The sequence below is a fragment of the Lichenibacterium minor genome, assembly GCF_004137685.1.
Classification (GTDB): Bacteria; Pseudomonadota; Alphaproteobacteria; order Rhizobiales; family Beijerinckiaceae; genus Lichenihabitans; species Lichenihabitans minor.
In genome coordinates, this window is the sequence record NZ_QYBB01000013.1 from 1 (window position 1) to 114,456 (window position 114,456).

The following is a 114,456-nucleotide window of genomic DNA, read 5'->3' on the forward strand; positions in this document are numbered from 1 at the left end:
CCGTCCACGTTTCTCTTTCTTCCGATGAAATTGTCAAACAGCGGCGGGCACGCCCGAAGGCCACCCCAAACGTCAAGCCCAGCGCATGAACGCCGGACGAGGGAGACGACGACACGCCCGGCAAACCCTGCCGGGACATGAACTCCTGAGACAAACTCGGAAGCGTCGAAACCCGCGGGCCGCTCATCAGCAGCGCCGCCGTCGATGAACGCTGTATAAGACACCCCACGGAGACCCGTCAACGCCGAAATTCACAAAACTGCAAAAATCCGAAGCACCCCAGCCGATGCCCGCCCAGGGCCTCCGCAGCCCCCGACAGGCAGCAGGGAATCGGCCCACCTCCCCTGCCCCGCCCCGATCGCCCTGCCCCGCGACCCGCCGGGGCGACGGCCGGCGGCCCGGAACGAGAAAAGGCGCCGCTCGTCGAGCGACGCCTTCATGGTCGTCCGGCCGGTCGCGACCCCGGCGGAGCCGCCCGCTCCCGAAGGCGCGAACGGCGACGAGCCGGGTGCTGTGGATTAGCCGGACACGCGGCCGAAGTCGGCGACGGCCTGCATGGTGCGCCGGAGAGCCGCGAGGAGGCGGAGGCGGTTCAGGCGCAGGGCCGGATCGTCGGCGTTGACCATGACGCGCTCGAAGAAGCTGTCGACCGGCGTCCGCAACGACGCCAGGGAGCGCATGGCTCCCTCGAAATCCTCGGCACCGGCGCGTTCCGCGACCTCGCCCTCGACGCGCGACAGGACGTGCGCGAGGTCGCACTCCTCGGCGTCGACGAGCAGGGACGCGTCGTGGAAGGCGTCGAAGGCCCCTGCCCCGTCGCGCTTCTCCTCGGCCTTGAGGATGTTGGCGGCGCGGCGATAGCCGGCGAGCAGGTTCCGGCCATCCTCCGTGTCGAGGAAGCGGCCGAGCGCCTCCACCCGGCGGACGATCAGCACGAGGTCGTCCTGGCCCGGCAGGGCGAAGACGGCGTCGATGAGGTCGTGCCGGGCTCCCTTGTCGCGCAGGTAGACCTTCAAGCGATCGGCGAAGAAGGCCATCAGCTCCACCGCCCGTCGATGCGCGATCTCGGCGGCCTCGATCCAGCGCGCGTCGAGCGTGGGCGACAGGTCCGTCGCGATGGCGATCGTGGCATTCAGCGCAGCGTCGCGGATGTAGCGCGACAGCAGTTCCCGCGCTTCCACGACGCGCCGGTCCTCGTCGGCGAAGGCCAGCGTCGTGAACACCAGCCCGTGCAACGTCAGCTCGTGGCGGAGCCGCAACCGCAGCCCGTTCTCGATCACGATGCGGATGGTGCCCAGGGCCGCGCGCCGCAGCGCGAAGGGGTCCTTGGAGCCGGTCGGCTTCTCGTCGATGGCCCAGAAGCCGATCAGCGTGTCGAGCTTGTCGGCCAGCGCCACCGCGATGGAAACCGGCTCGGTGGGCACGCGGTCCGAAGGCCCCTGCGGCCGGTAATGGTCCTCGAGCGCCGCCGCGACGGCCGGTGCCTCGCCCTGGGCCGCCGCGTAGTAGCGGCCCATCAGGCCCTGCAGTTCGGGGAACTCGCCGACCATCTCCGACACGAGGTCGGCCTTGGCCAGCAGGGCGGCGCGCTCGGCATCGGCGACGGGCGCGCCGACCTGCGGGGCGAGGTCGCGCGCCAGCGCGGCGATGCGGCGGACGCGGTCGCCCTGCGTGCCGAGCTTCTCGTGGAACACGATGTTGTCGAGCCTGGGCACGCGATCGGCGAGCTTCACGCCGAGGTCGGCGTCCCAGAAGAAGCGGGCGTCGGACAGGCGCGCCCGCACCACGCGCTCGTTCCCCGCCACGATGGCGGCGCCCCCGTCGGAGGCGAGGATGTTGGACACCAGCACGAAGCTGTCCGCCAGCGCGCCGCCGGGCCGCCGGGTGACGAAGCACTTCTGGTTGGCGCGGATCGTCGCCCGGATCACCTCGGGGGGGATGCGGAGGAAGGCGGGGTCGAAGCGGCCCATCATGACGACCGGCCACTCGACGAGGCCCGACACCTCGGCCAGCAGCGCATCGTCCTCCACCACTTCCAGCCCCGCCGCGAAGGCGAGGTCGCGGGCGTCGTGGCGGATGATGTCGGCGCGGCGGCCCGCGTCGAGCACCACCTTGGCGGCTTCCAGCGCCGGGACGTAGTCGTCGAAGCGCCGGACCCTGATCGGCGCCGGCGCCATGAAGCGGTGCCCGCGCGTCTCGTCGCCCGACGCGATGCCGCCGACCGCGAAGCGCACGATCTCCGGATCCTCGGTCTCGGCGCCGAAGACGCACAGGATGGACACGAGCGGCCGCACCCAGCGCAGCGTGTCGGGCTCGGACGAGGTCCGCCCCCAGCGCATGCTCTTGGGCCAGGGAAAGCCGCGGATCAGGCCGGGCATGAGGCCGGCGATCACCTCCGGGGTCGACAGCCCCGGCCGGTGGATGTGGGCCACGTAGGACGCGCCCTTCTTGTCCTCGACGACCTTGGCTTCGGCGATCGACGACAGGCCGGCGCTCTTCAGGAAGCCCGCGATCGCCGCCTCCGGAGCGCCGACGCGCGGGCCGCGCCGCTCCTCGTGGGTGTCGGGCTGGCGGGGCGGAAGGCCGGCCACCTGCAGGGCCAGACGCCGCGGCGTGACGAAGGCTTCGGCGCCCTCGTAGAGCAGGCCCGCCGCCACCAGCGCGTCGGTGACGAGGCGCTTCAGGTCGGAGCAGGCCGCCGCCTGCATGCGGGCGGGGATCTCTTCGGAGAACAGTTCGAGCAGCAGGTCGGGCATGGTTTCGCTTCGATGGGATCGGGGGACGGGCGGGCTTGGCGGGGCGTCAGGCCGCGCCGCCGCCTTCTGTCATCAGCCACGCCGCCCCGCAGGCCTTGGCGAGCTCGCGCACCCGCAGGATGTAGCTCTGCCGCTCGGTGACGGAGATGACGCCGCGCGCGTCGAGCAGGTTGAACAGGTGCGAGGCCTTGATGGTCTGGTCGTAGGCGGGCAGCGCCATGCGGTGGCGGCCGCCTTCCGCCTCGGCCGCGCCCTTCTCCAGGATGGCCCGGGCCTCCCCCTCGGCGTCCTTGAAGTGCCGGAACAGCAGCGCCGTGTCGGCATGTTCGAAGTTGAAGCGCGAATATTCCTGCTCGGCCTGCAGGAACACGTCGCCGTAGGAGATGCGCGCGTCGCCGTCGAGGCCGTTGAAGTTCAGGTCATAGACGTTCTCGACGCCCTGCACGTACATGGCGAGTCGCTCGAGCCCGTAGGTCAGCTCGCCCGACACGGGCGAGCATTCGACGCCGGCGACCTGCTGGAAGTAGGTGAACTGCGACACCTCCATCCCGTCGCACCAGCATTCCCAGCCGAGCCCCCAGGCGCCGAGCGTGGGGCTTTCCCAATCGTCCTCGACGAAACGGATGTCGTGGAGCGCGAGGTCGATGCCGATGGCGGCGAGGGACCGGAGGTACAGGTCCTGGAGGTCGGGCGGGGACGGCTTCAGGATGGCCTGGAACTGGTAGTAGTGCTGCAGCCGGTTCGGGTTCTCGCCGTAGCGGCCGTCCTTCGGGCGGCGCGACGGCTGCACGTAGGCGGCGCGCCAGGGCTTGGGACCCAGCGAGCGCAGCGTCGTCGCCGGGTGGAACGTGCCCGCCCCCACCTCCATGTCGTAGGGCTGGAGCACCACGCAGCCCTGGGCGGCCCAGAAGCGCTGCAGCGCCAGCAGGAGGCCCTGGAAGCTGCGGCGGGGGTCGAGCGCAGGATCCGTGACGGTGTCGGCGGCGAAGTCGGTCTGTGTCACCAGCGGGGCGTTCCGGTCGAAGAGGATGGCAGCGACGGCTGCCGGGCCGCAGTAGCACGCGCCGCCGCGGCACCGCCAGCGGAGCGCGACGCCCCGCCGGCCGCCGCGAAGCCCGTCGCTGGGCCGCGGGGGCGCTCCGCGTCGCCGCGCCGGCGATCGGCGAGGCTCCGGGGCGCGAAGCATCGGTTTTGCCTTGCCCGCCGTCCGGGTTCGGGCGAAGCCTCCGGGGTCGCGGCCGCCCAGGGGACCCTGTCGCCGGCCGGGGCCGCCGAGGCGACGGCCGCGGCGCGATCCCATCGAGGCCGACCCCGGCTCGGAACCGTCGAAGCCGAAAGCGCCGCATGATCCTCAAGCTGCTCGTCACCCGCCGTTTCGCGCCGCTGTTCTGGAGCCAGTTCTTTTCCGCCTTCAACGAGAACCTGGTCCGCAACATGCTGGCCATGATCATCCTGTTCAAGGTCGGGGCCGAGCGGGCGGGCCCCCTGGTCACCCTGGCGCTGGCGGCCTTCATCGCGCCGTCGCTCGTCCTGTCGGGGCTCGGCGGGCAGCTCGCCGACGGGCACGACAAGGCGCGGGTGGCGCGATGGCTGAAGCTCGCCGAGGTGGGCGTCCAGGTCGTCGCGGCGCTGGGCTACTGGTTCGACTCGATCGTCGCGCTCTACGCCGCGCTGCTGCTGCTCGGCCTCATCGCGACCCTGTACACGCCCATCAAATACGGGATCCTGCCCGATCACCTGCGGCGCGACGAGCTGACCGCCGGCAACGCGCTGGTCGAGGGCGCGGGGTTCGTCGCCATCCTGCTCGGCCTGGCGGCCGGCGGCCTCACCGGGCTCGAAGGCATCCCGAAGGAGCTCGTGGTCGCGGAGCTCGTCGTCGTCGCCCTGCTCTGCCTCGTGTCCACCTGGTACATCCCGGGGGCACCCTCCAAGGTGCCGGACCTCAGGATCGACCGCAACCTCTTCGGCTCCACCTTCTCGCTCATCGGCGACCTGCGCCGCGATCCCCGCATGTGGGTCGGCGCGCTCGGCTCGGGCTGGTTCTGGCTCAGCGGCTCGGTGGCGCTGGTCCTGGTCCCCGTCATCGTCAAGCAGCAGATCGGCGCCGGCGTCGAGGTCGAGACCGCCATCAGCCTGTTCTTCGCCGTCGGGGTCGGGGTCGGCGCGCTGCTGGCGGGCTGGCTGTGCCAGGGGCGCATCGTCCTGAAACACGCCCCCTGGTCGGTGGCCGCCATGGGGCTGTTCCTGCTCGACGCCGGGTGGACCACCGCGACGGCGGCCGACGCGACGGAGCGCGTGTCGCTGTCCGCCTTCCTGCACAGCGGCACGGGGCTCCGCCTCGTGATCGACCTGGTGGGGCTCGCCTGCGCGGGGGGCCTCTTCTCCGTGCCGGTGTTCTCCGCCGTGCAATCCTGGGCGGCGCCGGAACGGCGCGCCCGCGTGGTGGCCGGCGTGGGGGTGCTCAACGCCGTGATGATGATCGTCGGCGCGAGCGTCACGGCCCTGTTCCAGACGCCCTGGCTCGCGGTGCCGAATCCGGTCCTGCTCCTGGCCCTGGGCGTGGTGAACGTCGGCGCGGCGGTCTATTTCGGCCGCAACCTGCCCGATGCGGCGGCCGCCGCGGCGGCCTACATTCCCGTCGAAGCCGCGGCGCGCCCGGGCGAATAGGCCGGATCGCGATCGGGCGAGGCCGCCGATCGCGCGACCAGGCGGGCGACAGCCGTTCCGACCGATCACGACCACACAGGACGAGTGCCGATGCGCAGCGACCAGGGCCAGCCGGTCCGCCTTTCCGATTACCGCGTCCCCGACTACCTCGTCGATGCCGTGGCGCTCGACATCTCGCTCGACCGCACGGCCACCCGGGTCCGCTCGACGCTGCGGCTCCGGCCCAACCCGGAGGGGGTCGCGGGCGCGCCGCTCGACCTCGACGGCGACGAGCTCGTCGCGACCGCGCTCCGCCTCGACGGCGCGGCGCTCGACCTCGCTCTGGCGACGCCGGACCGGCTGACGATCGCGGCGCCGCCGGCCGGCCCCTTCGTGCTGGAGGTCGAGACCGTGATCGACCCCACGGCCAACACCAAGCTGATGGGGCTCTACCGGTCGGGCTCGGCCTATTGCACGCAATGCGAGGCGGAAGGCTTCCGCCGCATCACCTACTACCTCGACCGCCCGGACGTGCTGTCGGTCTTCACGACCCGCATCGAGGCCGAGCGGGACGACGCCCCCGTGCTGCTCGGCAACGGCAACCCGGTCGAGGCCGGCGCGGTCGAGGGCACGGGCCGGCATTACGCCGTGTGGCACGATCCCCACCCCAAGCCCTCCTACCTGTTCGCCGTGGTGAGCGGCCGCCTCGACGCCCTCCGGGGCGAGTTCACGACGAGCGAAGGCCGGCGCGTCGCCCTCGCCATCTGGGTCGAGCCCGGAAAGGTCGGCCAGGCCGGCTACGCCCTCGACGCGCTGAAGCGGTCGATGCGCTGGGACGAGGACGCGTTCGGCCGGGCGTACGACCTCGACGTCTTCAACGTCGTCGCCGTGTCGGACTTCAACATGGGCGCGATGGAGAACAAGGGGCTCAACGTCTTCAACGACAAATACGTGCTGGCTTCGCCCGAGCTCGCCACGGATGCGGACTACGCCGGCATCGAGACCGTCATCGCGCACGAATATTTCCATAACTGGACCGGCAACCGCATCACCTGCCGCGACTGGTTCCAGCTCAGCCTCAAGGAAGGCCTGACGGTCTTCCGCGACCAGGAGTTCTCGGCGGACCAGCGGTCCCGCCCGGTGAAGCGCATCGCCGACGTGCGGGTGCTCAGGGCGCGCCAGTTCGCCGAGGACGGCGGCCCGATGGCCCACAGCGTGCGGCCGGACAGCTATTCCGAGATCAACAACTTCTACACGGCGACGATCTACGAGAAAGGCGCCGAGATCATCCGCATGGTCCGCACCCTGGTGGGGCCCGATGCCTTCGCCCGTGGCCTGCAGCATTATTTCGACCGTTTCGACGGCACGGCTGCGACCGTCGAGGATTTCCTCGGCTGCTTCGCCGAAGCCTCGGGGCGCGACCTTGCCCCCTTCTTCCGCTGGTACGTCCAGGCCGGCACGCCGCGCGTGACGGCGCGGACGCATCACGACGCCGCGACCCGGACGCTGACGCTCGACCTCGCGCAGGACACCGCGCCGACGCCGGGTCAGGGCGAGAAGCTGCCCTTCGTGGTGCCGCTGCGGTTCGGCCTCGTGCTGCCGGACGGCGCCGAACAGCCGGTGCGCACCGGCGAGGACGACGGCCTGTCGGACGCCGAACTGGCGAACGACACGATCGAGCTCGCCACGGCCACCCGCCGCATCCGCTTCGAGGACGTCGAACCCGGCACGATCCCGTCGCTGCTGAGGGACTTCTCGGCGCCGGTGCGGCTCGTGACCGACGCCACGGACGCCGACCTCCTGACGCTGATGACGCACGACACCGACGCCTTCAACCGCTGGGACGCGGCGCAGACGGTGCTGTCGCGGCTGATCATCGCCCGCGTGCGCGACGGCGGCGGCGACCCCGAAGCGCTGCGGACGGTCTTCGCGGCCGTCGTCCGGACGGGCCGCCACGACCCCGCCTTCGCCGCCCAGGTGCTGGCGCTGCCGTCCGAAGGCGAGCTCGCCCGCGAGATCGGGCGCGACGTCGACCCCGACGCCGTGCACGCCGCCCGCGAAGCCGTGCGCGGGGCGGTGGGCCGGATGCTGGCGGCTGAGTTTCGCGCCGTGATCGCCGAGGGCGCCGCGGCGGGACCCTATGCGCCCGACGCGGCCGGCGCGGGCCGGCGCGCCTTCCGCAACGCGGCCCTGTCGCTGCTGGCGGCCGGCGACCCCGCGCTCGGCGCCGCGCAGGCCCGCGCCCAGTTCGACGGCGCGGACAACATGACCGACCGCGTCGCCGCCCTCGCGGTGCTGAGCCTCATCCCGGGCGAAGCGCGCGAGGCCGCCTTCGCGGCCTTCTACGAGCGCCACGCCGCCGAGCCGCTCGTCATCGATAAATGGTTCGCCCTGCAGGCCTCGATCCCGGAACGCTCGACCGTGGATCGCGTGAGGCGCCTCCTGGGCCATCCCGCTTTCACGCTCGGCGTGCCGAACCGGGTCTACGCGCTCCTGGGGGCCTTCGGCGCCAATCCCACGGAGTTCAACCGCCCGGACGGCGCGGGATACGACCTCGTCGCCGACGCCGTGGTCACGCTCGACGGCCGGAACCCGCAGGTGGCCGCGCGCCTGCTGGGCGCGTTCCGGTCATGGCGCCTGCTGGAACCGGGCCGCCGGGCCCTCGCCGAAGCGGCGCTGAAACGGATCGCCGCGGGCCCCGACCTGTCGGCCGACGTGAGGGAGATCACAAGCCGTTCTCTGGGCTGACGTTCTCGCGTCGGGCGCCGTTTCCGGGCGCCCGCAGCCCGTCGTCGCGAGCGGAAATCAAGCGGGATTTTCGATTCGTTCACAAATGTGTTTCTGGACAAATCAGGCCCCCTCGAACCACAGTGAGGCGGGTTCGGAGATGCGGCACATCCCCCGATCCAACGGTGTTTCGAGGGGGCGATCGATGGCGCGTGCGAACGCGGCTGGCGGATCCGCGCATGCGGGGACGTTGCAGGGGCTTGCCCGGGCGCTGACCCAACCGGGTCACCTCAGGATGGCGGAATACGAGCCCTGGCTGCGGCGCCTGGTGCCGCTGCTGGTTGCGGTCTTCATGACCGTGCTGGCCGTCGGCGCCGTGGTCCAATGCCGCGACGCGCGCGACCGCGCCGTCACCGACGCCGTGGGCGACCTCGAGATGGTGGCGGCCCTGGCGGCCGACCAGCTCGATGCCGCCCTGGCCCGCCAGCCCGGCGTGAAGCCCACGGAAGCGCTCGAGCGGCTGCTGCCCGGCCGCGCCCTGACGGGCGGCCGGCAGATCCTCATCTCCGACCTGTCCGGCCGCATCGTGGCGGCGGTGCCGTCGCTCGGTGCCCGCGGACGCCTGCTGTCCGACCTCCTCGGACCGGCGCAGCCCGTCACGGGATCGCCCGACAAGGCCGGCGTGATGCGCATCGACCTCGCCGACGGCGAGGACGTGCTGGCCGCCGTGCGCAAGCTGGGCGCGCCCTACGGCCAGATCGCCATCATCCACCCGGTCTCGGACCTGCTGTCCGACTGGCGCTCCGCCTCGTTCCGCTCGGGGTTCCTGCTCTTCTCGACCGCTTTCGTGCTGATCGTCATCGCGGTGGCCTACTTCTGGCAGACCAACCGCGCCGTCGAGGTCGAGGCCATCCACGCCCGCGTCCACAGCCGCATCGACACCGCGCTGAACCGGGGCCGCTGCGGGCTGTGGGATTGGGACCTCGCGCGGGGGCGCATCTACTGGTCCGCCTCCATGTACGCCATGCTCGACATGGAGGTGCGCTCCGAGTTCATGTCCTTCGGCGAGGTGAACGCGCTGGTGCACCCGCGCGACGGGGACCTGTCGCGCCTGGCCGAGATGGTGGCGTCGTCGCGTTCGAGCACGATCGACCACATGTTCCGCCTGCGCAACGGCCGCGGCGCCTATGTGTGGCTCCGCGCTCGGGCCGAGCTCGTGCGCGAGGGCGCGGATTCCGAGCTGCACCTCGTCGGGATCGCGGTCGACATTTCGGACGAGAAGCGGATGGCGGAACGCAGCGCCACCGCCGACGTGCGCCTGCGGGACGCCATCGAGGCGATTTCCGAAGCCTTCGTGCTGTGGGACGCGGACAACCGCCTCGTCACCTGCAATTCCAAGTTCCTGGCGCTGCACGAGCTCAAGCCCGACACAGTGCGGGTCGGCATGCCCTACGCGGCCCTCGTCGCCCACGCCACGCCGCCGCTCATCCAGACGCAGATCTCGCTCGGCGAAAGCCCGCGGGGCGGCGCCCGGACCTACGAGGCGCAGCTCGGCGACGGGCGCTGGCTCCAGATCAACGAGCGCCGCACCAAGGACGGCGGCTACGTGTCGGTCGGCACCGACATCACGGCGCTGAAGCGCCACGAGGAGCAGCTCATGGATTCCGAGCGGCGCCTGATGGCGACGATCGCGGACCTGCGGCGTTCCCGCCAGGCGCTGGAAACCCAGGCCCAGCAGCTGGCCGAACTGGCCGAACGCCACGCCGAGAAGCAGGCCGAGGCCGAATCCGCCAACCGCGCCAAGTCCGAGTTCCTGGCCAACATGAGCCACGAGCTGCGCACGCCGCTGAACGCCGTGATCGGCTTCTCGGAGCTGATGGAAGCCGAAACCTTCGGGCCGCTCGGCAACCGCAAATACGTCGACTACGCCGGCGACATCGCCACCAGCGGCCGCTACCTGCTGGCCGTCATCTCGGACGTGCTGGAGATGGCCCGGCTCGACTCGGGTCGCGTCCACATCGATCCGAAGCCCGTCGACGCGGCCGTCGCGCTGCGGACGGCCTTCGCCGACCTCGGGGGGGCCTCCTCGGCGAAGGCGGTCGCGCTCACGGCCGACGTGGCGCCCCGGACCGCGCTCCACGCCGACCCGCGAGCGCTGGACAAGATCCTGGCGGCGCTGATCGGCAATGCCGTCAAGTTCAGCCGCAACGGCGGACAAGTGGGCGTCCGCGTCCGGCCCGCCGCGGCCGGCACCAACCTGTTCATCGAGGACGAGGGCGTCGGCATCGCGCCCGAAACCCTCGCCCTGGTCGGGCGGCCCTTCACCCAGGCCGGCGCGACGATGCGGGACGGCATGAAGGGCTCGGGGCTCGGCCTCGCCATCGCGCGCTCCCTCGTCGAGATGCACGGCGGCTCGCTGCGCATCCGCTCGCTGGTCGGCCGGGGCACCATCGTGATGTTGCACCTGCCCGGCCCCGCGGCGGCCGGGCCGGCGCTCGTCCCCACCCTCCGGGACGCGCCGCGTGCCGCGGCCGCCCGGCACGCCGGCCGGCGTGCCGCGGAGCCTACGCGGGCGTCGGTGGCGTGACCGGCGAACCGCGGTCCGCCGCCCGCGGCGGCCTCATCGGCGCGTCGGCGGCTCCGCCATGAGAGCGTCGACGCGGGCCTGCTCGTCGGGATCGAGCGGGGCCGCACCGGTTCCGGGACGGCGACGGCGCCACAGGGCCATTCCGCCGAAGACCACGACCAGGGCCGGCGTGGCCCAGAGCAGCAGCGTGGCGCGCTCGAACGGCGGCTTCAGCAGCACGAAATCGCCGTAGCGCTGGACCAGGTAGGCCCGGATCTCGGCGTCGGTGTCGCCGGCCTTGAGGTGTTCGCGGACGATCAGCCTGAGGTCGCGCGCCAGGGGCGCGGCGGAATCGTCGATCGACTGGTTCTGGCACACGAGGCAGCGCAGACCCGACGACACGTCGCGGGCGCGGGCTTCGAGCCCGGCATCGGGAAGCACCTCGTCGGGCTCGACCGCGCGGGACGGCCCGGCGGCGAGGAGCGCCGCCATCAGCGCCACCGCGCCCAGGGTGCGGCGGCGCGTCATTCGGCGGGCACCGGCGGTCGCGGCCCGGCCGCGGCCGGGCGGGGGCGGCGGAAGGCGACGCCGATGCGCAGGCGGCGGTCCGACAGGGACAGCAGGCCGCCGAAGGCCATCACGAGCGCGCCGCCCCAGATAAGGGACACCAGCGGCTTCCAGAACATGCGCGTGTCGATCGTGCCGTCCGGATGCTGGTCGCCGAGGCTGACGTAGACCTGCCCCAGCCCGAGCGTGACGATGCCGGCCTCCGCCACCGTCTGCTGGCGCGTGGCGAAGAAGCGCTTGGCGGGCGTGATCTCGGCGACGACGCGACCCCCCTCCATCACCACCGCCTGGGCCAGGGTTTCGCTGTAGTTCGGGCCGGGGCGCGGCACCAGCGCCGTGATGGTGACGCTGTAGGGGCCGAGGTCGACCGGCTGGCCGGGATGGACGGCGGCGATGCGCTCGACGCCCCAGCCCGTGGCGGCAAGGCCGAGCAGCGTCACGCCCATGCCGGCGTGGGCGATGGCCGTGCCCCAGGCCGAGCGCGGCAGGCCGGCGGCCCGCTCGACCACGGTGCGCAACGGCATGGGACGGGGCCGGACGCGCAGCGCGACGTCGGACAGGGCGCCGACGATGATGTAGGCGGCGAGGCCGACGCCCAACGGCGCCAGCACCGGGCCGCCGCGCGTGACGGCGACCAGGACGACGGCGATCACCAGCCCGACCGTGAGGGCGACCATGAGCCGTTGCACGGCGCCGAGCAGGTCGCCCCGCTTCCACGCCAGCGCCGGCCCGAAGGGCATGACGAAGAGCAGCGGCACCATCAGTGGGCCGAAGGTGAGGTTGAAGAAGGGCGCTCCGACCGAGATCTTCTGGCCCGTGGTGGCTTCCAGCGCCAGCGGGTAGAGCGTGCCGACCAGCACGGTAGCGCAGCAGGCCGACAGGAACAGGTTGTTGAACACGAGCGAGCCTTCGCGCGACACCGGCGCGAAGATGCCCCCTACCCGCAGCATCGGCGCCCGCCAGGCATAGAGGGCGAAGGAGCCGCCGATGAACAGGGCCAGGATGAGCAGGATGAAGGTGCCGCGCGTCGGGTCGCTGGCGAAGGAGTGGACGGAGGTCAGCACGCCCGAGCGCACCAGGAAGGTGCCGAGCAACGACAGCGAGAAGGTCGTGATGGCGAGGAAGATGGTCCACACCTTCAGGGCTTCGCGCTTCTCCATGACGCTGGTGCAGTGGAGCAGCGCCGTGCCGGCGAGCCAGGGCATCAGCGACGCGTTCTCGACCGGGTCCCAGAACCAGAAGCCGCCCCAGCCCAGCGTGTAATAGGCCCAGTAGGAGCCCATCGCGATGCCGAGCGTCAGGAAGGTCCAGGCGAGCAACGCCCACGGCCGCACGAAGCGCGCCCAGCCGGCGTCGACCCGGCCGGTGATGAGCGCCGCGGCCGCGAAGGAGAACACGATCGAGAAGCCGACGTAGCCGAGGTAGAGCAGCGGAGGATGGATGGCGAGGCCGAGGTCCTGCAGGATCGGGTTGAGGTCGCGTCCCTCGATCGGCGGACGGGCCACGCGGGCGAAGGGGTCGCTGGTGAGGAGGATGAAGAGCAGGAACGCGGACGCGATCCAGCCCTGGACCGCCAGCGTGGCGGAGCGCAGCACCATCGGGATGCCGCGGCCGAAGCCCGCCACGGAGGCGCCGAACAGTGCCAGGATCAGCACCCACAGGAGCATCGACCCCTCGTGGTTGCCCCACACGCTGGCGATCTTGTAGACGAGCGGCTGCGTCGAATGGGTGTTCTCGACCACGTTGACCAGCGAGAAGTCGCTGACGACATGCGCCTCCGCCAGGCAGGCGAAGCTGTAGGCGACCAGGGCGAACTGGCCGATCGCGACCGGCACGGCCGTGCCCATCAGGGTCAGGTCGCGGCGGACCGAGCCCCACAGCGGCAGCGTGGATTGCACCAGCGCCAGTGCCAGCGCCAGCACGAGGGCGAAGTGGCCCGTTTCGATGAACATGCGGTGGGCCTCAGCGGATCGCCGGCACGGCCGAGGCCGACGCCGAGGCGGGAATGGCGGTCTCGGGTGCGGACAGGATCGGCGCCGCCGAAGCGGTGGCCCCGTCGGGCTGCCATTGGCCGCTCTTCTTCAACGCGTCGGCGACCTCGCGCGGCATGTAGCTCTCGTCGTGCTTGGCCAGAACGGAATCGGCGGTGAACTGGTTCGGCCCCGTCACGACGCCCTCGGCCACCACGCCCTGCCCTTCGCGGAACAGGTCCGGCAGGATGCCGGTGTAGCTGACGCGCACGTCGCGGGCCCTGTCGGTGACGGCGAAATGGACCGTCGCGTCGCCGACCCTGGCCAGCGACCCGGCCTCGACGAGGCCGCCGATGCGCAGCCGGGTGCCGAGCGCGGGGGCCTTCTGGGCGAACTCGGTGGGCCCATAGAAGAAGACCACGCTGTCGCGCAGGGCGAACAGCGTGAGGCCGGCGGCGACCGCCGCCACGCCGAGCGCCCCGGATACCAGGACGAGACGTTTCGTCTTGCGGCGCATGGCCTAGCTCTCCAAGCCGAGTTCATGGGCCAGCCGGTCGAGCTCGCCCGTCGCCTGCGGGTCGCCCGCCAGGGCCCGCCGCGCGTCCGCCAGGGCCTTCACGGCCTTGTCCTGCTCGCCCAGCACGCGATAGGCGCGCACGAGGCGGAGCCAGCCGGCGCCGTCCTGCCCGTTCTCGGCGAGGCGCGCCGCGAGCCCGTCGACCATGCCGCGGATCGCCGCCTGCTGCTGGCCGGCCGGCAGCGACGCGATGGCGGCGGCGCCCGCCGGCATGCCCGGCAGGGGTCCCCTCGCCGCGGCACCTGCCGGGTCCGGCGCGGGTCCGGTCGCCCGTGCGACGGCGGCGCCGCCCCGGGCCGGGGCGCCGTCGAGCTCGGCCACGCGCTCGCGGACGATCTTGGTGTAGGGGGCCTCGGGCGGAGCTTCGCGGATCAACGCTTCCCAGGTCGCGCGGGCCTTGGCCTTGTCGCCGTCCTGGAGGGACGCGAGGCCCTCGAAGAACCGCGCCTGCGGCAGCACCGGGTCGTCCTTCAAGGCGGCGTCGAACACCTGCCGGGCGTCGCCGGTGACGACGCCGTCGGCCTGCATCACCAGCGCCTGGCCGAGTTCGGCTTCGCGGGACGGGGAGCGGCCGCGCACGCGGATGATGTCCCGGTAGGTGCGCACCGCGTCGTCGAACCGGCCCATCTTCATGTAGACCGGCGCCATGATCTCGAGCCCGCGGCCGTCGTTCGGGTCGGACGCGAGGTGGGCCTCGATCTTGGCGATGGCGGTGGCGAAATCGGTCTGGCCCGTTTCGCGGGCGGCCAGGGGCGCGTCGGGCTGGCCCGGGTGTCCCACCTCGGCGTAGAGCCCGGCCGCCACCGCCACCACCAGGGCGCCGGCCGCTGCGGCCGTGGCGACCCGGCGACGGGGCGCCCCGGGCGCGCGGCCCGTGGTCTCGGAGGCCTGGATCAGGCGCCGCCCGAGTTCGGCACGGGTGGCCGCGACGTCGGCGGGACGCAGGATCCCGCGGTCGACGTCGGACGCCAGCTCACGAAGCTGGTCCCGGTAGAAAGCCGTGTCGGTCGCGCCCTCGGCAGCCGCTTCGCGCGGGCGGAGCAGCGGCCAGGACACGCAGAGGACCGCGGCGGCGGCCATGAAGGCGAAGGCTAACCAGACCATGCCTTTCTTTTAGCGCTTCCTCAGCGAGGCGGAAACGCAAAAACGGGCGGGGTGCTCAAGAGGTCACATGCCAGTTGCCGTCGAGGTCGCGGCAGCCCGTGCCCTTGCCGACCTGCGGACGCCCCCCGAAGAAGATCGTCGCCGTGAAGCTGCGGCATTCGGCCGGGGCGCCGTCGGCGGGGATGGCGGTCGAGGCGGCCGAGGTCGGGCCGGGCACCACGAACCCGTAGACGCCGTGGTCGCCCTTCCAGCTGCGGCGTTCGCCCGACGCGACCGCGCCGTCCTCGGCGGCGAGGGCCGCCTTGCGGTCCGCCTCGGGCAGCTTGGCGCCGGCCGCACCGCCGAGGAAGCCGCCGTAGTTCACCGGCACGGGAAGCGGTGCCGCTTCGACGGCCGCGACCGGCGCGACGCCCGGGGCGGGCATCGACAGCGAAGCGAGGCTCGCCCCGCCCGTGCCCGTCGTCGAACAGCCGGCGAGCGACGATGCGCTCGCCAGCGCCGCGGCGGCGAGCGCCGCCCCCTTCACGATCCCCGCCATGCTGGCCATGCCGTCCCGGTCCCCTCGATCCGCCGCAAAACGCCCGTTCCACGCGTCTTCTCGCGGGGACGATACCATCGAAATGCTTATCCGAACCTCGCGTCACACGGGATTCGGGCGGAAATCGGTGCGGCTGCCCGGCAAGCGCAGCACGGCGCGCAGGCCGCCCAACGGGCTCTCGTCCAGGGTGAAGGTGCCGCCGTAGGTGCCGGCGAGGTCGGTGACGATGCTGAGGCCGAGGCCCGAGCCGGGCTTCGATTCGTCGAGGCGGCGGCCCCGCCGCGCCACTTGGCCCCGCGCTTCGGCGTCGAGCCCGTCGCCGTCGTCGTCGACGTAGATGAGCAGCGCCGAGGGCCCGAGCTCGCCGGGGTCGTTGGTGGTTTCCACCGTGACCCGGACACGGCCCGAAGCCCACTTGCCGGCGTTGTCGACGAGGTTGCCGACGAGGTCCTCGAGGTCCTGCTTCTCGCCGCGGAAGCGCAGGCCGTCCGGGAGCTCGGCCTCGAAGACAACGTCGCGGTCGCGGTAGATCTTGCCGAACGTGCGCACGAGCCCGTCGATGACGGGGCGCACGTCCGTCACCGTGCCGATCACGGTGGAGCGGGCCGCCGCGCGGGCGCGGTCGAGGTAGTAGGTGACCTGGTCGCGCATGATGCCCACCTGGTCGCGCACCTTGGCGGCAAGGCCGTCGGGCTCGCCGGCGCCGGGCGACGACACCTCGTTGACGATGACGCTGAGCGGCGTCTTCAACGCGTGCGCCAGGTTGCCCACGTGGGTGCGAGCGCGGTCGACGATCTCGCGGTTCGCGACGATCAGCAGGTTGAGCTCGTTGGCGAGGGGCGCGATCTCGCGCGGGTATTCGCCCTCGATCCGCTCGGCGTCGCCCTGGCGGATGGCCGCCACGCCGGCGCCGAGCTGGCGCAGGGGCCGCAGGCCGAACCGCACCTGCAGAACGGTCGACAGGATCAGAGCCAGGGCCAGCACGGCCAGCGTGACCTCCAGCGCCACGTTGAAGGACTGGATATCGAGTTCGACCTCCTCCGGGGACGCCGCGACCTGGACGAGGTAGCGGTGCTTGTCGTCGGTCTCGATGTCGCGCTCCACGAGGCGCAGCCGGCGGTCGTCCGGCCCCACCGCATAGCCGCGCCGGATGCCGCCGACCTCCGATTCGACGCCTTCGCCCGTCAGTCTCGGCAATCGCTCGGCGAAGAGCGAGCGCGACGCGCGGATGTCGTTCGGGTCGCCGTCGAGCGGCGTGATCTGCCAGTACCAGCCGGACAGCGGCAGCTCGAACATGGTTTCGCCGAGCTGGCCGAGGTTGGAATGCGTCTCGTCCCCGGGGTCGCCGAGGTTGGCCGCCAGCGCCCGGACGTAGACGGACAGGCGCTGGTCGAAGTCGGCCTCGGCCGAGCGGCGGTTGATCGCCGACAGGGTCACGCCGGCGAGCAGCAGGATCAGCACGCTCCAGAAAGCGGCCGACAGGAACAGCCGCGTCGCGATGGAGCGCGTGCCGAACCGGTCGAACGCGCGGGCGCGTGCCGACACGCTCACGCGTCCTTCTTGGGCGCGGCCTTGCGCTCGCCTTCGGGCGGCGCCACCAGGTAGCCGAGCCCCCGCATGGTCTGGATGATCTCGACGCCGAGCTTGCGGCGGAGCCGGCCGACGAAGACCTCGATGGTGTTGGAATCCCGGTCGAAGTCCTGGTCGTAGAGGTGTTCCACGATCTCGCCCCGCGACACGATGCGGCCGGTGTGGTGCATGAGGTAGGACAGCAGGCGGTATTCGTGGGAGGTCAGCTTCACGGCGTTGCCGTCGACCGCGACGCGGCCCGCCCGGGTGTCGAGCGTGACGGGCCCGCAGGTGAGCTCGGCGCTGGCGTGGCCGGCGGCCCGGCGCAGCAGCGCGCGGACGCGGGCCAGCACCTCCTCCATGTGGAACGGCTTCGCCACGTAGTCGTCGGCGCCGGCGTCGAACCCCTTCACCTTGTCGCTCCAGCGGTCGCGCGCCGTGAGGATCAGCACCGGCATGGCACGGCCGGCCGCACGCCAGGCTTCCAGCACGGCGAGGCCGTCCCGCTTCGGCAGGCCGATGTCGAGCACCACGGCGTCGTAGGGTTCGGTGTCGCCCAGAAAGTGGCCTTCCTCGCCGTCGTAGGCGCGGTCCACCGCGTAGCCGGCCCCCTCCAGCCCCGCCACGATCTGGCGGTTCAGGTCACGGTCGTCCTCGACCACCAGCAGCCTCATGGCGCAGTCCTCGCGATATGCCCGCCGGGGCGGATCAGGGGTTCGGGTGCTCGCCCAGCGGAGCGCCCGTCGCGGCCGCGACGAGCCGGTGGGTGACGGGGCCGTCCCGGCCGAGCAGCGTGACGTCGTAGACGAGTTCGCCGCGGAACCAGCAGAGCTGGATGTCGATGGCTTCCGCGTTGCCGAGGTTCGAGGCTTCCCGCAGGGCGCGGATGGGCGGCACGAGCCCCTTCTCGAAGAACAGCTCGCGCGCCCGGGCCGGCCGGACGCAGGCCAGAGGCTGCGCGTCGTCGGGAGGGCCTTGGGCCACGGCGGCCCCGCAGCTCGAGGCCAGCACGGCCAGGATCAGGGCGGCGCGGGTCATGCCGACACGCTAGGCCGAGCCGCTGAATAGGCGGTGAATGCGCCGCCGGGTTTGACCCCGACGCGGGTCCCTGCATTGACACCCTTCGCGAGCGCGGCCATGGGGCGGGGGGCGTTGGACATGGACTGCACCTGTTCGGCCCCGCGCCAGGCGGCGCGTCGCCCGAGCCGGGCCGATCGCGCGGCGCCGGCGCCCGACGCGCCGACCGTGTCGCAATATGCCGTGCCGGGCAACCTCGCCGAACGGGGCTGCGAAGCCGCGCGCCCTGTGGCAGGACGGGCCCAGAACCGTCGTGCCACGCGGGGCCACGGCCGCGCGGAGCGCGGGCGCTGCCGGCCTCTGTGGCGCCCCGCGCGGGGGCGCTTCGACGACGATCTCGGGCGCGAACTGGCGCGGGCGCGTTTCGCCGGCGCCGGCGGCGCGGCCCGCCACACGGGAGCGGCGCGCGCCGCGGGAAGGGATCGACCATGCTGGCCCGACGCTTGAACGCCGTCCTGGCGCGCCGCGGCATCCATTACGCCTGGGTGGTGGCGGCGCTGACGTTTCTGGCCATGCTGACCACGGCCGGCGCCATGGGGCTGCCCGGGGCGCTGATCCTGCCGCTGAACGCCGAATACGGCTGGTCGACCGCGACGATCTCGTCGGCGCTGGCGCTGCGCATCCTGCTGTTCGGCCTCATGGCGCCCTTCTCCGCCGCCTTCATCCTGCGCTTCGGCCTGCGCGCCGTGATCGTCTGCGCGGTGGCACTCATCTCGGGCGGGCTGCTGCTCGCCACCGTCATGACGTCGTTCTGGCACCTCCTGGTGCTCTGGGGCGTGGTGGTCGGGCTCGGCACGGGGCTGACCGCGATGGTCCTCGGCGCCACGGTGGCGAACCGCTGGTTCGCCAAGAGCCGCGGCCTCGTTCTCGGCCTCCTCACCGCCAGCGCGGCGACGGGCCAACTCGCGTTCCTGCCGCTGGCGACCCTGCTGGTCGAACGCGTCGGGTGGCGCGCCGCCGTGTTCCCCACGGTGGCGGCCTGCGTGGCGGTCGCCGCCCTGGTGGCGCTGTTCATGGCCGACCGCCCCGAGGACCTCGGGCTCGGCGCCTACGGCGAGGACGCGCCCCGCGCCGGTGCGGCGGCGGCCCCCGCGGCTTCGGGGCCCGGCCCGGTGCGCCGGGCGCTGCTGACCCTGCGCGAAGCCGCGGGCGTGCCGGCCTTCTGGGCGCTGTTCGCCACCTTCTTCATCTGCGGCCTCTCGACCAACGGCCTGATCCAATCCCACTTCATCCCGTTCTGCTTCGACCATGGGCTCGGGGAAACGGACGCCGCCTCGGTGCTGGCCATGATGGGCATCTTCGACTTCGTCGGCACCGTGGCGTCGGGCTGGCTGTCCGACCGCGTCGACAACCGGTGGCTGCTGTTCTGGTATTACGGGCTGCGGGGCCTGTCGCTGCTGTGGCTGCCGCATTCCACCTTCACGCTCTACGGCCTGTCGGTCTTCGCGATGTTCTACGGGCTCGACTGGATCGCCACCGTGCCGCCCACCGTGCGCCTCGCCGCCAAGAGCTTCGGACGCGAGAAAGGCCCGCTGGTGTTCGGCTGGGTGTTCACGGGGCACCAGCTCGGCGCCGCCGTCGCCACCTCCGGCGCGGGCGCCGTGAGGACCGGCCTCGGCGATTACCTGCCGGCCTTCTACGCCGCGGGCGCGATGTGCCTCGTCGGAGCCCTCGTGGCCCTCGCGGCGGGCGGCCGCCGGCACCGCGACGGCGTTGCCATCGCGGCCTCCCCGGCCGCATAGAAGCGGCGCGGCGCCCGGCCGCGCGCCCGAGGCCCCCCGTGTCGACCCAGAAACCTCGCCCCCCCGGCCGCCGGCCCAACAGCCGGCCTTTCCCTTCCGGCGCACAGGGGCGCACGCCGCCGCGGGACGGCGACCGCGGACATCGCCCACCCCCGCCGCCGCCCGACACCGTCTACCTGTGGGGCACCCACGCCGTCGTCGAGGCGCTGGGCTCGCTGCGCCGCAAGGCGCTGCGGATCTCCGCCACCGAGGCCGCCGTGGAGCGGATCGCCGAACTCGCCGCCGACCGCGGCGTGCCGGTGTCGATCGTGCCCGGCGACGCCATATCGGCGCGGCTGCCGCGCGACGCCGTCCACCAGGGCCTGCTCCTGGAAGCGCGGCGCCTCGAGCCGATCGCGCTCGATGCCCTGCCCGACGATGGCGTCGTGCTGGTGCTCGACCAGATCACCGATCCGCACAACGTCGGCGCCATCCTGCGCACGGCCGCGGCCTTCGGCGTGTCGGCGCTGGTCCTGCAGGACCGGCACGCGCCGGACCTGTCGGGCACCCTGGCCAAAGCCGCCTCGGGCGGGCTGGAACACGTGCCGGTGGCCCTCGTGGTCAACCTCGCCCGCACGCTCGACAAGCTCGGCGAGCGCGGCTTCTTCCGCGTGGGCCTCGACTCGGCCGGCGACGGCTCGCTCGAAGCCATGGACCTGCCGCGCCCGCTGGCTTTGGTGCTGGGCTCGGAAGGGGACGGGCTGCGCCGATTGACCCGCGAACGGTGCGACGCCGTCGCGCGGCTCGACATGCCGGGCCCGATCAAGAGCCTCAACGTGTCCATCGCCTGCGCGGTGGCGTTGACGGTGGCGCGCCTGAAGGCGCCCGCTCAGTAGGCGGTGCCGACCCCGTAGCGGTACACCACGGGCTCGCGCCGCCCCCCGCAAGCGCAACCGGCGCGCCCGTCGCGATCCGACGCGCGCGGGCCCCATCCGACATCCGCCGAGGCCGCGTAGGCGTAACGGTCGTTCGGGCTGTAGGGCGCGTAGGGGCTCGGCCCCAACGGCGGCTCCGCGAAGCGGACGGCCAGCGGCGTTTCGGAGCGGTAAGCGGTGCCGCCCCCCGTCCCGTACACGCTCTGCGTGGCGTAGCTGCCCGTGCCCCCGTAGGTGCCCGGCTGGCCGTAGGTGCCCTGCCCCCCGTAGGTCCCCTGCCCGCCGTAGACGCCCGCGTCGCCGTAGAAGCCGGGTGCGCCGTCGCCGAAACCGAAGTCTCCGCCGACCCCGCCGAAGCCGCCGACGACGACGCCATACCCCCGCCGTGCAGCCAGGCGACGTCGCGCCTCTCCGGCATTCGCGAAGCCGCGCCCGGCGTCGTAGCGCATAGCGGTGGCGACGTGGCCGAAGCCCGCTCGCCCGTTGCTGAAGCCACTTCCGGAGGGCAGCGCCGTCGCGGTGTGGCCGTAGAGGGGCACGCCGCCGCGCGCGAAGCCGCCGAAGCGCGCGGCCGTGCCCGTGTGCCCGTACACGGACAGGTAGGGCCGCATGCCGGACCTCTCGTGGATCACGCCGGCGACGGGCGGCACCCCGCGTCCGCCGCCGCCGAGCGCGCCATGGGACCCGCCGCCGCGGTGAAAGGCGGCACCGCCGCCATGCCCTCCGCCGCCGGCGGAGGCGGGGACCGCGAACAGGATCGAGACCGCGGCCGCCAGGGCGACGCGATCGAAGTGGCTGGCGTGCATGCCGTGCTCCGGAACGGGACGATCCCGCGACAGCGCAATTTAGAAGATCTTCACCTCCGACCTATCCGTCGACCGAAACGTGGTTAATGCATGACTGGCTTGCGATTTGAACACGGGTCTCTTAACCTGAGCGGGTTCGAGAGTGTGGCGGTTCCGCCCCGAATCGATCTACACAGCACAGACGGGGATGGAAACGCGGGGACCTACCCCACGGCGTTCCGCTGAAGCGACCGGCGCGGCCCCAGGCCCGGATCCCGGTCCTCGCGGCGCGCCGTGGCCATGACGCCGACCCACGGCGCGGTCCCGAGCCGACCATCCCGACCGAGATCACAACGGGAGGACCGGCATGCTCGACAAACAGAGCGCAGCGACGATCGACGATACGGACCGCATCATGCGGGATCCGGCATTCCAGGCCCTGGTCAAGGAGCGCACGAGCTTCGGCTGGACGATGTCGATTGCCATGCTGGTGGTGTATCTCGCGTTCATCTTCCTGGCCGCCTTCGGCAAGGGTTTCATGGCCTCGACGATCGCGGGCTCCTTCATCTCCTGGGGGATCGTATTCGGCGTGTTCACGATCGTCTTCGCCTTCGCGTTGACCGGCATCTACGTGTCGCGCGCCAACGGGCGTTTCGACGACCTCACCGCGCAGCTGAACCGGGACGCGATGTGATGCGCCTGGCTTCCCTGTCCCTCGCCGCCGCGGCGGCCTTCACCGCCACCGCCGCCCGCGCGGCCGGCCCGGACCTCGGTCCGACGACCCAGAGCGCCACCAACTGGCCGGCGATCGTCATCTTCCTGCTGTTCGTGCTGCTGACGCTCGGCATCACCTACCGGGCGGCCCGGCAGACCAAGTCGGCCGCCGACTTCTACGCCGCCGGCGGCGCCATCTCGCCCGGCCAGAACGCCCTGGCCATCGCGGGCGACTTCATGTCGGCGGCCTCCTTCCTCGGCATCTCGGCCCTGGTCTTCACCTCAGGCTTCGACGGCCTGATCTACTCCGTCGGCTTTCTCGTGGGCTGGCCCATCGTGCTGTTCCTCATCGCGGAGCGGCTGCGCAACCTCGGCAAGTTCACCTTCGCCGACGTGGCCTCGTTCCGCCTGGACCAGACTGCCATCCGCACCCTGGCGGCGGTCGGCACGCTCACCGTGGTGGCCTTCTACCTGATCGCCCAGATGGTCGGGGCCGGCTCGCTCATCAAGCTTCTGTTCGGCCTGCCCTACGGCTACGCGGTGGCGATCGTCGGCGTGCTGATGATCGTCTACGTGGCCTTCGGCGGCATGAAGGCGACGACCTCGGTGCAGGTCATCAAGGCGTGCCTGCTGCTGTTCGGCGCCACCGTCATGGCTGTCTCGGTGCTGTGGCACTACGGTTTCAACTTCAACGCCATCCTGGCCGACGCCGTGAAGATCCAGCCCAAGGGGCTCGCCATCCTGGGGCCGGGCGGCTTCGTCGCCGACCCCGTGTCGACGGTGTCGCTCGGCCTCGCGCTGATGTTCGGCACCGCCGGCCTGCCGCACATCCTCATGCGCTTCTTCACCGTGAAGGACGCCAAGGCGGCGCGCAAATCGGTGTTCTACGCCACGGGCCTGATCGGCTACTTCTACATTCTCACCTTCATCATCGGCTTCGGGGCGATCGTCTACCTGATGCCGGACTCGTCCTTCTACAACGTCGCGGCGGACGGCACCTACAACAAGCTGACCGGGCTCGTCGGTGGCGGCAACATGCCGGCGCTGGCGCTGTCGAAGGCCGTGGGGGGATCTCTGTTCTACGGCTTCATCGCCGCCGTGGCCTTCGCCACCATCCTGGCCGTCGTGTCCGGCCTGACCCTGGCGGCCGCCAGCGCGGTCAGCCACGACCTCTACGCCAACGTGATCGCCCGCGGGCGCTCGACGGAGCGCAAGGAGGTCCTGGTGTCCAAGGTGACGGCCGTGGTGATCGGCTTTGTCGCCATCGGGCTCGGCTACAAGTTCGAGACGGTGAACGTGGCCTTCATGGTCGGCCTCGCCTTCGCGGTGGCGGCGAGCTGCAACTTCCCGGTGCTGCTCATGTCCCTGATGTGGCGCGGCACCACCACCAACGGTGCGCTGGTGGGCGGCGTGCTCGGCCTCGTCACCGCCGTCGGCATGGTGGTGCTGAGCAAGGGCGTGTGGGTCGCGGTCTTCGGTTACCATGACGCCATCTTCCCCTACGACAACCCGGCGCTGTTCTCGATGCCGCTGGCCTTCGCCGGCATCTACGTCGTGTCGAAGCTGGACAACAGCCGCCGTGCCCAGCGCGAACGCGCGATGTTCGAGCAGCAGTTCGTCCGCTCCGAGACCGGCATCGGCGCCGCCGGAGCCCACGCGCACTGAGGTTCGAGTCGGCATCGGGGGACGGCGCCTTTCGGGCGCCGTCCTTCCCGCGCCGGGCCCGGCCGCGAAAGCCGCTGGGCGAGCGACACGGAACGAGAAAGGGCGCGCATCTCACGATGCGCGCCCTTTCACTTACTCGGCCCCTCAGAAAAGCAGTGCCGGCGATCGACCGTCCCCATCGCCGGCCAGCGCGGCGGCATGCACCGATGCCGTCGAGATGACATCGGCGACCGACGGGACAGGTCGCGGCCGCAGGCCGTGAACCGGCAGCGCCGCGACCGCAAGCCGGACGTGAAGCCGCGCGCCGAGGCGCGCGGCTTCAAACTCAATGGGCGATCACGCCCGAAGCATCGTCCTCGACCGCCGCGGGCTTGCGGACGGCCTTCAGGTCCTCCTCCCACTGGATCGGGACCGGCTGGCGCACGAGGGCGTGGACCAGCACCTCGTCGAGGCGCGACACCGGCACGATCTCCAAGGCGTTCTTCACGCTGTTGGGGATGTCGGCGAGGTCCTTCGCGTTCTCCTCGGGGATCATGACCTTCTTGATGCCGCCGCGCAGGGCGGCGAGCAGTTTCTCCTTCAGGCCGCCGATCGGCAGCACCCGGCCGCGCAGCGTGATCTCGCCCGTCATGGCGATGTCGCGGCGGATCGGGATGCCGGTGATCACCGACACGATCGAGGTCGCCATGGCGACGCCCGCCGACGGCCCGTCCTTCGGGGTCGCCCCTTCCGGCACGTGGACGTGGAAGTCGCGCCGATCGAAGAAGGGCGGCTCGACGCCGAAGTCGGTGGCACGGGAGCGGACGTAGGATGCCGCCGCCGAGATCGACTCCTTCATTACGTCGCGCAGGTTGCCCGTGACGGTCATCTTGCCCTTGCCCGGCATGGCGACCGACTCGATCGTCAGCAGCTCGCCGCCGACCTCGGTCCAGGCGAGGCCGGTGACGACGCCGACCTGATCCTCCGTCTCGGCCTCGCCGTAGCGGAACTTCGCCACGCCGAGGTAGTCGGCGAGGTTCTCGTCCGTCACCTTCACGGAGGTCGACTCCGACATCATGATCTCCTTCACGGCCTTGCGGGCCAGGTTGGAGATCTCGCGCTCGAGGTTGCGGACGCCGGCTTCCCGCGTGTAGCGGCGCACGACGGTCAGCAGGGCCTCGTCGGTGATCGACCACTCTTCCTTGGACAGGCCGTGCTTGGACACCGCCACCGGGATGAGATGCGTGCGGGCGATCTCGGCCTTCTCTTCCTCCGTGTAGCCGGCGATCCTGATGATCTCCATGCGGTCCATCAGGGGACCGGGGATGTTCAGGGTGTTGGCGGTGGTCACGAACATCACGTTCGACAGGTCGTAATCGACCTCGAGGTAATGGTCGTTGAAGGTCGCGTTCTGCTCGGGGTCGAGGACCTCCAGCAGGGCCGAGGACGGGTCGCCGCGGAAGTCCTGGCCCATCTTGTCGATCTCGTCGAGCAGGAAGAGCGGGTTGGACGTCTTGGCCTTGCGCATCGACTGGATGATCTTGCCGGGCATCGAGCCGATGTAGGTGCGCCGATGGCCGCGGATCTCCGCCTCGTCGCGCACGCCGCCGAGCGAGATGCGGACGAACTCGCGCCCCGTCGCCTTGGCGATCGAGCGGCCGAGCGACGTCTTGCCGACGCCGGGCGGGCCGACGAGGCACAGGATCGGCCCCGTGAGCTTGTTGGCGCGGCTCTGCACCGCGAGATACTCGATGATGCGCTCCTTGACCTTGTCGAGCCCGTAATGGTCCGAATTCAGGGTCGACTCGGCGAGCGGCAGGTCGCGCTTGATCTTGGAGCGCTTGTTCCACGGGATCGAGAGCAGCCAATCCAGGTAGTTGCGCACCACCGTGGCCTCGGCCGACATGGGCGACATCTGCTTCAGCTTCTTCAGCTCGGCCTGCGCCTTGTCGCGGGCCTCCTTGGACAGCTTGGTTTCCTTGATGCGCCCCTCGAGCTCGCTGAGGTCGTCCTTGCCGTCCTCGTCGCCCAGCTCCTTCTGGATCGCCTTCATCTGCTCGTTGAGGTAGTACTCGCGCTGCGTCTTCTCCATCTGCCGCTTGACGCGGGTGCGGATGCGCTTCTCGACCTGCAGCACGGAGATCTCGCTCTCCATGAGGCCCAGGCACTTCTCCAGCCGCTGGCTGACCGACGTGGTTTCCAGGATGCCCTGCTTGTCGGAGATCTTCACGGCGAGGTGGGACGCCACCGTGTCGGCGAGCTTGGGGTAGTCGGAGATCTGGCCGACCGCCGCGACGACCTCGGGCGAGATCTTCTTGTTCAGCTTGACGTAGTTCTCGAACTCGCTGACCACCGAGCGGGCCAGGGCCTCGACCTCGACCTTGTCGAGCGGATCGTCCGCCAGCGCCTCGGCGTCGGCCTCGTAGAACTCGTCCGTGCGGACGTATTTGCCGACCTTGGCGCGGCGCGAGCCCTCGACCAGCACCTTCACGGTGCCGTCGGGCAACTTCAGCAGCTGCAGCACCGAGGCGAGCGTGCCCGTGGTGAAGATGGCGTCGGTGGCGGGATCGTCGTCGGTCGCATTCACCTGCGTGGCCAGCAGGATGAACTTGTCCGCCTTCATCACCTCCTCGAGGGCGCGGATGGACTTCTCGCGCCCGACGAAGAGGGGAACGATCATGTGCGGGAACACGACGATGTCGCGCAGCGGCAGGACCGGATAGGTGTCGATGGAGCCGGGCGTGGCGGGGACGCGTTTCGGACTGGTCATGCTGCATCCTGTCGGGAGTGAGACGCACGCCGGCGCTTCTCCTGAAGCCGCCGTCGGTCGATCGGCCCCCTTCGCGACCTCCGCCCGCCGCCCAAGCCCGGGGTCGGGCGGAGGCGGCAGTCGACGATCAGGAAGGGACCCTTCGCCGCCGAAACGCCTGGCAAGTTCCACACCGCCACACGGACCTGCGACACGCCACGGGGCCAAAGGTCTGCACCCCGGGGCACGAGGCGACCGGATCGGGCGGTGGAAGCCGCCCCGTCGCCGATGCCCTGATGGGAAGATGGCGGTCACCCAACCGTCATTCAAGCTTTATCGCGGGCCGGCCGAAGCCCTGTCCCGCTTCGGGCAAGCCCCGAACGGCGAAGGGCGGGACCGTCGCCGGTCCCGCCCTTCCGTCCGATCCGTCAGGCGCTGGCGGCCCCGCCCGTCCCCGTCTTCTCCGCCCCGCGTTCGGAGTAGATGTAGAGGGGCCGGGCATTGCCCTCGACCACCTCGGGGCCGATGACCACCTGTTCGACCCCGTCGAGACCCGGAAGGTCGAACATGGTGTCGAGCAGGATGCCCTCCATGATGGACCGCAGGCCGCGGGCGCCGGTCCGGCGCTCGATCGCCTTCTTGGCCACGACGTTCAGGGCCTCGTCCTGGAACATCAGCTCCGTCGATTCCATCTCGAACAGGCGCTGGTACTGCTTCACCAGAGCGTTCTTCGGCTCGGTGAGGATCTTCTTCAGCGCTTCCTCGTCGAGGTCCTCCAGCGTGGCGATCACCGGCAGGCGGCCGACGAACTCCGGGATGAGGCCGAACTTCAGCAGGTCCTCGGGCTCCACCTTGCGGAACACCTCGCCGGTGCGCCGGTCGTCCGGCGCCTGGACCTTGGCGGCGAAGCCGATCGACGTGCCCTTGCCACGGCCCGAGATGATCTTCTCCAGGCCCGCGAAGGCGCCGCCGCAGATGAACAGGATGTTGGTCGTGTCCACCTGCAGGAACTCCTGCTGCGGGTGCTTGCGGCCGCCCTGCGGCGGCACGGACGCGACCGTGCCCTCCATGATCTTCAGCAGGGCCTGCTGCACGCCCTCGCCGGACACGTCCCGGGTGATGGACGGGTTGTCGGACTTGCGGGAAATCTTGTCGATCTCGTCGATGTAGACGATGCCGCGCTGCGCCCGCTCGACGTTGTAGTCGGAAGCCTGGAGCAGCTTGAGGATGATGTTCTCGACGTCCTCGCCGACGTAGCCGGCCTCGGTCAGCGTCGTCGCGTCCGCCATGGTGAAGGGCACATCGAGGATGCGGGCGAGCGTCTGGGCGAGCAGCGTCTTGCCGGAGCCGGTGGGCCCGATCAGCAGGATGTTGGACTTCGCCAGCTCGACGTCGTTGTGCTTCTGCGCGTGGTTCAGGCGCTTGTAGTGGTTGTGCACCGCCACCGACAGCACGCGCTTGGCCTGCGGCTGGCCGATCACGTAGTCGTCGAGGACCTTGCAGATCTCACGAGGGGTCGGAATGCCGTCGCGACGGTTCACCAGCGAGGACTTGTTCTCCTCCCGGATGATGTCCATGCACAGCTCGACGCATTCATCGCAGATGAAGACCGTCGGGCCCGCGATCAGCTTGCGGACTTCATGCTGGCTCTTGCCGCAGAAGGAGCAATACAGCGTATTTTTCGAGTCGCTGCCGCCGGCTTTAACCATTGTCGTCTCCACTCCGACCCGCTTCGCGCCGGGCGCGACTCGAATCATTCCTAGAAATTAGCCGCGGCCGGCTAACGAAAGGTGCACCACGTGGAAGGTCGCGATGTCGCATCGCGCGCCCTTCCCCGGGCCGACCCTCGGAAGCCACCACAGCTTTTCGGCGAGATCAAGCCGGGGCCGGCGGCGTGGCCCCGGCGCCGGCCTCACTTCGCGTCGGTCGATTCCACGCGCACCGTTTCGACCTTGTCGATGATGCCGAAGGCCTGGGCTTCGTCGGCGGTCATGAAATGGTCGCGGTCGAGGGTGCGCTCGATCGTCTCGTAGTCCTTGCCGGTGTGCTTGACGTAGATCTCGTTCAGCCGGCGCTTGATCTTGGTGATGTCCTCGGCGTGGCGCAGGATGTCGGACGCCTGCCCCTGGAAGCCGCCGGACGGCTGATGCACCATGACGCGGGCGTTGGGCAGCGCGTAGCGCATCCCGGCCTCGCCGGCGCAGAGCAGGAGCGAGCCCATGGAGGCCGCCTGGCCGACGCAGAGCGTCGACACCTTCGGGCGGATGAACTGCATCGTGTCGTAGATGGCCAAGCCCGCCGTCACCACGCCGCCCGGCGAGTTGATGTAGAGCGAGATTTCCTTTTTCGGGTTCTCGGCTTCGAGGAACAACAGCTGGGCGATCACCACGGACGCCATGTTGTCCTCCACCGGCCCGGTGAGGAAGATGATGCGCTCGCGCAGCAGGCGCGAATAGATGTCGAAGCCCCGCTCGCCGCGGCTGGTGTTCTCGATCACCTGGGGGATGAGGTAGTTGTTGTACATCGCGATCGGATCCTGCATCGGACCGGTCCTCTTCCCTGTCAGCGGCCCCGGAGCGCCCGTCGATCGGGCGGGATTGCCAAATCGGACGGTGACGCGCTCCCGCTCAAAACCCTGAACCCCACCCGCCCGGATCCGTGCGGTCCTGGCGGGTGGGGTTCCGGTGGCCATGCGTCGAATATATGTCCGCTCCGGCGGAGCGCAACATGCGTCCCGCCGGCGGAAAGCGTCAGCCTTCGGAGCCGGTCGGCTCGGAGGCGGCGTCCTCGCTGCCGATCTGCGGCGCGGGAGCCGATTTCGGCGCGCCGTCCTCGTCGTCCTGCGGCTTGAACAGCTCCTCGCGCGACACGGTGCGCTCCGTCACCTTGGCCTGGCCGACGATGTGGTCGACGACCTTCTCCTCGAACAGCGGCGCCTTGATCTCGCCCAGGGCCTGCGGGTTCTTGGTGTAGTGCTCCCAGACGGCCTTCTCCTGGCCAGGATACTGCCGCGTCAGCTCGACCAGCGCCTTGCCGACCTCGGAATCCTCGACCTTGATGCCGGCCTTCTCGCCGACTTCGGCGAGCACGAGGCCCAGGCGCACGCGGCGCTCGGCGATGCGGCGATATTCCGCACGCGCCGCCTCTTCGGTCGTGTCCTCGTCGGCGAAGCTCTTGCCCGAGCGGCCCTGCTCGCTCTGCACCTGCCGCCAGATGTTGTCGAACTCCTGGGCGACGAGGCCTTCGGGCAGCTCGAAGCTGTAGCGCTTGTCGAGCGCATCGAGCAGCGAGCGCTTGATGCGGTCGCGCGACGCGCGGGAGAAGTCCTCCTGCATGCGGGTGCGGATCGCCTCGCGCAGCGCGTCGAACCCCTCGAAGCCGAAGGTCTTGGCGAAATCGTCGTCGAGCTTCTGCTCGCCCGGCGCGCCGACCTCGCGCACCTTGACGTCGAAGGTGGCGTCCTTGCCCGCCAGTTCGGCCGAGTTGTAGTCGGCCGGGAAGGTCACCGAGATGCGGCGCTCCTCGCCCGCCCGCGCCCCGACGAGCTGGTCCTCGAAGCCCGGGATGAAGGTGTTCGAGCCGAGCACGAGCGGCGCGTCCTCGCCCTTGCCGCCCTCGAACGGCACGTCGTCGACGCGGCCCTCGAAGTCGATCTTCAGGCGGTCGCCCGAGGCCGCGACGGCATCGTCGCCCTGCCGCGGCTCGTAGGAGCGGCTGCCCTGGGCCAGCGTGTCGATGGAGCGCTGGATTTCCTCGTCGGAAATGTCGGCCACCTGGCGCTCGAGTTCGAGGTCCTCGAACGAGCCGGTCTCGAAGGTGGGGATCGTTTCCACCGCCACGGTGAAGCTGAGGTCGCCCTCGGCCTCCATGGCGCGCTCCACCTCGGCCTGGTCGGACGCGAGGTCGATCTTCGGCTCGAGGGCGAGGCGGAGGTTGTTGTCCTCGACGATCTTGCGGTTGGCCTCGTTGACGGCGTTCTGCACGACGTCGCCCATGATGGAGCGGCCGTAAAGGCGCTTCAGGTGCGACAGCGGCACCTTGCCGGGACGGAAGCCGTTGATGCGGACCTTGTCCTTCATGCCGACGAGTTCGCCCTGGAGGCGGGACGCCAGATCGGCGGCGGGGAGCACGACCTTGTATTCGCGCTTCAGCCCGGAGGCGCTGATCTTGGTAACCTGCATCGTCTCAGTCCTTCACAACTCGTCTCGGTGCCGTGGATCGGCGAAAGAGGGTCCCCGGGGCACGCCGCGCGCCGCGGCTCCGCCGGATGCGGTGCCGCGCGGCGGTGGCGGATGCGAGGAAGGGTCGGCGCCGGCCCGGCCGGACCCTGCCGAAATGGTGCGGGCGGAGGGACTCGAACCCCCACGACGTGAGTCACTGGAACCTAAACCCAGCGCGTCTACCAATTCCGCCACGCCCGCCCGTCTCGCAACCGGCCAACCCGGACGCAGCGTCTTATCAACGCCCCCGGCGCGATGCAGCAAAAAAGTGGGGCTCAGCGCAGAGGTCCGCGAAAGGCCGAGACCGCGAAGGAGAAGAGCGCCCAGGCGGGCCCGGGGCCGTGGACGGCACCGGACGTGGCGCGGCCGATCGCTGCCGCGAGCGCGACCGCCGCGACGGCGGCGATGAGGGAAACGTGGCGCATGGACGGGCTCGCCGAAACGGGACGGCGAAGCGCCGCGAGCCGGCGCGGGCGCAAGGTCGGGGCCGGGCGGGCCCGTCCCGGACCGGGACGCCCGGCGGCGGGCGCCCCCTGCCCCCCAAGTCGAGCGGGCCCCCGGCGGAAGCCGATCGCCTGCGACCGCCCCGTCCCGATCCGGGACGATGCGCGCGGCGGCCCCGCCGGCGGGCCTCGCGACCCTTCCGGCCGCGGCCGGGATCAGCGGAACCCGTCCCGGGCGAACAGGGCGCGCAGCACCGCCGGCAGGGCGTCGGGCAGGTCCTCGGAGATCAGCCCCGGCCCGACGTGGTTCGCCGCCGCCGCGTGGAGCCACACCGCCGCCGCGGCGGCCTCGAAGGCCGGCATGCCCTGCGCCAGGAGCCCGCCCACCATGCCGGCGAGCACGTCGCCGCTGCCCGCCGTCGCGAGCCAGGGCGCGTCCTCGCCCGCGATGGCGGCCCGTCCGTCGGGCGCGGCCACCACCGTGTCGGGGCCCTTCAGCACCAGCACGGCGCCGAGCCGCGCGGCCCCGGCGCGGGCGCGGGCGACCTTGTCGGGCGCGTCGAGCACCTCGTCCAGGCCGGCGAACAGCTTGGCGAACTCGCCGTCGTGCGGGGTCACCACCACCGGCCCGCCTGCGCCCCGCACCAGCGCGGCCAAGTCGTCCGCGCGGCCGGCGAAGAGCGTCAGCGCGTCGGCGTCGAGCACGGCCGCGCGGGCCCGGTCGCCTGGCGCCAGCGCCGCCGCGACGAGCGCCGGCGCGTCGGCACCGTGGCCGAGGCCGGGCCCCAGCACCACGGCGTTCTTGCGGGCATCCGCCAGGATGTCGCGGAGGTCGTCCGGGCCCTCGAACGGCTTCAGCATGATCGCGGTGAGATGCGCGGCGTGGATCGCCAGCGCGTCGGCGGGGCTCGCCAGGGTGACGAGCCCGGCCCCGACGCGCAGCCCCCCGCGGGCGCACAGCCGCGCCGCGCCGAGCGTCGGCAGGGGCCCCGACACCGTGAGCAGGTGACCCCGCGTGTATTTGTGGCCGGCCGCCGTCGGCTTCGGGTAATGGCGCGCCCACAGGTCCGGCCCGTCGTGGAACAGCGTCGGGGCGATCGCGTCGAGGACGGCCGCGTCGATGCCGATGTCGGCGAGCGTCACCGTCCCGCAACGCTCGCGGCCCGGCATCAGCAGGTGTCCGGGCTTCAAGCGGAAGAACGTCACCGTTTCGGTGGCACGGATCGCCGCGCCCGCGGGGCTGCCCAGCACCTCGCCCGTGTCGCCCGACAGGCCGGACGGGAGGTCGACGGCCAGCACCGGGCGGCGGGCAGCCGCGACGCGCTCGACCAGCACGGCCGCGGCGCCGTCGAGCGGGCGCGACAGCCCGGCGCCGAACAGGGCATCGACGACGAGGTCATGCGCCACCGGGTCGGCCGCAGCGGCATCGCCCACCGGGCCCGGCCAGGCCGCGGCGGCCGCGGCGGCGTCGCCCCGCAGCCGCTCGACCGGCACGGTCGACGCCACGTCCGCGGCATATCCGCGGCGACGCAGTTCGGCGGCCGCCACGTAGCCGTCGCCGCCGTTGTTGCCCGGCCCGCACAGCACCAGCACGCGCCGGCCGCCCGCCGCGTCCAGCATCCGCCCGGCCACGGCCGCGACGGCGCGGCCGGCGCGGTCCATCAGCACGGCGCCCGGCGTGCCGCCGGCCGCCGCGAGGCGGTCGGCCTCGGCCATCTGGGCTGTGGTGACGACCTCGATCACGCGCTGCATGGCGGCTCCCTTTCCCTCGACGGGACGGCCCGCACTCGCGCCGGCCTCCGTCACGTTCCCGGCATGTGGCGCTGAATCAGGCGTCGCGCGCTTGGCACGGGCGATGCTAATGTCGGCGCATCGGCGGAATCGCCGCCAACGTGGCCCGACCCGGCCGGAGCGCAGGCTCCCGGTCCGCTTCGCGCCACGGGCGGCCACCGCTCGTGCAATGTTCGCGCCCCGGCACAGGTTGGACCCCCGCATGAAGAAGATCGAGGCGATCATCAAGCCCTTCAAGCTCGACGAGGTGAAGGAGGCGCTCCAGGACGTCGGCCTGCAGGGCATCACCGTGACGGAAGCGAAGGGCTTCGGGCGACAGAAGGGGCACACCGAGCTTTACCGCGGCGCCGAATACGTCGTCGACTTCCTGCCCAAGGTGAAGATCGAGATCGTGCTCGGAGACGAGATGGTCGACCGCGCCGTGGACGCCATCCGCCGCTCGGCCCAGACGGGGCGCATTGGCGACGGCAAGATCTTCGTGTCGTCCATCGAGGGCGCCATCCGGATCCGCACCGGCGAAACCGGCAACGACGCGATCTGACCCTTCCCGCGCGGCGCCGGCCCTTGCGCGGGCCGCGCGGGGGCGGGTAGGCATCCGGCCGAGGGTCGCGAGACCGGCTCCGCGTCGCCGAGCCGCCTCGACCAGGACGCTCGGATCTCGACGCGTGTTCCGCCCGCCCGCCGCCCGTTCCGCGGAAGCCGGGAAAGCGGGACATGGCCGGGGTCCTCCCCGCGCGCCCGCACCGGAGCACAGCATGAAGACCGCACAGGATGTCCTGAAGGCCATCAGGGACCAGGACATCAAATACGTCGACTTCCGCTTCACGGACCCGCGCGGCAAGTGGCAGCACGTCACCTTCGACGTGAGCATCGTCGACGAGGAAGCCTTCGCCGAGGGCGTGATGTTCGACGGCTCGTCGATCGCGGGCTGGAAGGCCATCAACGAATCCGACATGACGCTGATGCCGGACCCCGAGACGGCCTGCATGGACCCGTTCTTCTCGGCCTCGACCCTGTCGATCGTCTGCGACGTGCTCGAGCCCGCCACGGGCGAGCCCTACGCCCGCGACCCCCGCGGCGTCGCCAAGAAGGCCGAAGCCTACCTCAAGTCGACCGGCATCGGCGACGCCGTCTTCGTCGGCCCGGAAGCCGAGTTCTTCGTCTTCGACGACGTGCGCTTCAAGGCCGACCCCTACAACACGGGCTTCGTGGTCGATTCGATCGAGCTGCCGTCGAACATGGACACCGTGTACGAGGGCGGCAACCTCGGGCACCGCATCCGCACCAAGGGGGGGTACTTCCCCGTGCCGCCGCTCGATTCGGCGCAGGACATGCGCGGCGAGATGCTCGCCGCCATGGCCAGCATGGGCGTCAAGGTCGAGAAGCATCACCACGAGGTGGCGTCGGCCCAGCACGAGCTCGGCATGAAGTTCGACCGCCTGACGCTGATGGCCGACGGCATGCAGATCTACAAATATTGCATCCACCAGGTGGCGCAGAGCTACGGCAAGTCGGCCACCTTCATGCCGAAGCCGGTGTTCGGCGACAACGGTTCGGGCATGCACGTACACCAGTCGATCTGGAAGGACGGCAAGCCGCTGTTCGCGGGGGACAAGTACGCCGACCTCAGCCAGGACTGCCTGTGGTACATCGGCGGCATCATCCGCCACGCCAAATCGCTCAACGCCTTCACCAACCCGTCGACGAACTCCTACAAGCGGCTGGTGCCGGGCTACGAGGCGCCGGTGCTGCTCGCCTATTCGGCGCGCAACCGCTCGGCCTCCTGCCGCATCCCGTACACGTCCAACCCGAAAGCCAAGCGCGTCGAGGTCCGCTTCCCCGATCCGGCCGCCAACCCGTACCTGGCTTTCGCCGCCATGCTGATGGCCGGCCTCGACGGCATCCAGAACAAGATCGATCCCGGCGCCGCCATGGACAAGGATCTGTACGACCTGCCCAAGGCCGAGCTGGCGCAGATCCCGACGGTCTGCGGTTCGCTCCGCGAAGCGCTGGACAGCCTCAAGGCCGACCACGCCTACCTGACCGCCGGCAACGTGTTCACGGCCGACCTCATCGAAAGCTACATCGAACTCAAGATGGCCGAGGTGATGCGTTTCGAGATGACGCCGCACCCGGTCGAGTACGAGATGTATTATTCGGTCTGACCCGCCCATCGCCTTCCGGGACCGCGCCAGGGGCGCGCCCGGAAGGATCTCTCCCCGTCAGCGACCCGGCCCGTCCCAGAATTCGCAGCGGTGGCGGGCCGCGACGTCGGCCGCCGGCCCGGGGTCGTGCGGCGAGAGCCTCACGACGTCGGCCGAGCTGCGGTAGCGCGGCCAGGCAGTCGCACCCTTCGGCCGGCCGTCCCACGCGAAACTGCCCCACAGGTCCTGCATTTCGGCCGACAGCCGCGCCTGCGCGTCGTCGAAGGCGGACGGATCGGCCAGCGCCCAGGGCCGGTCGAACACGTAGGCGATCTCGGACGTGTGATAGCTGCCGAGCCCGCCCGAGAAGGGCAGCGTCGGCAGGGAAAAAGCCGCCTGGGGATCGTCAAACTCGTAGGCGTAGACCGGCGCCCAAGCGCCCACGGCGCGGTCGAGGTCGAGCGCCGCGCAGCTGAAATAGCCATCCGTCAGCACGGCCGCATAGGCGGCCTTGGGAGAATCGAAGCGCGACGCCGGATAGTCGGCGAGGATCGCCGCCGCCCGCGCGCCGAAGAGGCGGCGGATCTCGGCCTCGTAGCTCGCATCCGACAGCAGGTCTGCGCGCAGTCCGCGCAGGTAGGCGAAGAGCCGGCCCTCGTCGCGATCCGTGCCGTCGATGACGGGCACCCGGTTGAACCGCCCCGACGCGAAGGCGGCGCGGGGCTGAAGCGGCAGCACGTCGAGCCCGGCCACCGGGGCCCAGGAGTTCGGACCGGTCACGCCGGGGCGCTCGGGCGCCGCCTCGACGACGTCCCCGGCCGGCAGGGCGCGAAGGCAGGCGAGCGCGTCGGGCCCGGAGCAGCCGAGGTCGTCCGCCATGCGGGCGCCGCCCGCCTCGGCGACGCCGGGCGTCACGCTGGTTTCGGGGATCACGCAGGCGCCGCTCTGCAGGATGGCGCGGGAGAACAGGCCCGCCGAGCCCGGCGACGCCATCTGGTAGCAGGCGCTCCAGGCGCCGGCCGATTGGCCGAACAGCGTGACGCGGCGCGGATCGCCGCCGAAGCCGCCGATGTTGCGCTTCACCCAAGCGAGCGCGGCGCGCTGGTCGAGCAGCGCGAAGGCGCCCTCGCCGGGCTCGCCGCGCAGCGACGGATGGGCGAGGAACCCGAGCGCGCCCAGGCGATAGTTGAGCGTGACGACGACGACGCCCTCGCGGCGCGCGAGCGCGCTCGGGTCGTACTGCCCCGACGTGCCGAGCACGAAGGCGCCGCCGTGGATCCACACCATCACGGGCCTGCCGCTCCCCGCCGCCGCATCGGGCGGCGCGTAGACGTTGAGCGTGAGGCAGTCCTCCTGGCCCAGCGTCGGGCCGCCGCCCCGTCCGCCCACCTGCGCCGACAGCGCCAGGTTCTGCAGGCAGGAGGAACCCAGGCGGGTGGCGTCCCGCGGCTCCGTCCAGGGTGCGGCCGGCTGCGGCGCGCGCCAGCGCAGAGGCCCGACCGGCGGCGCCGCATAGGGGATGCCGAGGAAGGCCTGCCCGCCGGCGGCCGCGGCGCCCACCACGGGGCCGCCGGCGGTCTCGACCCGGCGGGGCCGCGCGTCGTCGGCGTGGACGATGTCGTCGACGCGGCCGGGATCGAGGTCGCAGCCGCCGAGCACCGCGGCGACGGCGAGGACCGCGGTCCCCTTCGCGCGACGCATCACGCGAACCAGCCCCGCACGGCATCGACGCCGAAGGCCCCCGGCGCCAGCACGAGGAAGGCCCACACCAGGGCCGATGTCCAGTTGGCGGCCTGGAACGGCAGCGCCGGCATGGCGGCGAGGCCGGCGATCAGCGGCACCGTGGCGCGCAGGGGCCCGAGGAAGCGGCCGAGGAACACGCCGACGGCGCCCCAGCGGTCGATGTAGCTCCGCGCCCGCACCAGCATCCCGGGGTGTCGCGACAAGGGCCACAGGCCGGCGACGCGGTCCTCGAAATGTCGGCCGAGCCAGAACGACAGCCAGTCGCCGAGCGCCGCCCCGACCGCCGCCGCGACGAAGACGGGCAGGAACGCCAGCCCGGCCTGCCCGACGAGGCCGCCCACCGCGACGAGCACCAGCGTGGCCGGCAGCAGGAACGACACGAAGGCCAAGGACTCGCCGAAGGCCAGCGCGAAGCAGATCGGCGCCGCCCAGGCCTCGTGGTCGCGGACGAAGCCCACGATTCCCTGCCCCCATTGGGCGATCCACGCCATCAACTGCATGCGTTACAGCCTGAACTTGCCGACGTCGCGGTGCTCGGCGCGGATGCGCCGCACGGTGCCGCTGGAGCTGCGGTAGAGCACGGCCTCGGTTTCGACGATGCCGCGCGAGAAGCGGACGCCGTGGGCCAGCGGGCCGTCGGTGACGCCGGTCGCGGCGACGATCACGTCGCCCGAGGCCATCTCGTCCATGCCGTATGTCTTGTGCGGGTCGGCGATTCCCATGGCGGAGGCGCGCTCGCGTTTGTCGGCGCTGTCGAGGATGAGGCGACCCTGCATCTGGCCGCCGACGCAGCGCAGCACGCCCGCCGCCAGCACGCCCTCGGGGGCGCCACCGGAGCCGAGGTAGAGGTCGACGTCCGTCTTGTGCGGCTGGGCGGTGAAGATGATCCCGGCCACGTCGCCGTCGGACAGCAGGCGCAGCGACGCGCCGACGCGGCGGCAGGCCGCGACGAGGTCGGCGTGGCGGGGCCGGTCCAGCACCGCCACGGTGATGCGCGACGGGTCGACGCCCTTGGCGGCCGCGAGGGCGCGGATGTTGTCCTCGGGCGAGCGGTCGAGGTCGACGATGCCGGGCGGATAGCCCGGGCCGACGGCGATCTTCTCCATGTAGACGTCCGGCGCGTTGAGCAGGGCGCCGGACTGCGCCATGGCGAGCACCGTGATGGAGCCGGGCAGGTCCTTGGCGCAGAGCGTCGTCCCTTCAAGCGGCGCCACCGCGAGGTCGACCTTGGGGCCGTGGCCGGTGCCGACGCGCTCGCCGATGAACAGCATGGGCGCTTCGTCGCGCTCGCCTTCCCCGATCACCACGGTGCCGTCGATGGGCAGGCGGTTCAGCTCGCGCCGCATGGCGTCGACGGCGGCCTGGTCGGCGGACCGCTCGTCGCCGCGCCCCCGCCAGCGCGCCGCCGCCACGGCGGCCCGCTCGGTCACGCGCACGAGGTCGAGCGTCAGGCAGCGCTCGTCGATGTCGTCGACTCGGATGCTGGGCTCCGTCACGGCAAGGCCTCGCGTTTCGCGATCCGGGCCGGTCTCGGACGCTTCAGCCCCGCTCGATGCGGATCAATTGCGGCTTTCCCGCGATGGTGCCGCCGGCCTCGACGGCGTCGAGGGCTTCGCGGATGGTCACCTCGGAAGTCGCGTGGGTGATCAGCACCACGGGCACGTGGCCCGACGCGGACGACCGGAGCGAGGCCGCCGGCTGGCGCTGCATGATGCTTTCGAAGGAGATGTCGGCCGCCGCCATGCGGGTCGCGATGGCGGCGATGGAGCCCGGGCGGTCCTTGACGGACAGCCGCACGTAATAGCCGCCCTCGTGGCGCTGCATCGGGGCGCGGGGCGCGCGCTCGAGGGAGTCGGCCGGCCGGCCGAAGGGCAGCACGCGGCTGCCGCGCGCCAGGTCGGCGATGTCGCCGAGCACCGCCGACGCGGTGGCGTCGCCGCCCGCCCCCGGACCGACGAGCGTCAGTTCCGCCACCGCGTCGGCGTTCACCGCGACCGCGTTGGTGACGCCCTTCACCTCGGCGAGCGCCGTCCCCTTGGCCACCATGGTGGGGTGGACGCGCGTCTCGATGCCGTGCCGGGTGCGCTGCGCCACGCCGAGCAGCTTCACCCGGTAGCCGAGGTCGTCGGCGGCCGCGAGGTCGTCGGAGGTGATGGAGCGGATGCCCTCGACATGGATGGCGTCGAGGTCGATCGCGGTGCCGAAGGCCAGGGTCGCCAGGATGGCGAGCTTGTGGGCGGTGTCGTGGCCGTCGATGTCGAAGGTCGGGTCCGCTTCCGCGTAGCCGAGCCGCTGCGCTTCCGCCAGGCAGGCGTCGAAGCCGAGGCCCTCGGCCTCCATGCGGGTGAGGATGTAATTGCACGTGCCGTTGAGGATGCCGTAGACGCGGTCGACCGCGTTGCCGGAAAGCGCTTCGCGCAGCACCTTGATGGCGGGGATGCCGCCCGCCACGGCGGCTTCGAAGCTCAAGGACGCTCCATGGGCCTCGGCGGCGGCGGCGAGCGCCATGCCGTGGTGGGCGAGGAGCGCCTTATTGGCGGTGACGACCGATTTGCCCGACGCGATCGCGGCCTCGACGGCGTCGCGCGCCACGCCCTCGTGGCCGCCGATGAGCTCGACGAACACGTCGATGTCCGGCGCGCGGGCGAGCGCGACGGCGTCGTCGAACCATTCCGCCCGGTCCGGCAGGGTGCCCGCCTTGGCGCGGTCCCGGGCCGACACGCCCACGACCTCGACCGGTCGCCCGGTGCGGATCGCCAGGGCGGCGGCATCGGTTGTCAGGCGGCGGAGGACGGCACCGCCGACGGTGCCGAGGCCGGCGATGCCGACGCGCAGGGGGGACATGGTGGGATCCGGCTCAGTGGGGTGCCCGCGCGCCGCTCCTCAGCGTCGCCCGGGCCTGTGGCCCTGAGCCTTACACGCTGCACCGCCGCGGTGGAACCGCCGGTGAGCGAGTTTCAGACCGTTCGCGGATCAGCGGAAACCGCCGTTCCCGAACAGGAGGTACAGGATGATCAGGATGCCGATGATCCCGACGATGCCGATCCCCCCGCCGCCGTAATAGCCGCCCCGGTAGCCGTAGAAGCCGCCGCCGCCGAACAGCAGGATCACGATCAGGATCAGGATGAGGAGGGTCACGATGGCGGTCTCCGGACGGCGCCGGGGCGACCCCGAGCGGTCGCCCTGCGGCATCTCGCCGTCCCCTGCTCAACGTGACGGGACGGGAATTGTGCCGCACCGCCGGTGCGATTTCCCTTCACGCCGCGCGGTCGAGCAGCGAATCCCGCCGCGTGTCGGGCAGCCACACATAGACGATGAGCGACACGAAGATGAGCGCGCTGGCGTACCAGAAGAAGCCGTCCTCGAAGCCGCGATCCTTGAAGGCGAGCGCGACCGCGTCCGTCGAGCCGCCGAACACCGCCGCCGTGAGCGCGTAGGGCAGGCCGACGCCGAGCGCCCGGATGGCGGTGGGGAACAGTTCCGCCTTCACGATGGCGGTGATGGACGTGTAGCCGGACACGATCGCCCAGGCGACGCAGATCAGCCCCAGCGCCACGAGGGGGCTGTGGGTTTGGCGGATCGCGGTGAGGAGCGGCACGGTGCCGAGCGTGCCGACGACCCCGAAGGCGACCAGCAGCGGCTTGCGGCCGATCCGGTCCGACAGCGCGCCGTAGAGGGGTTGCAGCGCGATCGCGAAGATCAGCGACGCCAGCGTCACCGCGGTGGTCTGGTCGTCGCTGAGGCCGACGGACAGCTTCAGGTATTTCTGCATGTAGGTGGTGTAGGTGTAGAAGGCCGAGGTCCCGCCCACCGTGATGCCGATCACCACCAGCATGTTGCGCCAGTTCTCCGCCAGCAGGGCGCCGAACGGCCGGCGGTTGCGCGCCGCCGCGACGAACTTCTCCGATTCGGGCAGGTGGGCCCGCATGCGGAAGCCGTAGAGCGACGCCAAGGCGCCGATCGCGAAGGGGATGCGCCAGCCCCAGCTCTTCAGCTGGTCGGGCGTCAGGAACAGCTTCTGCAGCACGAACAGCAGCAGCACGGCGGCCAGTTGTCCCCCGATCAACGTGACGTACCAGACGCCCGAGTAGAAGCCGCGGTGGCGGGGCGGGGAAATCTCGCTGAGGTAGGTGACGCTGGTGCCGTATTCGCCGCCCTGGCTCAGGCCCTGGATGACGCGCGCCACCGACAGGATCACGGCGGCCCAGATGCCGATGGAATCGTAGGTCGGCGACACGGCGATGAGGAGCGATCCGAAGCACATGGCGAGGATCGACACCGTCAGCGACGAGCGGCGGCCGTAGCGATCCGCCAGGTAACCGAAGATCATGCTGCCGAAGGGCCGCATCAGGAACGCGATGGCGAACAGCGTCGCAGCCTGGAGCTGCTGCACGGCGGCGTCGTTCTTGGGAAAGAACGAGCCCGCGAAATACAGGGCGAAGGCCGAATAGGCGTAGACGTCGTACCATTCGATGAGGTTGCCGAAGGACGTGGCCAGCACGGCCCAGACCGTCGCGCCGGTGCTCGCCGTGGCCCCCGGCCGCCGATTCTCCATCGCGGCATCCGCCATGGCCCACCCTCCCCTTCGGCGGGGCCCACCGGCGCCGCATCGTCCTGAGCGGCGAGAGTTTCAGGTCGGACCGGGATGTTCAAGCCCCGGGGCGCGGTCAGGAGATCGCGAAATCCAGCACGGTCAGCCCGGCCAGCCCACCCTCGGCCGCCCTGACGAGGCGTGCGCCTGCGGCCTCGTGCTCGGGCAGCGCCAGGTAGGCGTCGCGGGCGGCGGCATCGTCGAAGTCGACCGTGAAGGCGTGGGTGTGGCCATGCGACAGGCCTTCGGGGCTGACGTTCGGCCCATGGGCGAAGGTCCTCATGCCGGGCAGGCGCCCGCGCAGGTCCGAAAGGTCGCCGAAGATGGCCGAAACCTCGCCCTGCGCCAAACCCTCCCGGAACCGCACCAGCACCACATGTCGAATCATCGCGCGCCGCCCGTCTTCTGTTGTGCGGCAGAAATAAGACGATCCATGGCCGCGCTCAACGGCTCCCGCGGCGGGGCTGCAATGCAGAAGCGAGGTGAGCGACCGCGCCTGCGACGGGCCGGACGACGAAAAGGGGCCGGCGCGATGCGCCGGCCCCTCCCCTCGATCCCGGTTGGCCCAGCCGCAGGGGCGGGGCGTGCCGAAATCACTCGGCCTGAAGCTTGTCCGCGGACATCTTGCCCGAACGGTTGTCCTTGGTCAGCTCGTAGCTGAGCTTCTGACCTTCCGACAGGTTGCTCATCCCGGCGCGCTCGACGGCGGAGATGTGGACGAAGACGTCCTGGCTGCCGTCGCTCGGCTGGATGAAGCCGAAGCCCTTGGTGGCGTTGAACCACTTGACGGTACCGTTGGCCATGTAAAACCCTTTCTGCATGCGTGGGTTGTCGTTCGGGCACACCGTGCCCGGCGACGAGGAATCGACAATGCTAGAAGAGGTCGTCAGCGTGCGCGAGGACATCGGAGATGCCAGCGCGCGGTGGCTTAAACGTACAGCCTATAATCGATGATCACGATATCGAACTAGTTCCGCGCAAAGTCAAGTCGGTCGGCCTCGACCGCCACGGGAAATATCGATGTCGCCGTTGCGACGATGTTCCGGAGGACGTGTTGGGCGGAGAGTTCGCACACGAACGGTGCTTGGCGCGCCCAAGGGGAATCGAACCCCTGTTTTCGCCGTGAAAGGGCGACGTCCTAGACCGCTAGACGATGGGCGCGGACGGTGGGGCATCAGCTCCCGACCGTGCGTGGCTTATAGGCCAGTTTCGGCTTCGCTGGCAAGCGCGTCCGCGCGCCGCGGTCGCGGATGGGGACGCCATGCCCTCGGCCGCCGTTCACGGATCGGCCGACGGGCGGGCTGTTCCGCTCCCCGAAACGGAAAAGGGAACGGCGCGGGCTGAACCCGCGCGATCATGCCGGGGCGGGACCGCGGCAGAGGGCCCGGCGTTGGCGTCCCGACACGCCGCACCGCAGCCCGGAGAACACCATGTCCGATCCCGACCGTCGCCAGATGCTGAAGCTCGCCGCCACCGCCGCGGGGGCGACGCTGGCCGGCACCGGCGCGGCGCGGGCCGCCGAGCCCGTCGTCGACACCGGCACGGTCCAGGGGAGCCAAGTGGCGTTTCCGGCCTGGACGGCGCCGACCGAACGCCCCGCCGCCCCGCCGCCCGCTCCCCTGCCCCCGAAGGACCGGGTCGGCTTCGCCGTGCTGGGCCTGGGCCGGCTCGCGTTGGAGGAGATCCTGCCGGCCTTCGCGCAATCCAAGCGCGCCAAGCTCACGGCGCTGATCTCGGGCACGCCCGAGAAGGCCAGGCTGGTCGCCGAGCAATACGGCATCGCCCCCGAAGCCGTGTACGGCTACGGCGATTGGGCGAAGATCGGGGCGAACCCGGCCATCCAGGCCGTCTACGTGGTGACGCCGAACGCCCTGCACCGCGAAGCGACGCTCAACGCGGCGGCCGCCGGCAAGCACGTGCTCTGCGAGAAGCCGATGGCGACGAGCGCCGCAGATTGCGAAGCGATGATCGCAGCCTGCGCGCGCGCCGGGCGGCACCTGATGATCGCCTATCGCTGCCAGTACGAGCCCAACAATCGCGCCGTCGAGGCCCTGGTGCGGGACAAGCGCTACGGGGCCGCCCTGCTCTACGACGCCGTGAACACCCAGAACATGGCGGCGCCGACGCAGTGGCGCTTCGTGAAGGCGCTGTCCGGCGGCGGAGCCCTGCCCGACATCGGGCTTTATTGCCTCAACGGCGCGCGGTTCATCACCGGCGAGGAGCCGACCGAGGTCTACGCCCACACCCATTCGACGCCCGGCGACCCGCGCTTCAAGGAGGTGGAGGAGCAGGTGACGTTCACGCTGCGTTTCCCGAGCGGGCTCGTGGCGAACTGCGCCGCCTCCTACGGGCTGCACGAGAACCGCCGGCTCGGCCTGGGCCTGCCCGCGGCGGCGATCGATTTCGCCAACGCCTTCGCCTACACGGGCCAGACGGTGCAGATCGCCCGGCGCGACGGGGACGCCGAAGCGGTGATCGACCGCCGCATCCCGGCGAAGAACCAGTTCGCGCTGGAGCTCGACCACATGGCCGACTGCATCGCGACGGGGCGGCGGCCCCGCACGCCGGGCGAGGAAGGCCTGGCCGACCAGCGCATCATGGAGGCCATCTACCGCTCGGCCGAAACCGGCCAACCCGTGTCGCTGCCCAAGGTCGAAGGCCTCGACACGACCCGCGGGCCGGCGCTGCCGCCGGACGGGCAGGGTTGACGTCCACCCTCGCCCGCTTCGACCGCGGCCGCCCGTCAGCCCGGCTGGTCGGGCACCAGGGCGGCGTCGAGCAGGCGCAGTTCCGGCCGGCCCTGGCCCCCGCCCCACCGGTTCACCGTCAGCGTGCCGGCGGCGTGGACGAGCCGCCCCCGCGCCGCCAGGATCCCCTGCCCCAACGGCCCTTCGGCGCATCGGAACGCCACGGCGCGGATGCGGCTGCCGTCGCGGCCCGCCAACGTGGCGCGCAGGTGCCCCTCGCCCATCGTTCCGCAGTCCACCACGCGGTGGCCGGGCAACGCCACCACGGGCTCGGGCGCCCCGGCGCCGAAGGGCCCGGCGGTGTCGAGGCCGCCGATGAGCTCCGGCGTGGCGGCGCCGGCGCCCATCGTGGCGTCCACCGCCAGGGCCGCCTCGCCGCGGGCCCGCTCGACGGCCTCAGAAAAATGGTCGTGCAGGAAGTCGCGGAAGGCGCCGAGCCCCGCCGCCCGCAGCGTCACGCCGGCCGCCATGCCGTGCCCTCCCCCCTTCAGCAGCAGCCCGCGCTCGACCGCGAGCCGAACCGCCGCCCCGACGTCGGCGCCGGGGATGGAGCGGCCCGAGCCGGTGCCGGTGTCGCCCGCCAGCGCGATGGCGAAGGCCGGCCGCTCGAAGCGCTCGCGCAGCCGGGCCGCCACCAGCCCGACGATGCCGGGGTGCCAGCCTTCCGCCGCCGCCACCACCACGGCGCGCCCTTCGGCCTCCACGGTCGCCATGGCCTCCGCTTCGGCTTCCTCGACGGCGGCGAGTTCGATCACGCGCCGCTCGCGGTTCAAGCGGTCGAGGTCGGCGGCGATGCGGGCGGCCTCGACGGGGTCGGGGGTGAGGAGCAGTCGCGTGCCGAGGGCCGAATCGCCGATGCGGCCGCCGGCGTTGATGCGCGGCCCCACGAGGTAGCCGAGGTGGAAGGGCGTCGGCGCGCCGTCCGCGCCCGCCACGTCGAACAGCGCCGCGAGGCCGGGCCGCCCGCGCCGTGCCATCACGGCCAGTCCCTTCTGCACGAAGGCGCGGTTCAGCCCCGTCAGCGGCACCACGTCGGCCACGGTGGCGAGGGCCACGAGGTCGAGCGAGGCCAGCAGGTCCGGCGCGTCGCGCCCGTCCCAGAACCCGTCGGCCTTCAGGGCGCGGTGGAGGGCGACCAGCACCATGAACACCGCCCCGGCGGCGCACAGGTGCCCCAGGCCGGACAGGTCGTCCTGGCGGTTGGCGTTGACGAGGGCGACGGCGCGCGGCAGTTCGGCGCCGACCTGGTGGTGGTCGATGATCACCGTATCGAGGCCGCGGCGCCCGGCCTCGTCGAGCGGGGCGAAGCTCGTGGACCCGCAATCCACCGTCACCAACAGTGTGGCGCCGCCTTGGGCCAGCGCCGCGACGGCCGGCACGCTGGGCCCGTAGCCGTCGACGAGTCGATCGGGGATGTGGATCGCGGGATCCAGCCCGGCGGCCCGCAGGTAGCCGACGATCAGCGCGGCCGCGGCGGCGCCGTCGACGTCGTAGTCGCCCAGCACCGCGACGCGCTCCCCCGCCCTCACGGCGCGGGCGAGCCTGTCGACGGCCGCCGGCATGTCGACGAGCACGTCGGGGTCGGGCATCAGGGCGCGCAGCGACGGATCGAGGAAGGCGGAGCAGTCGGACGCGTCGCGGCCGCGGGACGCCAGCACGCGCGACAGCAGGTCCGGCATCCCGTGCGATTGCGCGATCGCCATGGCGCGGCGCGCGCCCGCCTCGTCGAGCCGTGCCCGCCAGGCGCGGCCCGTCATGGAGCGGGCGACGTCGAGGACCAGCGGGTTCATCGGCGGCTCGATGGGATGGCACGGGACCGCCCCCGCCACCCCGCGCCGCTTCCCCATCGAGAGGAGCTGGCGTTCGTGGGCCGACCCGTAACTGTCGGCTGAGGCGGCTTCGGGCGACGCAAGGCGGGAACCCTCGGGGGAAAGGGGCCTGCTTACCCCGGGACGACTCGATGGCGAAAGGGTTTCATGTTAACCCAATCCTGCCTATGTACCCGGTCTGTTCCGCCCTCACCGTCCCGCAGGCCCCATCGATGCCCAAACGGTCCGAAGCCGTCGCCGCCACTCCCGAGGACCTCTTCGCCGTGAACGACGACGTGCCGCCCGAGGCCGGGAAGAAGCGCCGCCCCCTGCCGGTCCGCGACGGGACGCCCGACGAGACGGGTTACACCGCCGCCTCGATCGAGGTGCTGGAAGGGCTGGAGCCGGTTCGGCGCCGGCCCGGCATGTATATCGGCGGCACCGACGACGCGGGCCTGCACCACCTCTTCGCCGAGGTGATCGACAATTCCATGGACGAAGCCGTGGCGGGCCACGCGAGCCGGATCGACGTGGCCGTGGAGGCGGACGGCTTCGTGTCGATCACCGACAACGGCCGCGGCATCCCGATCGACCCCCACCCGAAGTTCCCGGACCGCTCGGCGCTCGAAGTCATCATGACGACGCTGCACGCGGGCGGGAAGTTCGATTCGGGCGCCTACCAGACGTCCGGCGGCCTCCACGGCGTCGGCATCTCGGTCGTCAACGCCCTGTCGGAGCGGCTCGACGTCGAAGTGGCGCGCGGGCAGACTCTTTATCGCCAAAGCTTCGCCCGCGGACTCGTGCTCGGGCCGATCGAAACGGTGGGCCGGGTCGCCAACCGCCGCGGCACGCGGGTGCGCTTCAAGCCGGACCCCGAGATCTTCGGGGCGGAAGCCAGGCTGGAGCCGGCACGGCTGTTCCGCATGGCCCGCTCGAAAGCCTACCTGTTCGGCGGCGTCGAGGTCCGCTGGCACTGCGCAGCCGAGCTGATCGAGGGCACCAAGACGCCGGGGGAAGCGGTGTTCCGCTTCCCGGGCGGGCTGAAGGACCATCTCGCCCAGGAGGTCGAAGGGCGCAGCTTCGTGGCCGAGCAGCCCTTCACGGGCAAGATCACCAAACCGGGCGGCCACGGGTCGCTCGAATGGGCGGTGACCTGGCTCAGCGACGACGACGGCTTCGTCCATTCCTACTGCAACACCATCCCGACGCCGAACGGCGGCACGCACGAGAACGGCCTGCGTTCGGCGCTGCTGCGCGGCCTGAAGGACCACGCCGAGCGCATCGGCCAGGCGCGCCGCGCCGCCAACGTCACGGCCGACGACGTGATGCTGAACTGCGCGGCGCTCCTGTCCGTGTTCATCCGAGAGCCGGAATTCCAAGGGCAGAACAAGGGGCGGCTGCAGACGGTCGAGGCCGGGCGCATCGTCGACACGGCCCTGCGCGACGCCTTCGACCATTGGCTCGCGGCGGCGCCCTCGCAGGCCGCCAAGCTGCTGGACTGGAGCGTCGAGCGGGCCGACGAGCGGATGCGGCGCAAGGCCGACAAGGACGTGGCGCGAAAATCCGCGACGCGAAAGCTGCGCCTGCCCGGCAAGCTCGCCGATTGCTCGAACTCGGCCGCGCAGGGGTCGGAGCTGTTCATCGTGGAAGGCGACAGCGCGGGCGGCTCGGCCAAGCAGGCGCGCGACCGCGCCAGCCAGGCGATCCTGCCGCTGCGCGGCAAGATCCTCAACGTCGCCAACGCCACGCGCGACAAGCTCGCCGCCAACCAGCAGCTCGCCGACCTCGCGCTGGCGCTCGGCTGCGGCACGGGCGCCCACTACAAGGACGGCGAGCTCCGCTACGACAAGATCATCATCATGACGGACGCCGACGTGGACGGCGCCCATATCGCATCGCTGCTGATCACCTTCTTCTATCGGCAGATGCCGAAGCTGATCGACGGCGGGCACCTCTTCATCGCGGTCCCGCCGCTCTACCGGCTGACGCAGAACACGAAATCGGTCTACGCCCGAGACGATGCCCACAAGGACTTCCTGCTGAAGACCGCCATGACGGGTCGCGGCAAGGTCGAGATCAGCCGATTCAAGGGCCTCGGCGAGATGCCCATGAGGGACCTGAAGGAGACCACGATGGACCCGTCGAAGCGCACGCTGTTGCGGGTGACGGTGCTGGCCGAGGACGACGTCGGCACGCGGGACGCCGTGGAGCGGCTGATGGGCAACCGGCCGGAAGCCCGTTTCGCCTTCATCCAGGAGCGGGCGTCGGGTGCGGCCGACCTGGTCGACGTTTGACGCCGTCGCGCGACCCGCGAAGCCCGGCCTCCGCGGCCGCAGAGCATCCGGACCGGGCGGAATCCTCGGCAATCGAGGTGCATCGACCGTGAACCCGGCCGGGACACGGCGCCGCGATGGCGTCGATTTCCGTTCATCTTAAACGTCCGGCAACCCGGCGCCGGCAGGGTGAGGGGACCATCCAGGCGGGACCGGCGATGCACGATTTCAGGGGCGACCGACGCGGGTCGGCGGTGCAGTGGTTCGCGCTCGCGGCGGCCGCCCTGTGCGTCGCCTGCCTGGCGGGCGCGCACGGCCTCGCCTGGCTGTCCCAATCCGGCCGCGTCGCGCTCGTGGCATACAGGGCGCCGACGGACCGGACGCGGCACGTCGACGCCGATCCCGGCGTCGACACCATGCCGACGGGGTCCATCCCGGCCTCCGACGCGCTGGTCATCCGCATCCGCTGACGCCGGCCGTCACACTATTCGGCGTGGAAAACAGTCCCGCGTCGTTGACTTGTCGCCGTTTCCGCTTATGTCCCATGACATCAATGGGCGCCCCGCGTCGCTCCTCGGCACACGATCCGTCGTGCCTGTCCCTTCACGGCTTTACGCGGGTCACGCGGCCGTGCTCCGTCGACGGTAGACGCAACACCTGATGAATTTCAACGAACTCGGCCTCAGCGACAAGGTCCTGCAGGCGGTCGAAGCCACCGGCTACACGACGCCGACGCCGATCCAGGAGCAGGCGATCCCGATCGCCCTCGCCGGGCGCGACGTGCTCGGCATCGCCCAAACCGGCACGGGCAAGACCGCGGCTTTCACGCTGCCGATGCTGTCCCGGCTCGAAACCGGCCGCGCGCGGGCCCGCATGCCCCGCACGCTCATCCTCGAGCCGACGCGCGAACTCGCCGCGCAGGTCGAGGAAGCTTTCGTGCGCTACGGCGTCAACCACAAGGTCAGCGTCGCCCTGCTGATCGGCGGCGTGTCCTTCGCCGACCAGGAAGCCAAGATCACCCGGGGCGCCGACGTGCTGATCGCCACGCCGGGCCGCCTGCTCGACTTCGCGGAGCGCGGCAAGCTGCTGCTGACCGGGATCGAGATCCTGGTCATCGACGAAGCCGACCGCATGCTCGACATGGGCTTCATCCCGGACATCGAGAAGATCTGCAAGCTCGTGCCCTTCACGCGGCAGACGCTGTTCTTCTCGGCGACCATGCCGCCCGAGATCACGCGGCTGACCGAAGCCTTCCTGCACAACCCGGCCCGCATCGAGGTGGCGCGCCCGTCCTCGACGGCGGCGAGCGTCGCCCAGTCCCTGGTGGCTTCGGCGCCGGGACCGGCCAAGCGCGAAGTGCTGCGGAAGCTGCTCCGGGCCGCCGAGGACCTCACCAACGCGATCATCTTCTCCAACCGCAAGCGCGACGTCGCGCTGCTGACGAAATCGCTCGAGAAGCACGGCTTCTCGGTCGGCTGCCTCCACGGCGACATGGACCAGCGATCGCGCATGACGTCGCTCGACGCCTTCCGCAACAACAAGGTGTCGCTGCTGGTCTGCTCGGACGTCGCGGCCCGCGGCCTCGACATACCGATGGTCAGCCACGTGTACAACTTCGACGTGCCCACCCACGCCGAGGACTACGTGCACCGGATCGGCCGGACGGGCCGCGCCGGCCGATCCGGCACCGCGATCTCGATCGTCACCAAGGCGGACCAGCGCTACGTCGACGACATCGAGAAGCTGATCCAGAAGAAGATCGACTGGCAGGGCGTGACGCTCGATCAGGTCGTGGATGCCGAGCCGGACGTCGAAGGCGAGGTCGACGAGGGCCGCACCCCCGGCGACCGCCGCTCCCGCCGCAGCCAAGGGCGCGGCGGCGAGGGTCGGTCGGCCTCCCCGGCGCGCGGCAGCGCTCGGGGCGGCGAAGCGCGGGGACGCGGCGAGGGTCGCCGCGACGCGGCGGAAGCTGCCCCGGTGGCGGCATCGTCCGCCGGACCGACGCTGGCCGCCCCGCCGAGCCCGTCGCCCCGCCGGGCCGAACCCGCCCAGCCGCCGCGCTCGCGCGATGAGCGCCCGGCAGGCCGCGGGACCGAGCAACGGCGGCATCGCCACGACGAGGACGACGAGGTGGTGATCGGCCTCGGCGACCACGTCCCATCGTTCCTGCTGCGGCCGGTGCGGATCAAAGCCAGCACCGACGCCTGATCGGCTCGCCCGGCGAGGCCGATGGCAAGAGGGGCGGAGCAGAAACCTGCTCCGCCCCTCTTGCCATCCGGGGCCGATTCCGCCATACATCCCTCGTCGCCGCGCGACACGGATGCGGGTGTAGCTCAGTGGTAGAGCACAACCTTGCCAAGGTTGGGGTCGAGGGTTCGAATCCCTTCGCCCGCTCCAGTTTCCCGCGGACGTCCCCCTCACAATGCCGAGCGACCGGTCGGAACTCTGATTCCGACCTTCGTATGATCGGGTAGTCGCTCGCTTGAGGGCCTGCGGTCAGCCCTGATCGACGAACGGCAGACATCCCCATCGAATACTTGTCCCGTGTGTCGAAACGGCGCCGAGGATGTCCGGCTTGCGGAACGCATCGGGAACGCATAGTTATGTTCCTGTTTTGTTTTAGGCGAGTCGGAGCCGAGCCCTTCGTGGCTGTCCTGATCGAGCCTGCGCCGCGGGGGACTGCCCATGCTCACCGAAAAGCAGAGTGAACTGCTCCGCTTCATCCATGCCCGCCTGCAGAAGACCGGCGTGCCTCCGTCCTTCGACGAGATGAAGGATGCCCTGGACCTGAAATCGAAGTCCGGCATCCACCGCCTCATCATGGCGCTGGAGGAACGCGGGTTCATCCGTCGCCTGCCGAACCGCGCCCGCGCGCTCGAAGTCTTGCGCCTGCCCGAGCAGGCCGCCGCCGAAGCGGCGAAGCCCAAGGCTTTGACGCTGCTCAAGGGCGGCAAGCCCGCGCCGAAGCCGCGCGCGGACGCGGTGCAGGGATTTCCGGGCGCCTTCGAGATCCCCGTCATGGGCCGCATCGCCGCCGGCACGCCGATCTCGGCCATCCAGACGCAGAGCCACACGATCTCGATGTCGGCCGACTTCCTCGCTTCGGGCGAGCATTTCGCCCTGGAGGTCAGGGGGGATTCCATGGTCGAGGCGGGCATCCTCGACAACGACACCGTCATCATCCGCCGGCAGGACACCGCCAACACGGGCGACATCGTGGTGGCGCTGGTCGACGACGAGGAAGCGACGCTGAAGCGGCTGCGCCGCCGCGGCGCATCGATCGCGCTCGAGCCCGCCAACGCCGCCTACGAAACCCGCATCTTCGGGCCAGAGCGCGTCAAGGTGCAGGGCATCCTGGTGAGCCTGTTCCGGCGCTACTGACCCGGAACGCGGCTGCATCGGCCACGACGGGCGCCGCGGGTCCGGGGCGCCCGTGATGATCTGCGAGGGCGGCGACGCCGACGAACGATCGCGCCGTCAGCGCCAGTGGTCTGCCACCCAGGGCACGGGCGGCAGCGACCGATAGAACTTCTTGTACCATTTCGCCGGCCAGCGTCCCGCCAGGGCCTCGTCGGGCCGGGGATGACCCGTGAACACCACGACCCTGGCCTCGGCGGGCAGGACCGGCGGTCGAAACAGGTAGACGGGCCACGGCGGCAGCAGGCCGTGCTTGAAGCTCGGGCACCAGGGCTTCGGCCAGAAGGCGACGGGCAGGCGGGACGCCTTGGTGACGTAGATCTGCTCGTTGTCGAAGCGATGGGACATCGCCACCGCGTCGGCTTCGAAATCCGCCACGAGGTGGGGCGCCGAGCCGGCGCGGAAGCGCATCACCGACGAGTTGCCGATGCCGTCGCGCCGGCCCTGCGTCGGGTTCCGCACGAGAACGAGCTTGCCGGGCGCGTGGTCGAACAGGGGATCGAGCGCGCCCGTCACCAGGATGTCGAGGTCGAGGAACAGCAGGTCGCCGTCGAGGCCGCCCAAGGTCCCGGCCGCGTCGGCGGCCCAAAGCGCGAGCTTGCGCCACGGCCCCGGCTTCAGCCCGGGCGGCAGGTGGATGGCGGGGATGGGCCGCGCCTCGATGGCGGGGTCGAGGCCGTCGATCGGATCGGTGAAGGCCACGAAGCGCGTCGGTCGCGCGACGTTGCGCAGCACGGCACGGTGGAGCCGGTTGACGTAATCGGCCCCGTATTCCGTGCCCCAGCGGATGCAGACGACCGTCTGCACGGGCGTGTCCCGCCGTCCGCCGGGTCAAGCCCCGTGCGGCGACGCCATCGGCGCCGTCCCGGGCGCGGGCTCCGCCGCGGGTGCGGCGGTGGAGCGGAGATGGAGTTCGCGCAGCTGCTTCGGCGTGGCGGGCGCGGGGGCGCCCATCAGCAGGTCCTCGCAGCGCTGGTTCATGGGGAACAGCACGATCTCGCGCAGGTTCTCCTCGCCCGCCAGCAGCATGACGATGCGGTCCACGCCCGGCGCGATGCCGCCGTGGGGCGGGGCGCCGTATTGGAAGGCGCGGTACATTCCGCCGAACCGCTCTTCCAGCACCGCCTCGTCGTATCCCGCGATGGCGAAGGCCTTGCGCATCACGTCGGGGCGATGGTTCCGGATGGCGCCGGACGACAGCTCGATGCCGTTGCACACGATGTCGTACTGGAAGGCGTTGATGGTCAGCGGGTCCTGCGTTTCCAGCGCTTCGAGCCCGCCCTGCGGCATCGAGAACGGGTTGTGGGAGAAGTCGACCTTCTTGTCGTCCTCGTTCCACTCGTACATCGGGAAGTCGACGATCCAGCAAAGCTCGAAGCGGTCCTCGTCGACGAGCTTGAGTTCGCGGCCGATGCGGGTGCGGGCGAGGCCGGCGATGCGGGCCGCCTTGGCTTCGACGTCGGCGGCGAAGAAGACCGCATCGCCCGGCCCGACCTTGGCGGCTTTGCAGATGCGGGCCAGCACCTCGGCGGGGATGAACTTGGCGATCGGCCCCTTGCCGACCGGCGCGCCGGTCTCGTCGGCGTCGAGCACGACATAGCCGAGGCCGGCCGAGCCTTCGCCCCGCGCCCAATCGTTCAGCTTGTCGAAGAAGGAGCGCGGCTGCGACGCGGCGCCCGGCGCCGGGATGGCCCGCACCACGCCGCCGTTGCCGATCACGGTCTTGAAGGCCTTGAACGTCACGGCCTCGTCCGAGAAGTGTTCGGACACGTCCGCGATGAGGAGCGGGTTGCGCAGGTCCGGCTTGTCGTTGCCGTAGAGCAGCATCGAACGGGCGTAGGGGATGCGGGTGAACGTCTGCGTGACGGGCCGGCCCTTGCCGAACTCCTCGAAGATGCCGCGCAGCACGGGCTCCACCGTGTCGAACACGTCGTCCTGGGTGACGAAGCTCATCTCGATGTCGAGCTGGTAGAACTCGCCGGGCGAGCGGTCGGCGCGGGCGTCCTCGTCGCGGAAGCAGGGCGCGATCTGGAAGTAGCGGTCGAAGCCCGCCACCATGATGAGCTGCTTGAACTGCTGCGGCGCCTGCGGCAGCGCGTAGAACTTGCCGGGATGGACGCGGCTCGGCACCAGGTAGTCGCGCGCGCCCTCGGGCGAGGAAGCGGTGAGGATCGGCGTCTGGAACTCGGTGAATCCCTGCCCCTTCATGCGCGTGCGCAGGCTGTCGATGACCCGGCTGCGCAGGATGATGTTGTTGTGCAGCCGCTCGCGGCGCAGGTCGAGGAAGCGGTACTTCAGCCGGATCTCCTCGGGGTAGTCCTGCTCGCCGGCGACCGGCATCGGGAGCTCCGCGGCGGGGCCCAGCACCTCGATCTCGGCGGCGTAGAGCTCGATGTGGCCGGTCGCCATGTCGGCGTTCTCGGTGCCGGACGGGCGGCGGCGCACCGGGCCGTCGACGCGCACCACCCATTCGGAGCGCAGCTTCTCGGCCTGGGCGAAGGCCGGCGAATCGGGGTCGATGACGACCTGCGTGGTGCCGTAATGGTCGCGCAGGTCGATGAAGAGCACGCCGCCGTGGTCGCGGATGCGGTTGCACCAGCCGGCGAGGCGCACGTCGGTGCCGATGTCGGCTTCGCTCAGGGCGCCGCAGGTGTGGGTGCGGTAGCGGTGCATGGTGGGCGGCTCTCGGATACTGGGGCGCGGGATGGCCGGGGGCCGGCCCGCGCGGGCCGCGGAGAAGCGCATGGCCGGGAGGGTCTTGTCAAACGCACGGGCGATTCGCACCGCATTCGCCCCGGGCCGGCCCGCTTCCCTGCCCCCGGCCTCCGCCGTGACGCGTGTGGCAGATCGTTGACTCATCGGTGGCCCGGCGCTCGCAACGCGCGCGTGCTTGCGTTAAGGGACCCGCATGACGCTGATCACAACCACCGAAGAGCTCGCCGCCGTCTGCCGCCGCCTGGCGCGCCACCCTTTCGTGACCGTGGACACCGAGTTCCTGCGCGAAACGACGTTCTGGCCGAAGCTGTGCGTGCTGCAGCTCGCCTCGGACGAGGAAGCCGTGGCGGTGGACGCGCTCGCGCCCGACATCGACCTCATCCCCTTCCTCGACCTCATGGCCGACCGGAACGTCGTCAAGGTGTTCCACGCCGCCCGGCAGGACCTCGAGATCGTTTGGAAGATGTCGGGCCGCCTGCCCGAGCCGCTGTTCGACACGCAGGTGGCCGCGATGGTGTGCGGCTTCGGCGACCAGGTGTCCTATTCCGAGCTCTGCCAAACGCTGTGCCGCGTGGCGATCGACAAGTCGTCCCGCTTCACCGATTGGGCGCGCCGCCCCCTCACGCAGGCCCAGGTCACCTACGCGCTGGCCGACGTCACCCACCTGCGCGACATCTACCGGGCGCTGGTGGGGCAGCTCGAATCGTCCAAGCGCACCGGCTGGCTCGCCGACGAGATGCGCACGCTGCTGTCGCCCGCCACCTACGAACAGCATCCCGACCAGGCCTGGGAGCGGTTCCGCTCGAAGCTGCGCAAGCCGCGCGACCTCGCCGTGATGATGGACCTGGCGGCCTGGCGCGAAAGCGAGGCGCAGACCCGCGACGTGCCGCGGTCGCGCATCCTGAAGGATGACGCCATGATCGAGGTCGCCACGGCGGCCCCGCGCTCGGTGGACGCGCTCGGGGATCTGCGCGCCGTGCCGCGCGGCATGGACAAGTCGCGCCTCGGCCCGGACATGATCGCCGCCGTCGAGCGCGGCCTCGCCCGCGACCCGAAGTCCCTGCCCCGCCTCGACAAGGACCGGCGCGGCACCGGCGGCGGCGGCAACGGCGCCACCGTGGAGCTGCTGAAGGTGCTGCTGCGCCAGGTGGCCGAGGCCCACGGGGTCGCCGCCAAGCTCATCGCCAACGTCGACGACCTCGAAGCCATCGCGGCGAGCGACGACGCCGACGTGCCGGCGCTCGATGGCTGGCGGCGGACGATGTTCGGCGCCAAGGCGCTGGACCTGAAGAACGGGCGCCTGGCCCTGACGGTCGAGGGCGGCAAGGTGATCGCGCTGGAATGGCAGGACGGCGACAGGCCGGACGCCTGACCGTCCAGGGGCGCCGCCGGCACCTCATCGGCCGGGGATCGCAGGTTCAGGCCGGTGGCGAACGCGCCGCCGGCGCGGCGCCGCTCGACGCACCTCTGCCCCCGCATCCGCGATCCAGGGTCAGGCCACCTTCACCTCGGCGTCGCGGCCGATCAATTTCGCGAGCTGCCGCAGGCGTCCCACGCAGCGCTCGCTGGCGAGGTCGGCGAGGTCACCCGGCAGCGCCAGGGTGATCCGCGTCTTGGAGCAGCGCAGCGCCGTGCGGGGCAGCACGCCGCCCATGGCGGCCGACAGCTGGTAGGCGACCCGCAGCGCGGCGCCGAGCAGCCGTGCGCGCTCCAAGCGCTGCGGCGTCAGCAGGGCGCGCAGGCCCGCCTGCGCGTCGCCCTCCCCGCCCCCGTGGCGGTAGGTGACGGACAGCGCCAGGAAGGCCCGCCCGGCGTGGTCGACGCCCGAGAAGGTGCCGTTGGCGATCGCGCTGAGCGCGTGGTCGCCCCGGTGGTCCGGATGGGCGCGCCAGGCGATGTCGGCCAGCAGGCAGGCGGCGTGGCGCAGCCGCGTGTCGTCCGACGTTTCGGGCAGCCCCGCGGCGGAATACAGGTGGTCCGTCCAGGTGCACAGCTCGGGCCCGTGGCCGGCATGGCGGGCGTGCTGGACGTTGATCTCGCGGACGGCGGCGAAGAGCGGGTCCTCGGCCCGCGCCGCGGCGTCGAGCCGCTCGAACAGCGACCCCTCGCGCACCCCCATGGCGGAGATCACCACCTCGCGCGGGCGGCCGAGCCGGACGATCTCCTCCAGCACCGCGGCGCCGTAGGCGAGGAGGGGACGCCGCGCCGCCGCGACCGTCGCCAGGCCGCCGAGGTCGTCGCCGTCGCTCCGTTCCGCCAGGGCGCCGAGCGCCAGCGCGTCGGCGGCCGGGATGGCGTAGCCGTGCATGACGTTGAGCGGGTAGCCGCGGGCGCGCATGTGCAGCTTCGCCAGCGCCCGCCAGGTGCCGCCCACCGCGAAGAAGGTGCGGCCCTCGATGCCCCGGATCGGCGGCGCCTTCATCAGAGCGTCCCGGGCGAGCTTGGCGGCCCGCTTGGGGGAACCGCGGCTGGCGTCGAGCAGCGCCAGCCCCCCCAGGGGCAGCGACACGCCGCGCCCCAGCGCGTGGCCCCGCACGTCGATGAGTTCGAGCGACCCGCCGCCCATGTCGCCCACCACGCCATCTGCGCCGTGAAAGCCCGACGACACGCCGAGCGCCGACAGCTCCGCTTCCCGCGTGCCGCCGATCAACTCGATGTCGGCGCCCAGCGCCGCCGTGGCGGCTTCGAGGAAGGCCGGGCCGTTGCGGGCGTCCCGCGCGGCGGCCGTCGCCAGCACGCGCATGTCGGCGACGCCGAGGTTGCGGCACAGCACCTTGAAGGCCCGCAAGGCGCCGAGCGCCCGATCCATCGCTTCCGTCCCGAGCAGGCCCGTGGTGGCGACGCCCTTGCCGAGCCCGCACAGGACCTTCTCGTTGAAGATGGGCGTCGGCGACCGCGATAGGCGCTCGTAGGCGACGAGCCGCACCGAATTCGAGCCGATGTCGACGATGGCGATCGGCTTCGCGGGGACGGCAGCGGCGGTCACGACGGCGGGGTCGGGGTGGTCAGCGGCGTGCTTCGAAACGCCGGAGGAGAGTCTTGGGGCTGGACTCACGCAGGGATTTGCCACGGCCGGAGAGACTCGGGTTCGTCATGAAATAATTGTGGGCGTTGAACGGCTCCTCCCCCTCCGCCGGGGCGATCCGCTCACTGCCGCCGTCGGGCAATACACGGTAGCTCTGCTGATTGTCGATCAGGTTGGCGATCATGATCTGGTTCAGAACCTGATCATGCACGGTCGAGTTGGTGATGGGCAGCAGCGCCTCGACCCGGCGGTCGAGGTTGCGCGACATCAGGTCGGCGGACGAGATGTAGACGCGCGCCTTGTTGTGCGGCAGGCCGTAGCCGCCGCCGAAGGCGTAGACGCGGGCGTGTTCCAGGAAGCGGCCGATGATCGACTTCACCTGGATGTTGTCGCTCAGGCCCGGCACGCCGGGACGCAAGCAGCAGATGCCGCGCACCACCAGCGTCACCTGCACGCCGGCGCGGCTGGCGCGATACAGCGCGTCGATGATCTCGGCGTCGACCAGGCTGTTGCACTTGCCCCAGAAGGCGGCGGGCTTGCCGGCCTCCGCGAAGGCGATCTCTTCCTCGATGTGCTGGAGCAGCCGCGCCTTCAAGGTCAGGGGCGACACCGCCATGCGCTCCAACCCGGCGGGCTCGGCATAGCCCGTGATGAAGTTGAAGATGCGCGACACGTCGCGGGCGATGACGGGATCGGCGGTGAAGAACGAGATGTCAGTGTAGATGCGGGCCGTCTGCGGATGGTAGTTGCCCGTGCCGACGTGGCAGTAGGTGACGAGGTTGCCGGCTTCGCGCCGCACCACCATCGACAGCTTGGCGTGCGTCTTCAGCTCGATGAAGCCGAACACGACCTGCACGCCGGCGCGCTCGAGGTCGCGCGCCCAGCGGATGTTGGCTTCCTCGTCGAAGCGGGCCTTCAGCTCCACGAGGGCGGTCACGGATTTGCCAGCCTCCGCGGCCTCGATCAGCGCCCGCACGATGGGGCTGTCCTTGGAGGTGCGGTACAGCGTCTGCTTGATGGCGACGACGTTGGGGTCGTGCGCCGCCTGGGTGATGAACTGCACCACCACGTCGAACGATTCGTAGGGGTGGTGGACCACGAGGTCCTTCTGGCGGATGGCGGCGAAACAATCGCCGGAATTGTCGCGCACGCGCTCGGGAAACCGCGCGTTGTAGGGCTTGAACTTGAGGTCCGGCCGGTCGACGCCGACGATCTCGCCGAGGTCGTTCAAGGCGAGCAGGCCGTCGATCGTGAAGCTCTGGTCCGCCGCGGTGCCGAGTTCGTCGGCGATGAGCAGGCGCAGCTTTTCCGGCATGCCGGCGTCGATCTCCAGCCGGATGACCGAGCCGCGACGACGCCGCTTCAACGCGCTTTCGAAGAACAGCATGAGGTCTTCGGCCTCTTCCTCCACCTCGAGGTCCGAATCGCGGATGACGCGGAACACGCCCTGCCCGTGCACCTCGTAGCCGGGGAACAGCCGCGGGATATGCATGGCCACGAGGATCTCGAGCGGCACGAAGCGGGCCGCCCCGCCGGTCAGCGCGTCCGGCAGGCGGATGAAGCGCTCGCCCTTGGCGGGCAGGCGCACGAGGGCGTGGAGCTCGCGCCCGTCCGGCTTGCGCTTGAGGTCCAGCGCCAGCGTGAAGCCGAGGTTGGGGATGAAGGGGAACGGGTGGGCCGGGTCCACGGCGAGGGGCGTGAGCACGGGAAAGATGTGCTGGAGGAAATAGTCCTGCAGCCATTCCCGCTCGGGCTTGGACAGGTCGAAGGGGTCGACGACGTGGATGCGCTCGGCGGCGAGCTCGACGCGAAGCGCGCTGACGCGGCGCTGCTGTTCGTCGACCAGCGCCTTGGCCTTGTCGCCGATGCGGGCCATCTGCTCGGCGGGGGACAGCCCGTCCTGCGACAGCGTGGTGACGCCCGACCGGACCTGTCCGTAGAGGCCCGCCACGCGGACCATGAAGAACTCGTCGAGATTGTTGGCCGAAATGGACAGGAAGCGCAGCCGCTCCAGCAGCGGATGGTTGCGGTTGGACGCTTCCTCCAGGACGCGCCGGTTGAATTCCAGCCAGGACAGCTCGCGATTGATGAAGCGGCCGGGCTGATGGAGGAGGGCGGATGGCGGAGCGGGGGCGTCGTCCGATCGAGGGCGCGACGAGATATCCTCGACCAGTGACATCGACTCGAACTCCTGCCGCGACCCGGAAACCTCTCGCCGTCGGCTGTGTCGATTGGATGACGTCGCCCCGGTCGGCGTCAAGCGCCCCGACCCTCCTGGGGATCGCCGAACAGGTCGGCCGCCAGCGAGCGGGTGATGCGCCGCCCCGCGTCGAGCCCGGCGCGGTCCAGCGCCGCGACGGCGCGGCGAGCGCTGTCGAGCGAGCGGTCGAGGCGGAGGGCGAGCCAGTCGACCAGCGCGGCGTCGACGGCGAGCTGGCGATCCGCGAACAGCTTGACCAGCACGGCCCGCATCAGCGCGTCGTCGGGCGGCGCGATCTCGACGGACGGGGCGAGGCGGAGCCGCGACGTGAGGTCGGCCGTGGCGAGGGACCAGCCCGTGGGCGCCGACCGCGCGGTGACGAGCAGGGACAGGCCGCGCTCGCGCACGAGGTTGAGCAGGTGGAACAGCGCGGCCTCGGGCAGGCCGGCGCGATCGGCATCCTCCACGACGGCGTTGCGGCGCACTAGGAGATCGAGGTCGCCGGCGAGGTCCCGGGGCCCGAGCAGGTCGGCATCGGCGCGGGCCGCCCAGATGCGGGCGAGGTGGCTCTTGCCGGCCCCCTCGGGGCCGACCAGCAGCAGCACGCGGTCGGGCCAGGCGGGCCAGCGCTCGATCGCCGCCAGCGCGTCGTCGTTCGAGGCGGACGGCATGAAGTCGTCGAGGCCGTAGCGGGGCGCGTGGTCGAACGGCAGCGGCAGCTGGTTCATGCCGTGGCCGTCGCCCGCGCGGGTCGGAGGGGGGGCCGGATCAATCCCGCCCCGCCTCGACGATGCGCGGCCCGAAGGCGACGGCGGGCCGCGTCGGCTCGGTGGAGCCGGTGTAGAGCGGGCTCGCGAGGTAGCGCCGCAGCGCGTAGCGCGCCACCACGCCCCCCGCGGCGGACAGCGGCACGGCGATGAGCAGCCCCGCCACCCCGAACACCGCCGAGCAGACCACGAGCGCCAGCATCAGCCACACGGGGTGGAGCCCGATGGAATTGCCGACGAGGTAGGGACCGAGCACGTAGCCCTCCATGACCTGCCCCGACATGACGATGCCCGCCACGGTGGCGACCAGGTGCCAGTCCGGCCAGGTCTGCACGGTGGCGATGGCGGCGGCGACGATCAGCACCGTCAGCGAGCCGAAATACGGGACGAAGCTGAGGAAGCCGCCCGCGATGCCGATCAGGAAGCCGAAGTTGAGCCCCGCGGCCGTGAGGCCGACCGCGTACCAAGCGCCGAGGATCAGCGACACGATGGTTTGCCCGCGCACGAAGCCGGCGAGGGCGCGGTCGATATCGCGCGCGATGCCGCGGATGTCGTCGCGGTGGCGCAGCGGGATCCAGCCGTCGATGGCCTGGACCATGCGGCGCCAGTCCAGCAGGATGTAGAAGGCCACGACGGGCGTGATGACGAGGAGGGAGAACAGGCCGAACAGCGCGCCCCGCCCGGACCAGATGCCGTTGACGACCCCGATGGCGTAGTTGGTGGCTTGGCCGACCACCGAACCGATCGATCCTTGCAGGTCGGCCTCGGTGATGGGGCCGGACACGCCCAGCCTGCGGAGCGTGTCGCCGCCGTAAGCTTCGACGAGGCGGGCCGCTTCGGCGATCAGCAGGTCCTGGAGCTTGGCGACGATCCCGGGAAGGTTGACCACGAAGGCGGCGAACTGGCGGGCCAACACCGGCACGAGCAGCACCAGCGCGGCGAGGACCACGGCGAGCGACAGCAGCATGATGAGGGCTGCGGCGCCAGCGCGGTTCAGCCCCGCCCGCTCGAGCTTGGTGGCCAGGGGATCGAGGAAATAGGCGACGACGAGCCCGGCGATGAACGGCGCCAGCACGCCCGACAGGGCGTAGAGCGACACGGCCGCCAGCGCGAGCATGGCGGTCCAGATCAGGACCTGACGCTGGAGGCTCATGGGATCCGCTTCTCCGTGTCCCCGGGCCCATAGGCCCGAGGATGGGTTAAGCCAATCTTGACGCCGTGGCGAGGCGTCGGCGCGGTCCCGCACCGCGCGGGCCGCTTTCTGTCGACTCGGCGGGTGGAGATCGCATAAGCCAGCGTGGACGACGCGCGAACCTGGCCGGAGCCATGGCTGACCCCACCAACGGATTGACCTACGCCGAGGCCGGCGTCGACATCGACGCGGGCAACCGCACCGTGGACCTCATCAGGGATTCGGTCCGCTCGACGCGGCGGCCCGGCGCCGACGCCGAGATCGGCGGCTTCGGCGGCCTCTTCGACCTCAAGGCCGCGGGCTTCACCGACCCCATCCTGGTGGCCGCCAACGACGGCGTCGGCACCAAGGTCAAGATCGCCTACGAGAGCGGGCGCAATGGCGAGGTCGGCATCGACCTCGTCGCCATGTGCGTCAACGACCTCGTCGTGCAGGGCGCCGAGCCGCTGTTCTTCCTCGACTATTACGCGACCGGCCGGCTGGACCCGGCCGTCGCGGCGGGCATCGTCGCCGGCATCGCGGAAGGCTGCCGGCAGGCCGGCTGCGCCCTGATCGGCGGCGAAACCGCCGAGATGCCCGGCATCTATGCGGGGCGCGCCTACGACCTCGCCGGCTTCGCCGTCGGCGCCGCCGAGCGCGGCACGCTGCTGCCGCGCGGCGTCGCCGCGGGCGACGTCATCCTCGGCCTCCCGTCCTCGGGGCTGCATTCCAACGGCTTCTCGCTGGTGCGCCGCATCGTGGAGCTGTCGGGGCTGGCATGGGACGCGCCCTGCCCCTTCGCCGACGGCGCGACGCTGGCCGAGGGCCTGCTCGTGCCGACCCGCATCTACGTGAAGGCGCTGCTGGCCGCGCTGAAGCGGACCGACGGCATCCGGGCGCTGGCCCACATCACCGGTGGCGGCTTCGTCGACAACCTGCCCCGCGTGCTGCCGGACGGCCTCGGCTGCACGCTCGACCTCGATGCCGTCGCGGTGCCGCCCGTGTTCAAGTGGCTCGCCGCGCAGGGCGGCATCGCGCCGGCCGAGATGGCGCGGACCTTCAACTGCGGGATCGGGATGGCCGTCGTGGTGGCGGCCGACCGCGCCGCCGAGGTCGGGGCGGTGCTGGCCGACGTCGGCGCCCCCGCGGTGCGGATCGGCGAGATCACGGCGGGCTCGGGCGCAGACCGCGTCGTCATCCGCAGGCACCTCGCGCTGTGACGGCGGGGCGCCGCCGCACCGCGATCCTAATCTCGGGCCGCGGCTCCAACATGGAAGCGTTGCTGCGCGCCACCGCGGCGCCGGGCTTCCCCGCCGAGGCCGTGCTGGTCTTCTCCAACCGGGTCGACGCCGGGGGCCTCGACATCGCGCGGGCCGCGGGCGTCGAGGCGGCGTCGCTCAGCCACCGCGACTATCCCAGCCGGGAAGCCTTCGACCGCGCCGTCGACGCCGTGCTGGTCGCGCGCGGGATCGACCTCGTCTGCCTCGCAGGGTTCATGCGGGTGGTGAGCCCCTGGCTGTGCGAGCGCTGGCTCGGGCGGATGATCAGCATCCACCCCGCCCTGCTGCCCGCCTTCAAGGGCCTCGACACCCACGCGCGGGCGCTGGACGAAGGCGTGAAGATCCACGGCGCGAGCGTGCATTACGTCGTGCCGGAACTCGACGCGGGCCCCATCATCGCACAGGCCGCCGTCCCGGTGCTCGACGGAGACACGCCGGACGCGCTGGCGGCGCGGGTGCTGCGCCAGGAGCACATCATCTATCCCCGCGCCTTGGCGATGGTGGCCTCGGGACGGGTGAGACTGGAAGGGGCGCGGGCCGTGTCGCGGCTCGACACGTCCGACAGCGCGGCGTTGACCGTCCCGGACGCGTGAAGGCCATGCCGCGCGGCGGCGGACGACGGGACGCCTGCTGCCGCAAGGCGAGGACGCGTCCGGCCTGGAACCGGCCCGGAGGGTGCCCTCCCTCGGCGGCGGCCGAGGGAGGACGGGGCCGCGTCAGCCGACGATCTCGTCCGGCTTGAAGAACTGCGCGATCTCCTGCTTCGCCGTCTCGGGAGCATCCGAGCCATGGGCCGAATTCTCGCCCATCGACAGCGCGAACTCCTTGCGGATGGTGCCGGCGTCGGCCTTCTCGGGGTTGGTGGCGCCCATCACGTCGCGATACTTCAGGATGGCGTTCTCGCCCTCGAGGACCTGCACCACCACCGGGGCCGAGGTCATCATCTCGACGAGCTCGCCGAAGAACGGGCGCTCCTTGTGGACCCCGTAGAACTCCTCCGCCTGGGCGCGGCTCATCTTGATGCGCTTCTGGGCGACGATGCGCAGGCCGGCCTTCTCGATCATGGCGTTGACGGCGCCGGTGAGGTTGCGGCGGGTCACGTCCGGCTTGAGGATGGAGAAGGTATGCTCGACGGCCATGGTGGGCTCACTTGTGGCTGGAAGACGGGCTGACGCCCGGACGCGCCCCTCTTACCGGCGCGCCCCCGTCCTCACAAGGCTGTCACCCTGGCATAGACCTTGCGCGTGACGCCCGCCCGCGTCACATCTCCCGACATGCTCCACATCACCGACCTCACCTATCGGCTCGGGCCGCGCATGCTGTTCGACGGCGCGTCGGCGGCGATCCCGACCGGCGCCCGCACGGGCTTCGTCGGCCGCAACGGCACCGGCAAGACGACGCTGTTCCGGATGATCGCGGGCGACCTCAGCCCCGAATCGGGGACGCTGCAGATCCCCAACCGCATGCGCCTGGGCCAGGTGGAGCAGGAAGCGCCGGGCGGCCCCACCACCCTCGTCGACTTCGTGCTCGACGCCGACAAGGAACGCGCCGCGCTGCTGGCCGAAGCCGACACCGCCACCGACCCGAACCGGATCGCGGAAGTCCACGCGCGGCTCGTCGACATCGAGGCCCACGCGGCGCCGTCGCGCGCCGCCACCATCCTGCAGGGCCTCGGCTTCGACGAGGCGGCGCAGAACCGGGCGCTGTCGGAGTTCTCCGGCGGCTGGCGCATGCGCGTCGCGCTGGCGGCGGTGCTGTTCACCCAGCCCGACCTGCTGCTCCTCGACGAGCCCACCAACTACCTCGACATGGAGGGCACGCTCTGGCTGATCGACTACCTCGCCACCTATCCGGCGACGGTCCTCATCATCAGCCACGACCGCGACCTGCTCGACGCCGTCTGCGACCACATCCTCCACCTCGACGCGGCGAAGCTGACCGTGTGGCGGGGCAACTACGACAGCTTCGAAACGCAGCGGCGCGAACAGCAGGCCATCCAGGCGAAGCACATCAAGAAGCAGGAGGAGCAGAGGAAGCACCTGCAAAGCTTCGTCGACCGCTTCCGCGCTTCCGCCACCAAGGCCTCGCAGGCGCAGTCCCGCATCAAGATGCTGGAGCGGATGAAGCCGATCTCGGCCATCGTCGACAGCCAGGTGATGCCCTTCCACCTGCCCTCGCCCGAGCGCCCGCTGAGCCCGCCCATCGTCGCCATGGACGGCGCTTCCACGGGCTACGACGACAGGCCGGTTCTGAGCCGGCTCAGCCTCAACATTTCCAACGACGACCGCATCGGGCTCCTCGGGTCGAACGGCAACGGCAAGTCCACCTTCGCCAAGCTCGTCGCCGGGCGCATGGTGACGCTCGGCGGATCGCTGAAGAAGTCGTCGAAGATGACCGTCGGGTTCTTCGCCCAGCACCAGGTCGAGGAACTCGGCGAGGTGGAAACGCCCTACGCCTATGTGGCGGCGCGGATGAAGGACGGCACGGAAAGCAGGATCCGCGGCAAGTGCGCCCAGCTCGGCTTCCCCGCCACGAAGGCCGACACGCCGGTGGCGCAGCTGTCCGGCGGCGAGAAAGCGCGGCTGATGATGGGGCTCGCGGCCTTCGACGGGCCCCACCTCCTCATCCTCGACGAGCCCACGAACCACCTCGACATCGACAGCCGCTCGGCCCTCATCGAGGCCATCAACGGCTACGAGGGCGCGATCGTCATCATCAGCCACGATCGCTACCTGATCGACGCCTGCGCGGACCGGCTGTGGCTGGTCGACGGCGGCACGGTATCGACCTTCGACGGCGACATGGACGACTACAAGTCGCTCGTCCTGAGCCGCGCGTCGGGCTCGTCGGCGGGGCGCAAGCCGAAGGCCGACAAGGGAGCGGCCCCCGAGCGGGCCCCCTCGCCCGCCAAGGCGGCCGCGCAGGCGAAGAAGCAGATCGCGGCCCTCGACGAGAAGATCGCCAAGCTGACGGGCCTGCTGGCCCGCATCGATGCCGCCCTGGTCGACCCCAACGCTTATTCGCGCGACAAGAACAAGGCTTCGCAGCTCGCGGGCCAGCGCAAGGAGCTGGCCCGCGCCCTCGAAGTCGCCGAGGACGAGTGGCTGGCCCTGACCACGCTGTTCGAGGCGGCGGCGGAATAGGCCGGCCAGCCTCGACAAAGGGGGGAGCGACGGATGCCCGCGATCACCATCAGCCGGGGCGGCGGCTGGGCCGACCGCTTCCGCGGCTACGCGATCCTGGTCGACGGGCAGAGCCACGGGGAGATCCGCCCGAAGCAGACGCGGAGCATCGAAGTGGCCCACGGTTCGCACCACGTGCAGCTCCGCGCCGGCGTGCTGGCGGGGTCGCCGGTCCTGCGGGTCCACGTCGACGAGCGCGGCACCTCCCTCGCCTGCGGGTCGAACAAGCGCCTCCATCTGGCGCTCGTCCAGATGGGGCGACCGGACACCTGGATCTGGCTGCGGCCGGCGGCGCCCTGATCGGCCGCGTTCAGCCGCCGGAGCGACGGGGACGGGTGGCGCGCTCGACGAGGTCCGCGGCCCGCTCGACGCCGCCGGCCTGGGCGATCTCGTCGCGCAGCGCTTCCGCGCGCGCGCGATAGTTCGGCCGCTCCAGCACCGCCGACAGGGCCGCCGCCAAGCTCACCGCCGTCAAGCGCCGCAGCGGCACCACGACGCCCGCCCCGCAGCGCTCGATCCGCGCCGCGATGGCGCCCTGTTCGAAGGCCAGCGGGACGATCACGAGCGGCACGCCCGCCGCCAGCGCGTCGAGCACGGTGTTCAGGCCGCCATGGGTCACCACGGCCGACACCGTCCGCAGCAGCGCCCGCTGGGGCACGAAGCTTTCGACCCGCGGCGTCCCGGGCAGCGCCGCCGCCGCGGCGGCGTCGAGCCTGCCGCCGTGGGCGATGGTCAGCGGCAGGCCGAGCCGCTCGCAGGCCCGGGCGACGGCCTCGAACACCGGCCGGCGCGCGCCCTGCAGCGTGCCGAGCGAGCAGAACACGTTGGGCCGCCCCGCCGTGCCCTGCCAGACGCGCGCTTCGGGCAAGCGCAACGGGCCGCAGAGCCGCAGCGCGGCCGGCGGCGACCGGCGCGGAAAATCGAACCCCGCGACGCACTGGCTGATCTCCAGCGTCGGGGACAGGCAGTCCTCCATCGTCTCGATCCCGCGCAGGCCCCACCCCCTGGCACGGCGCCCGACGACCTCCTGCAGAGGCCGCATCATCCAATCGGCGACCCGATGGCCGCCGAGGTTGCGCCGGAGGCCCCAGGGCGAATCGTCGTAGCTCCAACCCACGAAGGCCGGCGGCACGGCGGGCTCGCGGTCGATCAGCAGGGCATTGGCGACCGACACCAGCGGCAGGCCCGCGTGGCGCGCCACGAGCCCGCCGGCGGGCTCCGTCTGGTCCGCCACGACCGCACCGGCATGGATCGCGTCCAGGGCGCCGGGCACCTCCTGGCACAGCATGTCCGTGGTTTCGGCCATGTCGCGGATCACGCCGCCGATGCCGAACAGGCCCGTAGTGCCGCCGAGCCGCGCCGTCATGCGGGCGAGGCGGCCCGGCGGGTGGGTGCGGGCGCCGACGGGCACGAAGCCGATGCCCGGCCGCGCCACCTTGGCACCCACGTCGGCCTGCGCCACGAAGGTGGCGCTGTGACCCCGATCGACCAGCGTGCGCGCCAGGGCGAGCATGGGGTTGAGGTGGCCCGCGTAGGGCGGCGTCAGGAAGGCGAAATGGGTCAAGGGAGCCGGCCGCGCGTTCGTCGTCCGGTCCGGACACCCGAACGCCGACCGATACTGAGCACGGTCTAACGGATTTCCGGGACGCCCGCCATGACGCGCCAGCCGGCCGGCACCGGACGGGCGCCGGGGCGCCGCACGGGGCCGCCGTGGGTCAGTGCAGGATCTGGCCGAGGAATAGCCGGGTGCGCTCGTGCTGGGGGTTCGAGAAGAACGCGTCCGGCGTGTTCATCTCGACGATCTGCCCCGCGTCCATGAAGATGACGCGATCGGCGACCTGTCGGGCGAATCCCATCTCGTGCGTCACGCACAGCATGGTCATGCCCTCGTTGGCGAGCGACACCATGGTGTCGAGCACCTCCTTGACCATCTCGGGGTCGAGCGCCGAGGTCGGCTCGTCGAACAGCATGATCTTGGGGTTCATGCAGAGCGACCGCGCGATGGCGACGCGCTGCTGCTGGCCGCCCGACAGCTGGCCCGGATATTTGTTGGCCTGCTCGGGGATGCGGACCCGCGTCAGGTACTTCATCGCGACCTCTTCGGCGTCCTTCTTGGGCATCTTGCGGACCCAGATCGGCGCCAGCGTGCAGTTCTCGAGGATCGTGAGGTGCGGGAACAGGTTGAAGTGCTGGAAGCACATGCCGACCTCGCGCCGCACCTCGTCGATGCGCCGCAGATCGTTGGTGAGCTCCGTGCCGTTGACGACGATGCTGCCCTTCTGGTGCTCCTCCAGGCGGTTAATGCAGCGGATCATCGTCGACTTGCCGGAGCCCGACGGGCCGCAGATGACGATCTTCTCGCCGCGGCGGACGTGGAGGTTGACGTCGCGGAGCACGTGGAACGAGCCGTACCACTTGTGCACCCCGGTGAGGGACACCGCGTAGTCCCCGTCGAAGCGGGCGGACGGGCTGGCGGGAACGGCGCTCATGTTGGGATCCCTGTGTCTTGGAGTCAGTGCCGGCGGCCGGCGCGCAGCCGGCGCTCGACGCCCTGCGAATAGCGCGACATGCCGAAGCAGAAGACCCAGTAGAAGGCGGCGGCCGTGATGAGGCCGGTGGCCGACGTGGTGGGCGACGTCCAGTTCGGGTCGTTGTAGGCGGTCTCGATCGTGCGCAGGAAGTCGAAGATGCCCACGATCGCCACCAGGGTCGTGTCCTTGAACAGGCTGATGAAGTTCGACACGATGCCGGGGATCACCAGCGCCAGCGCCTGCGGCAGGATGATCAGCCGCATGGTCTGCCAGTAGCCCAGCCCGACCGACGACGCGCCCTCGTACTGGCCCTTGGGCATGGCCTGCATGCCGCCGCGCACGACTTCCGCCATGTAGGCGGCGGCGAACAGCGCCGTGCCGACGAGCGGCCGCAACAGGCGGTCCGGCGTCCAGCCTTCCGGCAGGAACAGCGGCAGCATGAAGTTGGCCATGAACAGCACGATGATGAAGGGCACGCCGCGCACGATCTCGATGAAGCCCGTGCAGATCGCGTTCACGATCGGCAGCGACGAGCGGCGGCCGAGCGCCAGGAGGACGCCGAGCGGAAGCGAGAACACGATACCGACGAGCGACACCAGAAGCGTGACGAGCACGCCGCCCCACAGGTCGGTCGTGACGACCGGGAGGTCGAGCCACGCGAAGCCGTGCAGCAGCACGAAGGACAGGATGGGGAAGGCCACGAAGAACAGCAGCGCCGCCACGTTGCGCTTCGGCGCGCCCTGCCACAGCAGCCACACGATCAGCCCGGCGCCGACGATCTCGACGACGTTGACGCGCCAGTGCTCCGCTTCCGGATAGGGGCCGTACCAGAAGAAGGACGCCTTGGCCCAGATGAAGGGCCAGCAGGCCCCGCCCTGGTTGGCGCGGCAGATTTCACCGTTGTCGGCGTGCCACACGGCGTCGGTGACGAGGAAGCGCACGAGGCCCGGGATCACCCACGCCAGGAACGCCAGCGAGGCGACCGTGAGGAGGGTGGAAACGGGGCCGGAGAACAGGTTCCGCCTCGCCCAGGCCATCGGCCCCTGTGCGAGGGCCGGCGGCGGTTCCGCCGGCACCGGCGCGGCGCGCAGGAAGGCGATCTGGTTCGCATAGGTGGCGTCGCTCATGGCCTCACCTTTCCACGAGCGCGACGCGCTTGTTGTACACGTTCATGAGCGTCGACAGCGCGAGCGAGATCGCGAGATAGACGAGCCCGGTCAGCGCCATGCACTGGATCGCCGCACCGGTCTGGTTGAGCACCGTGCCGGCGAAGACCTGGACGAGATCCGGATAGCCGATGAAGACCGCCAAGGACGAGTTCTTGACGAGGTTGAGGTATTGGTTCGTCAGCGGCGGCACGATGACCCGCATCGCCTGGGGGATGACGACGCGGCGCATGGTGACGTTGGAGCGGATGCCCAGGGCCGAGGCGGCCTCGTGCTGGCCGCGGCCGACCGCCATGATGCCGGCACGCACGATCTCCGAGATGAAGGCGCCGGTGTAGATCGAAAGGCCGATCAGGAGGGCCGCCAGTTCGGGGAAAATCTGCCGCCCGCCGGCGAAGTTGAAGCCGCGGAGCACCGGCATTTCGAGGCCGATCGGCATGCCGGCCGCCAGATAGGCCAGGACGGGAAGGCCGAGAACGAGCCCGAGGCCGACCAGCAGCACGGGCGATTGTTGGCCGGTGGCGGCCTGGCGGCGGCCCGCATAGATCGAGAACGCGATCGTGAGCAGGATGCCGGCGAGCAGGGCCCAGCCCACCACGGCGGCGTTGTCGCGGAACACGGCGTTGGGGACGACGAGGCCGCGGGTGTTCAGGAACACGGCGCCGAACACCGACACGGATTGGCGCGGCTGCGGCAGCGACTTCAGCACCACCGTGTACCAGAACACCAGCTGCAGCAGCAGCGGGATGTTGCGGAACAGTTCCACGTAGACGGTGGCGAGCTTCGACACGATCCAGTTCGGCGACAGCCGGAGCACCGCGACCACGAAGCCGATGACGGTGGCGAAGACCACCCCCAGCGCGCCGACCAGGAGCGTGTTGTAGAGCCCGACCCAGAACGCCTGCCCGTAGGTCGAGAGCGCCGAATAGGAGACGAGCGTCTGGTTGATCTCGAAACCGGCCGTCTGGTTCCAGAAGTTGAAGTTCAGCGGGATGCCGAGCCGCGCCATGTTGGCCACGGCGTAGCTCGACGCAGTCCACACCAACGCCACCAAGATGGCCAGCATGACGACCTGGTAGACGATCCCGCGCAATCTGGGATCATAAAGGCTGAAGCCAGCCTTCGGCGCGCGATCTCCCGCCGTCTGCACCGTCATGAATGGTCAATCCCCCGCATCGGTCGATGCCGACAGCTCGAAGTGGAGCGGGCCCGGTCCTGCAATCCGCAAGCCAAGCCCGCGATGCATCAGCGGATCGGCATGCCGTACTGGATGCCGCCCTTGTTCCACAGGGCGTTGACGCCGCGCTTGATCTTCAGCGGCGAGCCGTCGCCGACGTTGCGGTCGAAGACTTCGCCGTAATTGCCGACCTGCTTGATGACGTTGTAGGCCCAATCGTTGGACAGGCCGAAGCCCTTGCCCTGGTCGCCCTCGATGCCGAGCAGGCGACGGATGTTCGGGTTGTCGGACTTCTTCATCTCGTCGACGTTCTTCGACGTCACGCCGAGCTCCTCGGCGTCGAGCATGGCGTAGACCGTATAGGTCATCACGTCGTACCACTGGTCGTCGCCCTGGCGGACGGAGGGTGCCAGCGGCTCCTTGGAGATGATCTCCGGCAGGACGATGTTGTCGTCCGGGTTGGCGAGGCGCAGGCGCTCCGCGTAGAGGCCCGAAGCGTCGGTCGTGAAGGCGTCGCAGCGGCCCGACTCGAAGGCCTTCAGCGTCTCGTCCTCGCTTTGAAAGGCGACCGACTCGTATTTCATGCTGTTGGAGCGGAAATAGTCGGCGAGGTTCAGCTCAGTCGTGGTCCCCTGCTGAACGCAGATCGAGGCGCCGTTGAGGTCCTTGGCGGAGGACACGTTCAGCTTCTTCTTCACCAGGAAGCCCTGGCCGTCGTAATAGGTGACCGGCCCGAAGATGATGCCGAGCGTGCTGGCGCGCGACGAGGTGGCGGTCGTGTTGCGCGACAGGACGTCGATCTCGCCCGACTGAAGCGCGGTGAAGCGGTTCTTGGCGTCGAGGCCGACGAACTTGACCTTCTTGGCGTCGCCCAGCACGGCCGCCGCGATGGCGCGGCACACGTCGACGTCGAGGCCGGTCCACTGGCCCTTGTCGTCCGGGATGCCGAAGCCGGCGAGGCCGGTGTTGGCGCCGCAGGTGAGGAGGCCCTTGCCCTTCACCGAGTCGAGCGTGCCGGCCGAAGCCGCGCCGACCCCGAAGGTGACGGCAGCGGTGGCCAGGAGGCCTGCCAGAAGGGTGTCGCGCAGTTTCATCTCTTCCCCGATTCAGCGGTTGCGGGCATGATGAGGCGAGGCGCCCCGGCCCGGAATTGCTTGGTCCTTGGGCATCACACAACGCTTTGCCGAGGGCGGTCAAGGCTCGCGCGTCATTCCCACTGTTGACGCGCCACGGTTGCCGCCTGGGCGACCAACCTGACCGCGGAACCGGCAAGACCGAGAGAATCGATGAGCAAAATTTCCGCAGAAACCCGGGCGAATCTCCGCTCGCGCAGCCGCCTGGTCCATGTCGGCCGCAACCCGCAGGACCAGCACGGGTTCGTCAACACGCCCATCTACCGCGGCTCGACGGTGCTGGCCGACACGATCGACGACTACGAAGGCGGGCGGAACCGCTACACCTACGGCACCCACGGCACGCCCACGACCGACGCCCTGACGGACGCCTGGAACGACCTCGCCGGCGCGGCCGGCACGGTGCTGACGCCGTCGGGCCTCGCCGCCATCACGGTGGCGCTGCTGTCCGTGCTGGGAGCCGGCGACCACCTGCTCGTGTCCGATTCGGCCTATTTCCCCACGCGCCGCTTCTGCGACGGCACGCTGAAGCGCTTCGGCGTCGAGACGACCTACTACGACCCGAAGGTGGGCGCCGGCATCGCCGAGCTGTTCAAGCCCAACACCCGCGCCGTGCTGGTCGAGGCGCCCGGCTCGCAGAGCTTCGAGATGCAGGACATCCCGGCGATCTCGGCCGAATGCCGGCCGCGCGACATCGCTGTGGTGATGGACAACACCTGGGCGACGCCGCTGTTCTTTCCGCCCCACGAGCGGGGCGTGGACATCGCCATCGAGGCCGGCACCAAATACCTGTCGGGCCATTCCGACCTGCTGCTGGGGCTCACCAGCGCCAACGCGCGCCATTGGCCGGCGCTGAACCGCTGCTTCACGGAATTCGCCGTCTGCGCCGGCCCGGAAGACGTGTTCCTGGGCCTGCGCGGCCTGCGCACGATGGAGCTGCGCCTGCGGGAAGCGGAGCGGCAGGGCCTCGCCATGGCGCGCTGGCTGCAGGCCCGGCCGGAGGTGCTGCGCGTCCTGCACCCCGCCCTGCCGGAGGACGAGGGCCACGCGATCTGGCGTCGCGACTTTTCCGGCTCGTCGGGCCTGTTCTCGATCGTGCTGAAGCCCGTGCCGCGCGCCGCCGTCGCCGCCATGGTGGACGGGCTGGAGCTGTTCGGCATCGGGGCGTCCTGGGGCGGCTACGAGAGCCTCGTCATCCCCTTCGACTGCACGCGCTACCGCACCGCCACGCGGTGGAACCCCGGTGGCCCGACGCTGCGCCTGTCGATCGGCCTCGAGGACCCCGAGGACCTGAAGGCCGACCTCGACCGCGGCTTCGCGCGGCTGCGGGCCACGGCCTGACGGCGCGCCCGGGCGACGCCGGGCGACCGCGCCGGGTCAGCCGTCGCCGGCGGGCCCGCCCCGGCCGGAGCGTCGGTTCTTGGCGATCAGCACCAGGTTGCGGACGTAGATGAGGTTCGACAACACCTGGCCGAGGATGATGATCGCGTCGTGCCGGACGAGGCCGTAGATCATCGTCATGCCGCCGCCCAGGATCGACAGGAACCAGAACGACACCGGGATGACGCTGCGGCCCGCCCGCTCGCTTTCGATCCATTGCACCAGGAAGCGCCCGGCGAACAGCGTCTGCGCCACGATGCCGAACGCCACCCAGGCGTCGAACCGGCCGACGAAGACGTCGTAAAGGTAGACGCCGATGTCGTGGGGCAGGCTATAGAACACGGGACGACACCTCCTCGGCCCTCGGCACCGACCGCCGCCGCGCGAGCAGCCAGCCCACGCCGGCGAGGTCGACGATGCCGGCGGCGAGCCGGTCGAAGAAGCCGTATTTCGAGATGCCCTTCTGGCGCGGCCGGTCGACCACGTCGACGTGGGCGATGCCGTGGCCGTCGCGGCGCACCAGCGCCGGCATGAAGCGATGCAGGGCGTCGAAGAAGGGTAGGTTCATGTAGACGTCGCGGCGCACGCAGGTGAAGCCGCAGCCGGTGTCCCGCGTGCCGTCGCGCAGGATGGCGCGGCGGATGGCGTTGGCGAGGCGGGACTGCAGGCGCTTGAAGGCCGTGTCCTTGCGCCCGAGCCTTTGGCCGTGGACCAGCCCGCAGGACGGGCCGGCTTCGGCCATCCGGGCCAGGAAGGCCGGGATGAAGGCGGGGTCGTTCTGGCCGTCGCCGTCCATCGTGACGAGCAGCGGCGCCCGTGCCACGGCGGCGGCGCTCTTGACGGCGGCCGACTTGCCGCAGGGGGACGGGTGCCGGAGCAGGCGCAGCCAGGGCCGGGCGGGCAGCAGCGCCCGGACCTCGTCGCCCGAACCGTCGCTCGAACCGTCGTCGACCACGATCACCTCGTAGACGCAGCGATCGTAGAGCGCCCGCTCGATCTCGGCCACGAGAGGCGTCAGGTTGCCGGCCTCGTCCAGCACGGGGATGACGACGGTGACGAGGGGAAGGGTCGCTTGGGTGTCGGTCACGGGGCGGCTCGCTTCGGCACGGTCGGCGCCTGCAGGAGGTGGGGTCGCGGGGCGCCGGGATCGGCCGCGACGGCGATGCCCCGCAGGGCGAAGCTGCGCGCCACCCACAGCGTCACGACGCTGCCCAGGAACGCGCCCGCGACCGTGTCGCTGGGATAGTGGGCGCCCGCGACCACGCGGGCCGCGCACACCGCGACCGCCACGGCGTAGAGGGGACCGCGCCATCGCGGGGCGAGCAGGCCCAGGGCCGTCGCGGCGGCGAAAATCGACGTCGAATGGCCGGACGGGAAGCTGTCGATGCCCGCGCGGAGGCTCGGCCCGTGGAACGCGAAGGCACCCTGGTCGACGAGGAAGCGCGGGCGCGCACGGCCGACGACGTGCTTGATCGCCTGGCACAGCAGGCCCGAGGCCGCGACGGCGGCGAACACGAAGACGGCGCGTTCGGCGCAGCCGCGCAGCCGCGCCCGGCGCTCCGGCCGGTCCGCCCGGCGCATCAGCGCCACCGCGGCCGCCGCGGCGGCGGCGGACAGGGCCAGCATGTAGCCCGACAGGCCGAGCCAGCTCACGGTCTCGCCGAAGGCGCGCAGCGCCGGCGCCTCGTGGCCGGCGGCCGTGGCGGCGGACCGGTCCCCGAACGCCACCACGGCCAGGACGAGGACGAACAGCGCCAGGACGGCGGCACCGGAGGCGCGCCGCAGGTGTCTCGGGTGGGTCATGGCGAGGCTAATGACGGACGTAGATGCCGATGTCGAGCTTGTGGCCGCCGTTGATGGCCACGCCCGCGACGCGGGACGCGAGCGCGACCCCCGGCGCGGGCCCGAGGGCCGCCGCGAAGGGCCGCTCCTCGTCGGCCGCCACGAAGGCCACCCGGCACGGGCCGTCCTCCAGGAACCGTGCCGCGCCGGCGGCATCGGTCATGAGCAGGCCGCCGTCGGTCTCGAACATGAGGCTGGGCTCGCGGTCGCCGACGGTGGCGAAGCGCGGGGCGGGGCAGGACGGGCCGGCGGCCGAAGCGGCGCCGGCCGCGAGGCGCTGCGACACGGCGAGGCCCGGGGCGACGCCGGGCGTCAACAGCCAACCGTAGACGAAGAGGTAGAGCGGGACGGCGGCCGCGACCGCGAAAGCGATGGCGGCATCGCGGCGCGCGCCGCGCAGCGCCCCGTACGCCAGCCAACACAGGCCGAGGGCGGCCGCGACGGCCGCGGCGGCACCCGTGGCGAGGGCCGGCCCCAACGTCCACATCCGCCCCTCCCCCGCCACCGCCAGGGCGGCGATCGCCACGGGCACGAGCGCCATCAACGCCAGGCACGCCCGGCCGCGGTACGTCCCGATCGGGGCGCCGGCGACGGCGGGCCGCAGCAGGAGGAGCACGGCCAGGATGGCGAAGGCGGGGTACAGCGGCAGGGCGTAGTGGACGAGCTTGGTCGGCACCGCTTCGAGGACGATCCAGAACGGGATCGCCCAGCTGAGCAGGAAGGCGACGGACGGCTCGCGCCGCCGCCGCCAGGCCGCCGCGGCCGTGACGATCGCGAAGGGCGCGAGCGGCCACGCCGTCGCCCAGAACGCGGCGAAGTAGAAGCCCGGGGGGGCCCCATGGGACTCCTGTACGCCCCCCACCTTGCCCAGCAGGTCGTGGCCCACGGCGTCGGCGATGAAGGCGCCCCGCGTCTTGAGCAGGATCAGCACGAACCAGGGCAGCGCGATCAGCAGCACCAGGGCCACGCCCGGCACGGGCCGCACCGCCGCTAGCCAGCGCCCCGAACGGTCCTTGACCGACAACGCCAGCGCGGCGAGCGCGGGGATCAGGGGGGTGATGGGGCCCTTGATCAGGATGCCGACGCCCACGCTCACCCAGAACACCAGGGCCGCGCCCCACATCCGCTTCCGCGTCGCCGGCTCGGCGAGGTACAGCCGGCCGAGCGCACCCATGGCGGCCGCCACGGTGGCGGTCAGCACGGCATCGGTCGTGGCGAGGCGAGCCTCGACGCCGAGCAGCGGCGTCGCCGCCACGAGCGCGCCGGCCAGCAGGGCGCCCCGGTCGTCCAGGATCGGCAGCGCGGCCCAGAACGTGAGCAGGACGGCCGCGAGCGCCCCCAGCAGGGACGGGAGCCGGTACACCCAGATCGCGTGGGCGGCGTCCGGCACGCCCGCCGCCTCGGCGCCGCGAAGGGCGGCGGCCTGGAGCCAGTGGATGCCGACGGGCTTCTTGTTGCGCGCCTCGTCGCCGAAGCGGATGGCGACGAAGTCGCCGGTCTCGACCATCTGCTTGGACGCCTGGGCGAAGCGCGGCTCGTCGCGGTCCATGGGCGGCAGGCTGGCGAAGCCCGGGAGCCAGAAGGCGAGTCCCAGCAGGAGCAGGCACAGCACCGGAACGAACCGGCGCCGTGCGGCCGCGGGACCCGTGAACTGTGACAAGGGGCGCTTCTCCTCCGCCGCGACCGACGGGCCGGGATAGTCCGGAAGGGCGCGTGACGCAAACCGCCGCGCGCTGGTAGGGTCCTCGACGACCGAGGGAGGACGCCATGCCGGCGAAGCGGATCGAGCCCGGGCCGGGCCAGGAAAGCGTGTGGGACTACCCGCGGCCGCCGCGCCTGGAACGCGTGCCGGAGCGCATCCGCATCCTGTTCGCGGGGCTGACCCTCGCCGACACCGCGGCGGCCTGGCGCGTCCTGGAAACCAGCCACCCGCCGACCTACTACCTGCCGATGGCCGACATCGCGCCCGGCGCGCTGCTGCCGGCCGGCGGCGGCTCGGTCTGCGAATGGAAGGGCGCGGCGCTGTACCACGACGTGGTGCTCGGCGGCCGGCGCGCGCCCCGCGTCGGCTGGAGCTACCCGCGGCCGCGGCACCCGTTCGAGCCCATCGCCGACCACGTCGCCTTCTACGCCGGGCCGATGGACGCCTGCTTCGTGGGCGACGAGCGGGCCGAAGCGCAACCCGGCGGCTTCTACGGCGGTTGGATGACGAGCCGGATCGTCGGACCCGTCAAGGGCGGGCCCGGCAGCGGGGGCTGGTGAGGGCCGTGCGTCGATGACCCATGCGGAACGGTTGGCACGCCTCGTCGTGGTCCTGATCTGGATCGGCATCGCCGCCGCCCTCGCGCTGGTGGCGCGCGACGTCGCCGCGGGCAGGCTTCCCTTCGCGGCCCGGGTCGATCCGGACACCGGCACGGCCGGGCTGCTGGTCGAGACCGACCGCGGCACGGGCTGCCAATACATCGTCACACCCTGGGGCGGCATCGTTCCCCGCACCGGCGCCGATGGCCGCCAGCTCTGCGCCGCGAAGCCCTGAGCCGTTCCGGCCTGCGCGGTTCGGCCCTAGCGCGGCCGACGAACCGCGCCGCCGATCGGGCGTTGCCCGAGCGTGACCGCGGCCATGGGGCGCCCGGCGACGAGGACGAGCCATGAGCGACGACACCGAAGCCGACAAGCGCAGGATCCTCGACCTCGTCGCGGGCATCGACTACGCGCTGTTCACCACGCGCGGCAGCGAAGGCGCGCCGTTGCACGCCCGTCCCATGGCCTACCGCAAATGCGAGGACGACGGCGACCTGTGGTTCTTCACCAAGAAGGACTCGCGCAAGGTCGAGGAGATCGGGGCGGACCCGCAGGTCCTGGTCAGCTTCGCCGACCCGAAGAAGCAGAATTTCGTGTCGATCACCGGCCGGAGCGAGATCGTGGCGGACCGCGCCAGGGTCAAGGCGCTGTGGAGCGAGATCTACCGCACATGGTTCCCCGGCGGCCCGGAGGACGACAACGTGGTGCTGATCCGCGTCCGCGCCGAGCATGCCGAATATTGGGACACGCCGAACAGCGTCGCCGTGGTGGCCTTCGGCTACCTGAAGGCGCTGGCGACGGGCAAGCCGTCGCGCGCCGGCGACGTCGGCAAGATCGAACTCGCCTGACGCGGGTCCGGCGGGCCGGCGGTCAGGGCGCGGCCGACAGGCCGCCTCCAGCGCGGCGCGCTCTCGCCTTCAGCACCCCGAGGCCGTAGGGCGCGAAGCTGAAACCGTAGACGGTCGCCGACAGGGCGGTGATCCAGAAGCTCACCGGCCAGTCGGTGAACCAGGCGAGCGTCACGCCGCCCCAGGCTTCGCCCAGCGCCAGCGCGGCCGACAGCGCCACGCCGACGCCGAAGCGCGGCGACAGGTTGCGCGCCGCCGCGGCCGGCCCGACCATGAGGGTGAACACCAGCAGCACGCCGACGATCTGCGACGATTCCGACACCGCCACGGCGACGATACCCAGGAACGCGACCGATACGAGCCGCACCGGCACGCCCCTGGCCTCGGCGAGCTCCGGCTGCAGGCTGGCGAAGAGCAGCGGCCGCGACACGACGGCCAGCACGGCCAGGGACAGCAGCGACAGCGTGACGAGCGACCACAGCGCTTCCCGGTCGACGCCGAGCACGTTGCCGAACAGCAGCGCCGTCGCCTGGGTGGCGAAGGCGGTGTAGAAGTGGAGGAACAGCAGGCCGAAGCCCAGCGCGAGCGACAGCGTCATCCCGATGGCGACGTCCCGCGCCGACAGCTTCTCGCCGAGCGCCCCCATGGCGAGGCCGGCCGCGAGGGTGAAGCCGACGAGGCCCCAGAGCGGCGCGATGCCGACCAGGATCGCGCCCGTCGCGCCGGTGAAGCCGACATGGGCCAGGGCGTGGCCGGCGAAGGTCTGGTTGCGGAGCACCAGAAAGTAGCCGACGAGGCCCGACAGGATGGCCACGACCCCGCTGGCCACGAAGGCCGTCCGCATGAAGTCATAGGCCAGCATGGTGGTGCTCCGCGTGGCCGTGATGGTCGTGCCGATGCGCTTCCCCTTCGACCTCCGTGTCGCCCGCCATGACGAAGATGCGCCGGCCGGTCCGCACCACTTCGATGGGCGACCCGTAGAGCCGCGACAGCACCGGGCCGGTGATGACGGCGTCGACCGTGCCGAGCACCGCCCTGCCCCGGCCGACGTAGAGGACGCGGTCGATGGCGCCCATGAGCGGGTTGAGCTCGTGGGCCGAGAACAACACGCCGAGGCCCAGCTCCCGGCCCAGGCGCGCCACCAGCTCGACGACGCCGCGCTGGTGCGCGGGGTCGAGGGAGATCAGCGGCTCGTCGAGCAGCAGCAGCCTGGGGCGGCCGAGCAGCGCCTGGCTGAGCAGGAGCCGCTGGCGCTCGCCGCCGCTGAGCTCCCCCAGCGGTCGCCGTGCCAGCGCGGTGGCCCCCACGGTGTCGAGCGCCCAGGCGACTTCGGCCTTCCCGGCGGCATCGAGCCGCGGCAGGCCCCAGCGGTGGCCGCCGGCGGCGGACGCCACGAAGTCCCAGCCGGTCCAGCGCAGGTCGGCGGAACCGCGCACCTGCGGCATGTAGCCCACCGCGCGCTGGCCCCGCGCCGCATCCCGCCCGTCGACCAGGATGCGGCCGGCGCGGGGCCGCACGAGGCCCAGGATGGCGCGCAGCAGCGTCGTCTTGCCGGCCCCGTTGGGGCCCAGCAGCCCGACGAACTCGCCCGGCTCGATGTCGAAGCCGACGTCGGACAGGATCGTCCGGCCGCCGAGCTCCAGCGTGACGCCTTCGAAGGAGACGAGGCTCAAGAGCTCTTCGCCGACAGCGCGTGGTCGAGCGCGTCGAGCTGCTTCGTCATCCAGGACTGGTAGGTGGTGCCGGCGGGCTCCGTTTCGGTGACGGCCACCACCGGAACGTGGCTCTCCCTGGCGATGCCGACGAGCCGCTTCACCGCCTTGTCGTCGGCCTGGCCGTTGTAGATCATCGCCTTCACCTTGTGGCCCTTCAGGTCGTCTTCGAACCGGGCGACGTCCGACGCCGACGGTTCGGTGTTGTTCATCACCGCCATCTGAAAGGACTCGTCGTGCATGTCGAGGCCGAGCAGGCTCGCCATGTAGCCGAAGACCGGCTCGGACGCCGTGACGGGCTGCCCGGCATAGCGGGCCTTCATGGCCGCCACCTTGGCGTCGAGCGACCCGATCGAGGCCGCGAAGGCGGCGGCGTTGCCGTCGAAATCGGCTTTGTGGGCGGGGTCGATGGCGCCGAGCTTCGCGGCGAGGTCCCTGGCCACCGCCTGCATGGTGGCGGGGTCGTACCACAGGTGGGGGTTGTCGCCGGCGTGTTTGCCCACGAGGTCGGCGGCGACGATCTCGGCGCGGCCCGGCGACGGGTCGGCCTTCAGCAGCTTGCCCATCCAAGGGTCGTAGTCGGCGCCGTTCTGGATCACCACCCTGGCGGTCTTCAGGGCGCGCGCGGTCGACGGGTCCGCCTCGAAGAGGTGCGGGTCCTGGTCGGGGTTCGACAGGATCGACGTCACGCTGACGTACCGGCCGCCGACCTGCTTGGCGAGGTCGCCGTAGAAGTTCTCGGCCGCCACCACGTCGATGCCGGCCGCGGAAGCCGCCGCGGGCAGAGCGAAAACGGCGAACACGCCGAGGAGGGCGGATTTCAGCGACATCGGATCGAACCCCGTCTTGCCGCGCCGGTGCGGCGCATTCACATCGTTACGTTATAACGAAACAGGTTACAACATATCCTTTGCGGCCGGCGGCGGGCTGGCGGCGGGGCGGGGTTGAAGCGGTCGACGGATCGGCTCAGATAGGGAGCGGAGGGACGCGGATGGACCACGGTCACGAGACGGCGCAGGGGACGGCCCAGGACGCGGCTCGCGGCACCGCGGAGGATGCGCGCGGCGCCTGGCTGCGGCGCGTCGAAGCCCTGTGCGGCGAGCGCAACGTCCAGCTCACCGCCCTGCGGCGCCAGGTGCTGGGCCTGCTGGCGGACAGCGCCGCGCCCCTGACCGCCTATGCGCTGATCGACGGGCTGGCGAAGCTGCAGGAGCGGCAGGTGGCGCCCCCCACGGTGTACCGCACGCTGGATTTCCTGGTCGAGAACGGCTTCGTGATCAAGATCGAGAGCCGCAACGCCTTCGCGGTCTGCGATTCGCCCGGGCATCACCACCACGGCATCCTGCTCATCTGCACGCGCTGCGGCGTGACCGAGGAGGTCGACGACCACGACGTGGATGCCACGCTGACGCGCCGCGCCAAGGCATCGAGCTTCAGGATCGAGAAGCAGATGGTGGAGCTGGAAGGGACCTGCGGGCGCTGCCTGCCGATCTGACGTCGCCGGCCGGAGGTCCCGTCCGCGGGGAAGCGCCCGGGCGCGCCGCCGCCCGCGTTCCCGACGCCGCGGGTTGACGAGCGCCGTCGAGATCACGTCAGATGCATCCCGCGATCGCGGCGGAGCGCCGCCGCAGGGCGGGGGCCTGGATGGACGCGCAGGGGCTGGCCGACCTTTTCTACGAAGCGGCCCTGGCGCCGGACCTTTGGCCCGCGGCACTGTCGATCATGGCCCGTCGCTTCGACGGCTCCTGCGCCATCCTCGTCGCGAGCGGACCCGACGAGGCCCGCTACGCCACCTCCACCGACGACGGCCACATCGTGGCCGATTACGTGTCGGGCGGATGGGCCGCGCGAAGCGACAGGATCGCGCGTTGCGCGAGGCTCGATCCCAAGGCGTTCGTCACCGAGCGCCACCTCTACACGTTGGACGAGCTGCACCGCGACCCCGCCCTCGAAGGCTTCTTCCTCCCCAGGAACATCGGATCGGAGTTCGGCACCATCTTCTCCATGCCGACGGGAGACCTGATGGTCGCCACGGTCCAGCGCCGGTTCGGAGCTCCGCCGCTCGACGCCGGGGCCGTGGCGACCGCCGAAGCCCTCCGCCCCCATCTCGCCCGGGCGGCCTTGATCTCCGCCAGGCTCGGCCTCGACCGGTCGCGCGGCGCCGTGGATGCGCTGGCGACGCTGGGCTTCCCGGCGGCGGCCCTGTCGGCGCGCGGGCGGGTGGTGATCGGCAACGACCTCCTCGCCTCGCTCATGCCGCACGCGCTGCGCGAGTCGCGCGGACGCTTGACGTTGTCGGACCCGGGGGCCGACCTCGCATTGAGCCGGGCGCTCGAAGAGCTCAGGGCGCAGGACGGCGGGTCGCGGCTGGGACGCTCGATCCCGATCGCGGCGCGCCTCGGCGGGCTGCCGTCCGTCGCGCATCTGGTTCCGGTGATGGGCGCGGGACGCGACGTCTTCGTCGGCGCCGCCTGCGTGGTGATGATCACGCGGGCGTCCACGCCGACCCCGCTTGACGCGGGCCTGCTCGCATCGCTGTTCGGGCTCACCCCCGCCGAAGCGCGGGTCGCGAGGTCGGCCGTGATCCTCGGCGGCGTGCCCGCCGTGGCCGACGAGCTGAAGCTGTCGCGCGAGACCGTGAAATCGCAACTCAAGGCGGTGATGGGCAAGACCGGCGTGGCGTCCCAGCAGGGGCTGACGGCCCTGCTGGGGTCTCTCACGGCGGGCGCACCGGTCGATCGAGGGGGGTGAAGGTCGAGCGCGGTCCTTGGACGAGAGGGCACGCCCCCGGGATCACGCCGCCTCGTCGGCCAGCGCGTCCCCCTCGACCGGGATCGGGACGGCGGTGCTTTCCTCGATCACGGCCTCCTCCTCGGCGTCGAGGCGGTCCCGCTCCGCCTCGCTGAGGCCGAACCGCGACGCGACGTCCGGCGCGTAGCGCAGCATGTCGGGGCGGAGACGGATGAGGGCGAGGTCCTTCGCCTTCGCTTCGATCATCACGTCGAAGTCCCGGTCGGTGATCGACCGCATGAAGCCCATGAACTCGAACGGGTGCACGTAGTCGGCATGGCCGGTCCAGATCGGCGCGACATGCACGGTCTTGGTCTTCTTCGTCTTCTTGTCCTTGCGCTTCAGCTCGCGCAGTTCGGTGCGGGGCGAGGAGAAGTGGATCTTCGGGCGGACGCCCTCGGGCCAGGTGGCGAGGATGCGCCGAACGGTGTCGCCCATGTCGAGGTTGTCGGGGTTGAGGCACAGGAAGTGCTGGTGGTCGAAGATCAGCCGCACGCCGGTGTGTTCGTGGATCCACAGGACGTCGGAAGCGCTGAAGCGGATGTCATCGTGCTCGAGCACCAGGCGGCGGCGCACCGGCTCCGGCATGGTGGGCCAGTTCTCCACCCAACGCGCGTTGCTGGCCGGAATGTCGCCGTAGGTGCCGCCGACGTGGATCACCATCACGGCCTCGGGGCCGAGTTCCATCAGATCGAGCATCTCGGCCTGGCTGGTGAGGTCGGCGACGCTCTTCCGCACCAGCTCCGGGTCGGGGCTGTTCAGCACCACGTATTGCGACGGGTGGAACGACAGGCGCAGCCCCTGCGCCTTGGCCCGCGCCCCGATGGCGGCGAGGTCCGACGCGCTGTCCCGCACCATGGTGTGGAACTGCGGCATGTCGGGATGGGTCGCGTAGGGGGCGAGGTCGGACGACATGCGGTACATGTCGATGCCGTGCTTGCCGAGATAGCCGAAGATCGCGTCGAGGTATTCGAGGCTGACGCGCAGGTGGGGGTCGGCCTGCCAGCGGCGGGTGTCGTTGCTCTTGAGGTCCGGCCGCCCCATCACCTTCACGGGAAAGCCGAGCCGTAGCCGGCCCTCGGGCCGGGGCGGCAGCTCGACATCCTTGCGCTTGCTCGTTCTCGCCATCGTGTCCGCACCCTCGTCCGATGCGGGGCAACCGCCCGCCCGGGCGGGAAGTTGCGGGCGCGAGCGCCGTCGGCTGTGGACGGGTCGTCGCGGGCGGCCGGGCCGGCGTCAGGCGCGGGTCGGCTGCCGGGCCGGCGGGTCTGCGGGGGCCCGCTCCAGCGAACGGTCGTGGCCGAGCGCCAGGACGATGCCGGCGCCGACCAGCGCGCAGGCGGCGAAGAACACCAGCCCCGCCGTCTCGCCCCCGGTCCTGTCCTTGAGGATGCCGAACACCTGCGGGCCGAAATAGCCGCCCAGGTTGCCGATGGAATTGATGGCGGCGATGCCCGCCGCGGCACCCGTGCCCGACAGGAGCGCCGTCGGGAGCGCCCAGAACGAGGCGTAGACGGCGAAGAAACCGAAGCCCGCGATGCACAGGCAGGCCATCTTGGGCGCCGGGTCCGACATCGCGGACGCGGACAGCAGCCCCACGACGATGCACAGGAGCGGGATCACCGTGTGCCACTTCCGCTCACCGGTGCGGTCCGACGACCGGCTCCAGGCGATCATGCCGACCGCCCCGACGAGGTAGGGCACCGCGGTGACGAGCCCGACCTCGAACCCGTTGAGCCCGCCGAAGGCCTTGACGATCTGCGGGAGGAAGAAGCTCAGCCCGTATTGGGGGATGTTCAGCCCCATGTAGACGAAGCCGAAAGCGACCACGCGCGGGTCCACCACGGCCCGGCGCCACGAGATCCTGTGGCGGCTTTCGCGGTTGGCGCGCTCGGCATCGAGCCGAGCCTGCAGCCAGCCGCTTTCCTCGGCGGTGAGCCAGGCGGCGTCGCGCGGGCGATCGGTGAGGTAGGCCAGGACCGCGAAGGCCATGAGGAGCGCCGGCGCCGCCTCGATGAGGAAGACCCATTGCCAGCCGTGCAGGCCGGCGGCGCCGTCGAGCCCGAGGATCAGCCCCGACACGGGCGCGCCGATGATCGTCGAGATCGGGATCGCTGCCATGAACATCGCCACGATGCGGGCGCGGTAGGCCGACGGGAACCACAGCGTGAGGAAGAAGATGATCCCTGGAAAGAAGCCGGCCTCGGCGCAGCCGAGCAGCAGGCGAACGGCGTTGAAGCTCGTTTCCCCGCCCACGAAGGCCTGCGCGCCCGAGATCAGGCCCCAGGTGAACATGATGCGGGCGATCCAGACGCGCGCGCCGAACCGGTCGAGCGCGAGGTTGCTCGGGACCTCGAACAGGAAGTAGGCGATGAAGAAGATGCCGGCCGCGCCGCCGAAGGCGGTCGCCGTCAAGCCGAGGTCGGCCCGCATGGTCGCCCCCGCGAAGCCGACGTTGACCCGGTCGAGGTAGGCGACGAAATAGCAGAGCATCAGGAAGGGCACGAGCCGCCGCGTGACCTTGCTCATCGTGCGCGCCTCCACATCGGCGCGCGCCGTCGTTCCGTCCATGGTTTCCACCCTCCTCGACCTTTCCGGCCGTTGAACGGGATCATACAGGCGCGGCGACGCCGCACCAGACGCCACGGCGCGGTCGTCCGGGATTCGGCGGCTGAGAATCGGGCGCGTCCTCGGACGCGTCGAACCTGGGTCCGAGGTCGCGGCGCATCGGGTGGCCGCCGCCGCCCGGCGCTGCCCGACGCCGACGGGGGGATGACGGTCGTGCGCCCAAGCCGGGGCCGCCCCACGGACACAACGCCGGCCCCCGACGTTGCATGCGGGCGGCGAGCGGATGCCGCGTGGCATGGAGCGCTGCGATGGACCTCGGCTTGACGGGCAGGCGCGTGCTGGTCACGGGCGGGTCGAAGGGGATCGGCCTCGCCTGCGCGGCGGCCTTCCTGGCGGAAGGCTGCTCGGTGGCGATCTGCTCGCGGGTTGCGGACAACGTCGCCGCCGCGGTGACACTCCATCCCGCGCTCAGCGGCTTCACCGCCGATTGCAGCGATGCACGGGATGCCGCCCGCCTCGTGGAGGAGGTGGAGGCCGGGTTGGGGCCGATCGACGTGCTGGTCAATTCCGCCGGCGCGGCGCGCCGCTCGCCCGCCGAGGCCATGACGCCCGAGCACTGGCGCCAAGCGATGGACGCCAAGTTCTTCTCGACGATCTTCGTGGTCGATCCCGCCGTCAAGCGCATGGCGGAGCGCGGCCGCGGCGTGGTGGTCAACGTCATCGGCACCGGCGGAAAGGTCGCGTCCCCCATCCACATCGCCGGCGGGGCCGCCAACGCCGCGCTGATGCTGGCTACGGCAGGCCTCGGCAACGCTTATGCGGCGCGCGGCGTGCGCGTGGTCGGCGTCAGCCCGAGCCTGACCGAAACCACGCGCGTGACGGAGGGCTTCGAGGCCGACGCCGCCGCGCAAGGCGTCGCGCCCGACGAGGCCCGCGCCCGCGCCGTCGCGCGCCTGCCGCTGGGCCGCATGGCGAGCGCCGAAGAGGTCGCCGCCGCCGTGGTGTTCCTGGCCTCCGATCGCGCCGCCTACGTGACCGGCACCACGCTGTCGGTGGACGGGGGGCAGAACCCCGTGGTGCTTTGAGCGGACGCGCGCCGCCGCTCGTGCGGCGTGACCCGCCGAACGGGCCTCGGCATTTCCCCACGGCTGGCGTGAGCGGGCGCGCGCCGGTTCGGGGCATCCGAGCCGGCGCGGCTTGACCGCCGGCCCGCTTCCGCCGTAGCGCGTCCGTCACAACGAGAACACGGACACGACATCATGGCAGGAAACGCGGGGGCGAGCGCCCCCAGGCTCGGCGCGCATGCACGCGCGACGCCGGCCGGAGGCCTCGGGCGCATCGTGCTGGCGAGCCTCGTCGGCACCACCATCGAGTTCTACGATTTCTACATCTACGGCACCGCCGCCGCGCTGGTGATCGGTCAAGCCTTCTTCCCGCAGTCGGCGCCGGGCGCCCAGGCGTTGAACGCCTTCCTGACCTTCGGCATCGCCTTCGTGGCCCGGCCGGTGGGGTCCATCCTGTTCGGCCATTTCGGCGACCGGATCGGGCGCAAGTCAACGCTCGTCGCCTCCATGCTGGTGATGGGGCTGTCGACGACGCTGATCGGCCTGCTGCCCGGCTATGCCACGGCGGGCGCCGTGGCGCCCTGGCTGCTCTGCCTGCTGCGCTTCGGCCAGGGGATCGGCCTGGGCGGCGAATGGGGCGGGGCGGCGCTGCTGGCCACCGAGAACGCGCCGCAGGGTCGCCGCGCCTGGTTCGGCATGTTCCCGCAGCTCGGCCCCCCGCTCGGGTTCCTCCTCGCCAACGGCCTGTTCCTCGGCCTGCTGCTGGGCTTGGGCGAGCCCGTCTTCGTCGCCTGGGCGTGGCGGGTCCCCTTCCTGGTCAGCGCCGCGCTGGTCGCCATCGGCCTCTACCTCCGGGTATCGATGGAAGAAACGCCGGCCTTCGTCGAGGCCCTGCGCCGCGAGCCGCCGGCCCGCGTGCCGCTCGCCGAGGTGCTGGGGCGGCACGCGCTCCCGCTGCTCCAGGGCTCGCTGTCCATCGTGGTCTGCTACGCGCTGTTCTACATCTCCACCGTCTTCGCGCTGGGCTACGGCGTCGGGACCCGGCACATCGCCCGCTCCGACTTCCTCGAGATGCTCTGCGTCGCGGTGGTGTTCATGGCGATCGCCACGCCCGTGTCGGCGGCCCTGGCAGACCGCTTCGGCCGCCGCCCGGTGCTGATGGCGGCGGGCACGCTCGCGGCGCTGTCGGGCTTCCTGATGCCCCGCATGCTCGGCGACGGCAGCCCGGCAGAGGTGCTGCTGTTCCTGTGCATCGAGCTCGGCCTGATGGGGCTCACCTTCGCACCGCTCGGCGCCCTGCTGCCCGAGCTGTTCCCGACGCGGGTGCGCTACACCGGCGCGTCCACGGCCTACAACCTCGGCGGCATCCTCGGCGCCTCCCTCGCCCCCTTCGCGGCGCAGCTGCTGCTGGAGCGGGGCGGCCTCGCCTGGGTCGGCGGCTACATCACCGCGGCGGGCATCGTCAGCGTCCTGGCGGTCGCGAGCATGCGGGAAACCGGCCGGGGGTGAAGGCTCGACGCGTTATAGCCGATAGGATATAACGTCTGGGCGCCGCCGCTCGGGCCGCGTCGATCCGCGAGCCCCCGATGCTGCGACCAGCCCTTCCGCTCCTGCGCGGCGTCGCCGCCGCCGCGGTCTTCGTCCTCGCAATCGGCGCCGCGGCCGAAGCCGCGCCGGTGAAGGTCTACGCGGCGGGCAGCCTGTCGAGCGCCATGGCGGCGCTGATCGAGGCCGCGGGCGAGCCGCCGGGCGCCTTCGCGGCGCCCGTCTACGGGCCCGCCGGCCTGCTCGCGGACCGCCTGTCCAGGGGCGAGACGGCGGATCTGTTCGCCTCGGCCGACATCGCGGCGCCGGAGCGCCTCGCCGCCGCGCGGCCCGACGCCTTGGTGGTGACCTTCGTCAAGAACCGCATGTGCGTCGCCGCCAAGGCCGCCGTGGGGCTGACGGAGACCGGCATGCTCGACAGGATGCTGTCGCCCGACCTGCGGCTCGCCACCTCGACGCCCGGCAACGACCCGGGCGGCGACTACGCGCTCGCGGTCTTCAAGCGGGCCGAAGCGCTCCGTCCCGGCGCCGAGAAGGCGCTGACCGGCAAGATGCTGACCCTCGTCGGCGGTCCGACCACGATGGTGCCGATCGCGGGCAAGAGCCCCGGCGCCTCCATCTTCCTCGGCGATCATGCCGACCTGTTCCTGTACTACTGCTCGTCGGCCGCGGCGCTGCTGAAGGAAGTGCCGGACCTCACCAACCTGCCCCTGCCCGACAGCCTGGAGGTCCACCCCGTCTACGCCATGGCGGTGCTGTCGCGGGAGCCGGCGGCCGAGCGGTTCGCGCTGTTCGTGCTGTCGTCGAAGGGCCAGGCGATCCTCGGGCGGTTCGGCTTCACCCCCCTCGCCGCCGCGCCCTGACCCGGCTCGACGCCCGCGGACCGGCGGGGCCGCGGGCGTCCGCTCACGCCATGTTGTTGGCGCTGTCGCCGGCGGTCGCGTCGTAGGCGGCGCCCGACACCATGCGGGCCTCGTCCGACGCCAGGAACAGCACCACGGGGGCGATGTCGTCGGGCGAGATGTAGGGCACGCCGAGCGGCGACTTCTCGGTCAGCTTCTTCGTCGCCTCGGCTTCCAGCTCCTCGGTCGGCTCGTCGCTCTTCAGATCGCCGACCGCCTGGGCGTAGCGGCTGCGGTGGCGCGTGAGCGGCGTGTCGATGAGGCCGGGCACGACGGAGTTCACTGTGATCCCGTGCGGGCCCAGTTCCAGCGCGGCCGACTTCATCAAGCCCAGGATGCCCCATTTCGACGCCGAATAGCTGGCGCCGAACTTGGTGCCGTGCTGCCCCTGCGTCGACGACGTCAGGATGATGCGACCGCCGCCGCGCTTGACGATGTGGGGCGCCACGGCCCTGAGCGCGTTGGCGGTGCCGGTGAGGTTAACGTCGATCTGGTCGTGCCAGTCGGCGTCCTCCATCTCGAGCAGCGGCTTGAAGTCCTGGATGCCGGCGTTGGCGAACAGGATGTCGATGCCGCCGAAGGTCTGCACGGCAGCCTCGGCCGCCGCCCGCAGCGCGCCGATGTCGCGCTGGTCCAGCGTTCGGGCCAGCCAACGCCCACCTTCCGCCTCGACGAGCCGCCCCGTCTCGGCGAGCTCGTCCGCGCTCGCCGGCTCCACCGTGATGGCCGACGACACCGGACCGGCGATGTCGATCCCCACCACGGCCGCGCCTTCGCGTGCGAAGAGCACGGCGGTCGAGCGCCCGATGCCGCGCGCCGCGCCGGTGATGATGGCCACCTTGCCCTCAAGGCGCCCCAAACCCTTGCCCATCGCCCTGTCTCCCCTGTCGGCGCGACAATGAGCGAGCGCTCAGAAGAGTTGCCGGCCGGCGCGGGTCCTGCCTCGGCGGACACACGCCGACGAGGCGACGGCGCGTGGGCGGACCCTACCGCGTGACGCCCGGCACATGCGTGGTCATCAGCCCGAAGCCGGCATGGGTGGCGACCACGGGCAGCAGCCGCTCCAGCGCGTGCAGCATCGTGCCGTCGATCGGCACGGGCTCGTCCGGATAGTCCGCCCAGCCGAGGCCGAGGTCGAACAGCGGCTTCAGCGCCGCCGGCCGGGCCCAGAACATCGTGCCGATGGGGAAGTCGATGGAGCGCGGGACCTCCATCGCGGGGTCCATCCGGCGGGCGAGGCCCGTCGCGATCTCGCGGTCGAGGCTCCAGCCGGTGAGATTCGGGTCCTCGGGGAACACGAGCCCGAGCCGGTCGTCCTCGGCGAAGCGGTCGAGCACGAGGTCCGCCACGGGGAAGCGATCGCCGATCAGGTGCTGCATCAGGAAGGCATGCCAGCGCACGCCGAGGTCGAGGCTCAGCCCGACGCCCGTCAGCGCCAGGCTGCGCTTGCCGTGCAGGTGGCCGAACACGTCGTAACCCTGCAGCGCGTCAGCGAAGCGCGTCAGCATGGGGCCGACGTCGCGCCCGCGGTTCGGGCAGGCCTCGACCACGACCCTGCCCTGGCCGTAGGGGGCGAACCGCGCGCGAAGCTCCTCCGCCTTGGGCTCCGACGTCGTCGACACGAAGAGGTCGAGCCGCGCCGCGTTGGCGGCGAGGGCCGCCAGCATGTCCCCGGCCAGCTCGGGATAGTGGAGGTGGATGTGCAGCGCCGCCCGCAGCCCGCTCCCCCGCCCCGTCGCCGCCGCCTCGCCCGGCACCAGGACGGGATGCGACCAGGGACCGGCCGGCTTGCCGGCACGGATCCATTGCGCCAGCGGGTTCGGGAAGGGCGTGGCGTCGAGCGCGGGGTGGTGATCGGCATAGACCTGCGGCACGAAGCCCAGCGCGGGCCGGCGGCAGTATTGATTCGCTTCCTGACCCGAAGCCGCCTTGCGGACGTGCAGGCGCACCGCTTCTTCGCGGGTGAAATGCTCGTGCGGGTTCTGCCACAGGTCGGCGCGGAACGTGTCGTCGCCGAGCAGCAGCGCGACGTCGTCACGCTCCTGGGCGGCGATCTGCTTCGCCTCGGCGACGAGCGGCATCAGGCGCTCGGTGTAGCGCGCCATGGGGAAGTCGCGGTCGCCGCGCTCGCGGAGCACGTTTCCCAGCTCGCGCCGCAGCGCCGGATCCCGCGCGAGTCCGGCGAGAACGCCCCCCGCCGCGTCGGCGTCGAGGTACGGCACGGACAAGCTCGCGGTCCGCGGGTCTTCGGCCAGCCAATCGGCGAAGCCGTTCGCTTCGGCGAAGCACACCGGCGGCACGCCCGCCAGCGCGGCGTCCATGGCGACGTTGGGGAACGGGTCGAGCCGCGACGAGATCATGGCGGCGTCGGCGGCCGCATAGGCGCCCGCGAGGTCGTCGACGGCGTCGAGGAAGACGAGGTCGGCGCCCAGGCCCGAGCGCTTCACTTGGTCGGCGAGCCAGTCGCCGAACATGCCTTCGGGCGGAACCGCCGGGGTGTGGCCGATCCAAACGAAGCGCATCGTGCCCGGCCCGAGCCGGCGCGCCGCCGCCATGGCGCAGGACACGAACAGGTCCGGCCCCTTGCGCATCGACACCGTGCCGAGGCCCAGCACCACGGGTTTGGTGCCGTCGCCCCGCACGGCGCGGAACACGGCGTCGCGCTTGGCCGCCAGGGCTTCGGGCAGGAGCACGGGCGCCCGGGGGTCGGGCGGCACCTCGGAGGCGCCCTGGTGAAAGACGTGGCTGTTGCGGGTCGTGATGCCGGGCCAGCAGGCGAGCGCCGCCTCGTGCTGGCTGCGGGCGTCGAACACGATCTGACCCGACAGCATCATGCCGCTCTGCATCCGCGCTTCGGATTCCGGGCCGGTCGGATATTCGTGCACGAGCGTCACGGCCGGCACGCCCGCGGCGGCGAGGCCGATCAGCAGCCATTGGCACTCGATCGAGTTGCAGATTGCGAAGTCGATCGGGTGCTGGGCCGTCAGCTCCCGCACGGCGCGCGCCATGTAGAACCAGGTGAGCTGCGCCTTGCGGAACGGGCCCACCACGAGGGTCGCCTCCTCGACGAAGATGTCGAGGAGGTCGCCGACGGGGTTCAGCACCGCGACGACGAGGTTGTGGTCGCGGTTCAGTTGGCGGGCGAGGTTCCAGCCCAGGATCGGTGCGCCGGTGCGGCTCGCCTCGTGGCAGGCGAGCAGGACGGTCTTCTTGGCGGGATCGAAGGCGCGGCGGCCCGGTCGCACATGGGGGGCGATGTCGAAGGTGGCGGCGCGCCCTTCCGCACGGCCGTAGCGGGCGTAGTGGACGAGGAGGCCCATGCCGGCCGCCGCGACCTCCCGGTGGATGTCGGCATAGACGGCGGGGTCGAAGTCCGCGTTCGGCCGGATGCCGCGGCCTTCGCCGACCTCCGCGTAATGCTCGGCCGCTTCCAGGTCTCCCACGGCGCCGAGCGCCGCCGCGGCGCGGTAGAAGGCGGCGTCGAAGAGGCCCGTGTCGAGCACCGACTGGCCGGGGCCCGGGCCGGCACGGTGCTGGCCCGCGGCGCCGCGGGCCGACGCCTCGTGGCGGCCGCCGCCGGCGCGGCGGTGGCGCAGCGAGTCCACCACCCGGCGCACGGGGCGGGTCACCCGCCAGGACGCCGAGCCCAGCATGGCCGAGAGGCGGCCCGACAGGGCGCGGTTCTCGTCCTCCAGCGCGGCGACGCGCGCCGCGAGCTTCCGGTTCTCCCAGGCGGCGTCGCCCATGCCGGCCGGGCGGCCGTCGTCACTCGTATCGTCGGCCATGGCGCCCTTCGTGGAATGATCGGGAAACGGCAGCCTCGATCAGGGCTGGCCGTTCTGCATCCTGAGCAGCCCCTTCGCGACCCGTGTCGTCCCTGGACCGCCTCGGCATGGGAGGAGACGAGCGGGCGGAAGGGGCCCGTGCGCCGAGCGCCCGTGCGCTGCGACGCGGGCGCTCGGCGCGCCGCTCAGGCCGCGGGAGGAGACAGGGCCCGGTCCGGCCTCGTCAGCCGGCGAGCAGCTTCAGCGCCGCCTCATGGACGCGCGGATCGCCCGCCGCCACGACGGCACCGCCGCCCTGCGCTTCGTCGCCCGACCAGGTCGTGACGACCCCGCCCGCGCCCTTGACGATGGGGATCAGCGCCGCGATGTCGTAGGGCTGGAGCCCGCTCTCGATCACGAGGTCGACGTGGCCGGCCGCCACCATGCAGTAGCTGTAGCAGTCGCCGCCGAAGCGCACGAGCTTGGCCTCGGAGGCGACCCGCTCGAACCGGGCGCGCTCGCCCGGCTCCATCAGGGCGGGGCTGGTCGTCATCACCGTCGCGTCGGCGAGCGCCGGGCAGTCCCGCGTGCGCAGGTGGTGGACGATCTCGGTGCCGTGGGCGTTGCGCCCCGCCCAGGTGGCGCGAGCGTTGTCGCCGAAGAACTTCTCGCGCGTGAAGGGCTGGTGCATCACGCCGTAGACCGGCACGCCCCGGTGCTCCAGCGCCACCAGCGTCCCCCAGGTCGGGAAGCCCGAGATGAAGCTCTTGGTGCCGTCGATGGGGTCGAGCACCCACACGTATTCGGCGTCGGGCTGGTGGTCGCCGAACTCCTCGCCCACGATGCCGTGGGCCGGGAAGGTCGACTGGATGAGCCGGCGCATGGCGGTCTCGGCCGCGCGGTCGGCTTCCGTCACGGGGTCGAACTGGCCGCGCGCGCCCTTGTCCTGCGCCTGCAGGGCTGTGCGGAAGAACGGCAGGATGGCGTCGCCGGCGACGGTCGCGAGTTCGGCGACGAAGGGTTCGAAATCGACGATCGTCATCGGGGCTCCTCGGGACGGGCCGAACGGGCGGCGGGCGCCCTTCCTACCACCCGGCCCGCGACGGCTCCAGAGCCTGACATCCGGGCCGGAAGCGCGTGCGTGGGGATGGTCGGGGCTCTGGTCCGACATTTTCGCCGAAACCCCTTGCCTTTGTGCAGCGCACATGGCACATGTTGCAGCGCGGCAGAGATGCCGTATGCCCTTCTTGGGCGTTTCCTCCCTAGACTTGGGCCGCTCGCCGAAAGGCTGAGCGGCCTCTTTCTTGTGGGGGGTCGGGGCTATTCCGCCGCCATGCGCTCCGGGCCGCCGCTCGCCGCCGCGACCTCCGAGACGGCCGCCACCACGGCGTGGAGGTGGCGCGACAGCGCGTCGAAGCCTTCGGCCCGCGCCATGGCCTTCTCGTCCATGTAGAGGCCGCGGTTGATCTCGATCTGCAGGGCGTGGAAGCCGCTGGCCGGCCGGCCGTAATGTTCCGTGATGAAGCCGCCCGCATAGGGCTTGTTGCGCTCGACCACGTAGCCCAGGCTGCGCAGCGTCCCCTCGGCGACGTCGATGAAGCGCCGGGCGCAGCTCGTGCCGTAGCGGTCCCCGAGCACGAAGTCGGCCTTGGTCCTCTCGTCGCGCCACGTCGCCGGGTCCGCCGTGCCGGTGACCGAGGAGGACGGCATGGAGTGGCAATCGACCAGCACCGCCAGGCCGAAGCGGCGGAGCGCGCGATTCAGCAGATCCTGCAGGGCCGCGTGGTAGGGCTTGTGCAGTTCGTCGATGCGCCGCAACCCTTCCTCGACGGGGAGGCGCTTGGCGTAGATCTCCTGGCTGTCTCCGACCACGCGAGCGATGGTGCCGAGCCCGCCCGCCACCCGCACCGAGCGCGTGTTGACATAGGCGGGGAGCCGCCCGTCGAACATGCGCGGGTCGAGCTCGTAGGGTTCGCGGTTGAGGTCGAGATAGGCGCGGGGGAAATGCGCCCGCAGCAGCGGCAAGCCCAAGGACACCGCCGGCTCGAACAGGTCGTCGACGAACGCGTCCTCGGACCGGCGCAGCGTCGCGGGGTCGAGGCGGGCGCTGCGCAGGAAGCGCTCGGGATAGACCCGGCCGGAATGGGGCGACGACAGGACGACCGGGCTCGTCAGCGCCGGAGGCTCGATCACCTCGAAGGGGGGATCGAACTCCGCACCTGCCGGGCCCGCCCCGTCGCCGCCGTCCGCACCCGTCCGCGCCATCCGCCGCCCTCGTCGTCCCACGGCCGCACTCTGCCCAAGGGCCGTCCCGCTGTCCACGCCGAAGGGCGGCGGCCGGCCCATCGGCCCATCCGCGGGGCGGGACTCGGCCGGGCCCGGCCGATTGACGGCTTTTTCATGCCCCGGTGCCACGATCCGGTCGAACCCCGGGTCATGCCCAGGCCGCAGGGGCGAAGCCGGCGTTGGTTTTACCGCGCGTTAACCATTATATGCACTGGTGGTTAACGTCGGACCGCGGTGCCCGGGGAAGTCGAGGAAGGGATGATGGACGCAGACGCCGACCAGGCCACGAAGATCCTGCTCGCCGAAGACGACAACGACATGCGTCGTTTTCTCGTCAAGGCCCTGCAGAACGCCGGATTCGTGGTGACCTCCTTCGACAACGGACTGTCGGCCTATCACAGGCTGAGGGAGGAGCCCTTCGAGCTCCTGCTCACCGATATCGTGATGCCGGAGATGGACGGCATCGAGCTGGCGCGCCGGGCCACCGAGCTCGACCCCGACATCAAGGTCATGTTCATCACCGGCTTCGCCGCCGTGGCGCTGAACCCCGACAACAACGCCCCCCGCGAAGCCAAGATCCTGTCGAAGCCCTTCCACCTGAAGGACCTCGTCGGCGAAGTGCAGCGGCTGCTGGCGGCCTGACCCGGCTCGCCCCCGACCGCGGGCAAAGCGCCCGCGGTTCCGATCGCGTCAGGCGGCCCCGGCCAGGGCTTCCGGGCTCGCGGGGGTGATCGCGACGCTTTCGCCGCAACCGCAGGCGGAGGTCTGGTTCGGGTTCTGGAACACGAAGCCCGACGACAGCTTGTCGGCCTTGAAGTCCATCTCGGTGCCGAGCAGGAACAGCACGGCCTTGGGGTCGATCAGGATGCGGACGCCCTTGTCCTCGATCACCTCGTCGGCCGGCGCCGCGGCTTCGGCCATCTCCATCGTATAGGACATGCCGGCGCATCCGCCGTTCTTGACGCCGACGCGCAGGCCGAAGGGCCGCGACGCCGCCCCGTCCATGATCTCCTGCACGCGCGACGCCGCCGCCTCGGTCAGCGACATCACCTGAAAACGTTTCCTGGCAGCCATCGAACTCTCTCCCACCGGCGGTGACGCTCGGGGCACCGCCTTCATGTAGCGGCTCGCCCCCGGATCCGAAAGGCCGTCACGGGATCCGCACGGGCTCGCCGTCGGGCGCGGCGTCGGCGCCGTCCGCATCGTCGCCGCCGGGGCGTGCGCGGAGCTTGGCGCGGGCGACCGGCCCGGGCGACCAGGGCCGGTCCTCGCCGGGGGCGCGCGCGTCCCGCCGCGCCCATCCGCCGCCGGTCCGGCGCAGCGCCACGGCGCCGCTCCGCTCCAGCGCGATGCGGTCGAGCACGAGGGCGGACGCGCAGGGCACGGGAGCGACGAGCGGCGTCACCACCAGCACGGCGCGCCGGCAATCCTCCGCGAAGGCGGCGGCGTCCGTCACCAGCGCCACGGCGCCGCCGCCCGGCAGCGGCGCCGTGCACCCGACCCTGTCGCAGCGCGCGCCGGGCAGCACCAGCGCGGCCTTGCCCAGCGCGTCGGGGTCGCGCGGGTCGCCGTCGGCGCGCAGCCATTGCTCGGCGGTGAAGGCCGAAGCCTTGCCGAGCGTGCCGAGGCGCCCGTCCGCGCCCCGGATCGCCACCGCGTCCCCGGTCGGCGCCACGGTCACGTCGTCGCGCGGGCCCCACGCCGCGCCGGCCAGCCCGAGCGCGAGGAACGGCACGGCGGTCAGCCGCAGCAGGGCCGTGCGCCAGATCACCACGGACAGCAGCGCCAGCGCGAGCCACGGCAGCGCCCAGGGCGCGAAGTTCGGCAGGTGGACGGTCGACATCGGGGCGGCGCCGAGCTTCCCGGCCACCCACATCACCGCGCGGATGCCCCAGGCCACCCAGTGCCACACCGGCGCGTCGAGGCCGAGCGGGTAGAGCACGGTGCCGAGCAGCGCGCCCGGCACGGCGAAGAACTCGATCATCGCCAGGGTCAGCGGGTTTCCGACGAACACGTAGGGGCTGAGCTCGTGGAACTCCGCCGCCATGAACGAGGCCGTCGCCAGGGTCGCGAAGACCGTGGCGCCGAGGAGGTGCACGATCCCCTGCCCCGCCCTGCCGGCACGGCCGCGCCAGGGCGGGGCCTTCGCGGCGCGCGGCCCGGGCCGGCGGCGGTCGGGCTCCGCGAAGAGGTCGTCGGGCGCTCGGCGCATCCGCGCTTCCTGCACGGCGATCAGCGCCGACACCGCCGCGAAGGACAGCTGGAAACTCGCGCCCGCCACTTGCTCGGGCTCGATGGCGATCACGGCGAGCGCCGCGAAGCCGAGGTTGCGCATCGTCAGCGCGCGGCGGCCGACCAGAACGGCGACGAGCATGATCGACGTCATGAACAGCGCCCGCTGCGTTCCGACCCGCGACCCCGTGCCGATGTCGTAGAACACGGCGCCCACGAGCGCGACGAGCGCCGCCCAGGACTTGATGGGGTAGCGCAGGGCCAGCGTCGGGCTCGCCGCCAGGGCGCGGCGCGCCAGCCCGAACACCAAGCCCGCCACCAGCGTCATCTGCACGCCCGCGATGGTGATGATGTGGAAGATGCCGGCTTCGCGGATGACTTCGCGCCCGTTCGCGGACAGCAGGTCGCGCTTGCCCGTCACCATGGCGGCCGCGATGGCGCCGACGTCGCCGTCGCCCACCACGGCGCTGACGCGCATCGCCAGGGCGTTGCGGGCGCGGTCCACCGCGCGATGGAGCCGCGCGACGGCGCCGGCATCCGCCGCGGCCGGGGCGGGGGCGATCCGGCCCAGCGCGGAACCGACGGCGCCGATCCCGGAAAAGTAGGCGTCGCGGGCGAAATCGTAGCCGTCGGGCGCGGCGGCGTGGGACGGCGGCAGCAGCCGCGCCGTGACGGCGACCGACGCCCCGGCGGCGATGTCGCCCGGCCGCTTGGTCGTCAGCCTGACCCGGCGCGGCACGTGGGCGGCGTCGAGCCCGTCGGCGCCCGTGACGGCCAGGAGGATGCGCGCGCCGGCGGGGCGCAGGTCCACCTCCTCCACCGTCCCGGTGAGCTTGGCGATGCGGACCCGGTCGAGCATCGGCGTGGCGACCGATCGCGCCCGCAGTTCCGCCGACACGAAGCCGCCCACCAGGGCGAACAGCGCCAGGGCGGCGCCGAGCGGGACCGGGCGCCCCCGCAGGGCCACGCAGCCGAGGGCCGCCAGGGCGAGGAGCAGGAGGGGCAGCCACAGGACGGGCTCGCGGTCCGCGGCGAGGTACAGGAACACGCCGGCGCCGGCCGTGACGGGAAGCCACAGGAAGGGACGGCGCTCGTCCCACTCCTCCGCCCAGGCCCGCGACGGCGACAGGCCGCCGATGCGCGCCGACACTGCCGACGCGCGGCGCGGCCAGGCGGCCTGGAGGGCGTCGCCGGCCCTCCCTCCCCGGAACGCGTTCGGCACGGCGCCTCCCCGCCCTTGGTGGGATCGCATCCTTCATGTTAGAGCGCAGCCGCCCCGGCAAGGGCTCGGGCCCGCCGGTTCCCCTTCCGTTCCAACTATAAGTTGCTTCTCGCCATGCCCGAGCCCGTGATCACGCGCTTCGCGCCGTCGCCGACGGGCTTTCTCCACATCGGCGGGGCCCGCACGGCCCTGTTCAATTGGCTCTACGCCCGCCGGAACGGCGGCACGATGCTGCTCCGCATCGAGGACACCGACCGCGAGCGCTCGACCGAGGCCGCCATCGACGCGATCCTGGACGGGCTGAAGTGGCTCGGCCTCGATTGGGACGGCGACGTCGTGTACCAGGCCAGCCGGGCCGACCGGCACCGCGACGCCGTCGAGACGCTCCTGGCGCAGGGCCGCGCCTATCGCTGCTACGCGACCCCGGCCGAGCTCGACGCGATGCGCGACCTCGCCCGCGCGGAGAAGCGGCCTCCCCGCTACGACGGCCGCTGGCGCGACCGCGACCCGGCGGAAGCGCCGGCCGGCGTGAAGCCGGTCGTGCGTCTGCGCGCCCCCCAGGACGGCTCGACGGTGCTGCACGACGGCGTGCAGGGCACCGTCACCTGGGCCAACAAGGACCTCGACGACCTCGTGCTGCTGCGCTCGGACGGCTCGCCGACCTACATGCTGGCGGTGGTGGTCGACGACCACGACATGGGGGTGACGCAGATCATCCGCGGCGACGACCACCTGACCAACGCGGCCCGGCAGATGCAGATCTACGAGGCGCTGGGCTGGTCCGTCCCCGCCATGGCGCACATCCCGCTGATCCACGGGGCCGACGGGGCGAAGCTGTCGAAGCGCCACGGCGCGCTCGGCGTCGAGCAGTACCGCGCCATGGGCTACCTGCCCGAAGCGCTGCGCAACTACCTGCTGCGCCTGGGCTGGAGCCAGGGCGACCGCGAGTTCTTCTCGACCGACGAGATGGTGGCGGCCTTCGCGCTGGACGGCGTCGGGCGCTCGCCGTCGCGCTTCGACTTCGCGAAGCTCGAGAACATGGACGGTCACTACATCCGCGCCGCCGACGACGCCCACCTCGTGGACGCGCTCGCCGCCACCCTGCCCCACCTGCCGGGCGGCGAGGCGGTGCTGGCCAAGCTCGACGGCGAGATGCGGGCGAAGCTGCTCGCCGCCATGCCGGGGCTGAAGGAGCGCGCCAAGACGCTGGTGGAGCTGCTCGACGGCGCCCTGTTCCTGTTCGCCGACCGGCCGCTCGCCATGGACGCCAAGGCGGGCGACATCCTCGCCAAGGGGGCGGGCGTGCTGCGCGGGCTGCTGCCCCGCCTCGAAGCCCTGCCCGAATGGAGCGCCGCCTCGACGGAGGGCGCGGTGCGGGCCGAGGCGGAAGCCACCGGCGCCAAGCTCGGCCAGGTGGCGCAGCCGCTGCGGGCGGCCCTGACGGGCCGCTCGACCTCGCCCGGCATCTTCGACGTGCTCGAGGTGCTGGGGCGCGACGAAAGCCTGGGGCGGCTTCGCGATGCGGCCGGCGCCGCGGCGTGATGCGCCGTGCGCGCCCCGCCCCCTCCGGCGGCACAGCTTGACGGCAACTGCCGATGATTTAGCTTTGGTGCAACGCACAAGGCCACCCGGGGCCTCACGCGAATCGTCCCCTCCGGCCTGCCATTCCCTTCGCTGAGGCTCCCCTCCATGACGCAGAACCCTGGCAAATTGCTGGTCGACAACAAGGCGATCGACCTCCCCATGAAGGAGGGGACCATCGGGCCGTCCGTGGTCGACATCGGCAAGATGTACGCCCAGACCGGCCTGTTCACCTACGACCCCGGCTTCACCTCCACGGCGAGCTGCGAGTCCAAGATCACCTACATCGACGGCGACGAGGGCGTGCTGCTGTACCGCGGCTACCCGATCGAGCAGCTGGCGGAACATGGCGACTTCCTCGAAAGCTGCTACCTGCTGCTCTACGGGGAGCTACCCACCAAGGCCCAGAAGGCCGAGTTCGACTACACCGTCACGCGCCACACGATGGTGCACGAGCAGATGGCACGCTTCTTCGCGGGCTTCCGGCGCGACGCCCATCCCATGGCGGTGATGACGGGCTGCGTCGGCGCCCTGTCGGCCTTCTACCACGACTCGACCGACATCTCGGACCCGAACCAGCGGATGGTCGCCTCGATCCGCCTGATCTCCAAGATGCCGACCCTGGCCGCCATGGCCTACAAGTACACGATCGGCCAGCCGTTCGTTTACCCCAAGAACGACCTCGACTTCACGTCGAACTTCCTGCGCATGTGCTTCGCCGTGCCGTGCGAGGAGTACAAGGTCAACCCGGTGCTGTCGCGCGCGCTCGACCGCATCTTCATCCTGCACGCCGACCACGAGCAGAACGCCTCGACGTCGACGGTGCGGCTCGCCGGCTCCTCGGGCGCCAACCCCTTCGCCTGCATCGCGGCCGGCATCGCCTGCCTGTGGGGACCGGCGCACGGCGGCGCCAACGAGGCGGCGCTGAAGATGCTCGCCGAGATCGGCACGGTCGACCGCATCCCGGAATACGTCGCCCGCGCCAAGGACAAGAACGACCCGTTCCGGCTGATGGGCTTCGGCCACCGCGTCTACAAGAACTATGATCCCCGCGCCAAGATCATGCAGAAGACCTGCCACGAGGTCCTCAGCGAGATGGGCATCAAGGACGATCCGCTGCTCGACGTCGCCGTCGAGCTCGAGCGCATCGCCCTGTCGGACGAGTATTTCATCGAAAAGAAGCTCTACCCCAACGTCGACTTCTACTCGGGCATCACCCTGAAGGCTCTGGGCTTCCCGGTGTCGATGTTCACGGTGCTGTTCGCCGTCGCCCGCACGGTGGGGTGGATCTCCCAGTGGAAGGAGATGATCGAGGATCCGGGCCAGCGCATCGGCCGGCCCCGCCAGCTCTACACGGGCTACGCCGCCCGCGATTACGGCCCGATCAGCGAGCGCTGAAGCCGGCACCTCATCCCTGCCCCTCGCCGCCACGGGACGATCGCGTCCCGGACCGGCGAGACCCGGCGTCCTTCTCCCCTCCCGGGAAAAGGGTGCCGGCAGGGGGGCGGTGATTTCGCGGGGCGCCCCTCGTCCGGCGCGTCGCGCCACCTTATCCCCGAAGGGGACAGGGTCGGAATTCGTCGGTCGCGGGGCTAGCTGACCGCGGCGGCGGCCACGGGGATTGAACGCGCCCAGGCGCGGTGGAAAGCGACATGCAGGCCTACGACGACGCCAATATCTTCGCCAAAATCCTACGCGGCGAAATCCCCTCCACGAAGGTCTACGAGGACGAGCACTGCCTCGCCTTCATGGACATCATGCCCCAGGTCGAGGGCCACGTCCTCGTGATCGCCAAGGCGCCCTCGCGCACCCTGCTCGACGCCGACCCCGATGCCCTGTCGGCGCTGATGCCGCGGGTGCAGAGGATCGGCCGCGCCGCCGTGGCGGCATTGAAGGCCGACGGCCTGACGCTGATGCAGTTCAGCGAAGCACCCGCCGGGCAGACGGTGTTCCACCTCCACTTCCACCTGCTGCCGCGGCACGAGGGCGTGCCGATGCGGTCCCACGCGGGGCCGATGGCCGAGCCCGCGGCCCTGGAGGCCATCGCGGGGCGGATCCGGGCGGAACTCGCCTGAGGGGGCCACGTTCGCCTTCGTGAGCGGGGGCAGAACACATGATCGAGGCCGTCATCTTCGACGTCGACGGGACGCTGGTCGACAGCGTCGACTTCCACGCCGAATCCTGGGAACGCGCCTTCGCGCGGCACGGCCACGACATCGCCTTCGCGGCCCTGCGCGCCCAGATCGGCAAGGGCGGCGACCAGCTCATGCCGGTCTTCCTCGACGCAGCGGAGCTGAAGCGCGTCGGCCCGGCGATCGAGAAGGAGCGCGGCGCCATCTTCCACGCCGACTACATCGACCGCGTGAAGGGCTTCCCGGGTTGCGGCGACCTGTTCCGCGCGCTGCGCGAGCGGGGCCTGCGCATCGCCCTGGCCTCGTCGTCGAAGGCTCCCGAGCTGAAGGTCTACAAGGCCGCCGCGGGCGTCGACGGGTTGACCGACGTCGAAACGTCGTCCGACGACGCCGAGAAGTCGAAGCCGCATCCGGACATCTTTGAGGCCGCCCTGGCGAGGCTGGAGGTCGGGCCCGACCGCGTCGTGGTGGTGGGCGACACACCCTATGACGCCGAGGCGGCCCGCAAGGCCGGCGTGGCGTCGATCGGCGTGCTCTGCGGCGGGTTCGCGGAGGTCGACATCCGCGCCGCCGGCGCCGCCCGGGTCTACCGCGACCCGGCCGACCTCCTGGCCCACATCGACGACTGGGCGATCTGAGCCGATCCGCTCGCCGGCCGTCCATCCCCCCACGTGTGGGGATGGACGGAAGGCGCAGCGACCGGTCGACCGCTGCCTCACAGGAAGCTTTGCGGCTCCACGTCCACCGCCACCCGCAGGCTGCCGGTCGGCTTCGGGCCTTCCGCCAGGATGCGGCGCAGGAAGCCCTGGAGGTCGGCGGACCGCGGCGCCTTGACGAGAAGGCGGAAGCGGTAGCGGCCGCGGATCATGGCGATCGGCGCCTCGGCGGGGCCGAACACCTCGATGGAAGGCGCGGCGTCGGCCGCCCGCGCCAGCGGGTCGCCGCCCGTCGCCGCGTAGGCGGCTCGGGCCAGGGCGCGGGCGTGGGTTTCGGCGGCGTGGCGGTCGGTGGCGCTGACGATCAGCCCCGCCAGGCGGCCGAAGGGCGGCAGGCCGGCGCGCTGCCGCGCGTCGATCTCCGTCCGGTAGAACCGCTCGACATCGCCCGTCAGCAGCGCCCGCATCACCGGGTGGTCGGGCTGGTATGTCTGGATCAGCGCCCGGCCCGGCGCTTCCCCGCGCCCCGCCCGGCCCGTCACCTGCTGCAGCAGTTGGAAAGTGCGCTCCGCCGCGCGGGGGTCGCCGTTGGCGAGGCCCACGTCGGCGTCCACGATGGCGGCCAGCGTCAGGTTGGGGAAGTTGTGGCCCTTGGCGACGAGCTGCGTGCCCACCACAACGTCGACCTCCCCCCGCGCGATGCCGTCGAGCTCCTGCCGCAGCCGCTCGGTGCCGCCCGGCATGTCGGACGAGAGGACGAGGCGCCGCGCGTCCGGGAACAGGGTCGCCACCTCCTCGGCGATGCGCTCGACGCCCGGCCCGCAGGCCACCAGGGCGTCGACCTCGCCGCAGTGGGGGCAATGGTCGGGCTTGCGCTCCATGTAGCCGCAGAGATGGCACACGAGCGCGCCGCGGAAACGGTGGTCCACCATCCAGGCGGAGCACTGGCCGCAGGTGAAGCGGTGCCCGCAGGAGCGGCACAGCGTCAGGGGCGCGTAGCCGCGGCGATTGAGGAACAGGAGCGCCTGCTTCCCGTCCGCCACCGTGTCGGCGATGGCGGCGGCGAGCGGCGGGGAGATCCACCGGCCTCGCGGCGGCGCGTCGCGCCGCATGTCGACGGCCGCCAGCGCCGGCATGGAGCGGCCGGCGTAGCGCGACGCGAGCCGCAGGTGGCCGTAGCGCCCCGTTTCGGCATTGACGCGGGTTTCGAGCGACGGGGTCGCGGACGCCAGCACCACGGCCGCCTCCTCGAAGCGGCCGCGCATCACTGCCATGTCGCGGGCGTGGTAGCTCACCCCGTCGTCCTGCTTGTAGGCGGCCTCGTGTTCCTCGTCGACGACGATGAGCCCGAGGTCGGCGAAGGGCAGGAACAGGGACGAGCGCGCGCCGGCCACGACCTTGATCTCGCCCGACGCGATGCCGGACCAGGCGCGCGCCCGCCGCCGCACCGACACGCCGGAATGCCATTCCGCCGGCCGCACGCCGAACCGCTCCGCGAAGCGGTCGAGGAACTGCGCCGTGAGGGCGATCTCGGGCAGCAGGATCAGCGTTTGCCGGCCGGAGCGCAGCGCCGAAGCGACCGCCTCGAAATAGGTTTCGGTCTTGCCCGAGCCGGTGACGCCTTCGAGCAGGGAAACGGTGAAGCGCCGCTCGGCCGCGCGTGCGGCGAGCGCGGCGGCGGCCTCGGCCTGCGCCGGATCGAGCACCACTGCGGTCGCGTCGGGGTCGGGCGGCGGGGGGAGCGGGTCGGGCGGGAGGGCGACCGTTTCCAGCGTGCCCTCGTCCACCAGCCCGTCGATCACGCCGGCCGAACAATTGGCCGCCTCCGCCAGCGCCTTCTTGCTCGTGACGGCCTCGGCCTCGGCGCTGTCCAGCACCGTCATCACGCGGAGCCGCGCCGGCGTCATGCGGGTCGGCGGCGGGCCGGCGCGGCGCAGGCCGATCCGCACCGGCTCGGCGCCGGCGAATTCCGGCGCCCTCACCGCCATGCGCAGCACCATGCCGCGGGGACTCAGCGTCCAGGCGGCGAGCCAGTCGACGAAGCGGCGCAGCGGCTCGCGCACGGGCGGCCAATCCTCGCGCGACACGACCTGCTTCAGGTTGTCGCCGCCGGCGGAGCGAGCCTCCCACACGACGCCGAGCGTTTGCCGCGTGCCGAGCGGCACCACGACGAAGTCGCCGGGCGCGAGGGCGAGGCCCTTCGGCACCCGGTATGAATAGGCCGTGTCGACCGCGACGGGGATCAGCACGTCGACGACGGTGGGCGGCGGCTCCGCCGTCACGGCGCGGCGGCCAGGAGGGTCAGGAGCGCGTCCTCGTCGGGCCGCTCCGCGATCCGCACCGCGGGCGCCCCGCGGTCGGACAGCGGCTCGGCGGCATCGGCCGACAGGCACAGGTGGCGCAGCCGCAGGACCGCGTCCGCGACGCCGCCGCGCGACGCGAGCGACAGGGCGAGTTCGGCGCTGCGGCGGGAATAATGCAGCGCCGCCTCGACGCCGCCGGAGCGCAGCGCCGCCACCGCCGCCTCGGGCCACGCGTCCACGGGGTCGGCGGCGTAGACTTCGGCCGCCGCGACCTCGTAACCGGCGCCCGTCAGCACGTCCTCCAGCACGGGCTTGCGGTCGCGGCCGGCGAGGAAGAGCAGCCGCGCCGGGCGCGGCAGCGTCAGGCGCACGAGGTCGGCGAGGCCGGACGCGTCGCCGGCCCCCACCCGCACGTCGCGGAAGCCGGCCGCCCGCGCCGCCGCGGCCGTGCGCGACCCGACGGCGAAGACGGGACGGGCGCGCTCGACGCCGTCGTCGGCCGCGAAGGCGTGATGGCTCGTCGCCGCCACGGCGTGGTAGCGGCCGGCGGGCAGCATCGCGCCGGTGCGGCGGATGGCGGTCGCGGGCGCCAGCACGGCCGCGTGGCCGAGGCGGGCCAGCGCCGCCGCCGTGCGCTCGGCGTCGTGGGCGGGGCGGGTGACGAGGACGCGCATCGGGGTCAGGTCCAGAACCGTTCGTGTCCGGCTTCGCCCGCCCCGAGCCGGGTCGCCGAGCCCCGTGTCGAAGGACGCGGACGCTCGCTGCGCAGCGACGGGCGGGTCCCGCAGGCTTCGCCTCGGGCGCTCGGCGCCCGGCTCAGGGTGAGGGAGGTGGCGGCATGTCGGAGCATCGGACGGCTCGGGCCTAGCTCAATGCGGGCCGCGAAAGGACGCGAGCAGGTGCGCCGGCGCCCGGTCGAGGAGGTCGCGCCCGGCAGCCTGCCCGACCCTGTCGGCGATGGCGTCCGGACCGTCCGTCACGGTTTCGGCCGATTCGGAGCCGTCCGCCGCGAGCACCTGCCCGCGGAACAGGACGTGCCCGCCCTCGACACGGGCGTGTCCCGCGATCGGCGTGCGGCAGGAGCCGTCCATCACGGCGAGGAACGCCCGCTCGCAGCTCAGCGCCAGCCCGGTGTCGCGGTCGAGGATCGGCGCGAGGGCGTCGGCCGTGGCGGCGTCGCCGCGTCGCGCCGTGATGGCGATCGCGCCCTGCCCCACGGCCGGCAGGAAGTCGTGCAGGGCGAGATGCTCGGTGACGCGCTCGGTCAGGCCGAGGCGCTTCAGCCCCGCCATGGCGAGGATCGTGGCGTGGTATTCCCCGGCGTCGACCTTGCGAAGCCGCGTCTGCACGTTGCCGCGCAGCAGCCGCACGTCGAGGTCGGGGCGCAGCCGGCGGATCTGCGCCTGGCGCCGCAGCGATGCCGATCCCACGACGGCGGCGCGCGGCAGGTCGGCGATCGTGCCCCCATCGCGTGCGATGAAGGCGTCGCGCACGTCCTCGCGCGGCAGGAAGCCCGACAGGTCCACGCCGTCGGGCAGCGCGGTCGGCAGGTCCTTGGCCGAATGCACGGCGAAGTGGATCCCGCCCGCCAGCAACGCGACGTCCAGCTCCTTGGTGAACAGCCCCTTGCCGCCGGCCTCCGACAGGGCCCGGTCCTGGATGGCATCGCCCGTGGTGGCGATCACCACAATCTCGACGCGGTCCTCCGGCCAGCCGTGGGCGGCGCAAAGGCGGGCCCGCGCCTCGTGGGCCTGGGCGAGCGCCAAGGGGCTGCCCCGTGTGCCCAGCCTGAGCACGATCCCGTCGCCCGCCATGCCGTCTTCGCTTCCGTGCCGATCCCCGGGCACCCCTTATAGGCAGGCGAAGGCCCCCGCGGAAGCCGGGGCGCGCGGGTCCTGCCCGGGGACGCTAGCGAGGCCCGACGGCCGGCGCCGCGTCGCAACGCGTCGCGAAGGCGGCGATGCGCGCCAGCGTGGCGGGGTCGTGCAGCAGCGGGGCGTGCCCCTGCCCCGGAACGGTCAGGAGCGCGCAATCCGGGTGGCGGCGCGCCATCTCGGCGACGGTTTCGGTCGACAGCAGGTCCGTGGTTTCGCCGCGCACGACCAGGACGGGAACGCCCGACAGGCCCTCGAACTGCGGCCACAGCGTCGGCATGGGCTTCGCCGGATCGAGCGCGCGCAGGCTTTCGACGAGCGCGGGATCGTAGCGGCCCCGGAAAACGCCGTCCCGCTCGGCATAGGTGCTGCGGGCGAAGTACAGCCAGTCGTCCTCGTCGAGGCCGGGGAACTGCGAGCCGGCGTAGCCCTTCACGGTGCGGACCGCGTCGTCCCAGTCCTTCGGCGCGGGCAGCCGGCCGACGTAGCCGCGGATGCGGTCGAGGCCCGCGGGCTCGAGCACCGGGCCGATGTCGTTGAGCACCGCGCCGCGGATCACCTCGGGCCGCACCGTCGACAGCACCATGGTGATCAGGCCGCCGCGCGACGTGCCCACGAAGACCGCCGCGTCGATCCCCGCGTCGGCCAGCACCGCCAGCACGTCGCCGGCCTCGACGGGCACGCTGTAGTGCGACGCGTCCGGATCGTGGTCGGACCCGCCGCGGCCGCGATAGTCGAGGCTCAGCACCCGCCGCCGCGGGCCCCCCGCGCCGCCTCCGGACAGGTGCGCGGCCAGCACCTCGAAATCCACGGCCGTGCGGGTCAGGCCGGGCAGGCAGACCACCGGCAGCGCCCCGGCCTCGCCGCGGCCCACGTCGCGGTAATGGAGACGCAGCCCGTCGGACGAGGTGGCGTATCGGTCGGCGGCGTCGGTCATGGTCCTGTCACTCGCCTTCTCTGCCATCGGGCGCCCGCGTCACGTGCCCTTGCGGATCGGCGGCGGCGGCTCGGCGCCGACGAGCAGCATCGTCGGCCGGCCCAGCTTGGCGCGGTACACCTGCAGGTTTTCCATCACGCGCTGAACGTAGTTGCGCGTTTCGGAATAGGGGATGCGCTCGATCCAGTCCACGATGTCGATGCCGGGCCTGCGCGGGTCGCCGTAGGCGGCGATCCAGTCGTGCACGGCCCGGCCGCCCGCGTTGTAGGCCGCGAAGGTGAGGATGAAGGAACCGCCCTGCTCGTCGAGCAGCGTGCCGAGATGGGCGGCCCCGAGCTGCGCGTTGAAGGCCGGGTCGCTCGACAGGCGGCCGTCGTCGTAGGCCACCCCGGCGCGGTTGGCGGTGGTGCGCGCCGTCGACGAGATCATCTGCATCAGCCCCTTCGCGCCGGCCGAGGACAGCGAGCGCTGGTCGAACTCGCTTTCCTGCCGGGCGATGGCATAGACCACCGCCAGGTCGGCCGACTTCGGCAGCGGGGCGAAGTTGGGGATGCCGAAGGTCGGGAAGGCCGCGTCGTCCGCCGCGAGCCCGCGCTGCGTCGCGGCCTTGCCGATCATCAGCGTGGCGCGGGCGTCGCGGTTGCGCTCGAGCACGTCGCCCAGCGCCCCCACCTGCGCATCCGACGGCTCGGCCTTGCCGATGTCGAGCGCCAGCGGCAGCGCGATGTCGCGCTCGCCGAGCGCGTAAAGGTAGTCGGCCACCCGCACGGCCTCGCTGCGGGCGTCCCCGGTGGCGGCGGGCGCCTCGTGCAGTTCCAGCGTGGTCTGCCCGAGCCGCGCCGCCGCGAGCTGGCCGTAGAAGGTGATGGAGTAGCGCGCCGCGTCGCCGTAGTGGCGCTGCGCCTCGTCGCCCTGCCCCAGCGCTTCCGCGGTGCGGCCCTGCCAATAGGCGGCGCGGCTCTTGGAGATCGGCGTTTCGGCGAGCCGCGCGATCGTGTCGAACTGCGGCGCCGCCGCCTTCGGGTCCTGCAGGAAGCGCAGCGCGATCCAGCCGGCGTGGAACGCCGCCTCGATGCGCGACGCCGCCCCGGCCTCGCCGATGTCGGCGCAGAGCGCCAGGGCCTTCTTGGGATCGCCGAGGTCGAGCAGCTTGCGCAGCACGATGCGCCGCTCGGTCCACCATTCGTCGCCGTCGATCGCGCGCGCGTCGCGCGGCGCGGACAGGATCAGGTCGGCCGCTTCCTCGGCGTGGCCGAGCCGGCGCAGGCGTTGGGCGCGGGAGAAGATCGTCAGCGGGTCCGATTGCAGCGGCTTCGGCACCGCCGCCAGCGTCACCTCGGCGAGCGTCGAATTCGCCACCACGGCGGCCCGGGCCTTGGCCAGCGCCACAACGTCCGGCCCGGCCAGCGCGGCCTCCTTCAGGCCGGCGGCGATCTTCTCCTTGTACAGGAAGCGCTCGGCCCGCACCCGGTGATCTTCGCGGTCGATCACGTCGGCGAAATCGTGGGCGAGCGTCCCTTCCTGCCAGGGCGACAGGTCGTCGTCGCGCCACAGCCCGTGGGCCAGGCGCGCCGCCGCGTCGGCGTGGCCGAGGGCGCGCTCGGCGCCGGCGAGCGCCAAGCGTCCCGCCACGGTCTTGGGCGGCACGGCGCCGAGGCGAGCCTCGATGAGCGCCGGGTCCCGCGTCGCCGCGACGGCTTCTTCGGCGCGGCGCCCGACCCAGCCCAGCGCGGGCCAATCGGGGTGGGCCTGCCCGAAGGCGTCGAGGCGCGCGAGGCCGACGAGATGCGAGTCGAGCCGGATCGCGGTCCATTCCGCGGTCAGCCGGGCCACGGGGTTGGTCAGGCCGCGCGCCGCCGCATCGCCGCCCGCGAGGTCGTTGCGGCGGTAGGCGCCGATCGCCTGGCGGAGGAGCGAAGCGTCCGGATCGTGGTCGGCGACGGTTGGTCCCAGGGGGGCGCCGTTCTCCGTCGGCGTGCCGGGCTGGGACGGGCCGGCCGAGGGGCCCGGGGTCGCGAGCCCGATCGGCGACCCGTGCGCCGCGATGGTGAGCACCTTGCCGGCACCGTCCGCCCCCGCCATGGCGTCGGCGAGGGTCCGCACGGCGTCGGGGCCGAGGGATTCCGCGCGCAACGTCGATTTGGCGGGGCCCGACGCGACGCGGATCTCGGGCCGGCGCGCCGCGAGGTCGAGCACCGCGGCGGGCGCGACGCGCTGGGCGGAGCGGTCCGCATGGGCGAACCAGCGCCGCGGCGCGGATTCGGCCGCGTGCCGCACCGACGGGACCGCCAGGGCGGCGCAGGCCAACCCCGTGCCGGCCATCAACGCGGTTCGCAGACCTTTGAACGCCATGCACTCACCAGGGTGACGGGATGTGATCGCTGTCATGCCGCCGATGCTGCACGCGCGGGCTTTACGAAAACTAAACCATGCGGGGGCGCCGACCCCCGATGTGACGATCCGGTAAAAGTCTTTTCACGCCCTGCCGGGCGCGCTAGACCGGGCCGCGCTTCACCAGCCACCGAAATGCGGCGTGCATGGGGCTGGCGGTCCGACCCGGTCGGGCGGACCATCGGGGCGGTGCCGTCGGCTTCGGGCCGGTGCACGAGGCGCGGGCCCGTCCAGGGCCGTTTTTGCGGGACACGTCATGGCTGCGACATTCAAGGGATCGGCTCCGGCGCTCGTCACGCCCTTCAAGGACGGGGCCTTCGACGAGGCCGCGTTCCGGGCTCTCGTCGATTGGCAGATCGGCCAGGGCTCCCACGCCCTCGTGCCCTGCGGCACCACGGGCGAAAGCCCGACGCTCAGCCACGACGAGCACATGCACGTCGTCGAGGTGTGCGTCCGCGAAACGCGCGGCCGCGTGCCGGTGATCGCCGGCGCGGGCTCCAACAACACGGTGGAAGCCATCGCGCTGGCCCGCCACGCCGAGAAGGCCGGCGCCGACGCCGTGCTGGTGGTGACGCCCTACTACAACAGGCCGAGCCAGGAGGGCCTGTACCGCCACTTCGCCGCGGTCAACGACGCGATCGGCATCCCGATCATCATCTACAACATCCCGCCCCGCTCCGTGGTCGACATGTCGGTCGAAACCATGCAGCGCCTCTACGCGCTGAAGAACATCGTCGGCGTGAAGGACGCGACGGGCAACCTCGCGCGGGTGTCGACCCAGCGCCACGCCCTGGGGCCGGATTTCATCCAGCTGTCGGGCGAGGACATGACGGCCCTGGCCTACCTGGCGGCGGGCGGCCACGGCTGCATCTCGGTCAGCGCCAACGTGGCGCCGAAGCTCTGCGCGCAGCTCCAGGAGGCGGCCCTCGCGGGCGACTTCCGCACCGCGCTGGAGCTGCAGGACCGGCTCGTCCCGCTCCACGCCGCGATGTTCGCCGAGCCGAGCCCGGCCTGCCCGAAATACGCCTTGTCGACGATGGGCCTGATGCGCGACGAACTGCGCCTGCCGCTGGTGCCGGCCACCCCGGCGGCGCGCGCCCTGATGGACGCCGCCATGGCGCATGCGGGCGTCGCCACCCATCTGTGACGGTCAAGCCAGCTGCATCGAGTGGGAACGGGTCCGACTTTGTCCAAGGACGATAGCAACTTCAAGGTCGTGTCCGACAACCGCCGGGCCCGCTACAACTACGAGATCGGCGACGTCTACGAGGCCGGCCTCGTGCTGACCGGCACCGAGGTGAAGAGCCTGCGCTCCGGCAAGGCGACGATCGCGGAATCCTACGCCTCGGCCGAGAAGGGCGAGCTGTTCCTGATCAACGCCACGATCCCGGAATACGGCCACGGCAACCGGTTCAACCACGAGCCGAAGCGCCCCCGCAAGATCCTGATGAAGGCCCGCGAGATCGCGCGCCTGACGCAGGGCGTCGAGCGCGAAGGCATGACGCTGGTGCCGCTGAAGGTGTACTTCAACGACAAGGGCCGGGCGAAGCTGACCCTGGCGATCGGCCGCGGCAAGAAGCTCCACGACAAGCGCGCCACCGAGAAGGAGCGCGACTGGAACCGCGAAAAGTCGCGCGTGCTGCGCAACAAGGGCGGGGATTGGTAGGGCATTCAGCAGATCGGGCCGGGGTGGCGCACACAAGCCCGCCCGGCGCCCGAGAGCAGCCGCCATATGCATCTTCAAGGGATTCGGCGGACGGCACATCGGGGCCGACGGCCCGCACCGGCCGCATTCAAAGCCACGACCGGAGAACAACCTCTCCGCGCATGTTGATGCCTGTAGGCCGCCAATCGCGAGACCGGTAAAACTCTTCGGCCCTGGTGCCGATGCCCGTCGAGAGAAAGGCCTGCCTGTGTACGGCGTCCCTTAGGCGGGTCATGGCGGCATCGAGGAGCGCCGTCCCATGGCCTCGCCCTTGAGCTCCGTCGATCACGAACAAGGCCCAGATGTAGCCCGTCCGGTCGTCGGCACACACAAAGCCTTGAACCTCAACCTCATCTTCGGACACGAGGAAGACAGCTTCGTCCATGTACCACGTCACTTCCGCATCGGAAGCGCGGCCCGGGTCGAGGAGGCGGTTCTCCGCCGTCCCGTGCCGCACCTGCCGGATGCGGGGCAGGTCGGCTCGCAGCGCGGGGCGCAGTCTCATGCTGAACCTCATGAGTCATCGAACCGAAGGTGTCTCGGTGTGGGCACCTGCGCGGTCACGTCAGGCCGCGGCCGCAAACGCGTGATCTCTCGCTACTGACCCAGGAAGTCCTTCACATCGGCGAAGACGGCCCGGAACATCTCCGTCGTCAGCACGCCCGTGTTCGTGTTGTACCGGGAACAATGGTAGCTGTCGAAGAGCCTCAGCGCGCGACCGCCGTGCGCCAGGTCGTGGCTGCGCCGGTGCCCGAACGGCACGGCCGACAACTTCGCGCCGAGCGCCCGGACGGTGCTCTCATGCGCGATCCGCCCCAGCGCCAGCACGGCGCGCAGCTCCGGCAGCTCCGCCATGCGCTGGACCAGGAAGGACCGGCAGGTGGCGATCTCGGCCGGCAGCGGCTTGTTGGCCGGCGGCACGCAGCGCACGGCGTTGGTCACCATGCAGTCGACCAGCGTGAGGCCGTCGTCGGGCCGCTCCTCGTAGCGCCCCGCGGCGAAGCCGGCGAGCTCGAGCGTCTCGTAGAGCAGGTCCCCCGCCCAATCGCCCGTGAAGGGGCGCCCCGAATGGTTGGCGCCGTCGCGGCCGGGCGCCAGACCGACGACCAGCAGCCGGGCGCTCGCGGGCCCGAAGGAGCGCACCGGGGCATTGTAGCCTTCGGGGTCGCGAACCCGGCACGCCGCGCGGAAGTCGACGAGGCGCGGGCAGAGCGGGCAGTCGGGCGGCGCTTCCGCGGGCCCGACGGGGACGACCCGGGCCGCCGTGACGCCGAAGGTCACGGCTCGGCGCCGCCGTCGTCCGGGGCCGGGACGTATTCGCGCGCGATCGGACGGCGCTCGATCCGCGGCGCGCGCTCCGGGCGCTCGCCGTCGCGGCCGATGCGCGCGATGAGGTGGACGAGGTCGACGAATTCGTCGGCCTGGCGGCGGAGCTCGTCGGCCACCATGGGCGGCTGGGTCGTCACGGTGGACACGACCGAAACGCGGACGCCCTTGCGCTGAACGGCCTCGACGAGGGACCGGAAGTCGCCGTCGCCCGAGAACAGCACCATGTGGTCGAGGTGTTCGGCCATCTCCATGGCGTCGACCGCCAGCTCGATGTCCATGTTGCCCTTGACCTTGCGGCGGCCCATCGAGTCCACGAACTCCTTCGTGGGCTTGGTGACGACCGCGTAGCCGTTGTAGTCGAGCCAATCGATCAACGGCCTGATCGACGAATATTCCTGGTCCTCGACCAGCGCCGTATAATAGAACGCGCGAATCAGGCGACCCTTGCTCTGGAACTCACGCAACAACTTCTTGTAATCGATGTCGAAACCGAGGGTCTTCGCGGTCGCGTAAAGGTTGGCGCCGTCGATGAAGAGGGCGGTGCGTTCTTGCTCGGCCATACGGGTTGTGCTCTTCGGATCAATGTCGGGGATCTGTCGCGGCGACGCGCCGACCGACGACGCCCCCATCGTCGGCTCGGGTTCGGACGGCGCACCGCTGGCCGTCGCCCGGCGATGGCGCCAGGAGGCGTTTATAGCGCCGGGCTTCGGCGCGTCCATCACCGCACACGCGCCCGCAATGGGTGTTTTTTCCGACGCCGCCGTGTCGGCGCCGCCTTGTTTCCACCCTCCGGGCGCGGGCTGCGCCGGTTAAACGTCCCCCGTCAAGCGGAAATTGGCGCTCCGGGCTTGCGCGGCGCGCCCCCGCGGGCTACCGCAGCGTGAAACCTCCCTGAGCCCTCTCGAAAAGGACACCGCCATGGC

General features: G+C 71.6%; 98 protein-coding genes and 3 tRNA genes (1 of these 101 only partly in view). 38 read left to right on the plus strand and 63 right to left on the minus strand.

Features of this window, described 5'->3' with window-relative positions:
- Positions 1-518: 518 nt before the first annotated feature.
- Positions 519-2,756 (minus strand): glycine--tRNA ligase subunit beta, encoded by a 2,238-nt coding sequence (gene glyS, locus D3273_RS12715; RefSeq protein ID WP_129227097.1) that lies wholly within the window; start codon positions 2,754-2,756, stop codon positions 519-521.
- Positions 2,757-2,802: 46 nt separating this feature from the next.
- Positions 2,803-3,759: a glycine--tRNA ligase subunit alpha gene (locus D3273_RS12720; protein ID WP_129227099.1), complete on the minus strand. Its 957-nt coding sequence runs from the start codon at positions 3,757-3,759 to the stop codon at positions 2,803-2,805.
- Positions 3,760-4,100: 341 nt separating this feature from the next.
- Between D3273_RS12720 and D3273_RS12725 the strand changes: the two genes are divergently transcribed.
- The 3 genes from D3273_RS12725 to D3273_RS12735 all read left to right on the plus strand — a co-directional run bounded on the left by D3273_RS12725 (position 4,101) and on the right by D3273_RS12735 (position 10,716).
- Positions 4,101-5,423 (plus strand): MFS transporter, encoded by a 1,323-nt coding sequence (locus D3273_RS12725; RefSeq protein ID WP_129227101.1) that lies wholly within the window; start codon positions 4,101-4,103, stop codon positions 5,421-5,423.
- A 90-nt stretch (positions 5,424-5,513) separates the two neighbouring features.
- Positions 5,514-8,150 (plus strand): aminopeptidase N, encoded by a 2,637-nt coding sequence (gene pepN / locus D3273_RS12730; protein WP_129227103.1) that lies wholly within the window; start codon positions 5,514-5,516, stop codon positions 8,148-8,150.
- A gap of 274 nt (positions 8,151-8,424) precedes the next feature.
- Positions 8,425-10,716: a sensor histidine kinase gene (locus D3273_RS12735; RefSeq protein ID WP_245501147.1), complete on the plus strand. Its 2,292-nt coding sequence runs from the start codon at positions 8,425-8,427 to the stop codon at positions 10,714-10,716.
- Positions 10,717-10,749: 33 nt separating this feature from the next.
- Here the strand turns inward: D3273_RS12735 and D3273_RS12740 are convergent, their stop codons facing one another.
- From D3273_RS12740 to D3273_RS12775, 8 genes are all read right to left on the minus strand, one after another.
- Positions 10,750-11,223, minus strand: a complete 474-nt coding sequence (locus tag D3273_RS12740; RefSeq protein ID WP_129227107.1) for a cytochrome c-type biogenesis protein — start codon at positions 11,221-11,223, stop codon at positions 10,750-10,752.
- Entirely contained in the window at positions 11,220-13,214 is a 1,995-nt protein-coding gene (locus D3273_RS12745; RefSeq protein WP_129227109.1) for a heme lyase CcmF/NrfE family subunit, read from the minus strand. Before D3273_RS12745 ends, D3273_RS12740 begins: the two co-directional genes overlap by 4 nt.
- 10 nt (positions 13,215-13,224) lie before the next feature.
- Complete coding sequence (gene ccmE, locus D3273_RS12750) at positions 13,225-13,749, minus strand: cytochrome c maturation protein CcmE (RefSeq protein WP_129227111.1); 525 nt, start codon at positions 13,747-13,749, stop codon at positions 13,225-13,227.
- Positions 13,750-13,752: 3 nt separating this feature from the next.
- Complete coding sequence (ccmI, locus tag D3273_RS12755; protein WP_129227113.1) at positions 13,753-14,913, minus strand: c-type cytochrome biogenesis protein CcmI; 1,161 nt, start codon at positions 14,911-14,913, stop codon at positions 13,753-13,755.
- A gap of 55 nt (positions 14,914-14,968) precedes the next feature.
- Positions 14,969-15,460, minus strand: a complete 492-nt coding sequence (locus tag D3273_RS12760; RefSeq protein WP_129227115.1) for a hypothetical protein — start codon at positions 15,458-15,460, stop codon at positions 14,969-14,971.
- A 93-nt stretch (positions 15,461-15,553) separates the two neighbouring features.
- Positions 15,554-16,996, minus strand: a complete 1,443-nt coding sequence (locus D3273_RS12765) for an ATP-binding protein (RefSeq protein ID WP_129227117.1) — start codon at positions 16,994-16,996, stop codon at positions 15,554-15,556.
- A 2-nt stretch (positions 16,997-16,998) separates the two neighbouring features.
- Positions 16,999-17,694, minus strand: coding sequence for a response regulator transcription factor (locus D3273_RS12770; protein ID WP_129227119.1), 696 nt, complete (start codon positions 17,692-17,694; stop codon positions 16,999-17,001).
- A 34-nt stretch (positions 17,695-17,728) separates the two neighbouring features.
- Entirely contained in the window at positions 17,729-18,058 is a 330-nt protein-coding gene (locus D3273_RS12775; protein WP_129227121.1) for a PepSY domain-containing protein, read from the minus strand.
- 120 nt (positions 18,059-18,178) lie between these two features.
- Here D3273_RS12775 and D3273_RS12780 point away from each other — a divergent pair, with 120 nt between their 5' ends.
- Genes D3273_RS12780 through rlmB form a run of 3 tightly spaced genes read left to right on the plus strand, consistent with a single transcriptional unit; the run spans position 18,179 to position 20,714 of the window.
- On the plus strand, positions 18,179-18,544 hold the full coding sequence (locus tag D3273_RS12780) for a hypothetical protein (RefSeq protein ID WP_129227122.1): 366 nt from the start codon (positions 18,179-18,181) through the stop codon (positions 18,542-18,544).
- Complete coding sequence (locus tag D3273_RS12785) at positions 18,526-19,839, plus strand: MFS transporter (protein WP_129227124.1); 1,314 nt, start codon at positions 18,526-18,528, stop codon at positions 19,837-19,839. The genes D3273_RS12780 and D3273_RS12785 overlap by 19 nt, the downstream gene beginning before the upstream one ends.
- Positions 19,840-19,877: 38 nt before the next feature.
- A complete protein-coding gene (rlmB, locus tag D3273_RS12790; protein WP_129227125.1) occupies positions 19,878-20,714 on the plus strand; it encodes a 23S rRNA (guanosine(2251)-2'-O)-methyltransferase RlmB in 837 nt (278 codons plus the stop codon).
- Here the strand turns inward: rlmB and D3273_RS12795 are convergent.
- Positions 20,708-21,559 carry a hypothetical protein gene (locus D3273_RS12795; RefSeq protein ID WP_129227127.1) on the minus strand — a complete coding sequence of 284 codons (852 nt, stop codon included), beginning with the start codon at positions 21,557-21,559 and terminating at the stop codon, positions 20,708-20,710. The two genes, rlmB and D3273_RS12795, sit on opposite strands and share 7 nt — an antisense overlap.
- A 346-nt stretch (positions 21,560-21,905) precedes the next feature.
- On the opposite strand from D3273_RS12795, the gene D3273_RS12800 reads away from it, so the two are divergent.
- Positions 21,906-22,232 (plus strand): DUF485 domain-containing protein, encoded by a 327-nt coding sequence (locus tag D3273_RS12800; RefSeq protein ID WP_129227129.1) that lies wholly within the window; start codon positions 21,906-21,908, stop codon positions 22,230-22,232.
- Complete coding sequence (locus D3273_RS12805; RefSeq protein WP_129227131.1) at positions 22,232-23,917, plus strand: cation acetate symporter; 1,686 nt, start codon at positions 22,232-22,234, stop codon at positions 23,915-23,917. The genes D3273_RS12800 and D3273_RS12805 overlap by 1 nt, the downstream gene beginning before the upstream one ends.
- A 325-nt stretch (positions 23,918-24,242) precedes the next feature.
- On the opposite strand, the gene lon is transcribed toward D3273_RS12805, so the two are convergent.
- From lon to D3273_RS12835, 7 genes are all read right to left on the minus strand, one after another.
- A complete protein-coding gene (gene lon, locus D3273_RS12810; protein ID WP_129227133.1) occupies positions 24,243-26,666 on the minus strand; it encodes an endopeptidase La in 2,424 nt (807 codons plus the stop codon).
- A 407-nt stretch (positions 26,667-27,073) separates the two neighbouring features.
- On the minus strand, positions 27,074-28,354 hold the full coding sequence (clpX, locus tag D3273_RS12815; RefSeq protein ID WP_129227135.1) for an ATP-dependent Clp protease ATP-binding subunit ClpX: 1,281 nt from the start codon (positions 28,352-28,354) through the stop codon (positions 27,074-27,076).
- Positions 28,355-28,557: 203 nt separating this feature from the next.
- Complete coding sequence (locus tag D3273_RS12820) at positions 28,558-29,187, minus strand: ATP-dependent Clp protease proteolytic subunit (RefSeq protein ID WP_129227137.1); 630 nt, start codon at positions 29,185-29,187, stop codon at positions 28,558-28,560.
- Between the two features lie 208 nt (positions 29,188-29,395).
- The gene (tig, locus tag D3273_RS12825) at positions 29,396-30,826 is read right to left on the minus strand and encodes a trigger factor (protein WP_129227139.1); all 1,431 of its coding nucleotides are present in this window, start codon (positions 30,824-30,826) and stop codon (positions 29,396-29,398) included.
- 155 nt (positions 30,827-30,981) lie between these two features.
- Positions 30,982-31,066: transfer RNA gene (locus D3273_RS12830), tRNA-Leu, on the minus strand.
- A gap of 74 nt (positions 31,067-31,140) precedes the next feature.
- Positions 31,141-31,290: a hypothetical protein gene (locus tag D3273_RS28240; RefSeq protein WP_165359479.1), complete on the minus strand. Its 150-nt coding sequence runs from the start codon at positions 31,288-31,290 to the stop codon at positions 31,141-31,143.
- 234 nt (positions 31,291-31,524) lie between these two features.
- On the minus strand, positions 31,525-33,060 hold the full coding sequence (locus D3273_RS12835; RefSeq protein WP_129227141.1) for an NAD(P)H-hydrate dehydratase: 1,536 nt from the start codon (positions 33,058-33,060) through the stop codon (positions 31,525-31,527).
- Positions 33,061-33,301: 241 nt separating this feature from the next.
- Here D3273_RS12835 and D3273_RS12840 point away from each other — a divergent pair, with 241 nt between their 5' ends.
- Both D3273_RS12840 and glnA read left to right on the plus strand, forming a co-directional pair.
- Positions 33,302-33,640: a P-II family nitrogen regulator gene (locus tag D3273_RS12840; RefSeq protein ID WP_129227143.1), complete on the plus strand. Its 339-nt coding sequence runs from the start codon at positions 33,302-33,304 to the stop codon at positions 33,638-33,640.
- A gap of 214 nt (positions 33,641-33,854) precedes the next feature.
- Entirely contained in the window at positions 33,855-35,264 is a 1,410-nt protein-coding gene (glnA, locus tag D3273_RS12845; RefSeq protein ID WP_129227145.1) for a type I glutamate--ammonia ligase, read from the plus strand.
- 57 nt (positions 35,265-35,321) lie between these two features.
- On the opposite strand, the gene D3273_RS12850 is transcribed toward glnA, so the two are convergent.
- From D3273_RS12850 to D3273_RS12890, 9 genes are all read right to left on the minus strand, one after another.
- Complete coding sequence (locus D3273_RS12850) at positions 35,322-36,944, minus strand: carboxylesterase/lipase family protein (RefSeq protein WP_129227147.1); 1,623 nt, start codon at positions 36,942-36,944, stop codon at positions 35,322-35,324.
- Positions 36,944-37,486 (minus strand): DedA family protein, encoded by a 543-nt coding sequence (locus D3273_RS12855; RefSeq protein ID WP_428977775.1) that lies wholly within the window; start codon positions 37,484-37,486, stop codon positions 36,944-36,946. The genes D3273_RS12850 and D3273_RS12855 overlap by 1 nt, the downstream gene beginning before the upstream one ends.
- 3 nt (positions 37,487-37,489) lie before the next feature.
- Positions 37,490-38,482: a class II fructose-bisphosphatase gene (gene glpX, locus D3273_RS12860; RefSeq protein WP_129227149.1), complete on the minus strand. Its 993-nt coding sequence runs from the start codon at positions 38,480-38,482 to the stop codon at positions 37,490-37,492.
- Between the two features lie 43 nt (positions 38,483-38,525).
- Positions 38,526-39,830 carry a homoserine dehydrogenase gene (locus D3273_RS12865; protein WP_129227151.1) on the minus strand — a complete coding sequence of 435 codons (1,305 nt, stop codon included), beginning with the start codon at positions 39,828-39,830 and terminating at the stop codon, positions 38,526-38,528.
- Positions 39,831-39,959: 129 nt separating this feature from the next.
- On the minus strand, positions 39,960-40,124 hold the full coding sequence (locus tag D3273_RS12870) for a hypothetical protein (protein ID WP_207210772.1): 165 nt from the start codon (positions 40,122-40,124) through the stop codon (positions 39,960-39,962).
- A 118-nt stretch (positions 40,125-40,242) separates the two neighbouring features.
- Positions 40,243-41,541 carry an MFS transporter gene (locus D3273_RS12875; RefSeq protein WP_428977776.1) on the minus strand — a complete coding sequence of 433 codons (1,299 nt, stop codon included), beginning with the start codon at positions 41,539-41,541 and terminating at the stop codon, positions 40,243-40,245.
- A gap of 112 nt (positions 41,542-41,653) precedes the next feature.
- Positions 41,654-41,965, minus strand: a complete 312-nt coding sequence (locus D3273_RS12880) for a Dabb family protein (protein WP_129227157.1) — start codon at positions 41,963-41,965, stop codon at positions 41,654-41,656.
- Between the two features lie 205 nt (positions 41,966-42,170).
- Positions 42,171-42,380, minus strand: coding sequence for a cold-shock protein (locus D3273_RS12885; RefSeq protein WP_129227308.1), 210 nt, complete (start codon positions 42,378-42,380; stop codon positions 42,171-42,173).
- Positions 42,381-42,662: 282 nt separating this feature from the next.
- Positions 42,663-42,738, minus strand: a tRNA-Glu gene (locus tag D3273_RS12890).
- Positions 42,739-43,007: 269 nt separating this feature from the next.
- On the opposite strand from D3273_RS12890, the gene D3273_RS12895 reads away from it, so the two are divergent.
- The gene (locus tag D3273_RS12895; RefSeq protein ID WP_129227159.1) at positions 43,008-44,285 is read left to right on the plus strand and encodes a Gfo/Idh/MocA family protein; all 1,278 of its coding nucleotides are present in this window, start codon (positions 43,008-43,010) and stop codon (positions 44,283-44,285) included.
- Positions 44,286-44,320: 35 nt separating this feature from the next.
- Here the strand turns inward: D3273_RS12895 and recJ are convergent, their stop codons facing one another.
- Complete coding sequence (gene recJ / locus D3273_RS12900) at positions 44,321-46,114, minus strand: single-stranded-DNA-specific exonuclease RecJ (protein WP_129227161.1); 1,794 nt, start codon at positions 46,112-46,114, stop codon at positions 44,321-44,323.
- Between the two features lie 251 nt (positions 46,115-46,365).
- Between recJ and parE the strand changes: the two genes are divergently transcribed.
- The 5 genes from parE to lexA all read left to right on the plus strand — a co-directional run bounded on the left by parE (position 46,366) and on the right by lexA (position 51,786).
- Complete coding sequence (parE, locus tag D3273_RS12905; RefSeq protein WP_129227163.1) at positions 46,366-48,426, plus strand: DNA topoisomerase IV subunit B; 2,061 nt, start codon at positions 46,366-46,368, stop codon at positions 48,424-48,426.
- A 197-nt stretch (positions 48,427-48,623) separates the two neighbouring features.
- A complete protein-coding gene (locus D3273_RS12910) occupies positions 48,624-48,875 on the plus strand; it encodes a hypothetical protein (protein WP_129227165.1) in 252 nt (83 codons plus the stop codon).
- A gap of 190 nt (positions 48,876-49,065) precedes the next feature.
- Positions 49,066-50,613 (plus strand): DEAD/DEAH box helicase, encoded by a 1,548-nt coding sequence (locus D3273_RS12915; protein WP_129227167.1) that lies wholly within the window; start codon positions 49,066-49,068, stop codon positions 50,611-50,613.
- Between the two features lie 114 nt (positions 50,614-50,727).
- Positions 50,728-50,802 (plus strand) — tRNA-Gly (locus D3273_RS12920).
- Between the two features lie 288 nt (positions 50,803-51,090).
- Positions 51,091-51,786 (plus strand): transcriptional repressor LexA, encoded by a 696-nt coding sequence (gene lexA / locus D3273_RS12925; RefSeq protein WP_129227169.1) that lies wholly within the window; start codon positions 51,091-51,093, stop codon positions 51,784-51,786.
- A 96-nt stretch (positions 51,787-51,882) separates the two neighbouring features.
- Here lexA and D3273_RS12930 read toward each other — a convergent pair whose 3' ends face one another.
- On the minus strand, positions 51,883-52,629 hold the full coding sequence (locus D3273_RS12930) for a hypothetical protein (protein WP_129227171.1): 747 nt from the start codon (positions 52,627-52,629) through the stop codon (positions 51,883-51,885).
- Between the two features lie 24 nt (positions 52,630-52,653).
- Positions 52,654-54,495: an aspartate--tRNA ligase gene (aspS, locus tag D3273_RS12935; protein ID WP_129227173.1), complete on the minus strand. Its 1,842-nt coding sequence runs from the start codon at positions 54,493-54,495 to the stop codon at positions 52,654-52,656.
- A gap of 235 nt (positions 54,496-54,730) precedes the next feature.
- Here aspS and rnd point away from each other — a divergent pair, with 235 nt between their 5' ends.
- A complete protein-coding gene (gene rnd, locus D3273_RS12940; RefSeq protein ID WP_129227175.1) occupies positions 54,731-55,909 on the plus strand; it encodes a ribonuclease D in 1,179 nt (392 codons plus the stop codon).
- Positions 55,910-56,029: 120 nt separating this feature from the next.
- On the opposite strand, the gene D3273_RS12945 is transcribed toward rnd, so the two are convergent.
- From D3273_RS12945 to D3273_RS12960, 4 genes are all read right to left on the minus strand, one after another.
- The gene (locus D3273_RS12945; RefSeq protein WP_245501148.1) at positions 56,030-57,523 is read right to left on the minus strand and encodes a Ppx/GppA family phosphatase; all 1,494 of its coding nucleotides are present in this window, start codon (positions 57,521-57,523) and stop codon (positions 56,030-56,032) included.
- A 19-nt stretch (positions 57,524-57,542) separates the two neighbouring features.
- Positions 57,543-59,741, minus strand: coding sequence for an RNA degradosome polyphosphate kinase (locus D3273_RS12950; RefSeq protein WP_129227177.1), 2,199 nt, complete (start codon positions 59,739-59,741; stop codon positions 57,543-57,545).
- Positions 59,742-59,818: 77 nt separating this feature from the next.
- Positions 59,819-60,490 carry a P-loop NTPase family protein gene (locus tag D3273_RS12955; protein WP_129227179.1) on the minus strand — a complete coding sequence of 224 codons (672 nt, stop codon included), beginning with the start codon at positions 60,488-60,490 and terminating at the stop codon, positions 59,819-59,821.
- Positions 60,491-60,530: 40 nt separating this feature from the next.
- A complete protein-coding gene (locus D3273_RS12960) occupies positions 60,531-61,682 on the minus strand; it encodes an AI-2E family transporter (RefSeq protein ID WP_129227181.1) in 1,152 nt (383 codons plus the stop codon).
- Positions 61,683-61,855: 173 nt separating this feature from the next.
- Here D3273_RS12960 and purM point away from each other — a divergent pair, with 173 nt between their 5' ends.
- A complete protein-coding gene (gene purM / locus D3273_RS12965) occupies positions 61,856-62,920 on the plus strand; it encodes a phosphoribosylformylglycinamidine cyclo-ligase (RefSeq protein WP_129227183.1) in 1,065 nt (354 codons plus the stop codon).
- Positions 62,917-63,573 (plus strand): phosphoribosylglycinamide formyltransferase, encoded by a 657-nt coding sequence (gene purN, locus D3273_RS12970; RefSeq protein WP_129227185.1) that lies wholly within the window; start codon positions 62,917-62,919, stop codon positions 63,571-63,573. The genes purM and purN overlap by 4 nt, the downstream gene beginning before the upstream one ends.
- A gap of 123 nt (positions 63,574-63,696) precedes the next feature.
- Here the strand turns inward: purN and ndk are convergent, their stop codons facing one another.
- Positions 63,697-64,119, minus strand: coding sequence for a nucleoside-diphosphate kinase (ndk, locus tag D3273_RS12975; protein ID WP_129227186.1), 423 nt, complete (start codon positions 64,117-64,119; stop codon positions 63,697-63,699).
- 135 nt (positions 64,120-64,254) lie between these two features.
- Here ndk and D3273_RS12980 point away from each other — a divergent pair, with 135 nt between their 5' ends.
- Together D3273_RS12980 and D3273_RS12985 are read left to right on the plus strand one after the other, a co-directional pair.
- Positions 64,255-66,123 carry an ABC-F family ATP-binding cassette domain-containing protein gene (locus D3273_RS12980; protein WP_129227312.1) on the plus strand — a complete coding sequence of 623 codons (1,869 nt, stop codon included), beginning with the start codon at positions 64,255-64,257 and terminating at the stop codon, positions 66,121-66,123.
- A gap of 33 nt (positions 66,124-66,156) precedes the next feature.
- Positions 66,157-66,462, plus strand: coding sequence for a hypothetical protein (locus tag D3273_RS12985; RefSeq protein ID WP_129227188.1), 306 nt, complete (start codon positions 66,157-66,159; stop codon positions 66,460-66,462).
- Between the two features lie 10 nt (positions 66,463-66,472).
- On the opposite strand, the gene D3273_RS12990 is transcribed toward D3273_RS12985, so the two are convergent.
- The 5 genes from D3273_RS12990 to D3273_RS13010 form a co-directional block, all read right to left on the minus strand.
- Positions 66,473-67,726 (minus strand): glycosyltransferase, encoded by a 1,254-nt coding sequence (locus D3273_RS12990; RefSeq protein WP_129227190.1) that lies wholly within the window; start codon positions 67,724-67,726, stop codon positions 66,473-66,475.
- Positions 67,727-67,877: 151 nt separating this feature from the next.
- On the minus strand, positions 67,878-68,651 hold the full coding sequence (locus tag D3273_RS12995; RefSeq protein ID WP_129227192.1) for an amino acid ABC transporter ATP-binding protein: 774 nt from the start codon (positions 68,649-68,651) through the stop codon (positions 67,878-67,880).
- A 23-nt stretch (positions 68,652-68,674) separates the two neighbouring features.
- Positions 68,675-69,820: an amino acid ABC transporter permease gene (locus D3273_RS13000; RefSeq protein WP_129227194.1), complete on the minus strand. Its 1,146-nt coding sequence runs from the start codon at positions 69,818-69,820 to the stop codon at positions 68,675-68,677.
- 4 nt (positions 69,821-69,824) lie between these two features.
- Entirely contained in the window at positions 69,825-71,015 is a 1,191-nt protein-coding gene (locus D3273_RS13005) for an amino acid ABC transporter permease (RefSeq protein ID WP_129227195.1), read from the minus strand.
- Between the two features lie 89 nt (positions 71,016-71,104).
- A complete protein-coding gene (locus tag D3273_RS13010) occupies positions 71,105-72,124 on the minus strand; it encodes an amino acid ABC transporter substrate-binding protein (RefSeq protein ID WP_428977777.1) in 1,020 nt (339 codons plus the stop codon).
- A 198-nt stretch (positions 72,125-72,322) separates the two neighbouring features.
- On the opposite strand from D3273_RS13010, the gene metC reads away from it, so the two are divergent.
- Positions 72,323-73,510, plus strand: a complete 1,188-nt coding sequence (gene metC, locus D3273_RS13015; protein ID WP_129227199.1) for a cystathionine beta-lyase — start codon at positions 72,323-72,325, stop codon at positions 73,508-73,510.
- 36 nt (positions 73,511-73,546) lie between these two features.
- On the opposite strand, the gene D3273_RS13020 is transcribed toward metC, so the two are convergent.
- The 4 genes from D3273_RS13020 to D3273_RS13035 are packed head-to-tail and all read right to left on the minus strand — an operon-like array spanning position 73,547 to position 77,051.
- Positions 73,547-73,891, minus strand: a complete 345-nt coding sequence (locus tag D3273_RS13020; protein ID WP_129227201.1) for a lipid-A-disaccharide synthase N-terminal domain-containing protein — start codon at positions 73,889-73,891, stop codon at positions 73,547-73,549.
- Positions 73,881-74,636, minus strand: coding sequence for a glycosyltransferase family 2 protein (locus tag D3273_RS13025; RefSeq protein WP_129227203.1), 756 nt, complete (start codon positions 74,634-74,636; stop codon positions 73,881-73,883). Before D3273_RS13025 ends, D3273_RS13020 begins: the two co-directional genes overlap by 11 nt.
- Positions 74,633-75,352 (minus strand): phosphatase PAP2 family protein, encoded by a 720-nt coding sequence (locus D3273_RS13030; protein WP_165359480.1) that lies wholly within the window; start codon positions 75,350-75,352, stop codon positions 74,633-74,635. Before D3273_RS13030 ends, D3273_RS13025 begins: the two co-directional genes overlap by 4 nt.
- Positions 75,353-75,359: 7 nt before the next feature.
- On the minus strand, positions 75,360-77,051 hold the full coding sequence (locus D3273_RS13035; protein ID WP_129227207.1) for an ArnT family glycosyltransferase: 1,692 nt from the start codon (positions 77,049-77,051) through the stop codon (positions 75,360-75,362).
- A gap of 107 nt (positions 77,052-77,158) precedes the next feature.
- Between D3273_RS13035 and D3273_RS13040 the strand changes: the two genes are divergently transcribed.
- The 3 genes from D3273_RS13040 (at position 77,159) to D3273_RS13050 (ending at position 78,540) form a co-directional block, all read left to right on the plus strand.
- Positions 77,159-77,653 carry a DUF427 domain-containing protein gene (locus tag D3273_RS13040; RefSeq protein ID WP_129227209.1) on the plus strand — a complete coding sequence of 165 codons (495 nt, stop codon included), beginning with the start codon at positions 77,159-77,161 and terminating at the stop codon, positions 77,651-77,653.
- Between the two features lie 13 nt (positions 77,654-77,666).
- Positions 77,667-77,927, plus strand: coding sequence for a hypothetical protein (locus tag D3273_RS13045; protein WP_129227211.1), 261 nt, complete (start codon positions 77,667-77,669; stop codon positions 77,925-77,927).
- 112 nt (positions 77,928-78,039) lie between these two features.
- Positions 78,040-78,540: a pyridoxamine 5'-phosphate oxidase family protein gene (locus tag D3273_RS13050; protein ID WP_129227213.1), complete on the plus strand. Its 501-nt coding sequence runs from the start codon at positions 78,040-78,042 to the stop codon at positions 78,538-78,540.
- A 22-nt stretch (positions 78,541-78,562) separates the two neighbouring features.
- On the opposite strand, the gene D3273_RS13055 is transcribed toward D3273_RS13050, so the two are convergent.
- From D3273_RS13055 to D3273_RS13065, 3 genes are read right to left on the minus strand one after another with little or no spacing between them, the layout of a single operon-like run.
- Complete coding sequence (locus D3273_RS13055; RefSeq protein ID WP_129227214.1) at positions 78,563-79,402, minus strand: metal ABC transporter permease; 840 nt, start codon at positions 79,400-79,402, stop codon at positions 78,563-78,565.
- Complete coding sequence (locus D3273_RS13060; protein ID WP_129227216.1) at positions 79,389-80,213, minus strand: metal ABC transporter ATP-binding protein; 825 nt, start codon at positions 80,211-80,213, stop codon at positions 79,389-79,391. The genes D3273_RS13055 and D3273_RS13060 overlap by 14 nt, the downstream gene beginning before the upstream one ends.
- Positions 80,210-81,082: a metal ABC transporter solute-binding protein, Zn/Mn family gene (locus D3273_RS13065; RefSeq protein WP_129227218.1), complete on the minus strand. Its 873-nt coding sequence runs from the start codon at positions 81,080-81,082 to the stop codon at positions 80,210-80,212. Before D3273_RS13065 ends, D3273_RS13060 begins: the two co-directional genes overlap by 4 nt.
- A gap of 161 nt (positions 81,083-81,243) precedes the next feature.
- Between D3273_RS13065 and D3273_RS13070 the strand changes: the two genes are divergently transcribed.
- On the plus strand, positions 81,244-81,747 hold the full coding sequence (locus D3273_RS13070; protein WP_129227220.1) for a Fur family transcriptional regulator: 504 nt from the start codon (positions 81,244-81,246) through the stop codon (positions 81,745-81,747).
- Positions 81,748-81,848: 101 nt separating this feature from the next.
- Entirely contained in the window at positions 81,849-83,003 is a 1,155-nt protein-coding gene (locus tag D3273_RS13075; RefSeq protein ID WP_129227221.1) for a helix-turn-helix transcriptional regulator, read from the plus strand.
- 42 nt (positions 83,004-83,045) lie between these two features.
- On the opposite strand, the gene uvsE is transcribed toward D3273_RS13075, so the two are convergent.
- Both uvsE and D3273_RS13085 read right to left on the minus strand, forming a co-directional pair.
- Positions 83,046-84,170 (minus strand): UV DNA damage repair endonuclease UvsE, encoded by a 1,125-nt coding sequence (gene uvsE / locus D3273_RS13080; protein WP_129227223.1) that lies wholly within the window; start codon positions 84,168-84,170, stop codon positions 83,046-83,048.
- A 108-nt stretch (positions 84,171-84,278) separates the two neighbouring features.
- Entirely contained in the window at positions 84,279-85,571 is a 1,293-nt protein-coding gene (locus tag D3273_RS13085) for an MFS transporter (protein ID WP_129227225.1), read from the minus strand.
- A gap of 347 nt (positions 85,572-85,918) precedes the next feature.
- On the opposite strand from D3273_RS13085, the gene D3273_RS13090 reads away from it, so the two are divergent.
- The 3 genes from D3273_RS13090 to D3273_RS13100 all read left to right on the plus strand — a co-directional run bounded on the left by D3273_RS13090 (position 85,919) and on the right by D3273_RS13100 (position 89,082).
- On the plus strand, positions 85,919-86,695 hold the full coding sequence (locus D3273_RS13090; RefSeq protein ID WP_129227227.1) for an SDR family oxidoreductase: 777 nt from the start codon (positions 85,919-85,921) through the stop codon (positions 86,693-86,695).
- Between the two features lie 174 nt (positions 86,696-86,869).
- Positions 86,870-88,183: an MFS transporter gene (locus tag D3273_RS13095; protein ID WP_129227229.1), complete on the plus strand. Its 1,314-nt coding sequence runs from the start codon at positions 86,870-86,872 to the stop codon at positions 88,181-88,183.
- 77 nt (positions 88,184-88,260) lie between these two features.
- The gene (locus D3273_RS13100) at positions 88,261-89,082 is read left to right on the plus strand and encodes a substrate-binding domain-containing protein (RefSeq protein ID WP_129227231.1); all 822 of its coding nucleotides are present in this window, start codon (positions 88,261-88,263) and stop codon (positions 89,080-89,082) included.
- Positions 89,083-89,125: 43 nt separating this feature from the next.
- On the opposite strand, the gene D3273_RS13105 is transcribed toward D3273_RS13100, so the two are convergent.
- The 4 genes from D3273_RS13105 to D3273_RS13120 form a co-directional block, all read right to left on the minus strand.
- Complete coding sequence (locus tag D3273_RS13105) at positions 89,126-89,992, minus strand: mycofactocin-coupled SDR family oxidoreductase (RefSeq protein WP_129227233.1); 867 nt, start codon at positions 89,990-89,992, stop codon at positions 89,126-89,128.
- Positions 89,993-90,107: 115 nt separating this feature from the next.
- Positions 90,108-92,906, minus strand: a complete 2,799-nt coding sequence (locus D3273_RS13110; RefSeq protein WP_129227235.1) for a rhamnan synthesis F family protein — start codon at positions 92,904-92,906, stop codon at positions 90,108-90,110.
- A 223-nt stretch (positions 92,907-93,129) separates the two neighbouring features.
- A complete protein-coding gene (gene hisN, locus D3273_RS13115; RefSeq protein ID WP_129227237.1) occupies positions 93,130-93,927 on the minus strand; it encodes a histidinol-phosphatase in 798 nt (265 codons plus the stop codon).
- Positions 93,928-94,205: 278 nt separating this feature from the next.
- Positions 94,206-95,150, minus strand: coding sequence for an N-formylglutamate amidohydrolase (locus D3273_RS13120; protein ID WP_129227239.1), 945 nt, complete (start codon positions 95,148-95,150; stop codon positions 94,206-94,208).
- 282 nt (positions 95,151-95,432) lie between these two features.
- On the opposite strand from D3273_RS13120, the gene cpdR reads away from it, so the two are divergent.
- Positions 95,433-95,813 (plus strand): cell cycle two-component system response regulator CpdR, encoded by a 381-nt coding sequence (gene cpdR / locus D3273_RS13125; protein WP_129227240.1) that lies wholly within the window; start codon positions 95,433-95,435, stop codon positions 95,811-95,813.
- A gap of 48 nt (positions 95,814-95,861) precedes the next feature.
- Here the strand turns inward: cpdR and D3273_RS13130 are convergent, their stop codons facing one another.
- A complete protein-coding gene (locus tag D3273_RS13130; RefSeq protein ID WP_245501149.1) occupies positions 95,862-96,245 on the minus strand; it encodes a HesB/IscA family protein in 384 nt (127 codons plus the stop codon).
- Positions 96,246-96,321: 76 nt separating this feature from the next.
- Entirely contained in the window at positions 96,322-98,625 is a 2,304-nt protein-coding gene (locus tag D3273_RS13135; RefSeq protein WP_165359481.1) for a ComEC/Rec2 family competence protein, read from the minus strand.
- A gap of 114 nt (positions 98,626-98,739) precedes the next feature.
- Here D3273_RS13135 and gltX point away from each other — a divergent pair, with 114 nt between their 5' ends.
- The 4 genes from gltX (at position 98,740) to D3273_RS13155 (ending at position 102,976) form a co-directional block, all read left to right on the plus strand.
- Entirely contained in the window at positions 98,740-100,167 is a 1,428-nt protein-coding gene (gene gltX / locus D3273_RS13140) for a glutamate--tRNA ligase (RefSeq protein WP_129227244.1), read from the plus strand.
- 147 nt (positions 100,168-100,314) lie between these two features.
- Positions 100,315-101,604 (plus strand): citrate synthase, encoded by a 1,290-nt coding sequence (gltA, locus tag D3273_RS13145; protein WP_129227246.1) that lies wholly within the window; start codon positions 100,315-100,317, stop codon positions 101,602-101,604.
- 254 nt (positions 101,605-101,858) lie between these two features.
- Complete coding sequence (locus D3273_RS13150) at positions 101,859-102,281, plus strand: HIT family protein (protein ID WP_129227248.1); 423 nt, start codon at positions 101,859-101,861, stop codon at positions 102,279-102,281.
- A 38-nt stretch (positions 102,282-102,319) separates the two neighbouring features.
- Positions 102,320-102,976, plus strand: coding sequence for an HAD family hydrolase (locus tag D3273_RS13155; RefSeq protein WP_129227250.1), 657 nt, complete (start codon positions 102,320-102,322; stop codon positions 102,974-102,976).
- Between the two features lie 77 nt (positions 102,977-103,053).
- Here the strand turns inward: D3273_RS13155 and D3273_RS13160 are convergent, their stop codons facing one another.
- From D3273_RS13160 to D3273_RS13180, 5 genes are all read right to left on the minus strand, one after another.
- Positions 103,054-105,276, minus strand: a complete 2,223-nt coding sequence (locus D3273_RS13160; protein ID WP_129227252.1) for a primosomal protein N' — start codon at positions 105,274-105,276, stop codon at positions 103,054-103,056.
- Complete coding sequence (locus D3273_RS13165; RefSeq protein ID WP_129227254.1) at positions 105,273-105,971, minus strand: uroporphyrinogen-III synthase; 699 nt, start codon at positions 105,969-105,971, stop codon at positions 105,273-105,275. Before D3273_RS13165 ends, D3273_RS13160 begins: the two co-directional genes overlap by 4 nt.
- Before the next feature lie 195 nt (positions 105,972-106,166).
- Positions 106,167-107,111: a hydroxymethylbilane synthase gene (gene hemC, locus D3273_RS13170; protein ID WP_129227256.1), complete on the minus strand. Its 945-nt coding sequence runs from the start codon at positions 107,109-107,111 to the stop codon at positions 106,167-106,169.
- Positions 107,112-107,205: 94 nt separating this feature from the next.
- Positions 107,206-108,108, minus strand: coding sequence for an alpha/beta fold hydrolase (locus tag D3273_RS13175; RefSeq protein ID WP_245501150.1), 903 nt, complete (start codon positions 108,106-108,108; stop codon positions 107,206-107,208).
- A gap of 39 nt (positions 108,109-108,147) precedes the next feature.
- On the minus strand, positions 108,148-110,460 hold the full coding sequence (locus D3273_RS13180) for a lytic transglycosylase domain-containing protein (RefSeq protein ID WP_129227260.1): 2,313 nt from the start codon (positions 110,458-110,460) through the stop codon (positions 108,148-108,150).
- Between the two features lie 295 nt (positions 110,461-110,755).
- Here D3273_RS13180 and dapA point away from each other — a divergent pair, with 295 nt between their 5' ends.
- Both dapA and smpB read left to right on the plus strand, forming a co-directional pair.
- Positions 110,756-111,646: a 4-hydroxy-tetrahydrodipicolinate synthase gene (dapA, locus tag D3273_RS13185; protein WP_129227262.1), complete on the plus strand. Its 891-nt coding sequence runs from the start codon at positions 110,756-110,758 to the stop codon at positions 111,644-111,646.
- Positions 111,647-111,685: 39 nt separating this feature from the next.
- On the plus strand, positions 111,686-112,165 hold the full coding sequence (smpB, locus tag D3273_RS13190; RefSeq protein WP_129227264.1) for an SsrA-binding protein SmpB: 480 nt from the start codon (positions 111,686-111,688) through the stop codon (positions 112,163-112,165).
- A gap of 127 nt (positions 112,166-112,292) precedes the next feature.
- Here the strand turns inward: smpB and D3273_RS13195 are convergent, their stop codons facing one another.
- From D3273_RS13195 to D3273_RS13205, 3 genes are all read right to left on the minus strand, one after another.
- Complete coding sequence (locus tag D3273_RS13195; protein ID WP_165359482.1) at positions 112,293-112,709, minus strand: GNAT family N-acetyltransferase; 417 nt, start codon at positions 112,707-112,709, stop codon at positions 112,293-112,295.
- A 92-nt stretch (positions 112,710-112,801) separates the two neighbouring features.
- On the minus strand, positions 112,802-113,485 hold the full coding sequence (locus tag D3273_RS13200; RefSeq protein ID WP_207210774.1) for a uracil-DNA glycosylase: 684 nt from the start codon (positions 113,483-113,485) through the stop codon (positions 112,802-112,804).
- Positions 113,482-114,093, minus strand: coding sequence for a LabA-like NYN domain-containing protein (locus D3273_RS13205; protein ID WP_129227268.1), 612 nt, complete (start codon positions 114,091-114,093; stop codon positions 113,482-113,484). The genes D3273_RS13200 and D3273_RS13205 overlap by 4 nt, the downstream gene beginning before the upstream one ends.
- Before the next feature lie 358 nt (positions 114,094-114,451).
- Here D3273_RS13205 and rpoZ point away from each other — a divergent pair, with 358 nt between their 5' ends.
- A protein-coding gene (rpoZ, locus tag D3273_RS13210; RefSeq protein WP_129227270.1) for a DNA-directed RNA polymerase subunit omega crosses the window boundary here: on the plus strand, positions 114,452-114,456 show its 5' portion. The gene runs 397 nt beyond the window's last position; 5 of the gene's 402 nt are visible here — the first part of the coding sequence; its start codon is at positions 114,452-114,454; the stop codon falls past the right edge of the window.

Bases quoted from the DNA above. Each gene is read 5' to 3' on its own strand.
- glyS (WP_129227097.1), bottom strand. From the start codon at position 2,756: ATGCCCGACCTGCTGCTCGAACTGTTCTCCGAAGAGATCCCCGCCCGC.
- D3273_RS12725 (WP_129227101.1), top strand. From the start codon at position 4,101: ATGATCCTCAAGCTGCTCGTCACCCGCCGTTTCGCGCCGCTGTTCTGG.
- pepN (WP_129227103.1), top strand. From the start codon at position 5,514: ATGCGCAGCGACCAGGGCCAGCCGGTCCGCCTTTCCGATTACCGCGTC.
- D3273_RS12735 (WP_245501147.1), top strand. From the start codon at position 8,425: ATGGCGGAATACGAGCCCTGGCTGCGGCGCCTGGTGCCGCTGCTGGTT.
- D3273_RS12740 (WP_129227107.1), bottom strand. From the start codon at position 11,223: ATGACGCGCCGCCGCACCCTGGGCGCGGTGGCGCTGATGGCGGCGCTC.
- D3273_RS12745 (WP_129227109.1), bottom strand. From the start codon at position 13,214: ATGTTCATCGAAACGGGCCACTTCGCCCTCGTGCTGGCGCTGGCACTG.
- ccmE (WP_129227111.1), bottom strand. From the start codon at position 13,749: ATGCGCCGCAAGACGAAACGTCTCGTCCTGGTATCCGGGGCGCTCGGC.
- ccmI (WP_129227113.1), bottom strand. From the start codon at position 14,913: ATGGTCTGGTTAGCCTTCGCCTTCATGGCCGCCGCCGCGGTCCTCTGC.
- D3273_RS12760 (WP_129227115.1), bottom strand. From the start codon at position 15,460: ATGGCCAGCATGGCGGGGATCGTGAAGGGGGCGGCGCTCGCCGCCGCG.
- D3273_RS12770 (WP_129227119.1), bottom strand. From the start codon at position 17,694: ATGAGGCTGCTGGTGGTCGAGGACGACCGTGACCTGAACCGCCAGATC.
- D3273_RS12775 (WP_129227121.1), bottom strand. From the start codon at position 18,058: ATGACCCGCGCCGCCCTGATCCTGGCCGTGCTGGCCTCGAGCTGCGGG.
- D3273_RS12780 (WP_129227122.1), top strand. From the start codon at position 18,179: ATGGACTGCACCTGTTCGGCCCCGCGCCAGGCGGCGCGTCGCCCGAGC.
- D3273_RS12785 (WP_129227124.1), top strand. From the start codon at position 18,526: ATGCTGGCCCGACGCTTGAACGCCGTCCTGGCGCGCCGCGGCATCCAT.
- D3273_RS12795 (WP_129227127.1), bottom strand. From the start codon at position 21,559: ATGCACGCCAGCCACTTCGATCGCGTCGCCCTGGCGGCCGCGGTCTCG.
- D3273_RS12800 (WP_129227129.1), top strand. From the start codon at position 21,906: ATGCTCGACAAACAGAGCGCAGCGACGATCGACGATACGGACCGCATC.
- D3273_RS12805 (WP_129227131.1), top strand. From the start codon at position 22,232: ATGCGCCTGGCTTCCCTGTCCCTCGCCGCCGCGGCGGCCTTCACCGCC.
- lon (WP_129227133.1), bottom strand. From the start codon at position 26,666: ATGACCAGTCCGAAACGCGTCCCCGCCACGCCCGGCTCCATCGACACC.
- clpX (WP_129227135.1), bottom strand. From the start codon at position 28,354: ATGGTTAAAGCCGGCGGCAGCGACTCGAAAAATACGCTGTATTGCTCC.
- D3273_RS12820 (WP_129227137.1), bottom strand. From the start codon at position 29,187: ATGCAGGATCCGATCGCGATGTACAACAACTACCTCATCCCCCAGGTG.
- tig (WP_129227139.1), bottom strand. From the start codon at position 30,826: ATGCAGGTTACCAAGATCAGCGCCTCCGGGCTGAAGCGCGAATACAAG.
- D3273_RS28240 (WP_165359479.1), bottom strand. From the start codon at position 31,290: ATGCGCCACGTTTCCCTCATCGCCGCCGTCGCGGCGGTCGCGCTCGCG.
- D3273_RS12835 (WP_129227141.1), bottom strand. From the start codon at position 33,060: ATGCAGCGCGTGATCGAGGTCGTCACCACAGCCCAGATGGCCGAGGCC.
- D3273_RS12840 (WP_129227143.1), top strand. From the start codon at position 33,302: ATGAAGAAGATCGAGGCGATCATCAAGCCCTTCAAGCTCGACGAGGTG.
- glnA (WP_129227145.1), top strand. From the start codon at position 33,855: ATGAAGACCGCACAGGATGTCCTGAAGGCCATCAGGGACCAGGACATC.
- D3273_RS12850 (WP_129227147.1), bottom strand. From the start codon at position 36,944: ATGCGTCGCGCGAAGGGGACCGCGGTCCTCGCCGTCGCCGCGGTGCTC.
- D3273_RS12855 (WP_428977775.1), bottom strand. From the start codon at position 37,486: ATGCAGTTGATGGCGTGGATCGCCCAATGGGGGCAGGGAATCGTGGGC.
- D3273_RS12865 (WP_129227151.1), bottom strand. From the start codon at position 39,830: ATGTCCCCCCTGCGCGTCGGCATCGCCGGCCTCGGCACCGTCGGCGGT.
- D3273_RS12875 (WP_428977776.1), bottom strand. From the start codon at position 41,541: ATGGAGAATCGGCGGCCGGGGGCCACGGCGAGCACCGGCGCGACGGTC.
- D3273_RS12880 (WP_129227157.1), bottom strand. From the start codon at position 41,965: ATGATTCGACATGTGGTGCTGGTGCGGTTCCGGGAGGGTTTGGCGCAG.
- D3273_RS12885 (WP_129227308.1), bottom strand. From the start codon at position 42,380: ATGGCCAACGGTACCGTCAAGTGGTTCAACGCCACCAAGGGCTTCGGC.
- D3273_RS12895 (WP_129227159.1), top strand. From the start codon at position 43,008: ATGTCCGATCCCGACCGTCGCCAGATGCTGAAGCTCGCCGCCACCGCC.
- recJ (WP_129227161.1), bottom strand. From the start codon at position 46,114: ATGAACCCGCTGGTCCTCGACGTCGCCCGCTCCATGACGGGCCGCGCC.
- parE (WP_129227163.1), top strand. From the start codon at position 46,366: ATGCCCAAACGGTCCGAAGCCGTCGCCGCCACTCCCGAGGACCTCTTC.
- D3273_RS12910 (WP_129227165.1), top strand. From the start codon at position 48,624: ATGCACGATTTCAGGGGCGACCGACGCGGGTCGGCGGTGCAGTGGTTC.
- D3273_RS12915 (WP_129227167.1), top strand. From the start codon at position 49,066: ATGAATTTCAACGAACTCGGCCTCAGCGACAAGGTCCTGCAGGCGGTC.
- lexA (WP_129227169.1), top strand. From the start codon at position 51,091: ATGCTCACCGAAAAGCAGAGTGAACTGCTCCGCTTCATCCATGCCCGC.
- aspS (WP_129227173.1), bottom strand. From the start codon at position 54,495: ATGCACCGCTACCGCACCCACACCTGCGGCGCCCTGAGCGAAGCCGAC.
- rnd (WP_129227175.1), top strand. From the start codon at position 54,731: ATGACGCTGATCACAACCACCGAAGAGCTCGCCGCCGTCTGCCGCCGC.
- D3273_RS12950 (WP_129227177.1), bottom strand. From the start codon at position 59,741: ATGTCACTGGTCGAGGATATCTCGTCGCGCCCTCGATCGGACGACGCC.
- D3273_RS12955 (WP_129227179.1), bottom strand. From the start codon at position 60,490: ATGAACCAGCTGCCGCTGCCGTTCGACCACGCGCCCCGCTACGGCCTC.
- D3273_RS12960 (WP_129227181.1), bottom strand. From the start codon at position 61,682: ATGAGCCTCCAGCGTCAGGTCCTGATCTGGACCGCCATGCTCGCGCTG.
- purM (WP_129227183.1), top strand. From the start codon at position 61,856: ATGGCTGACCCCACCAACGGATTGACCTACGCCGAGGCCGGCGTCGAC.
- ndk (WP_129227186.1), bottom strand. From the start codon at position 64,119: ATGGCCGTCGAGCATACCTTCTCCATCCTCAAGCCGGACGTGACCCGC.
- D3273_RS12980 (WP_129227312.1), top strand. From the start codon at position 64,255: ATGCTCCACATCACCGACCTCACCTATCGGCTCGGGCCGCGCATGCTG.
- D3273_RS12985 (WP_129227188.1), top strand. From the start codon at position 66,157: ATGCCCGCGATCACCATCAGCCGGGGCGGCGGCTGGGCCGACCGCTTC.
- D3273_RS12995 (WP_129227192.1), bottom strand. From the start codon at position 68,651: ATGAGCGCCGTTCCCGCCAGCCCGTCCGCCCGCTTCGACGGGGACTAC.
- D3273_RS13000 (WP_129227194.1), bottom strand. From the start codon at position 69,820: ATGAGCGACGCCACCTATGCGAACCAGATCGCCTTCCTGCGCGCCGCG.
- D3273_RS13005 (WP_129227195.1), bottom strand. From the start codon at position 71,015: ATGACGGTGCAGACGGCGGGAGATCGCGCGCCGAAGGCTGGCTTCAGC.
- metC (WP_129227199.1), top strand. From the start codon at position 72,323: ATGAGCAAAATTTCCGCAGAAACCCGGGCGAATCTCCGCTCGCGCAGC.
- D3273_RS13030 (WP_165359480.1), bottom strand. From the start codon at position 75,352: ATGACCCACCCGAGACACCTGCGGCGCGCCTCCGGTGCCGCCGTCCTG.
- D3273_RS13040 (WP_129227209.1), top strand. From the start codon at position 77,159: ATGCCGGCGAAGCGGATCGAGCCCGGGCCGGGCCAGGAAAGCGTGTGG.
- D3273_RS13045 (WP_129227211.1), top strand. From the start codon at position 77,667: ATGACCCATGCGGAACGGTTGGCACGCCTCGTCGTGGTCCTGATCTGG.
- D3273_RS13050 (WP_129227213.1), top strand. From the start codon at position 78,040: ATGAGCGACGACACCGAAGCCGACAAGCGCAGGATCCTCGACCTCGTC.
- D3273_RS13055 (WP_129227214.1), bottom strand. From the start codon at position 79,402: ATGCTGGCCTATGACTTCATGCGGACGGCCTTCGTGGCCAGCGGGGTC.
- D3273_RS13065 (WP_129227218.1), bottom strand. From the start codon at position 81,082: ATGTCGCTGAAATCCGCCCTCCTCGGCGTGTTCGCCGTTTTCGCTCTG.
- D3273_RS13070 (WP_129227220.1), top strand. From the start codon at position 81,244: ATGGACCACGGTCACGAGACGGCGCAGGGGACGGCCCAGGACGCGGCT.
- D3273_RS13075 (WP_129227221.1), top strand. From the start codon at position 81,849: ATGCATCCCGCGATCGCGGCGGAGCGCCGCCGCAGGGCGGGGGCCTGG.
- uvsE (WP_129227223.1), bottom strand. From the start codon at position 84,170: ATGGCGAGAACGAGCAAGCGCAAGGATGTCGAGCTGCCGCCCCGGCCC.
- D3273_RS13085 (WP_129227225.1), bottom strand. From the start codon at position 85,571: ATGAGCAAGGTCACGCGGCGGCTCGTGCCCTTCCTGATGCTCTGCTAT.
- D3273_RS13090 (WP_129227227.1), top strand. From the start codon at position 85,919: ATGGACCTCGGCTTGACGGGCAGGCGCGTGCTGGTCACGGGCGGGTCG.
- D3273_RS13095 (WP_129227229.1), top strand. From the start codon at position 86,870: ATGGCAGGAAACGCGGGGGCGAGCGCCCCCAGGCTCGGCGCGCATGCA.
- D3273_RS13100 (WP_129227231.1), top strand. From the start codon at position 88,261: ATGCTGCGACCAGCCCTTCCGCTCCTGCGCGGCGTCGCCGCCGCCGCG.
- D3273_RS13105 (WP_129227233.1), bottom strand. From the start codon at position 89,992: ATGGGCAAGGGTTTGGGGCGCCTTGAGGGCAAGGTGGCCATCATCACC.
- D3273_RS13110 (WP_129227235.1), bottom strand. From the start codon at position 92,906: ATGGCCGACGATACGAGTGACGACGGCCGCCCGGCCGGCATGGGCGAC.
- hisN (WP_129227237.1), bottom strand. From the start codon at position 93,927: ATGACGATCGTCGATTTCGAACCCTTCGTCGCCGAACTCGCGACCGTC.
- D3273_RS13120 (WP_129227239.1), bottom strand. From the start codon at position 95,150: ATGGCGCGGACGGGTGCGGACGGCGGCGACGGGGCGGGCCCGGCAGGT.
- cpdR (WP_129227240.1), top strand. From the start codon at position 95,433: ATGGACGCAGACGCCGACCAGGCCACGAAGATCCTGCTCGCCGAAGAC.
- D3273_RS13130 (WP_245501149.1), bottom strand. From the start codon at position 96,245: ATGGCTGCCAGGAAACGTTTTCAGGTGATGTCGCTGACCGAGGCGGCG.
- gltX (WP_129227244.1), top strand. From the start codon at position 98,740: ATGCCCGAGCCCGTGATCACGCGCTTCGCGCCGTCGCCGACGGGCTTT.
- gltA (WP_129227246.1), top strand. From the start codon at position 100,315: ATGACGCAGAACCCTGGCAAATTGCTGGTCGACAACAAGGCGATCGAC.
- D3273_RS13150 (WP_129227248.1), top strand. From the start codon at position 101,859: ATGCAGGCCTACGACGACGCCAATATCTTCGCCAAAATCCTACGCGGC.
- D3273_RS13155 (WP_129227250.1), top strand. From the start codon at position 102,320: ATGATCGAGGCCGTCATCTTCGACGTCGACGGGACGCTGGTCGACAGC.
- D3273_RS13165 (WP_129227254.1), bottom strand. From the start codon at position 105,971: ATGCGCGTCCTCGTCACCCGCCCCGCCCACGACGCCGAGCGCACGGCG.
- hemC (WP_129227256.1), bottom strand. From the start codon at position 107,111: ATGGCGGGCGACGGGATCGTGCTCAGGCTGGGCACACGGGGCAGCCCC.
- D3273_RS13175 (WP_245501150.1), bottom strand. From the start codon at position 108,108: ATGACCGACGCCGCCGACCGATACGCCACCTCGTCCGACGGGCTGCGT.
- D3273_RS13180 (WP_129227260.1), bottom strand. From the start codon at position 110,460: ATGGCGTTCAAAGGTCTGCGAACCGCGTTGATGGCCGGCACGGGGTTG.
- dapA (WP_129227262.1), top strand. From the start codon at position 110,756: ATGGCTGCGACATTCAAGGGATCGGCTCCGGCGCTCGTCACGCCCTTC.
- D3273_RS13195 (WP_165359482.1), bottom strand. From the start codon at position 112,709: ATGAGACTGCGCCCCGCGCTGCGAGCCGACCTGCCCCGCATCCGGCAG.
- D3273_RS13205 (WP_129227268.1), bottom strand. From the start codon at position 114,093: ATGGCCGAGCAAGAACGCACCGCCCTCTTCATCGACGGCGCCAACCTT.